The sequence below is a fragment of the Mycobacterium senriense genome, assembly GCF_019668465.1.
Classification (GTDB): domain Bacteria; phylum Actinomycetota; class Actinomycetes; order Mycobacteriales; family Mycobacteriaceae; genus Mycobacterium; species Mycobacterium senriense.
In genome coordinates this window covers 4912999-5028341 of the sequence record NZ_AP024828.1, presented here as the reverse complement: position 1 = coordinate 5028341, position 115343 = coordinate 4912999, and the positions used below count along the sequence as shown (strand labels likewise).

91 protein-coding genes, 1 tRNA gene and 2 pseudogenes (2 of these 94 only partly in view) are annotated in these 115343 nt (G+C 68.5%); 53 read left to right on the top strand and 41 right to left on the bottom strand.

Annotated features, from left to right (window positions below; all coding sequences use genetic code 11):
- From MTY59_RS23410 to MTY59_RS23365, 10 genes are all read right to left on the bottom strand, one after another.
- On the bottom strand, positions 1 to 696 hold the 5' portion of the coding sequence (locus MTY59_RS23410) for a hypothetical protein (RefSeq protein WP_221043265.1). Its footprint begins 24 nt before the window's first position; only the first 696 of its 720 coding nucleotides appear in the window; its start codon is at positions 694 to 696; its stop codon lies beyond the left edge, outside the window.
- 13 nt (positions 697 to 709) lie between these two features.
- Positions 710 to 1186 carry a hypothetical protein gene (locus MTY59_RS23405; RefSeq protein ID WP_221043264.1) on the bottom strand — a complete coding sequence of 159 codons (477 nt, stop codon included), beginning with the start codon at positions 1184 to 1186 and terminating at the stop codon, positions 710 to 712.
- Between the two features lie 19 nt (positions 1187 to 1205).
- The gene (locus tag MTY59_RS23400) at positions 1206 to 2189 is read right to left on the bottom strand and encodes a major capsid protein (RefSeq protein WP_347881596.1); all 984 of its coding nucleotides are present in this window, start codon (positions 2187 to 2189) and stop codon (positions 1206 to 1208) included.
- Positions 2128 to 2514, bottom strand: coding sequence for a capsid cement protein (locus tag MTY59_RS23395; protein ID WP_221043263.1), 387 nt, complete (start codon positions 2512 to 2514; stop codon positions 2128 to 2130). The genes MTY59_RS23400 and MTY59_RS23395 overlap by 62 nt, the downstream gene beginning before the upstream one ends.
- A 196-nt stretch (positions 2515 to 2710) precedes the next feature.
- Positions 2711 to 3277 (bottom strand): hypothetical protein, encoded by a 567-nt coding sequence (locus MTY59_RS23390; protein ID WP_221043262.1) that lies wholly within the window; start codon positions 3275 to 3277, stop codon positions 2711 to 2713.
- Between the two features lie 2 nt (positions 3278 to 3279).
- On the bottom strand, positions 3280 to 3648 hold the full coding sequence (locus MTY59_RS23385; protein ID WP_221043261.1) for a helix-turn-helix domain-containing protein: 369 nt from the start codon (positions 3646 to 3648) through the stop codon (positions 3280 to 3282).
- Positions 3649 to 3671: 23 nt separating this feature from the next.
- Positions 3672 to 3998 carry a hypothetical protein gene (locus tag MTY59_RS23380; protein ID WP_221043260.1) on the bottom strand — a complete coding sequence of 109 codons (327 nt, stop codon included), beginning with the start codon at positions 3996 to 3998 and terminating at the stop codon, positions 3672 to 3674.
- A complete protein-coding gene (locus tag MTY59_RS23375) occupies positions 3995 to 4198 on the bottom strand; it encodes a hypothetical protein (protein WP_221043259.1) in 204 nt (67 codons plus the stop codon). The genes MTY59_RS23380 and MTY59_RS23375 overlap by 4 nt, the downstream gene beginning before the upstream one ends.
- Positions 4189 to 5553, bottom strand: a complete 1365-nt coding sequence (locus MTY59_RS23370) for an AAA family ATPase (RefSeq protein ID WP_221043258.1) — start codon at positions 5551 to 5553, stop codon at positions 4189 to 4191. Before MTY59_RS23370 ends, MTY59_RS23375 begins: the two co-directional genes overlap by 10 nt.
- A 240-nt stretch (positions 5554 to 5793) precedes the next feature.
- Positions 5794 to 6015 carry a helix-turn-helix transcriptional regulator gene (locus tag MTY59_RS23365; RefSeq protein WP_221043257.1) on the bottom strand — a complete coding sequence of 74 codons (222 nt, stop codon included), beginning with the start codon at positions 6013 to 6015 and terminating at the stop codon, positions 5794 to 5796.
- Between the two features lie 15 nt (positions 6016 to 6030).
- Between MTY59_RS23365 and MTY59_RS23360 the strand changes: the two genes are divergently transcribed.
- Positions 6031 to 6651, top strand: a complete 621-nt coding sequence (locus MTY59_RS23360; protein ID WP_221043256.1) for a helix-turn-helix domain-containing protein — start codon at positions 6031 to 6033, stop codon at positions 6649 to 6651.
- Position 6652: 1 nt separating this feature from the next.
- Entirely contained in the window at positions 6653 to 7768 is a 1116-nt protein-coding gene (locus MTY59_RS23355; protein ID WP_221043255.1) for a site-specific integrase, read from the top strand.
- 49 nt (positions 7769 to 7817) lie between these two features.
- Here the strand turns inward: MTY59_RS23355 and MTY59_RS23350 are convergent.
- Positions 7818 to 7891, bottom strand: a tRNA-Leu gene (locus MTY59_RS23350).
- A gap of 112 nt (positions 7892 to 8003) precedes the next feature.
- Here MTY59_RS23350 and MTY59_RS23345 point away from each other — a divergent pair.
- On the top strand, positions 8004 to 8621 hold the full coding sequence (locus MTY59_RS23345) for an ANTAR domain-containing response regulator (protein ID WP_221043254.1): 618 nt from the start codon (positions 8004 to 8006) through the stop codon (positions 8619 to 8621).
- Between the two features lie 27 nt (positions 8622 to 8648).
- Here the strand turns inward: MTY59_RS23345 and MTY59_RS23340 are convergent, their stop codons facing one another.
- Positions 8649 to 9851, bottom strand: coding sequence for a lipid-transfer protein (locus MTY59_RS23340; RefSeq protein ID WP_221043253.1), 1203 nt, complete (start codon positions 9849 to 9851; stop codon positions 8649 to 8651).
- The gene (locus tag MTY59_RS23335; RefSeq protein WP_221043252.1) at positions 9848 to 10291 is read right to left on the bottom strand and encodes a Zn-ribbon domain-containing OB-fold protein; all 444 of its coding nucleotides are present in this window, start codon (positions 10289 to 10291) and stop codon (positions 9848 to 9850) included. The genes MTY59_RS23340 and MTY59_RS23335 overlap by 4 nt, the downstream gene beginning before the upstream one ends.
- A gap of 164 nt (positions 10292 to 10455) precedes the next feature.
- Between MTY59_RS23335 and polA the strand changes: the two genes are divergently transcribed.
- From polA to coaE, 4 genes are all read left to right on the top strand, one after another.
- Complete coding sequence (polA, locus tag MTY59_RS23330; protein WP_221046615.1) at positions 10456 to 13116, top strand: DNA polymerase I; 2661 nt, start codon at positions 10456 to 10458, stop codon at positions 13114 to 13116.
- Between the two features lie 116 nt (positions 13117 to 13232).
- Positions 13233 to 13679 (top strand): DMT family transporter, encoded by a 447-nt coding sequence (locus MTY59_RS23325; protein WP_221043251.1) that lies wholly within the window; start codon positions 13233 to 13235, stop codon positions 13677 to 13679.
- 210 nt (positions 13680 to 13889) lie between these two features.
- Positions 13890 to 15326: a 30S ribosomal protein S1 gene (rpsA, locus tag MTY59_RS23320; RefSeq protein WP_065031143.1), complete on the top strand. Its 1437-nt coding sequence runs from the start codon at positions 13890 to 13892 to the stop codon at positions 15324 to 15326.
- Positions 15327 to 15344: 18 nt separating this feature from the next.
- A complete protein-coding gene (coaE, locus tag MTY59_RS23315; RefSeq protein ID WP_221043250.1) occupies positions 15345 to 16559 on the top strand; it encodes a dephospho-CoA kinase in 1215 nt (404 codons plus the stop codon).
- Between the two features lie 6 nt (positions 16560 to 16565).
- On the opposite strand, the gene MTY59_RS23310 is transcribed toward coaE, so the two are convergent.
- The 4 genes from MTY59_RS23310 to MTY59_RS23295 form a co-directional block, all read right to left on the bottom strand.
- Positions 16566 to 16979 carry a hypothetical protein gene (locus tag MTY59_RS23310; protein WP_221043249.1) on the bottom strand — a complete coding sequence of 138 codons (414 nt, stop codon included), beginning with the start codon at positions 16977 to 16979 and terminating at the stop codon, positions 16566 to 16568.
- Between the two features lie 56 nt (positions 16980 to 17035).
- The gene (locus MTY59_RS23305; protein ID WP_221043248.1) at positions 17036 to 17812 is read right to left on the bottom strand and encodes an Fpg/Nei family DNA glycosylase; all 777 of its coding nucleotides are present in this window, start codon (positions 17810 to 17812) and stop codon (positions 17036 to 17038) included.
- Position 17813: 1 nt separating this feature from the next.
- Entirely contained in the window at positions 17814 to 18254 is a 441-nt protein-coding gene (locus tag MTY59_RS23300) for a ribonuclease FAU-1 family protein (protein WP_221043247.1), read from the bottom strand.
- Between the two features lie 96 nt (positions 18255 to 18350).
- A complete protein-coding gene (locus MTY59_RS23295) occupies positions 18351 to 21110 on the bottom strand; it encodes an ATP-binding cassette domain-containing protein (protein ID WP_221043246.1) in 2760 nt (919 codons plus the stop codon).
- 415 nt (positions 21111 to 21525) lie between these two features.
- Here MTY59_RS23295 and MTY59_RS23290 point away from each other — a divergent pair, with 415 nt between their 5' ends.
- From MTY59_RS23290 to MTY59_RS23275, 4 genes are all read left to right on the top strand, one after another.
- Positions 21526 to 23490, top strand: a complete 1965-nt coding sequence (locus MTY59_RS23290) for a serine/threonine-protein kinase (RefSeq protein WP_250160901.1) — start codon at positions 21526 to 21528, stop codon at positions 23488 to 23490.
- A 414-nt stretch (positions 23491 to 23904) separates the two neighbouring features.
- The gene (locus MTY59_RS23285) at positions 23905 to 24396 is read left to right on the top strand and encodes a hypothetical protein (RefSeq protein ID WP_221043244.1); all 492 of its coding nucleotides are present in this window, start codon (positions 23905 to 23907) and stop codon (positions 24394 to 24396) included.
- 305 nt (positions 24397 to 24701) lie between these two features.
- Positions 24702 to 26861 (top strand): excinuclease ABC subunit UvrB, encoded by a 2160-nt coding sequence (gene uvrB, locus MTY59_RS23280; protein ID WP_221043243.1) that lies wholly within the window; start codon positions 24702 to 24704, stop codon positions 26859 to 26861.
- 57 nt (positions 26862 to 26918) lie between these two features.
- Entirely contained in the window at positions 26919 to 28337 is a 1419-nt protein-coding gene (locus tag MTY59_RS23275; RefSeq protein WP_221043242.1) for an MFS transporter, read from the top strand.
- Between the two features lie 51 nt (positions 28338 to 28388).
- On the opposite strand, the gene MTY59_RS23270 is transcribed toward MTY59_RS23275, so the two are convergent.
- Positions 28389 to 29972 carry a mannosyltransferase gene (locus MTY59_RS23270; protein ID WP_221043241.1) on the bottom strand — a complete coding sequence of 528 codons (1584 nt, stop codon included), beginning with the start codon at positions 29970 to 29972 and terminating at the stop codon, positions 28389 to 28391.
- Between the two features lie 284 nt (positions 29973 to 30256).
- Between MTY59_RS23270 and MTY59_RS23265 the strand changes: the two genes are divergently transcribed.
- The gene (locus MTY59_RS23265) at positions 30257 to 30700 is read left to right on the top strand and encodes a universal stress protein (protein WP_221043240.1); all 444 of its coding nucleotides are present in this window, start codon (positions 30257 to 30259) and stop codon (positions 30698 to 30700) included.
- A 7-nt stretch (positions 30701 to 30707) separates the two neighbouring features.
- On the opposite strand, the gene MTY59_RS23260 is transcribed toward MTY59_RS23265, so the two are convergent.
- Positions 30708 to 31385, bottom strand: a complete 678-nt coding sequence (locus MTY59_RS23260) for an MBL fold metallo-hydrolase (protein WP_221043239.1) — start codon at positions 31383 to 31385, stop codon at positions 30708 to 30710.
- 156 nt (positions 31386 to 31541) lie between these two features.
- Between MTY59_RS23260 and uvrA the strand changes: the two genes are divergently transcribed.
- A complete protein-coding gene (gene uvrA, locus MTY59_RS23255) occupies positions 31542 to 34457 on the top strand; it encodes an excinuclease ABC subunit UvrA (protein WP_221043238.1) in 2916 nt (971 codons plus the stop codon).
- A 6-nt stretch (positions 34458 to 34463) separates the two neighbouring features.
- On the opposite strand, the gene MTY59_RS23250 is transcribed toward uvrA, so the two are convergent.
- A complete protein-coding gene (locus tag MTY59_RS23250) occupies positions 34464 to 34712 on the bottom strand; it encodes a PspA/IM30 family protein (RefSeq protein WP_221043237.1) in 249 nt (82 codons plus the stop codon).
- A 273-nt stretch (positions 34713 to 34985) separates the two neighbouring features.
- On the opposite strand from MTY59_RS23250, the gene MTY59_RS23245 reads away from it, so the two are divergent.
- The 3 genes from MTY59_RS23245 (at position 34986) to MTY59_RS23235 (ending at position 37790) form a co-directional block, all read left to right on the top strand.
- The gene (locus tag MTY59_RS23245) at positions 34986 to 35702 is read left to right on the top strand and encodes a hypothetical protein (RefSeq protein WP_221043236.1); all 717 of its coding nucleotides are present in this window, start codon (positions 34986 to 34988) and stop codon (positions 35700 to 35702) included.
- Positions 35703 to 35731: 29 nt separating this feature from the next.
- Positions 35732 to 37102 carry a cytochrome P450 gene (locus MTY59_RS23240; protein ID WP_221043235.1) on the top strand — a complete coding sequence of 457 codons (1371 nt, stop codon included), beginning with the start codon at positions 35732 to 35734 and terminating at the stop codon, positions 37100 to 37102.
- An 88-nt stretch (positions 37103 to 37190) separates the two neighbouring features.
- Entirely contained in the window at positions 37191 to 37790 is a 600-nt protein-coding gene (locus MTY59_RS23235) for a class I SAM-dependent methyltransferase (RefSeq protein WP_221043234.1), read from the top strand.
- A gap of 36 nt (positions 37791 to 37826) precedes the next feature.
- Here the strand turns inward: MTY59_RS23235 and MTY59_RS23230 are convergent, their stop codons facing one another.
- The 6 genes from MTY59_RS23230 to lysX all read right to left on the bottom strand — a co-directional run bounded on the left by MTY59_RS23230 (position 37827) and on the right by lysX (position 48092).
- Complete coding sequence (locus tag MTY59_RS23230; RefSeq protein WP_221043233.1) at positions 37827 to 39695, bottom strand: putative bifunctional diguanylate cyclase/phosphodiesterase; 1869 nt, start codon at positions 39693 to 39695, stop codon at positions 37827 to 37829.
- A gap of 112 nt (positions 39696 to 39807) precedes the next feature.
- Positions 39808 to 41934, bottom strand: a complete 2127-nt coding sequence (locus MTY59_RS23225; protein ID WP_221043232.1) for an Rv1355c family protein — start codon at positions 41932 to 41934, stop codon at positions 39808 to 39810.
- A gap of 67 nt (positions 41935 to 42001) precedes the next feature.
- A complete protein-coding gene (locus tag MTY59_RS23220; protein ID WP_221043231.1) occupies positions 42002 to 42649 on the bottom strand; it encodes a TetR/AcrR family transcriptional regulator in 648 nt (215 codons plus the stop codon).
- Between the two features lie 123 nt (positions 42650 to 42772).
- A complete protein-coding gene (locus MTY59_RS23215; RefSeq protein WP_221043230.1) occupies positions 42773 to 43192 on the bottom strand; it encodes a DUF6653 family protein in 420 nt (139 codons plus the stop codon).
- A 5-nt stretch (positions 43193 to 43197) separates the two neighbouring features.
- The gene (locus MTY59_RS23210) at positions 43198 to 44682 is read right to left on the bottom strand and encodes an alpha/beta hydrolase (RefSeq protein WP_221043229.1); all 1485 of its coding nucleotides are present in this window, start codon (positions 44680 to 44682) and stop codon (positions 43198 to 43200) included.
- A gap of 77 nt (positions 44683 to 44759) precedes the next feature.
- Positions 44760 to 48092, bottom strand: a complete 3333-nt coding sequence (gene lysX, locus MTY59_RS23205; RefSeq protein WP_415823228.1) for a bifunctional lysylphosphatidylglycerol synthetase/lysine--tRNA ligase LysX — start codon at positions 48090 to 48092, stop codon at positions 44760 to 44762.
- A 457-nt stretch (positions 48093 to 48549) separates the two neighbouring features.
- On the opposite strand from lysX, the gene infC reads away from it, so the two are divergent.
- The 4 genes from infC to MTY59_RS23185 all read left to right on the top strand — a co-directional run bounded on the left by infC (position 48550) and on the right by MTY59_RS23185 (position 50707).
- A complete protein-coding gene (infC, locus tag MTY59_RS23200; RefSeq protein WP_221046613.1) occupies positions 48550 to 49155 on the top strand; it encodes a translation initiation factor IF-3 in 606 nt (201 codons plus the stop codon).
- A 56-nt stretch (positions 49156 to 49211) separates the two neighbouring features.
- On the top strand, positions 49212 to 49406 hold the full coding sequence (rpmI, locus tag MTY59_RS23195) for a 50S ribosomal protein L35 (RefSeq protein WP_064883419.1): 195 nt from the start codon (positions 49212 to 49214) through the stop codon (positions 49404 to 49406).
- A gap of 80 nt (positions 49407 to 49486) precedes the next feature.
- A complete protein-coding gene (gene rplT, locus MTY59_RS23190) occupies positions 49487 to 49882 on the top strand; it encodes a 50S ribosomal protein L20 (protein ID WP_007776071.1) in 396 nt (131 codons plus the stop codon).
- Positions 49883 to 49906: 24 nt separating this feature from the next.
- Positions 49907 to 50707, top strand: coding sequence for a TrmH family RNA methyltransferase (locus MTY59_RS23185; RefSeq protein WP_221046612.1), 801 nt, complete (start codon positions 49907 to 49909; stop codon positions 50705 to 50707).
- On the opposite strand, the gene MTY59_RS23180 is transcribed toward MTY59_RS23185, so the two are convergent.
- Positions 50694 to 51773 carry an oxygenase MpaB family protein gene (locus MTY59_RS23180; RefSeq protein WP_221043228.1) on the bottom strand — a complete coding sequence of 360 codons (1080 nt, stop codon included), beginning with the start codon at positions 51771 to 51773 and terminating at the stop codon, positions 50694 to 50696. The two genes, MTY59_RS23185 and MTY59_RS23180, sit on opposite strands and share 14 nt — an antisense overlap.
- 211 nt (positions 51774 to 51984) lie before the next feature.
- On the opposite strand from MTY59_RS23180, the gene MTY59_RS23175 reads away from it, so the two are divergent.
- The 17 genes and pseudogenes from MTY59_RS23175 to MTY59_RS23095 all read left to right on the top strand — a co-directional run bounded on the left by MTY59_RS23175 (position 51985) and on the right by MTY59_RS23095 (position 84322).
- Positions 51985 to 52896 carry an adenylate/guanylate cyclase domain-containing protein gene (locus MTY59_RS23175; protein WP_221043227.1) on the top strand — a complete coding sequence of 304 codons (912 nt, stop codon included), beginning with the start codon at positions 51985 to 51987 and terminating at the stop codon, positions 52894 to 52896.
- A 9-nt stretch (positions 52897 to 52905) separates the two neighbouring features.
- Entirely contained in the window at positions 52906 to 53724 is an 819-nt protein-coding gene (locus MTY59_RS23170) for a rhomboid-like protein (protein ID WP_221046611.1), read from the top strand.
- A gap of 144 nt (positions 53725 to 53868) precedes the next feature.
- Positions 53869 to 54912: a phenylalanine--tRNA ligase subunit alpha gene (gene pheS / locus MTY59_RS23165; RefSeq protein WP_221043226.1), complete on the top strand. Its 1044-nt coding sequence runs from the start codon at positions 53869 to 53871 to the stop codon at positions 54910 to 54912.
- A complete protein-coding gene (gene pheT / locus MTY59_RS23160) occupies positions 54912 to 57407 on the top strand; it encodes a phenylalanine--tRNA ligase subunit beta (protein WP_221043225.1) in 2496 nt (831 codons plus the stop codon). Before pheS ends, pheT begins: the two co-directional genes overlap by 1 nt.
- A gap of 30 nt (positions 57408 to 57437) precedes the next feature.
- Positions 57438 to 58497, top strand: a pseudogene (gene argC / locus MTY59_RS23155) (N-acetyl-gamma-glutamyl-phosphate reductase).
- On the top strand, positions 58494 to 59708 hold the full coding sequence (argJ, locus tag MTY59_RS23150) for a bifunctional glutamate N-acetyltransferase/amino-acid acetyltransferase ArgJ (RefSeq protein WP_221043223.1): 1215 nt from the start codon (positions 58494 to 58496) through the stop codon (positions 59706 to 59708). The pseudogene argC and the gene argJ overlap by 4 nt, the downstream one beginning before the upstream one ends.
- Positions 59705 to 60592, top strand: coding sequence for an acetylglutamate kinase (argB, locus tag MTY59_RS23145; RefSeq protein WP_221043222.1), 888 nt, complete (start codon positions 59705 to 59707; stop codon positions 60590 to 60592). Before argJ ends, argB begins: the two co-directional genes overlap by 4 nt.
- Before the next feature lie 75 nt (positions 60593 to 60667).
- The gene (locus MTY59_RS23140) at positions 60668 to 61831 is read left to right on the top strand and encodes an acetylornithine transaminase (protein ID WP_250160899.1); all 1164 of its coding nucleotides are present in this window, start codon (positions 60668 to 60670) and stop codon (positions 61829 to 61831) included.
- Positions 61828 to 62754: an ornithine carbamoyltransferase gene (gene argF, locus MTY59_RS23135; protein WP_221043221.1), complete on the top strand. Its 927-nt coding sequence runs from the start codon at positions 61828 to 61830 to the stop codon at positions 62752 to 62754. Before MTY59_RS23140 ends, argF begins: the two co-directional genes overlap by 4 nt.
- Positions 62751 to 63245: an arginine repressor gene (locus MTY59_RS23130; RefSeq protein WP_221043220.1), complete on the top strand. Its 495-nt coding sequence runs from the start codon at positions 62751 to 62753 to the stop codon at positions 63243 to 63245. The genes argF and MTY59_RS23130 overlap by 4 nt, the downstream gene beginning before the upstream one ends.
- Positions 63246 to 63271: 26 nt before the next feature.
- A complete protein-coding gene (locus MTY59_RS23125) occupies positions 63272 to 64492 on the top strand; it encodes an argininosuccinate synthase (protein WP_221043219.1) in 1221 nt (406 codons plus the stop codon).
- Complete coding sequence (argH, locus tag MTY59_RS23120) at positions 64489 to 65907, top strand: argininosuccinate lyase (RefSeq protein WP_221043218.1); 1419 nt, start codon at positions 64489 to 64491, stop codon at positions 65905 to 65907. The genes MTY59_RS23125 and argH overlap by 4 nt, the downstream gene beginning before the upstream one ends.
- Before the next feature lie 111 nt (positions 65908 to 66018).
- Positions 66019 to 67080, top strand: coding sequence for a type III polyketide synthase (locus tag MTY59_RS23115; RefSeq protein ID WP_221043217.1), 1062 nt, complete (start codon positions 66019 to 66021; stop codon positions 67078 to 67080).
- A 141-nt stretch (positions 67081 to 67221) separates the two neighbouring features.
- Positions 67222 to 73608, top strand: coding sequence for a type I polyketide synthase (locus tag MTY59_RS23110; protein WP_221043216.1), 6387 nt, complete (start codon positions 67222 to 67224; stop codon positions 73606 to 73608).
- A gap of 19 nt (positions 73609 to 73627) precedes the next feature.
- Complete coding sequence (locus MTY59_RS23105) at positions 73628 to 79987, top strand: type I polyketide synthase (protein ID WP_221043215.1); 6360 nt, start codon at positions 73628 to 73630, stop codon at positions 79985 to 79987.
- A gap of 2 nt (positions 79988 to 79989) precedes the next feature.
- A complete protein-coding gene (locus MTY59_RS23100; RefSeq protein ID WP_221043214.1) occupies positions 79990 to 83103 on the top strand; it encodes a type I polyketide synthase in 3114 nt (1037 codons plus the stop codon).
- Positions 83104 to 83260: 157 nt separating this feature from the next.
- Complete coding sequence (locus tag MTY59_RS23095; RefSeq protein ID WP_221043213.1) at positions 83261 to 84322, top strand: type III polyketide synthase; 1062 nt, start codon at positions 83261 to 83263, stop codon at positions 84320 to 84322.
- A 35-nt stretch (positions 84323 to 84357) separates the two neighbouring features.
- Here MTY59_RS23095 and MTY59_RS23090 read toward each other — a convergent pair whose 3' ends face one another.
- The 9 genes from MTY59_RS23090 to MTY59_RS27780 all read right to left on the bottom strand — a co-directional run bounded on the left by MTY59_RS23090 (position 84358) and on the right by MTY59_RS27780 (position 94021).
- The gene (locus tag MTY59_RS23090) at positions 84358 to 86139 is read right to left on the bottom strand and encodes an ABC-F family ATP-binding cassette domain-containing protein (protein ID WP_221043212.1); all 1782 of its coding nucleotides are present in this window, start codon (positions 86137 to 86139) and stop codon (positions 84358 to 84360) included.
- Between the two features lie 22 nt (positions 86140 to 86161).
- The gene (locus tag MTY59_RS23085) at positions 86162 to 86848 is read right to left on the bottom strand and encodes a PAS and ANTAR domain-containing protein (protein ID WP_221043211.1); all 687 of its coding nucleotides are present in this window, start codon (positions 86846 to 86848) and stop codon (positions 86162 to 86164) included.
- Positions 86849 to 86951: 103 nt separating this feature from the next.
- The gene (locus MTY59_RS23080) at positions 86952 to 88067 is read right to left on the bottom strand and encodes an enolase C-terminal domain-like protein (RefSeq protein ID WP_415822132.1); all 1116 of its coding nucleotides are present in this window, start codon (positions 88065 to 88067) and stop codon (positions 86952 to 86954) included.
- Positions 88055 to 89071, bottom strand: a complete 1017-nt coding sequence (locus MTY59_RS23075) for an SDR family oxidoreductase (RefSeq protein ID WP_221043209.1) — start codon at positions 89069 to 89071, stop codon at positions 88055 to 88057. Before MTY59_RS23075 ends, MTY59_RS23080 begins: the two co-directional genes overlap by 13 nt.
- A 30-nt stretch (positions 89072 to 89101) precedes the next feature.
- The gene (locus MTY59_RS23070) at positions 89102 to 90892 is read right to left on the bottom strand and encodes a glycoside hydrolase family 15 protein (protein WP_221043208.1); all 1791 of its coding nucleotides are present in this window, start codon (positions 90890 to 90892) and stop codon (positions 89102 to 89104) included.
- On the bottom strand, positions 90885 to 92582 hold the full coding sequence (locus MTY59_RS23065) for a GMC family oxidoreductase (RefSeq protein WP_221043207.1): 1698 nt from the start codon (positions 92580 to 92582) through the stop codon (positions 90885 to 90887). Before MTY59_RS23065 ends, MTY59_RS23070 begins: the two co-directional genes overlap by 8 nt.
- Positions 92582 to 93328, bottom strand: a complete 747-nt coding sequence (locus MTY59_RS23060) for a gluconate 2-dehydrogenase subunit 3 family protein (RefSeq protein WP_221043206.1) — start codon at positions 93326 to 93328, stop codon at positions 92582 to 92584. Before MTY59_RS23060 ends, MTY59_RS23065 begins: the two co-directional genes overlap by 1 nt.
- 17 nt (positions 93329 to 93345) lie before the next feature.
- Positions 93346 to 93852, bottom strand: a complete 507-nt coding sequence (locus MTY59_RS23055) for a hypothetical protein (protein WP_221046609.1) — start codon at positions 93850 to 93852, stop codon at positions 93346 to 93348.
- Positions 93853 to 93892: 40 nt separating this feature from the next.
- Entirely contained in the window at positions 93893 to 94021 is a 129-nt protein-coding gene (locus MTY59_RS27780) for a hypothetical protein (protein ID WP_284145241.1), read from the bottom strand.
- A 600-nt stretch (positions 94022 to 94621) separates the two neighbouring features.
- Between MTY59_RS27780 and MTY59_RS23050 the strand changes: the two genes are divergently transcribed.
- A complete protein-coding gene (locus MTY59_RS23050) occupies positions 94622 to 94882 on the top strand; it encodes an Mtp family mycobacterial-type pilin (protein WP_221043205.1) in 261 nt (86 codons plus the stop codon).
- A 32-nt stretch (positions 94883 to 94914) separates the two neighbouring features.
- On the opposite strand, the pseudogene MTY59_RS23045 reads toward MTY59_RS23050, so the two are convergent.
- A pseudogene (locus tag MTY59_RS23045) lies at positions 94915 to 95758 on the bottom strand (SDR family NAD(P)-dependent oxidoreductase).
- Between the two features lie 89 nt (positions 95759 to 95847).
- Between MTY59_RS23045 and MTY59_RS23040 the strand changes: the two are divergent.
- From MTY59_RS23040 to MTY59_RS23030, 3 genes are all read left to right on the top strand, one after another.
- A complete protein-coding gene (locus MTY59_RS23040) occupies positions 95848 to 97311 on the top strand; it encodes an HNH endonuclease signature motif containing protein (RefSeq protein ID WP_221043204.1) in 1464 nt (487 codons plus the stop codon).
- Positions 97312 to 97459: 148 nt separating this feature from the next.
- Entirely contained in the window at positions 97460 to 100444 is a 2985-nt protein-coding gene (locus MTY59_RS23035; protein WP_284145240.1) for an acyl-CoA synthetase, read from the top strand.
- A complete protein-coding gene (locus MTY59_RS23030; protein ID WP_221043203.1) occupies positions 100441 to 100656 on the top strand; it encodes a Trm112 family protein in 216 nt (71 codons plus the stop codon). The genes MTY59_RS23035 and MTY59_RS23030 overlap by 4 nt, the downstream gene beginning before the upstream one ends.
- Here the strand turns inward: MTY59_RS23030 and MTY59_RS23025 are convergent.
- The 4 genes from MTY59_RS23025 to MTY59_RS23010 form a co-directional block, all read right to left on the bottom strand.
- The gene (locus MTY59_RS23025) at positions 100622 to 101245 is read right to left on the bottom strand and encodes a TetR/AcrR family transcriptional regulator (RefSeq protein ID WP_221043202.1); all 624 of its coding nucleotides are present in this window, start codon (positions 101243 to 101245) and stop codon (positions 100622 to 100624) included. The two genes, MTY59_RS23030 and MTY59_RS23025, sit on opposite strands and share 35 nt — an antisense overlap.
- A 16-nt stretch (positions 101246 to 101261) precedes the next feature.
- The gene (locus MTY59_RS23020; protein WP_221043201.1) at positions 101262 to 102080 is read right to left on the bottom strand and encodes an ABC transporter permease; all 819 of its coding nucleotides are present in this window, start codon (positions 102078 to 102080) and stop codon (positions 101262 to 101264) included.
- Complete coding sequence (locus MTY59_RS23015) at positions 102014 to 102778, bottom strand: ABC transporter ATP-binding protein (RefSeq protein ID WP_221043200.1); 765 nt, start codon at positions 102776 to 102778, stop codon at positions 102014 to 102016. The genes MTY59_RS23020 and MTY59_RS23015 overlap by 67 nt, the downstream gene beginning before the upstream one ends.
- An 84-nt stretch (positions 102779 to 102862) precedes the next feature.
- On the bottom strand, positions 102863 to 104140 hold the full coding sequence (locus tag MTY59_RS23010; protein WP_221043199.1) for an ammonium transporter: 1278 nt from the start codon (positions 104138 to 104140) through the stop codon (positions 102863 to 102865).
- Between the two features lie 108 nt (positions 104141 to 104248).
- Between MTY59_RS23010 and MTY59_RS23005 the strand changes: the two genes are divergently transcribed.
- The 12 genes from MTY59_RS23005 to pyrG all read left to right on the top strand — a co-directional run.
- Positions 104249 to 104893: a DNA-3-methyladenine glycosylase gene (locus tag MTY59_RS23005; RefSeq protein ID WP_221043198.1), complete on the top strand. Its 645-nt coding sequence runs from the start codon at positions 104249 to 104251 to the stop codon at positions 104891 to 104893.
- A gap of 33 nt (positions 104894 to 104926) precedes the next feature.
- The gene (tyrS, locus tag MTY59_RS23000; RefSeq protein ID WP_221043197.1) at positions 104927 to 106198 is read left to right on the top strand and encodes a tyrosine--tRNA ligase; all 1272 of its coding nucleotides are present in this window, start codon (positions 104927 to 104929) and stop codon (positions 106196 to 106198) included.
- 99 nt (positions 106199 to 106297) lie between these two features.
- On the top strand, positions 106298 to 106660 hold the full coding sequence (locus tag MTY59_RS22995; protein WP_221043196.1) for a DUF732 domain-containing protein: 363 nt from the start codon (positions 106298 to 106300) through the stop codon (positions 106658 to 106660).
- 28 nt (positions 106661 to 106688) lie between these two features.
- Positions 106689 to 107489 carry a tetratricopeptide repeat protein gene (locus tag MTY59_RS22990; protein ID WP_221043195.1) on the top strand — a complete coding sequence of 267 codons (801 nt, stop codon included), beginning with the start codon at positions 106689 to 106691 and terminating at the stop codon, positions 107487 to 107489.
- Positions 107486 to 108523: an HAD-IIA family hydrolase gene (locus MTY59_RS22985; protein ID WP_221043194.1), complete on the top strand. Its 1038-nt coding sequence runs from the start codon at positions 107486 to 107488 to the stop codon at positions 108521 to 108523. The genes MTY59_RS22990 and MTY59_RS22985 overlap by 4 nt, the downstream gene beginning before the upstream one ends.
- Before the next feature lie 23 nt (positions 108524 to 108546).
- Positions 108547 to 108732, top strand: coding sequence for a hypothetical protein (locus MTY59_RS22980; protein ID WP_064885493.1), 186 nt, complete (start codon positions 108547 to 108549; stop codon positions 108730 to 108732).
- Between the two features lie 8 nt (positions 108733 to 108740).
- Complete coding sequence (locus tag MTY59_RS22975; RefSeq protein WP_221043193.1) at positions 108741 to 109547, top strand: TlyA family RNA methyltransferase; 807 nt, start codon at positions 108741 to 108743, stop codon at positions 109545 to 109547.
- Positions 109544 to 110473, top strand: coding sequence for an NAD kinase (locus MTY59_RS22970; protein ID WP_284145239.1), 930 nt, complete (start codon positions 109544 to 109546; stop codon positions 110471 to 110473). The genes MTY59_RS22975 and MTY59_RS22970 overlap by 4 nt, the downstream gene beginning before the upstream one ends.
- Positions 110474 to 110498: 25 nt before the next feature.
- Positions 110499 to 112256, top strand: coding sequence for a DNA repair protein RecN (gene recN / locus MTY59_RS22965; protein WP_221043191.1), 1758 nt, complete (start codon positions 110499 to 110501; stop codon positions 112254 to 112256).
- 113 nt (positions 112257 to 112369) lie between these two features.
- Positions 112370 to 113551 carry a putative cytokinetic ring protein SteA gene (gene steA / locus MTY59_RS22960; RefSeq protein ID WP_221043190.1) on the top strand — a complete coding sequence of 394 codons (1182 nt, stop codon included), beginning with the start codon at positions 112370 to 112372 and terminating at the stop codon, positions 113549 to 113551.
- Positions 113552 to 114496, top strand: a complete 945-nt coding sequence (locus MTY59_RS22955) for a copper transporter (RefSeq protein WP_221043189.1) — start codon at positions 113552 to 113554, stop codon at positions 114494 to 114496.
- A 122-nt stretch (positions 114497 to 114618) separates the two neighbouring features.
- On the top strand, positions 114619 to 115343 hold the 5' portion of the coding sequence (gene pyrG / locus MTY59_RS22950; RefSeq protein ID WP_221043188.1) for a CTP synthase. Its footprint extends 1018 nt past the window's final position; the window shows 725 of its 1743 coding nt (coding positions 1–725); the start codon lies at positions 114619 to 114621; the stop codon falls past the right edge of the window.

Genomic DNA, 115343 nt, shown 5'->3' with positions numbered 1-115343 from the left:
GTATCCGCCGACGGTGGTGAGGGATCCGCCGCCGTGGCCGATTCCGCTGTGCGCGAGCCCGATCCGCGCGTGCATGGAATCCTTTTGGTACATCGCGTTGAGGCGTCGTGAATCTTCGGGCGAATCGGTCCAGTACAGGCGCGGCGTGGTCGTGAATTTGAGTTTGGCGTCGGCGGCCACGGCGGCGCGGTAGTTGGCTGCGCAGGTGTTGGCGGGCAGTTCCTCGGCGAGGTCGAAGTATCCGAGCAGCACCGCCGCGCTTGCGGTCGGCGCCGAGGCGTGCCCGGGTGGATTGAACAGGCCGTAGCCGTTGAACCCGGCGACGAACGCTTGCCCTCGGGTCGAATGGTCGGTGAGCCGGCGGCGTGAGATGTTGTGCCGCAGGAATGGGCAGACGACGGCGGAGTAGATCGCGCATGAGCGGTGCATCGCGTTGGCGCCGGCGAACAGCGGGCCCGGGTATCGGTAGTGTTCGCCGGTTTCGGTGAAGATCGCGTAGACGCGCGGGCCGAGCGGATAGCCGCAGAGCCAGCAGCGGCGTCGGGCGCCCAAGACGAACGATCGGGCGCCATCGCCGTTGGCTTTGACGGGCTGCCCTGATTCCCACGAGTTGCCCGCTGGCGCGGGCAGGCCGTGGAAATCGTCGAGGGTGGGCAGTCTGGCGGTCCAAGGCGGGCGCGTCGGGTAATCCCTCATGCCGTCGGGCTACTCACCAGAACCATTTGCCGACGCCGGTGTCGGACCCGGCGCCCTGGGTCTCGGATTCGGCGCTGGCGTGGCCGATTTCGGACAGCGGTACGGCGGTTTCGTCGGGGATGCTGGCCAGCACTTCGCCCATGCCCGCGTCGGCCGCGATCAGCGAAACCCAGTGCTTGCGGCGTGATGCCGCGATTTTGCCTTTGTCGATCGCGGCGTCGACTTGGGCCTCGACCTTGGCTTGATCGGCGGCCGCGCGTAGCCGGCGGCCTTCGGCGGCGTCGCGTTTGAGCGCTTCGTGGCTGTCGGCGTCGAGCAGCTCGAGGCCGTGTTTCTTCGCGGCCGCGGCGATCGCCGAAGGTGCCTCGGGTTCGACAGCTACCGCGTCGCGCACGGTGTCGAGGACCAGCGACACGTCGTCGGTGTCCTCGGGGAGTCCGAGCAGCGCGAGCAGCACCGCGGACTGTGTGTCATCGAGTGTCAGTGCCATTGTGTATCAATCCTTTTCGCTACGAGGACAATCCGGTCAATTTCTTGCAGGCGAACGGCCGGTCCACGGCAAACGCCGGCACGGCGAACGACTGAACACGCCACGACCGGATCGATTGGTCGATCCAGCTTTCGGTGGTCAGCCCGAACTCCCAGCCGACCACGCCGACCATGCCGCCTTGCACCATGTACGCGGTGCCGTCGGTCAACCGCGGGTTGGAGTGCATCGTCAAGCCTGCGGACTTCAACACCTGATCGAGGTATTGCCCGTAGAGGGTCCGCAGCGCGCGTGCCTGCTCCGGTGCAACAAGAAGCGTGTCCAGCTTGACGCCGAGCTCGTCACGGTCGGCGAGTTCCTGCGCGGCCGCGAAGTGAGCTGTCGGCAGCTCGTTGGATGCGGTCAACTGATCCAGAGGCCCAACCGTGATGGCGGTGTCCCACGGCGTCGACACTGCAATGCTGGCCGGGTCTTCGGCTTCAAGCGCCGCGACAGCCCGCAGGTCCAGGGTTTTCGTGATGGTGTTCGCCAGCTGGAGCACCTGCGTGTCGAGCAGGCTGATGTTGTTGCGGAGCACCTGTTCGATCGGCACCGTGAACGCGCCGCCGAAATCTTCGACGAGACTCAACCGAGGGTCTGGCAGGACGCCTTCGATCTGCTTGTATTCGGCGCCGGGAACGCGAGGTTCGACCGGGCCCGCGGTGTAGTAATCCGAGGATGCGATGCTGTTCCAGAGCATGGCTCCTGCCTGGACGCGGGAACCGTACTGCCGGAACAGTTTTGGCAGCAGGATCATGTCGTCGGCGAGCTTGGCGATCTGCTGCGCGATGATGGTCGGCTGTTTCAGCGCGACATCGACGGAAAGTTGCCGCCCGTTCAGTACGGGTAGCAGCGGGGAGTTGATAGGCGTGGTCACGGCGTGGATTCCTTCCGGGTGCGTGGGGTTAGTAGAGGGCGATTTCGGCGATACCGCCGTCGGCGGCGCCGTTGACGGCCACCCCGACAACCGGGTTGGTGCCGCTGGCGGTCGAGACTGCGCCGCCGGTACCGACCTGCACGGCCGCGCCGGCCGCAATCGCGCCGGCCGCGATCACCTTGACGACACCGCCCCGGGCGACGAGGACGAGCTGCCCGGCGGGCGCAGAGTAGGCGGCAACGCCGAACGGCCGGTCGCCGGCCGCCGACGGGGCGACAGCGAGGTTCCCGCCGACCGCGCGGTTACCGCTGATCGAAACGAAATGCCGCTCAGTCACATTCGCGGTCGCCTGCGCGGTGATGCGGTGATGGCTCGGCGGCTCGTAAGACCAGGGCGCGGTGATCGTGGTGCTCATGTGTTGGTTGCTCCTATCAGATTCGGCGAACTGCGGGTTTGTTGACGGTTGGCTGGGTGCGGCGGCGTCGCACGGCCTCGGATGCGTGGCGCTTCTGCTCGGCGGCGCCGGCGCGCGGATTGCGGCGATGCTGCTCGACGTGGCGCTCCCTCGCGGCGCGGAACGCGGCGAGACCTGACACTTTTGCGGGCACTTGTCAGGCTCCGATCGTGATCTGGGTGCGGCGCCGGCGGGCTGCCGCGACTCGGACAGCTCGTTCGCGTGCGGCCCGGTCGCTGGCTGGTGCGGCGGCGAGGATGACGCGGCGCGCCGATCGGGCGGCCACGCCGTACAGGGCGGCTACGTCGTCAACGTCGGATAGTCCATCCACGCCCGGCAATTCGGCTCCCAGCAGGGCAACGGCAGTGAGGACAAACCCGTATTCGCGGCCGTCGCTGCCGGTATAACCGGTCAATCCTTCGACCGAGCGTTGCGGCCATGCCGAGCCCATCACGGCAGCCAGGGCGCGCGGCACGTCGACGAAATCCCCAACCAGCATGGCGCCGGCCTGGGCGAGCCGAAGATTTCGGACGCGCCCGAATGCCGGCGCGCCGCGGCCGCCAACATGGCCGAGGGTGATGACCGGATCTCTGACCAGGCCGGCTTTGTAAGCGGCTACAGCATCAGCGAGGTCTTGGCGGGTCACAGTCCATGTCCCGGTGCTGATTTCATGCACGCCGATCTTCGCTAGCTCGACGTTGGGAATCGTCACGACGTTAGGCACGGTCACCGCTCCATGCGTTCGGCGCGGGCTTCGGCGTAGCGTTCGACGTCGGCGGCGTCGAAAAACCATCGTGTCCCGGTGAAGCGGGCGCGGACTTTGCCGCGGCGGGCGAGATCGCGGGCGCCGCTCGGTGTGCAGCCGAGGATGCGGCGCGCGTCGCCTGTGCCGATGACATGTCCGAGATCTTCGCCGCTTTTCGCCGCTGTGTCCGCGCAGCTACTACGCGAACCGTCAGTAACCGCTGACGCTTTCAGCTTGGCGCGCAGCGATTCCAGCCGCGGCCGAGGTTGCTTCCCGTCCGCCAGCAGCAGTTCGCAATACCGCGACAGCGCGCCCACCAGGTAGGCGGCGTCATCGGCGTCGAGCAGCACACCATGCGAAACGCGCTGAATCGTCATGCGCCGCTGGTGTTGTCGCCGGGCATCGTGATCTTGCCGTCCGCCCCCACGTCCGCGAGGTACAGGTGCAGCCGCGCGATCTCTTCGCGCAGCTTGCTTGTCATCGCGAGCGGTTCGTCGGCGTACTCGTGAAGCAGCCCGAGCACGGCGGGCAGGATTTCCGCGGACGCGTCGGGCCCGAAATCGTTCAGGGCGGACCGGCGGGCGAGTTCGGCCCCTTCGGGCCAGAGCCCGGACCACAGGGCGTGTACGAGGATTTGAGCGGCTCGGAGCCGGATCCGGATATGCCGGCGCGGATCATCCAGGGGCACTTGCTCAGTCATGGTTGAGTCCTCTCGTGATCGTGGTTGAGTTGTTCGGCGCGGAGCCGGTCGACGCCGACGACGAGCCGGGTTGCCAGGTCGATCGCTTCGTCGGCGGTGAGGGTGAACCGGTACGCGTCCCCGAGACGCAGCTGGATCCGCGCCGGGTGGAACTTAGGCACGACAGAAGCGGCGAGACCCGCGGCAGCGTTCAACCGCATGCCGGCGCCTCTGGGGTCCGTTCACCCACCCCTATATAGGGGTGGGGTGAAACGTGATCGCCTGCTGCGTGATCGGCGTGATCGGTGCCGTGATCGCCCTGACCTGCTATTCCGTCGTTGTGCGTGATCGGTGCGTGATCGGCGTGATCGTCGTCGGTATCGAAAAGTCCGTGATCGGCCCTGACCTGCGGTTTTTCGTCTGCGCGTGATCGGCCGTGATCGGTGCGTTCGGCGACGAAATACGCTGCCGCGACGCCGCCGTCATCGCCGCCCTTACTGCCCTCGATGCGCACCAGCACGCCGGTAGCAACTAGCTTGTCGAGTTTGCGGCGCCCCTTCTCAATATCGGCGCGGCTTGGTTGCGGCTTCTCGGTAATCGCTTGCGCCGCGCCCTTCGCGGTCAGCCCGTCCGGCCCAGACGCCTTCACCAGCTCGACGAGATTGATACCGTGCTCAATCGACAGGATCCCCGCGCCTTGGTCGTGCAGCAGATGGTACGGGCCCACTTCCTCGGCGGGCTGCTTGACATGTCGGAACCCGACAATAGGATCGCCAGGTTCACCGCCGAGCAGGATGACCGAGCCGCAGCCGGAGGTCAGCCATGTCGAGCCGTAAATCATGTCCACGGCCGAGCCGGGCTGGTCATGTCGGTTGTTGCGCTTGACAACGTGATGCAGCTCGATGAGCTGACAGCCCGAGGTCAGAAGGTGTTGGCGCGCGCGGTTGTAGCTGGCGCCTACGGTGTCGTCAGAGAGGCCGATCGCGGCGTCTTTCAGCGAGTCGACGATCACGACGTCGGCCGCGTGTTGGGTAGCCATCGCCGCGAGCAGCGTCGGATTGACCGCGATGTCGGCGGCCGGCGGGCCCGGGCGCACAGTGAGCCGCTGTGTCAGTAGCGGGCGATCGCTTTCGCTGAATTGCCTTCGCAGCGAACGTGATATCTGCCGCGGACGGTCCATCGCTAAGTACAAAATCCGGCCGTCGAACTCAGCGAAGGGCAGCCCCAGGACCGTTTCGAGGCCGCCGAGGAGTGCTTTGACGATGAGCCCGGCCAGCGTGGTTTTTCCGACGCCTTGCGGACCGGCGATCATCAGCGCTTCTCCTGGCGCCCAGAGCACTTGGGTGCCTTCGCCCCATATCGCGGGTACCTCGGCGGGTTGGTCGAGGATGAACCGGGCGCCTGTAACGGCCGGATCGGGCAGTTGCGCGGCCTCAGCGCCATCATCGTCGGGGGGTTGTTCAGAAGGTCCGGGGTCGTCCGGGTGGGCGCCATTGCGGATCGCTGTGTCCCGGCGTTCGTCCTCGGCGAGCCATTCGAGATACTCGTCGGAGCGGTCAATGCCAGCGTCAGCCATTGCGCGGCCACCCGTCGGCCCGTTCTCGCGGCGTCAGCGGGTCACGTCGGCGGGTGTGTGGCAGCGGCGGAAGCCGGCGCGCCGCTTCATGTCTGCGCCGCAATTGCGCCAACAGCTCAGCGCCGTGCCCGTGTCGGTTGCCAGCGCTAGACTCACAGCTGGTCTCTTTCGTCAGCGGTGGCAACTGGGATCTGGAAGCCGGCGCCCCACCATCCGGGCGCCGGCTTCCTCGTTTCTGGCTCATACCACGGCGCTGCGCTGATCGTCGGTGCGCTGCATCCGGTTCGCGGCGAGGTAAGCGAGCACATCTGAGCGCAAATACCGGACGCGCCGTTCCCCGAATCTGACGAAGGGGACACCGCGGCCGAGGTACCGATCCTGTGCCAGTGATGCGGGCGTTGTTCGCATGAATTTGGCCAGCTCGGCCGATGTCATGACTTCGGGAAGGTCGTTGCCGCCCATCTGAAACCTCTATCTTTGATCTCATCCGCGTTCAGTCTGATCGCGTCTCCATCAAGTTATAGACGGTCTCGATTTATTGCGCAAACCAACATCACTCTGATACTTGAATCTTCATTTTTGATCGCGCATACTCGTGGCGTGTCAGGTAAGTCGATGGATCTGGGGCCGATCGGAGCCCATGCCGCCGAAACGGTGCGCACACTCCGGGAAAAACGACGGCTGACCTATGCCGAATTGGCCCGGATCCTCGACGGCCTCGGCCGTCCGATTCCGCCGTTGGGATTGCGACGTATCGAGGCCGGCGAACGGCGAATAGACGTCGACGATCTGGCCGCGCTTGCGTTGGCGCTCGAGGTATCGCCGCTGCGGTTGCTGCTGCCGACCGAGGAAAGCGCGCTGGTGTCCAACGGCGAACGCTATTCGGCTGCCCGGATATGGGATTGGGGCATGGGCAGGTGGCCGCTTGCCGGCGATGAGGTGACGTTCGTGCGCGATTCGCACCCGCTGCGGTGGGCCGAGAAGATGACCGGCCGCGAAACAGGCGACGCGATGACCCTCAAGCTCGGCGCGCACACGATCCAGCGCGACATCGAACGCGAAGAACAGATCGCCCACAAGTCGGTTGAGGGCGACTGACGTGGCAACCATCAGTAAGTATCAAACATCAAGCGGTGCAACGCTTTACCGCGTCCGCTACCGGACTCCCGAACGGGGTCAGACCGATAAACGCGGGTTCAAAACCAAGCGGGACGCCGAGGCATTCGCCAACAGCGTCGAGGTCACCAAAGCGCGCGGGGAGTATGTCGCGCCATCCCTCGGGCGGGTCACGGTCGGGGAGTTGGGCACAGCGTGGCTGCTGCGCAAAGAAGGCCATATGAAGCCCAGCGCGTATCGCTCCTATGAGAACGCGTGGCGGGTGTACGTCGAGCCGCACTGGCGCGCGACGAAGGTTGCCGACGTCCGCTACACCGCGGTTCAGGCCTGGGTCGCCGGGCTGTCCAAGAAGCTCAGCGCATCGCGGGTGACCACGGTGTATTCGGTGCTGGCAGGCATCCTTGATGACGCCGCCCGGGACCGTTTGATCGCTGCGAATCCGGCGCGTGGCGTGAAGCTGCCGCGCCGCGGCAAGCGGAAGAACGTCTATCTCTCACCGGACCAGCTGCGCTGCTTGGCGATCGAATCGGGGCGTTACGGGTCGCTGGTGCTGCTGCTCGGGACCGTGGGCCTGCGTTGGGGTGAGGCCGCGGCGCTGCGCGTTGCTGACGTCGACTTCCTGCGGCGCCGTGTCGTGCTGCACGAGAACGCGGTGGCTGTCGGGGGAACAACTCACGTCGGCACGCTCAAAACCGGGCACAGCCGCACGGTGGCGCTACCGGCGTTCGTCGTCGACGAGCTCGCGGCTACCTGCGCGGGCAAGGACCGCGACGAACTGATCTGGCCTGCGCGCGACGGAGGGTACCTGGCGCCACCGACGAATAAGTCCTGGCTGGCCGGCGCAGTGGAACGATGCCAGAAGGCCGACAAGACATTTCCGCGGATCACCGCACACGCTCTACGTCACACCGCGGCGTCGCTGGCGGTGTCGGCGGGCGCCAACGTCAAGGTGATTCAGAGGATGCTCGGGCACTCCTCGGCCGCGATGACGCTCGATGTCTACGCCGATCTTTTCGACGACGATTTCACTGCAGTCGCCGACAAGTTATCTGAAACTGTGGGCAAAGTGTGGGCACGAGGGGGTGACGCGGCGATCTAGCAAACATCGAAACGCCGTCCTACCTGCAACAACGGACTTACAGCTTGAGTGCCCTCGGTGAGATTCGAACTCACACTGGACGGGTTTTGAATCCGTTTCCTCTGCCAGTTGGGATACGAGGGCGCGCGGCCTCTTACCTTAGAGGCAGCCTCCCACCATAGAGGATCAGGAGTGCTCAACTGCCTCACCGCCCCCGAGGTCGCTGGTCTGAGGCGTTCACGACACAATATGCGTCATGACAGGCCCCACGACCGACACCGACGCCGCTGTGCCGCGCCGGGTCCTGATCGCTGAAGACGAAGCGCTCATCCGAATGGATCTCGCCGAGATGCTCCGAGAGGAGGGTTACGAGATCGTCGGAGAGGCCGGCGACGGACAGGAAGCCGTCGAATTGGCCGAGCGCCATCAGCCGGACCTGGTGATCATGGACGTGAAGATGCCGCGCCGCGACGGCATCGACGCGGCCTCGGAGATTGCCAGCAAGCGCATCGCCCCGATCGTGGTGCTGACCGCCTTCAGCCAACGCGATCTGGTGGAAAGGGCGCGCGACGCCGGGGCGATGGCCTATCTGGTGAAGCCGTTCACCATCAGCGACCTCATCCCGGCCATCGAATTGGCACTCAGCCGCTTCAGTGAGATCGCCGAGCTGGAGCGCGAGGTGGCCTCGTTGTCCGACCGGCTGGAGACCCGCAAGCTCGTGGAGCGCGCGAAGGGGCTGCTGCAAAGCGAGCAGGGCATGACCGAGCCCGAGGCCTTCAAGTGGATTCAACGGGCCGCCATGGACCGCAGGACCACGATGAAACGGGTGGCCGAAGTCGTCCTGGAGACCCTGGACCCGTCCAAGGACGCCTGAGACCGTAATCGCCGGCGCCCGTAGGTCCTAACGCGCGACGATCACCGACGAGCCGTGCCCGAACAGCCCCTGGTTGGCGGTCACCCCGACGGTGGCGTTCTCCACCTGCCGGCCGGTGGCCCGGCCACGCAGCTGCCAGGTCAACTCGCAGACCTGAGCGATCGCCTGGGCGGGGATCGCTTCGCCGAAGCACGCCAGCCCACCCGACGGGTTGACCGGGACCCGGCCGCCGATCGTGGTGGCGCCGCTGCGCAGCAGTTCCTCCGCTTCGCCCTTGGCGCACAGCCCCAGATGCTCGTACCAGTCGAGTTCCAGCGCGGTGGACAGGTCGTAGACCTCGGCCAGGCTCACGTCCTCGGGTCCGATGCCCGCCTCGGCGTAGGCCGCATCGAGGATCTGATCCTTGAACACCCGCTCCGGGGCGGCCACGACGGCGGTGGAATCCGTTGCGATGTCCGGCAATTCGGGCAGGTGCTGCGGGTAGCGCGGCGTGACCGTGCTGACCGCGCGCACGGACGGCACACCCTCGAGCGAGCCGAGGTGCTTGCGGGCGAACTCGGCGCTGGCCACGATCAGTGCCGCGGCGCCGTCGGAGGTGGCGCAGATGTCGAGCTGCCGCAACGGGTCCGAGACCACCGGACTCGCCAGCACGTCCTCGACCGAAGATTCCTTGCGGTAGCGGGCGTTCGGGTTCTGCAGGCCGTGCTGGGAGTTCTTCACCTTCACCGCGGCGAAGTCCTCGGACGTCGCGCCGTAGAGATCCATCCGGCGCCGCGCCAGCAACGCGAAGTACACGGGGTTCATCGCACCGATGAGGTGGAAGCGCTGCCAGTCGGGGTCGTTCTTGCGCTCGCCGCCGACTGGGGCGAACGCGCCCTTCGGGGTGGTGTCGGCGCCGATGACCAGCGCGACGTCGCAGAAGCCGGCCAGGATGTGGGCACGGGCGCTCTGCAGCGCCTGCGAACCGCTGGCGCAGGCCGCGTAGCTGGAGCTGACCGGCACGCCGTTCCAGCCGAGCTTCTGGGCGAACGTCGACCCCGCGATGAAGCCCGGGTAGCCGTTGCGGATCGTGTCGGCGCCGGCGACCAGCTGGATCTGCTGCCAGTCCAGCCCCGCCTCGACCAGCGCGGCGCGCGCGGCGACCACGCCGTATTCGGTGAAGTCGCGGCCCCATTTGCCCCACGGGTGCATCCCGGCCCCGAGGATGTAGAGCGGTTCCGGAGCGCTCATGAGGCCACCTTCCACGCGTGCACGAGGCGTTCGACGCCGTCGGCGTCGGTGAACAGGGTCATGGTGGCCAGCTCCATCTCGATGCCGACCTTCAGGTCGGCGGCCAGCGTGCCCTCGACCACCTTGCCGAGCACGATGATGCCCTCGTCGGCCAGCTCCACCGCGGCGATGGCGAACGGTTCGAACGGGTCCGCCGCCGGGTAGGGCGCCGGTGGCGGGTACCGGTTCTCGGTGTAGCTCCACAGCGTTCCCCGGGTCGACAATGCGACGGACTCTAGGGCGTCGCTGGCGCACGCCGGATTGGGGCAGTTGTTCTCCCGCGGCGGGAACACGAAGGTGCCGCACTCGGGGCACTTGCTGCCGATCAGATGGGGATTTCCGGCGTCATCGGTGGCGAACCACCCGTCGATCGCGGGTTCTTGACTGGTGACCTCTGGCACTGGGCCAGACTACCCAGCCCAAACTCAAAACTGAAACGTGTTGCAGTTCTGCTGGTGGCACGGTTGGGGCGCCTGGTCCGTCACACCGGGTGCTTAGAGTGAGAGCCGTGCCCGCCACGAAAACCACTACGAAGGCCAGCGAGGAAGAAACCACGCCGACGCTCATGCTGCTGGACGGCAACTCGCTGGCGTTTCGGGCGTTCTATGCGCTGCCCGCCGAAAACTTCAAAACCCGCGGCGGGCTGACCACGAACGCGGTCTACGGCTTCACCGCCATGCTGATCAACCTGCTGCGCGACGAGGCCCCGACCCACATCGCCGCGGCGTTCGACGTGTCGCGGCAGACCTTCCGCTCCGAGCGCTACCCGGAGTACAAGGCCAACCGGTCGGCGACGCCCGACGAGTTTCGCGGCCAGATCGACATCACCAAGGAAGTCCTCGCGGCGTTGGGCATCACGGTGTTGGCCGAGGAGGGTTTCGAGGCCGACGACCTGATCGCAACGCTGGCCACCCAGGCCGAAAACGACGGCTACCGCGTGCTGGTGGTCACCGGCGACCGTGACTCGCTGCAGTTGGTCAGCGACAACGTGACGGTGCTGTATCCCCGCAAGGGGGTCAGCGAGTTGACCCGCTTCACCCCGGACGCGGTCGTCGAGAAGTACGGGCTGACGCCCAAGCAGTACCCCGACTTCGCGGCACTGCGCGGCGATCCCAGCGACAACCTGCCCGGCATTCCCGGCGTGGGGGAGAAGACCGCCTCCAAATGGATCGGCGAATACGGGTCGCTGCAGGCGCTGGTGGACAACGCCGACTCGGTGCGCGGCAAGGTGGGCGACGCGCTGCGCGCACACCTGGCCAGCGTCATCCGCAACCGCGAGCTGACCGATCTCGTCAAAGACGTGCCGCTGGCCCAGACTCCGGACACGTTGCGGCTGCAGCCGTGGGATCGCGACCAGATTCACCGGCTCTTCGACGACCTGGAGTTCCGGGTGTTGCGGGACCGGTTGTTCGAAACCCTGGCCGCGGTGGAGCCCGAGGTCGACGAGGGCTTCGACGTGCGCGGCGGCGCGCTGGAAGCCGGCGAGCTCGCCGTGTGGCTGGCCGAGCACAGCTCGGGAAAGCGGTTCGGCCTGGCCGTCGTCGGTACCCACCTGGCCTACGACGCCGACGCCACCGCGCTGGCCATCGTCTCCGCCGACGGCGAGGGCCGCTACATCGACACCGCGACGCTGGATCCAGAAGACGAAGCGGCGCTGGCGTCTTGGCTTGCCGACCCCGGTCCGCCCAAGGCGCTGCACGAGGCCAAGCTGGCAATGCACGACCTGGCCGGACGCGGCTGGACGCTGGCCGGCGTCACCTCCGACACCGCGCTGGCCGCCTACCTGGTGCGGCCCGGGCAGCGCAGCTTCTCCCTCGACGACCTTTCGCTGCGCTACCTGCGCCGCGAGCTGCGCGCGGAAAACCCCGAACAGCAACAACTTTCGCTGCTCGACGACGACGAGGGCACCGACGACCAGGCGGTGCAGACGCTGATCCTGCGCGCCGTGGCGGTGCTCGACCTGGCCGACGCGCTCGACGAGGAGTTGGCGCGCATCAACTCCACGTCCTTGTTGAGCGGCATGGAGCTCCCGGTGCAGGCGGTGCTGGCCGGCATGGAAAACGCCGGTATCGCAGTCGATTTGGATCTGCTAAACGAGCTGCAGAGCGATTTCGCCCACCAGATCCGCGACGCGGCCGAGGCGGCGTACGCAGTGATCGGCAAGCAGATCAACCTGGGCTCGCCAAAACAGTTGCAGACGGTGCTCTTCGACGAGCTGGAGATGCCGAAGACCAAGCGCACCAAGACCGGCTACACCACCGACGCGGATGCCCTGCAATCGCTGTTCGACAAGACCGGCCATCCGTTCCTGCAGCATCTGCTGACCCACCGCGATGCCACTCGGCTGAAAGTCACCGTCGACGGGTTGCTGAACTCGGTGGCCTCGGACGGGCGCATCCACACCACGTTCAACCAGACCATCGCGGCCACAGGCAGATTGTCGTCGACCGAGCCGAACCTGCAGAACATTCCGATCCGCACCGAGGCGGGCCGGCGGATCCGCGACGCGTTCGTCGTCGGCGACGGTTACAGCGAGCTGATGACGGCCGACTACAGCCAGATCGAGATGCGGATCATGGCCCACCTGTCCAAGGACGCGGGCCTCATCGAGGCGTTCAACACCGGGGAGGACCTGCACTCGTTCGTCGCCTCGCGGGCATTCGGCGTGCCGATCGAAGAGGTCACCGCCGAGCTGCGCCGCCGGGTCAAGGCGATGTCCTACGGCCTGGCCTACGGATTGAGCGCCTATGGGCTGTCCGCGCAGCTGAAAATCTCCACCGAGGAAGCCAAAGACCAGATGGAGCAATACTTCGCCCGGTTCGGCGGGGTGCGCGACTACCTGATGGACGTCGTGGAGCAGGCCCGCAAGGACGGCTTCACGTCGACGGTCTTCGGCCGCCGTCGGTACCTGCCCGAACTCGACAGCAGCAACCGTCAGGTGCGCGAGGCCGCCGAGCGGGCGGCGCTCAACGCGCCGATTCAGGGCAGCGCGGCCGACATCATCAAGGTGGCGATGCTCGAGGTCGACAGGGCGATCAAAGACGCAGGGCTTTCGTCCCGGATTTTGCTGCAGGTGCACGACGAGTTGCTGTTCGAGGTCGCCTCCGGCGAGCGGGACCAGCTGGAGGCGCTGGTACGCGCCAAAATGGGCGGCGCCTACCCGCTCGACGTGCCGCTGGAGGTTTCGGTGGGTTACGGCCGCAGCTGGGACGCCGCGGCGCATTAGCGCGGCGATCCGGCCGACGTGGTTGCGCACTAAGCGAACGTCGACACCGGCGTTTGTCGCGAGCGAATCCGGGTCACACCGCAGGCGACGACTAGCGCGACGAACCCGGGAGTGTCATGAACGCAGGCTGGATCATTCCGTTCATCGTCCTGGGCGGCGCGCTTCAGACGTGCGGAGCCGCCATGAACGGCCAGCTCTACAAGCACCTGATCAACCCGTGGCTGGCGTCGGCAGTGTCCTTCGCGGTGATCACCGTTTTCTTCGTTGCCGCATTCCTGTTGATGCCGAAACCGCTGCCCACGGCCAGGGACGTCGCGTCGATGCCTTGGTGGGCCGTGGTCGGTGGCCTGGTCGGGGCCGTCCAGGTCTATGCCGGCCTCACCCTGGTCAACCGGGTCGGGGCCGGCACGTTCATGGGCATCACCGTCACGTCAGCGCTCATCATGTCACTGGTGATCGACCATTTTGGCTGGTTGCGGCTGGATCCTCACCCGATCACGCTGCCCAGGGCCCTCGGCGGCGTCCTCATGGTGTGCGGAGTAGTGCTGATCGCCAGGTTTTGACAGTTGGAGCGGCCCTGCGGCCTCGCGAGCAAAACGCCACGGAACGCCACGGTGACAAAGCGGCCCAAAATTTGCCCGCACGTCATGTCCGCGTCAGATATTCAGAGGTAAGAGAGGCTGGGTTTGGCCAGCATCAGCACAGTCGAGTAGCCTCGACAGGTAAATCCCAATTGTCCCTACGACCAAACCTGTCCGGAGCAACCCAACAACATGCCGAGTCCCGCCGTCACCTCGCCGCAAGTAGCCGTCAACGACATTGGCTCGAGCGAGGACTTTCTCGCCGCAATAGACAAAACGATCAAGTACTTCAACGATGGCGACATCGTCGAAGGCACGATCGTCAAAGTGGACCGGGACGAGGTGCTCCTCGATATCGGCTACAAGACCGAAGGGGTCATCCCCGCCCGCGAACTCTCCATCAAGCACGATGTCGACCCCAACGAGGTCGTTTCCGTCGGTGATGAGGTCGAAGCCCTGGTCCTCACCAAGGAGGACAAAGAGGGTCGCCTGATTCTCTCCAAGAAGCGCGCGCAGTACGAGCGCGCCTGGGGCACCATCGAGGCGCTCAAGGAGAAGGACGAGGCCGTCAAGGGCACCGTCATCGAGGTGGTCAAGGGTGGCCTGATCCTCGACATCGGGTTGCGCGGCTTCCTGCCCGCCTCGCTGGTCGAGATGCGCCGGGTGCGCGATCTGCAGCCGTACATCGGCAAGGAGATCGAGGCCAAGATCATCGAGCTGGACAAGAACCGCAACAACGTGGTGCTGAGCCGCCGCGCATGGCTGGAGCAGACCCAGTCCGAGGTGCGCAGCGAGTTCCTCAACCAGCTGCAGAAGGGCGCCATCCGCAAGGGTGTCGTCTCCTCCATCGTCAACTTCGGTGCGTTCGTCGACCTCGGCGGTGTGGACGGTCTGGTGCACGTTTCCGAGCTGTCCTGGAAGCACATCGACCACCCGTCCGAGGTGGTGCAGGTGGGCGACGAGGTTACCGTCGAGGTGCTCGACGTCGACATGGACCGCGAGCGGGTTTCGTTGTCGCTCAAGGCGACTCAGGAAGACCCGTGGCGCCACTTCGCCCGCACCCACGCCATCGGCCAGATCGTGCCCGGCAAGGTCACCAAGCTGGTTCCGTTCGGTGCGTTCGTGCGTGTCGAGGAGGGCATCGAAGGTCTGGTGCACATCTCCGAGCTGGCCGAGCGCCACGTCGAGGTCCCCGACCAGGTGGTCGCCGTCGGCGACGACGCGATGGTCAAGGTCATCGACATCGACCTGGAGCGCCGCCGGATCTCGTTGTCGCTCAAGCAGGCCAACGAGGACTACACCGACGAGTTCGACCCGGCGAAGTACGGCATGGCCGACAGTTACGACGAGCAGGGCAACTACATCTTCCCCGAAGGCTTCGACTCCGAGACCAACGAATGGCTCGAGGGCTTCGACAAGCAGCGCAACGAGTGGGAAGCCCGCTACGCCGAGGCCGAGCGCCGGCACAAGATGCACACGGCGCAGATGGAGAAGTTCGCCGCCGCCGAGGCTGCCGGGCACACCGAGCAGTCGCCGGGCAACGGTGCTCCTCCGGAGAAGGCGGGCGGATCGCTGGCCAGCGACGCCCAATTGGCCGCTCTGCGGGAGAAACTCGCCGGCAACGCGTGACGCTCTGCTGAGCACGTCATGCTGCGGATCGGGTTGACCGGTGGCATCGGCGCCGGCAAGTCGGCGCTGTCGTCCACCTTCGAGCAATGCGGTGCCGTCATCGTCGACGGTGACGTCATCGCACGTGAGGTGGTGCAGCCGGGGACCGAGGGCCTGGCCGCGCTGGTCGAGGCGTTCGGAAGCGACATCCTGCTTGCGGACGGATCGCTGGATCGACCGGCGTTGGCCGCGAAAGCCTTTCGCGACGACGAGGCACGCAAGACGCTGAACGGGATTGTCCACCCGCTGGTGGGCAATCGCCGTTCGGAGATCATCGCCTCGGTGCCCGAGGATTCCGTTGTGGTCGAGGACATTCCGCTGCTGGTGGAGTCCGGGATGGCGCCACTGTTCCCGCTCGTCGTCATCGTCCACGCCGACGTGGAGGTGCGGCTGCGGCGACTGGTCGACCAGCGCGGCATGCCCGAGGATGACGCCCGCGCGAGGATCGCCGCGCAGGCCAGCGACGAGCAGCGCCGCGCGGTCGCCGACATCTGGGTGGACAACTCGGGCAGCCTCGAGGATTTGGTACAGCGGGCCCACGACGTGTGGGACACCCGCATCGTCCCGTTCGCGCACAACCTGAGCGCACACCAGATCGTCCGGGCTCCGGCCCGGTTGGTGCCGCCCGACCCGAGCTGGTCGGACCAGGCGCAACGAATTGTGAGCCGCCTCAAGACCAGCTGCGGTCACCGCGCGCTGCGCGTCGATCACATCGGCTCGACCGCCGTGCCGGACTTACCGGCCAAGGACGTCATCGACGTTCAGATCACCGTCGAATCCCTGGCAGTCGCAGACGAACTCGTCGAGCCGTTGCTGTCCGCCGGGTACCCGCGCATCGAGCACGTCGCCGAGGACGTGGCCAAGCCCGACGCCCGCAGCACCGTCGAGAGCTACGACCACCGGGACGATCCGGGGCTGTGGCTCAAGCGAGTTCACGCCTCGGCCGATCCCGGTCGACCGACCAACGTGCACATCCGGGTGGACGGCTGGCCCAATCAGCAGTTCGCCCTGCTGTTCGTGGACTGGCTGACGGCCAACCCCGCCGCCCGAGCCGACTACCTAAACGTCAAGCGCGCCGCCGAAAAGGGCGGCGCCGGAGACACCGCGGCCTACGTCGAGGTGAAAGAGCCGTGGTTCCTGGACGCGTACCGCCGGGCCTGGGAGTGGGCCGACTCGACGGGCTGGAAGCCCTGACCCTTATCAGGGCAACGGTGCGCCGCACTGCAGCGCACCATTGTTGGGATCGTTGTTACCGGCCGTCGGTCTCACCATTTGGTCGGTCTGGGTGAAAACGTTGTCGTCGGCGTCGATTTCGCAGTGCACGTTGGCCGCGTAGGGAAAGCGCAGCACAATCCGCAGGCCGGCCTGCGCCGGGTCGGGAAGCACGGTGTTGGCCTCGAATACGTTGCCGGGCATGGAAGGAAGCCCGGTCGTGCTCGTCTGGCCGCCGTTGGTCACGAACGTGGCCTGGCTACCGGTCGTCAAAGCGTCGATCCTCGCCCGATAGGTGATGTTGTGCAGATCCGCTCGTGCGATTGAGGGACTCAGCTGGGCGCCGGCGGCGATGACCGTCAGCGCGGCGATCGGCAGCCACCTGCGGGGTTGGGAGGTCATAGCAGCTGAGATTACGCCCAACGTCGCCCGGCCCACCAGGCTGTTCGGTGCAGCCCCTAGGGCTGGCAATGGGGACACCAGAACGACATCCGGCCGCCGATCCGGCCGTGGCGAAGGGCGCTGCCGCAGCGCGGGCAGTGCGGGTCTGGATCGTCGCGTGCCCCGGTGAGCCAGCGCGGGAGGCCGGGCACCCGGCCGTGGCGCACCGCCGTGTGCAGCACCTGCGTCATGGCGCGATGCAAGTCCTTGACGGTTCCGTCGTCCAACTCCGCAATCGCAACGGTGGGCCGTATCCTGGCCCGCCAGCAGATTTCGTCGACGAGCAGATTGCCGAGGCCCGCGATCACCGACTGGTCCATCAGTGTCGGTTTCAGCCGGCCGCGTCGCCCGGCAATCACGTCGCGAAACTCTCGCAGACCCATGCCCAGCGCGTCGGGCCCCTGCGAACCCAGCACGTCCGCCAGGTCGTCCTCGTCGTCGGTCAGCCACACCCCGCGCAGCTTGCGCAGGTCGGCGTAGCGCAGTTCACCCTTGTCGAGCGACACCACCAGGCGCTCATACTTTTCCGGCTCGGCGCCCGCTTCGGCGTAGTACGGGTGTCCGGTCATGCCACTGTGGATCAGGAGCGCCGGGCCATCGGTCGGCAGTACCAGCCATTTGCCGTGCCGGCGCGGGGCGCGGAAACGGTGCCCGGCCAGGCGCCGGGCGAGCGCGGCGGCGGAGGTGTTGCGCAGGATTCCGGGGTCAAGGACATCAACGTGTTCAATCCGGCGGCGGGGCAAGGTTTTAGCAAGCTCGCGCCGGAATCCTTCGACATCCGGCAGTTCAGGCACACTACGACCCGCGCCAGCTCAGCGCCATGCCGTGGTGCGCCAGCCACCGCGACAGGTCATAGCCGTTGCAGGCCAACCCATCGACGGCGACCACGGCGCGTCGCACTGCCTGCTCCGCGGCCTCGGGAGTCAGCAATCCGTGCCGGACGGCATCCAGCAACTCGTCGACGTCGGTGAGCTCGGCGCTGGCGCCGGTGCGGACCTCGATGTCCAGGTAGTGGTCCTCGGAATGCCACACGGTGGGCCCGGGTGAGTATTCGCCCACATCCAGGTAGTAATCGTGGTCGCGTTCATGCCCGGGATTGAAGTGAAACACGGTGGCGCGCAAGCCCAACGACGGCAGCAGCCACGACTCGAGGTAATGGAACTGGGCGCGACCGGGAGTAGGGCGGGCGACGTAGAGGCCCCACGGGTGCACCGCGTACTCGTCAACGGTCCGCACGATCCCCTTGGGATCGGTGTTCGTGCGGGCCGGGAGGTCGAACGTCTCGTGCTTCGGCGGGTGAATGATGTCACCCTACCGCCGCCGGGCGATTCCTTAACGGCGCAACCGGATCTTCCACCGCACGAACCCGGCGTAGAAGAGCGACAATGCGGCCAGCATGCCCATGTCCAGCAGCCAGATCTTGGACGTGTGTTGCCAGAACCGGTCTTGGGACAGCAGCGATTCGGGCACCAGGTGGCGCAGGTCCACCGTCGACGACGCCGCGGCGTAGCCCCAGCGCGCCGGCATCGCCCACGACAGCTGGTTCAAACCGAGCCGGCCGGTCACCGGGACCATCCCGCCGCACAGCACCAGCTGCGCCATCACCGTCACCACGAACAGCGGCATGATCTGCTCGCTGGACCGAACCAGCGACGAAATCGCCAGGCCCAGAATGGCCGAGGCGACGCACGTCGCCGCCACAGTGGCGAACAGTTCGACGGTGGCCCCGACGGTCGAGTGGCCGAACAGCACCGCGCCGCGCGTCGGGGCGCTCTTGCCGATCACCACGATCGCGGTCACGATCGCCGACTGCAGTATCGCGAACCCGCAGAACACCGCGCTCTTGGCGAGCAGGTAGGCCGTGGTCGACAACCCGACCGCCTGCTCGCGCTGGAAGATGGCGCGCTCGCCGACCAGGTCGCGAATTGTCAAGGCGGTACCCATGAATGCCGCGGCCGGCATCAGCAGGGCAAGTATCTGCGCGGCCTCGTCGGGCGTCCCCGCGTTGGGTGCCGGGACATGAAATCCGTTGCTGCCCGGGACCGTCAGCGACAGCGAGCCGAGGATGAACGGCAGCAGCGCCAGAAAGACGAAGTAGGCGCGGTCGGCGATCACCAGGCGGACCTGGCGGCGGGCGATCGTCGAGATCTGGCGCCGCACGCTGGTGTGCACCGGTTCGCCGAGACTGCTCGGCTCGTCGGTCTTGTCCGGCAGGTACTTCTGCGGCCGCTTCTGCGCCTCCTTCTGTTCCAGGAAACGGCGGTTGGCCTCGTCGGGGTCGGCGCCGACCTGCGTGAAGATCTTCGCCCAGTTGGTGGTGCCCATCGCCCCGCCGATCTGGTCGGGCGCGCCGCAGTAGGCCGTCTTGCCGCCGGGCGCCATCAGCAACACCTGGTCGCAGACGTCCAGGTAGGACAGCGAGTGCGTCACCACCAGCACGACACGGCCGGCGTCGGCCAGCTGGCGCAGCATCGTCATCACCTGCAGGTCCAGCGCGGGATCCAGGCCGGAGGTGGGCTCGTCGAGGATCAGCAACGACGGCCCGGTCAGCAATTCGAGCGCCACCGAGGCGCGTTTGCGTTGCCCGCCGGACAGCTTCTCGACGCGGGTATCGGCGTGCTTGGTCAGGTCGAGCTCCTCGAGCACCTGGGCGACCACCTTGGCGCGGTCCGCTTTGCTGGTGTCGGGCGGCAGCCGCAGCTCGGCCGCGTAGCCCAACGCCTGGTTGATGGTCAACTGGCGATGCACCACGTCGTCCTGCGGGACGATGCCGATCCTGCTGCGCAGCGACGCGTAGTCGGCGTGAATGTTGTGGCCCTCGAACGTCACTGAGCCCGACGTCGGGATGGTGTAGCCGGCGATGAGCCGGGCTAGTGTGCTCTTCCCGGCGCCCGAACCGCCGATCACGGCGGTCAGCGTGCCGGGGCGCGCGGTCAGCGAGATGTCGTCCAACAGTTGTTTGCCGTTGTCGACGACGTACTTGACGTCGCGCACTTCCAAACCGCCGGTGCGGGTGGCGGCGCCGCCGTGTTCGGTCAGGGTGCCGTCGCGGAACACCAGGTCGACGTTGCCGATGGTGACGATGTCGTCCTCGGACAGGATGGCCGACCCGATCCGGGTGCCGTTCACGAACGTTCCGTTGACGCTGTTGTCCCGGATCTCGGTGCCCAGTTGGGTGGGCACCAGGGTCGCGTGCTGACGCGACGCCAGGACGTCGGAGACGACGATGTCGTTCTCGGCGGCCCGGCCGATCGTCATGGCGCCGGCCGTGCCGGCGGCCGAGGACGCGCGCGGCGAGAGCAATTTCACAAAACGCGTCGCCAGGTTCGACACGTCGGCCGTCTTGGCGTCGATGACGGTGAATTCCGCTGCGGGCGTGGGGGATGGCTGCGACGGTGCGGCGGTTTCGCCCGCGATCGGCGGCGTGACCTGCAACCTTGCCGGCGAGCCGGGGTCGATCACGGTGAGTTGGTCGGGCGGTGTGCCACGCGGCGCCGGTGGCGCAGGCACGCGGGGTGGCGGCGCCTGACGGGGCGGCGGTGTCGCCGGTTGTCGCGGCGGCGCGTTCGGCGGTCTGGCCGGCTGCCGCGGTTGCACGGGGCGCGACGGCGCCCCCTGCGGACCGCCACGCGCCGGGCTCCGGCCCGGGCCGCCCGGCCGGGCCTGCGGGGGCAGCGGCGGGTGGGTCGGGTTCGTTTGCTCAGCAACCGCGGACCAGGGCAGGGTCGGCGGCCCGGAATCGTGGCTCGGCCGGGTGCGCGGCGGATGCCCGGCATGACCCTGCTGAGGTCCGATCGCGAAGGTCAGGCGCGGTCCCTGCGGGTTTCCGACGTGAATGCTCTGGCCGTCGTGAATGTCGACCACCGGCATCCGGTAGCCGTTGAGGTAGGTCCCGTTCAGCGAGCCGTTATCGATTGCCAGCCACCGGCCTTGGTCGAACCGCAGGATCAGATGCGCGCGGGAGATCCGCGGATCGGCGATGCGCACGTCGGCCTGAACGTCGCGCCCGACGACCACCTCGTGGCCGGCCGCGAAGGATCGTTGGGACCCGTCGTGCCGAATTGTCAGGATGGGCGGAGCGGGTCGAGTCACTACTCAAGTATCGGCCCGTTTCGGCAGTGCGCTCTATTGGACCCAGCTGTGACTTCGCTTTGTTTCGATTCGGCCTCTCATAGCCCTTTCATAGCCTGCTGCGACGAATCGCCTACGGCGGTGCGGCATTATTCGAACCGGAGGGGAAAGCTCGATTGTGTCCGCGCGCCGAGCACAGCGTTGTGCCGGCAGCTGGCGAGACGGAGTAGAGGGCCCAATCGCTATGCGCGTGCCCTGGTGTGCGATCCGCATCACAGTGCGGTGACACCGGGGCGGTGCCGGGAAACGAGGGGGCAATGCTGTGACGAACGAACACAGGGGAACTACCCGGCGCATCGGCGCCGGGCGACGGCTGCTGAGCAACCCGCGGCAAGCCCGTGAGGCATTGCGTGCGGGTTTTCACTCGTTGCCCGCCATGCCCATCGGGCAGATGTTCCGCCGGATACCCCCCGTCGATTCCGCGCCGAACGCGGAACCCGTGGTGGCGCAACAGCCCAGCGACTCGTCGGGGTCGCGACTTGCGGTCGGTAACGGGGCGTCGTTCGCCGGCTACACGATTCTGCGGCAGCTGGGCGCGGGTGGCATGGCCGAGGTGTATCTCGCGCTGCACCCCAGGCTGCCCCGCCGTGACGTGATCAAGGTCCTGGCCGAGGCGGTGACAGCCGACCCGGAGTTTCGCGAAAGGTTCAACCGGGAGGCCGATCTCGCGGCGACGCTGTGGCATCCGCACATCGTCGGTGTGCACGACCGGGGCGAATTCAACGGGCATCTGTGGATTTCGATGGACTACGTCGAGGGCACCGACGCCTCGCGGCTGGTCAAGGAGAACTACGCCGACGGCATGCCGATCCACGAGGTGTGCGCCATCGTGCAGGCGGTCGCGGGCGCGCTGGATTACGCCCACGACCGTGGCCTGCTGCACCGCGACGTCAAGCCGGCCAACATCCTGCTCACCCATCCCGATGAGGGGGAGCGCCGAATCCTGTTGGCGGACTTCGGCGTCGCGCGTCACCTGGGCGACATCAGCGGGATCACCGAAACCAACGTCGCGGTCGGAACCGTGGCATACGCCGCGCCCGAGCAGCTGACGGGTTCCCCGATCGACGGCCGGGCGGACCAATACGCTTTGGCCGCAACGGCTTTCCACCTGCTGACCGGGGCGCCGCCGTTCCAGCACTCCAACCCGATCGCGGTGATCAGTCAGCACCTGCACGAGGACCCGCCCCGGCTCAGCGATTTCCGCCCCGATCTGGCCGAGCTCGACGAGGTGTTCTTCCGCGCCCTCGCCAAGCGACCCGAGGACCGGTTCGAGCGCTGCCGCGCGTTCGCCGCCGCCCTCAGCGAGCCGGCCGGCGGTGCCTCCGAGGTCGGCCCCGACGCCCAGCCGCGCGCCGCCGTGTCTACACCGCATCGCCGGCGCGGGCCCGCCGGCGCCGTGGCCGGGCTGGGTCACCGGTTTTCGGCGAAGACCAGGTGGTCGACCGCGCTGGTGTGTGCGGTGCTCATCGCCGTCGCGGCGACCTGGTCACTGCTCTACTCGTTTCAGCCCGACACGCCGCCGAGCAACCCCGCACTCGCATCGAGGCCGTCCGCCCCGGCCGCCAGCGCCGCCCCCACCGCGGGCGGCCCGGTGCTGAACGGGACCTACAAGCTGGACTACGACCAGACCAAGCGCACCACCAACGGCATCTCGATCCGGCACGACGGGGCCGCCACCAGCTGGTGGGCATTCCGGTCGGCGTGCACCACCAATGGATGCGCGGCCACCGGGATCCAGCTGGACGATGCCACCCACCAGGTGGCGAACACCACCGACGGGGGACAGGCCGACACCCTGCGCTTCGTCGGGGGCTACTGGCAGGGCGCCCCCGCGCAGCAGAGGGTGGGCTGCACTCAGCCCAATGGCCAGGTCCGGGCCACCCAGCAGGAAACCATCGCCTGGTCCCTGGCGCCCCAGACCGACGGCACGCTGCGCGGCACGATGACCGAGACCGTGCTGAGCAACGAGTGCGGCGCCCAGGGGGCGGTGGTGCGGGTGCCGGTGGTCGCCGCCCGGACCGGCGACGTGCCCGCGAAGGTGGCGTTGGGCGACCCCACCCAGGTCATCAACACCTCGACCACCGCGTCCGCGCCGGCGCCGCCGGTGCTCGGCGGGCTGTGCAGCGACGTCGGCAAGGTCGCCTACGACCCGACCAACAACGAGCAGATCGTCTGCGAGGGCAGCAGCTGGGCCAAGGCGCCGATCACGATGGGCGTGCACGCCGCCGGCAGCTCATGCGACCGGCCGGGCACGTCGGTGTTCGCCATGAGCACCTCGAGCGACGGCTACCTGCTGCAGTGCGATCCGGTCACCCGGACGTGGACGCGCCCGGCGGGCTAGCCTCCCGGTCGGTGGGCCTGCGGGTCCGGGTCTTCGGGTACCAATAGGTGAGTCTCGAATCCGCTAGCGCATCCGCTAGCACGTTTGGGAAAGGCATTGTCCTTCCCGACAGGTACGCGTGTTTCAAGGATTTGATTTCACATAGTCGACCGATAAGCAATCGAGACGGGACCCTGGTCTACGAAGTGCCGATCAATCGTGTCCATTGCACCCGAGGGCCAGTAGGAATCCCAGATTGTGAGGACACTGGTGAGAGCCTGACGATGAGAATCGTGGTGAATATCAACGAAGGGCGCGCCGGGACCCCTGACGGGGGTCAGAAGGGAGTGATCTCGATGTATCCGCTCGCAGGGGGTAGTGGCGTAGTCGAAGTGTAACCGGGTTGGACGCTATGCCCGCCGTGGGTGAACAAAAATGTGCCGATCAACTGACGCCGACGACGCGCAAATTCGCTTTGCCGCCGACGTGTTGCGAAACCTTCTGCGCCACATCGAATCTGAGAACAACAGAGCGGATAAACCGTTTCTGGTCTCACATGCGTGGACCGACGGACCAATCATGTATGTCGTGTACACGGCACCGCCATCGGACCGAACTTGGGGACTCGTTCGCGACACCAGAGAGTCAGTCATCGACCCTGGCCCATGGCCAGATTTGCACGAGGCGGTGCAGTACTACTACTTGGTCGATTTCCAGGAAAACCAACCGTCTTCGTCCTTCCGCCGACCGGGCGAGCCGGACACCATCTGGTGGTTCGGCTTTCCTCGCAACGAGCTCCCGGACCGCATATCGGATATCCCTGACAAGTACCGGCACACGCCGTCGCCTGAAGCGCCTTCGTTGAAGCACGGCGAAGACCAAGAGCAACGTGTGACGGAGCCTCGGCTGTACGGAAATCCGCTATGAGCATCCGCTTTACCCAGAAACGGCTATAGGCGGTCGCACTGCTCCCGAGATCGTCCAGTTGATGAGCGAACGTTCAAAAGTGGACGCGCCCGGCGGGCTAGCCTCCCGGTCGGTGGGCCTGCGGGTCCGGGTCTTCGGGTACCAATAGGTGAGTCTCGAATCCGCTAGCGCATCCGCTAGCACGTTTGGGAACCACCTTGTCCTTCCCTACAGGTACGCGTGTGGCGGATGTGGCTTGGCGCGGGTACTGACCTGGGCGGACCAGCTCCGCGGCACTTGTCGGTGATCGGTTCTACCCTGGTGGCATGGCATTCGCCACGGAGCATCCCGTAGTAGCGCATTCGGAGTATCGCGCTGTCGACGACGTCGTGCGCGTCGGCGGCGACTTCGAGGTGGTCAGCCCGCACGATCCCGCCGGCGATCAGCCGGCCGCCATCCAGGAGCTGGAACGCCGGATCAGGGCGGGGGAGCGCGACGTCGTGCTGCTGGGCGCCACCGGTACCGGGAAGTCGGCCACCACCGCGTGGTTGATCGAGCGGCTGCAACGGCCCACCCTGGTGATGGCGCCCAACAAGACGCTGGCCGCCCAGCTGGCCAATGAGCTGCGAGAGATGTTGCCGCACAACGCGGTTGAATACTTCGTCTCGTACTATGACTACTACCAGCCCGAGGCGTACATCGCCCAGACCGACACCTACATCGAGAAGGACAGCTCGATCAACGACGACGTGGAGCGGCTACGGCACTCCGCGACGTCCTCGCTGCTGTCGCGCCGCGACGTGGTCGTGGTGGCGTCGGTGTCGTGCATCTACGGCCTGGGCACGCCGCAGTCCTACCTGGACCGCTCGGTCGAGGTCCGGGTGGGCGCCGAGGTGCCGCGGGATGCGCTGCTGCGGCTGCTGGTCGACGTCCAGTACACCCGCAACGACCTGTCGTTCACCCGTGGCTCGTTCCGGGTGCGCGGCGACACCGTGGAGATCATCCCGTCCTACGAAGAGCTTGCGGTGCGTATCGAGTTCTTCGGCGACGAGGTCGAGGCGCTGTATTACCTACACCCGCTGACCGGCGACGTGATCCGCCAGGTGGACTCGCTGCGAATCTTCCCGGCCACCCACTACGTGGCCGGGCCCGAGCGGATGGCCCACGCGATCTCCACGATCGAAGCGGAGCTGGCCGAGCGGCTGGCCGAGCTGGAGGGCCAGGGCAAGCTGCTCGAGGCGCAGCGGTTGCGGATGCGCACCAATTACGACATCGAGATGATGCGTCAGGTCGGGTTCTGCTCGGGCATCGAGAACTACTCCCGGCACATCGACGGCCGGGGCCCGGGCTCGCCGCCAGCGACCCTGCTGGACTACTTCCCGGAAGACTTTTTGCTGGTCATCGACGAATCCCACGTCACCGTCCCACAGGTCGGGGGCATGTACGAGGGCGACATGTCGCGCAAACGCAACCTGGTCGAATACGGGTTCCGGCTGCCGTCGGCCTGCGACAACCGACCGCTGACCTGGGAGGAGTTCGCCGACCGGATCGGGCAGACGGTGTACCTGTCGGCCACCCCCGGCCCCTACGAACTCAGCCAGTCCGGTGGCGAATTCGTCGAGCAGGTGATCCGGCCCACCGGCCTGGTGGACCCCAAAGTGGTGGTCAAGCCGACCAAGGGGCAGATCGACGACCTGATCGGCGAGATCCGGAAACGCACCGAGGTTGATCAGCGGGTGCTGGTCACGACGCTGACCAAGAAGATGGCCGAGGACCTCACCGACTACCTGCTCGAGATGGGCATTCGGGTGCGCTATCTGCACTCGGAGGTCGACACGCTGCGCCGGGTGGAGTTGCTGCGGCAGCTGCGGCTGGGCGAATATGACGTGCTGGTCGGCATCAACCTGCTTCGCGAGGGCCTGGACCTTCCCGAAGTGTCTCTGGTGGCAATCCTGGACGCGGACAAAGAGGGCTTCCTGCGGTCATCGCGGAGCCTCATTCAAACCATCGGCCGCGCGGCCCGCAACGTCTCCGGTGAGGTGCACATGTACGCCGACACCATCACGGATTCGATGAAGGAGGCCATCGACGAGACCGAACGGCGCCGGGCGAAGCAGGTCGCGTACAACGAGGAACACGGCATCGACCCGCAGCCGCTGCGCAAGAAGATCGCCGACATCCTCGACCAGGTCTACCGGGAGGCGGACGACAGCGAGACGGTGGAGATCGGCGGGTCTGGGCGCAATGCGTCCCGCGGCCGGCGCGCCCAGGGTGAGCCGGGGCGCGCGGTCAGCGCGGGGCTGTTCGAGGGCCGCGATACGGCCAGCATGCCGCGCGCTGAGCTGGCCGACCTGATCAAGGACCTCACCGCCCAGATGATGGCCGCGGCTCGTGACTTGCAGTTCGAGCTGGCGGCGCGATTCCGCGACGAGATCGCCGACCTCAAGAAGGAACTGCGTGGGATGGACGCCGCCGGCCTGAAATGAGTTTGCTGGCAACCGATCTCCGGCTCTTATCTCCCCGCGACCCCATACGGTAGAGGGGTGACCGACGCGGCGACTATCACCGGCGGCTGGCGTGAGCTGCTGGGCGCGAGGTACCTGAGAACTTCCATCCTGCTGGCCGGCGGGGTGGCGCTCTACGCCACAAATGAGTTCCTGACCACCAGCTTATTGCCCAACACCATCGCCGAAATCGGCGGCAGCCGGCTCTACGCGTGGGTGACGACGCTGTACCTCGTGGGGTCGGTGGTCGCGGCGACGATGGTCAATCCGATGCTGCTGCGCATCGGGGCGCGGTCGTCATATCTGATGAGTCTCGCCGTGTTCGGCATCGCCAGCCTAATTTGCGCTGCCGCACCAACCATGCATGTTTTGATTGCTGGGCGGGCCATGCAGGGGATCGCCGGCGGCTTGCTGGCCGGACTGGGCTACGCGGTCATCAACTCCGCCCTGCCCCGCTGGTTGTGGACGAGGGGCTCGGCCCTGGTGTCGGCGATGTGGGGGGTCGCGACCGTCGTCGGCCCCACCACGGGTGGCCTGTTCGCGCAGCTCGGGATCTGGCGATGGGCTTTCGTCGCAATGGCCATCCTGACCTTGCTGATGGCCCTGCTGGTGCCGGTCGCGCTGGCCCGCGTCAACCCGACGAACGGCCTGGCCAGGATGAAGGTCCCGGTGTGGTCGCTGCTGATCATCGGGGTGGCGGCGCTGGCCGTCAGCGTCGCGCAGGTCCCGCGCAACACCGCCGCGACGTATGGGCTGCTCGCGGCGGGCATCGGCCTGGTCGGCGTCTTCGTGATCGTCGACTGGCGGATGCACGCGGCCATCTTGCCGCCCAGCGTGTTCTCGTCCGGCCCGCTGAAGTGGATCTACCTCACCATGGGCGTGCTGATGGGCGCGGCGATGGTGAACACCTACGTGCCGCTGTTCGGACAGCGGCTGGCCCACTTGACGCCGATCGCGGCCGGATTCCTGGGAGCGGCGCTGGCGCTGGGCTGGACGGTGAGCGAGATCGTCAGCGCATCGCTGGAGAACCCGCGGACGGTCGGGCGGGTGGTCATGCTGGCGCCGATGGTGGCCGCGTCGGGCCTGGCGCTGGGCGCCGTCGCCCGACACGGCGACGGCTCGGCCTGGACCGCCGCGCTGTGGGCGGTGGCCCTGCTGGTCGCCGGCGTCGGGATCGGGATGGCCTGGCCGCACCTGTCGGCCCGCGCGATGGCCTCCGTTGCGGACCCGGCCGAAGGCGGCGCCGCTTCCGCGGCGATCAACACCGTCCAGCTGACCTCCGCCGCGATCGGTGCCGGCTTGGCCGGTGTCGTCGTCAACACCGCCACCGGCGGCGAGGAGATGGCGGCGCACATGCTGTTCACGGTGTTCACCGCGTTGAGCGCGGCCGGCGTGGCGGTGTCCTACGCCGCGACGCGGTCCACCCGGCAAGCCGAGCCGGTCGCCACCGGGGGCTGAGCCCGGGCGCACAGCATGCCCCGGCCCTTCACCCGGTCGGTGAAGCGCAAATCACCGCGTGGACTTGACAACCTGCGAGTAGTGGAACTGCCACCGCTCGACAATGTGGAAGCCGAGGTAGCCCGGGAACCGGTACGCCGGGGCGCGCCCGAATGCGCTTCCGGGCGGTAGCGATTGCCCGGCCTGATGGTCGGGCAGCGAGTTGTCTTTATTGGTGATGGTCCAGATCGCCGGGCATTTATTGATTTTGGCCGTCGTCAGCCACACGGCGACGTGCCCGTCCCACAACGATCCGACCTTGGGGCCGTACAAGCCGCGCTCCACGTCGATCAACGACCGGAAAGCCGCCGGACGGGTGGCCAGCAGCGCACGAATCGGCCCTGGCTTCCATGGCACGGTGTTGTCCACCATCAGACAGTCACCGGGGGCGGCGTGGGAGCTGATCAGATCGGCGACCTCGCTGTAGTCCCACCCCTCTTTGGCATACGGCCAGCGTTGGACGAACAGGTAATTCGGTACCGCGGCAATGGCGAACAGCAGCACCCCGCCGGCGATGGGCCAGGGCCGGCGCGCGACGGTGACAAGGCAGACGGCCAGCACGACGGCCATCGCGGGGGCGGTGAAGATCAGGTAGCGCGGGTAGTAGATCGGTTCACTGACGGCCGAATAGATGACGACCAGGGCGGTGGGAATCACCATCCACGCCGTGGCGATGAGCAACAACCGGCGCAAATCGCCGGCCGGGGCCGGCACGCCCGCCAACCGTGTCGCGGCCGCCGCGACGATCAGGACCGCGCTCGCGACGGCGAAGGCCACGCTGTGGTCGAAGTACTGGCGCAGGATGATGTCGAACGCGTAGTGCCAGCTGACCGGGTAGATCCAGTTGACCTGCCAAACCTGGTTGTGTGCGAACACCAAAAACGGCGTCATGACCGCCACCGCCACGGCCGACGCGGCGGCCCACCAGAGCGCCGGAGACCTGCGCGCACCTTTGGGTGCCAGCAGCGGCAGCATCGCGCCGTACACCGGCACCAACAGCACCAGGTTGAGGTTGAGCAGTATCGACAGCATCAGTCCCAGCGCGTACCAAACCCACCCGCGCGGCCTGTTGCGCCGGACGGTGACGACGAACAACACGGTCACCCATGCGGCCGCGGCGGCCACGAAGGCGTACGGCCGCGCTTCCATTCCGGCCCACGTGGTGCGCGGCAGGATCGCGAACATCGCCCCCGCGCACACCGCCGCGGGCCGCGTCGAGAACTGCCTGGTGAACACCGTGACGCCGGCGGCGGCGGCTCCGATCGCCAGGGAACTGGGGAAACGCGACCAGAATTCGGTAGGCGGGAACACCGCGAACCAACCGTGCATCAGCAGGTAATACGCGCCATGGACGGCGTCGATGTGACCCAGCAACCGCCACAGCTCCGGCAAAGTCCGGCTGGCCGACGCCGATATCGTCGCCCCCTCGTCGAACCAGAGCGAAGGCCGGCAGGCCCAGGCGGCGCTGACAGCGGTGGCGAACAGGGCGATTGCCCACGGATCGAGCAATCCGCCGCGCGCACACCCGGACGCGGGCTCGGCGCCAAAATCCCCTGCACGGGGCTCGACGGTGGGCTCGAGGGTCGGCATGGACATGATGCTTGTTACTGTAAGGCGCCGTTGATGGAACGGGTCACAAACGGCGTCCGGCGCATTCGCACTTCGTGTTCACTTCGGCGAAAAGCGGCGTAATGCAATGCCTTCCACGTTGGCCGCGTGCATTCGATTGTTTTGTCATTGGCAATATTGTCCGTTGCCTCAGCCAGCGCCCGCAAATTGCGCACGCGCCACGCCACGCGGTGTCGTTAATCTGCCTCCTGCGCATCGAGCAAACGCGCTACTGTCTTGGGTTGGCTGACCAACCGAAACTGGGAGGGTAAATGGGCGCCTATCGGACTGTGGTGGTAGGAACCGATGGCTCGGATTCGTCGATGCGCGCGGTGGAGAAGGCGGCGCAGATCGCGGGAGGGGACGCCAAGCTGATCGTGGCGTCGGCGTACCTGCCCCAACACGAGGACGCCCGGGCCGCCGACGTCCTGCGGGACGAAAGCTACAAGGTTTCGGGCACCGCCCCGATTTACGCGATCCTGCGTGACGCCAAGGACCGCGCCCACGCCGCCGGTGCACAGAACATCGACGAGCGACCCATCGTCGGGGCGCCGGTCGACGCGCTGGTGCACCTCGCCGAGGAGGAGCAGGCCGATCTGCTCGTGGTCGGCAACGTCGGCTTGAGCACGATCGCCGGCCGGCTGCTGGGATCGGTGCCGGCCAACGTCTCGCGTCGGGCCAAGACCGACGTGTTGATCGTGCACACCACGACGTAGCCGCGCGCTACCAGCCCCGCTCGCGCCATTCGCTCAGGTGCGGGCGCTCGGCGCCCAACGCCGTGTCGTCGCCATGGCCGGGGTAGATGATCGTGGAGTCGTCATACACGTCGAACACCCGGGTGCTGACGTCCTCGATCAGCTGGGTGAAATCGCCCGGCTGCCACGTCTTCCCGACGCCGCCCGGAAACAGGCAGTCGCCGGTGAACAACTGGGCGACCCCGCCGGTCGCGGGCCCGTCCAGGGCCAGCGCTATCGAGCCCGGGGTGTGCCCGCGCAGGTGGATGACGTCGAACGTCAGGTCGCCGATCTGCACGGTATCGCCGTTGTCCAGCAAACGGTCCGGTTTGACTGGCAGCGGTTCCGCGTCGATCTCGTTGGCGGCGGTCGGCGCCCCGGTGGCGGCCGCCACCGCCTCCAGCGCCTGCCAGTGATCGAAGTGCTGGTGGCTGGTCACGATCAGCGACACCTTCGGCGCGTACTGCCGGATCAGGTCGATCAGCACGTCCGCGTCGTTGGCGGCGTCGATCAGCAGTGTTTCGCCGGTAGCGGAACAAGTAATCAGATATGCGTTGTTGTCCATGGGGCCGACCGAGACCTTTAGGATCATGGCGCCGGGTAGGGTCCGGCGGGCCGCGGTACCGGGGTCAACGTGTCCGGTGTAGTTGTCGTCCACTGCAGTCATGTGCGCCACTCCTTGGTCCCGACTTCAGCCACGTTACTGGTCGCACGTTGCTTGTCGGTATGGGCACATAGCATGGAATGCGCCGCGCGCAATTCCGGCTCGGATTCCGCAGCGCGGCTACGAGAAGTCGCCAGATAGTTCCTGAGAGGGGCAGCGTTGGCTGACCGTCTGATCGTCAAGGGCGCCCGCGAGCACAACCTGCGCGGCGTCGATCTCGACCTGCCCCGCGACGCGCTGATCGTCTTCACCGGGCTGTCGGGTTCGGGCAAATCGTCGCTGGCCTTCGACACGATCTTCGCCGAAGGGCAGCGCCGTTACGTGGAGTCGCTGTCCGCCTATGCCCGTCAGTTCCTGGGCCAGATGGACAAGCCGGACGTCGACTTCATCGAGGGCCTGTCCCCGGCGGTGTCCATCGACCAGAAATCGACCAACCGCAACCCGCGTTCCACCGTCGGCACCATCACCGAGGTGTACGACTACCTGCGGCTGCTCTACGCGCGGGCCGGCACGCCGCACTGCCCGATCTGTGGCGAGCGGATCGCCCGCCAGACCCCGCAGCAAATCGTCGATCAGGTGCTGGCGATGCCGGAGGGAACCCGGTTTTTGGTGCTCGCCCCGGTGGTGCGCACCCGCAAGGGTGAGTTCGCCGACCTGTTCGAGAAGCTGAACGCCCAGGGCTACAGCCGGGTGCGGGTCGACGGTGTCGTGCACCCGCTGACCGATCCGCCGAAGCTGAAGAAGCAGGAGAAGCACGACATCGAGGTGGTGGTGGACCGCCTGACCGTCAAGGCGTCGGCCAAACAGCGGCTCACCGATTCGGTGGAAACCGCGCTGAACCTGGCCGACGGCATCGTGGTGCTCGAGTTCGTCGACCACGAACACGACGCGCACAACCGGGAGCAGCGGTTCTCCGAGAAGCTGGCCTGTCCCAACGGGCACGCGCTGGCGGTCGACGACCTGGAACCGCGGTCGTTCTCGTTCAACTCGCCCTACGGCGCCTGCCCGGAGTGCAGCGGCCTGGGCATCCGCAAGGAGGTCGACCCCGACCTGGTGGTGCCGGACCCCGAGCGCACCCTGGCCGAGGGCGCGGTGGCGCCGTGGTCGGCGGGCCACACCGCGGAGTACTTCACCCGGATGATGGCCGGGCTGGGCGACGAGATGGGCTTCGACGTCGACACCCCGTGGCGCAAGCTGCCGGCCAAGGCCCGCAAGGCCATTCTCGAGGGCTCCGATCACCAGGTGCACGTGCGGTACCGCAACCGATACGGGCGGACCCGGTCCTACTACGCCGACTTCGAGGGCGTGCTGGCCTTCCTGCAGCGCAAGATGGCCCAGACCGAGTCCGAGCAGATGAAGGAACGCTACGAAGGCTTCATGCGGGACGTGCCCTGCCCGGAGTGTGACGGAACGCGGCTCAAGCCAGAGATTCTGGCCGTCACGCTGGCCGCGGGGGACCGGGGCGCGAAGTCCATCGCCGAAGTCTGCGATTTGTCGATCTCGGACTGCGCGGACTTTCTGAACGGACTCACCCTCGGCGTCCGAGAGAAGGCGATCGCCGGGCAGGTGCTCAAGGAAATCCAGTCGCGGCTGGGCTTTTTGCTCGACGTGGGGCTGGAGTACCTGTCGCTGTCCCGCGCCGCGGCAACGCTGTCCGGCGGTGAGGCACAACGGATTCGGCTGGCCACCCAGATCGGGTCCGGTTTGGTCGGCGTGCTCTACGTGCTCGACGAGCCGTCCATCGGGCTGCATCAGCGCGACAACCGCCGGCTCATCGAAACCCTCACGCGGCTAAGGGGTTTGGGTAACACGCTGATCGTCGTCGAGCATGACGAGGACACCATCGCGCACGCAGACTGGATTGTCGACATCGGCCCGCGGGCCGGTGAGCACGGGGGCGAGATCGTGCACAGCGGCACCTACAGCGAGCTGCTGGCGAACAAGGATTCGATCACCGGCGCCTACCTGTCGGGCAGGGAACGCATCGAGATGCCGGCGAAGCGGCGCGCGATAGACCGCAAGCGTCAGCTGACCGTCGTCGGCGCCCGCGAGCACAATTTGCGTGGCATCGACGTCTGTTTCCCGCTCGGCGTCCTCACCTCGGTGACCGGTGTGTCCGGATCCGGCAAATCGACGCTGGTGAACGACATCCTGGCCGCGGTGCTGGCCAACCGGCTCAACGGCGCCCGGCAGGTCCCCGGCCGGCACACCCGGGTCACCGGGCTTGATCACCTGGACAAGCTGGTGCGGGTGGACCAGTCACCGATCGGTCGCACGCCGCGATCCAACCCGGCCACCTACACCGGGGTATTCGACAAGATCCGCACCCTGTTCGCCGCCACCACCGAGGCCAAAGTCCGTGGCTATCAACCGGGCCGGTTCTCGTTCAACGTCAAGGGCGGCCGCTGCGAGGCGTGCACCGGCGACGGCACCATCAAGATCGAGATGAACTTCCTGCCCGACGTGTATGTGCCGTGTGAGGTCTGCCACGGCGCCCGCTACAACCGGGAAACCCTGGAGGTGCACTACAAGGGCAAGACCATCTCCGAGGTGCTGGATATGTCCATCGAGGAGGCGGCGGAGTTCTTCGAGCCGATCACCGGCATCCACCGCTACCTGCGCACCCTGGTCGACGTGGGGCTGGGATACGTGCGGCTCGGCCAGCCCGCGCCGACGCTGTCCGGCGGCGAGGCGCAGCGGGTCAAACTGGCCGCGGAACTGCAGAAGCGCTCGACCGGACGCACGGTGTACATCCTCGACGAACCCACCACGGGCCTGCATTTCGACGACATCCGCAAGCTGCTGAAGGTCATCAACGGCCTTGTCGACAAGGGCAACACGGTCATCGTCATCGAGCACAACCTGGACGTGATCAAGACCTCGGACTGGATCATCGACATGGGGCCGGAAGGCGGCGCCGAGGGCGGAACCGTTGTCGCGGAAGGCACTCCGGAGGACGTCGCCGCGGTGCCGGAGAGCTACACCGGGAAGTTCCTCGCCGAGGTGATCGGCCGCAGCCCGGCGCCATCCAGCGCTCCGCGGCGATCGAACCGCCGCCGCAAGGTCACCGCCTGAGCCCGGTCATCCCTGATCGGGCCGCATCGATTGCCGGATCTGGGTCAGCCGCTCGGCCGCGGCACGCCGGCGTTCGTCGTATTGTTCGTCAACCGAGCGGCCTTCGGGTGACTCCGCGTCGAGTTCCGCGGCGCCTTGCGCGGTCGCGTACCGGGCCTCGATCTGGTCGCGCACCGACTCGAAGGTCGGCACACCGGTGTCGTCGTACTCGGGTGCGGGCCCCGTCGGGCCGGGCGTGACTGGTTCGTCGGGCATGCCGTCACGGTACTGCGACGACGGATCGTGATGCCGCGTCGCAATCTGATGCGGCAGCGTCAATATCGCGTCACGGCACTACGGTGAGTCCGACGGCCAAAACAAATGCGCCGCAAGGACCGCTTCGTGGACCCACTGCCCTTCGCGCTGCAGTCGAATTCGCCTGTTTATGTCACAATTCCATTGGTTAATTTGTCGCGAGTCAATTAACAAACGATTCAGAGCCGTTCAAAAAATTACTCGTTAGTAACGGCGAATAGGCGGAGGTCACGTATGGAAGCGATGCAAATCACGAAGCTCGGGATTGACGGTCCGTGCTCGGAATCGGGGTTTGGTTGGCGCGATCATGCGACGGGGTGCTGGGTCACCGCGGCGACGCCGGCCGCGGAGCCCGATCTGTGGGATGAGTACCTAGATGGCGCGCTGAACAGCTATCGCCGGCACGGGCTGGACTGGGTGCTCGACCTCGACCAGGTGCAGGATGGAGCCGACACATCCTTGTTTTTTGCTGCGCTCGACCCAGACGGGCGAGTCGTCGGAGGTACGCGCGTTGTCGGGCCTTTGCGCTCGCCGGAGGACTCCCACGCTCTCGAGGAATGGAACGGCAACCCAGGTCTTCCGTTGCTGCGCCATATGATCTCCAACCGGCTTCCGTTTGGCGTCGTGGAGGTGAAAGGCGCGTGGACCAATTCTCGCGAATATGGCAACCGCGCGCTGTCCACCGTGCTGGCCCGCACCGCGCTGCCGATGATGACTTTGCTGGGTGTTCAGTTCGTGATGGCCACCGCGGCGGCTCACGTGCTGGAGCAGTGGCAGTCCTCCGGGGGCGTTGTGGCCAACCGCGTACCGGCGACGGCCTATCCCACGGAGGACTACCGGACCAAGGTGATGTGGTGGGATCGTCGCACCCTTTCCACACATGCCGAGCCGGCACAATTCAAGCTGATGTGCGCCGAGAACGCCGAAATCCTCAGCCGCATCTCGGCGTAGCAGAAATCAAAGTGTTCTAGGGTCGACTCGTGTCCATCGCTGAGCCCGCGCGCGACGTTGCAGCGCTGCCGTTGGCCCCGAAAAACCCGCTTCCGTATCGGGACCGACTGAAGGCCATCAGGGAATTCCATACCGGCACCAACAAACTCCGCGATGCCGGCGGGCCTGTCACTCGGGTTACCTTGGGGCCGAAGTGGCTGATCCCGCCGATCGTTTTGGCGACGTCACCACAAGGTATCCGCGACATCGTCAGTGTGAGAGACGGTTCGGTCGACAAGACCAGCACGGTGTCCACCGAGCTTCGTCGGCTGCTTGGCGGAAACCTGTTCGTCTTGCCTCACTCGGAGTGGTTGCCGCGCCGACGCACCCTTCAACCGGTGTTCACCCGCCAGCGGGTCCGCCAGTTCGGTGGGCACATGGCCGAGGCCGCGGAGATCGTGCGTGCCCAGTGGCGCGACGGCGCCGAGATCGATCTGGACGCGCAATGCCGCACGCTGACGTTGCGGGCACTGGGTCGCTCGGTATTAGGTTTGGATCTCGACGAGCGCTCCGATGCGATCGCCGAGCCGCTGCGCGTGGCGACGAGTTACGCGGTACGGCGCGCGCTGCGGCCGGTGCGCGCACCGGAGTGGATGCCCACACCGGCGCGTCGGCGTGCCCGCGCTGCGGCCGCGGCGATTCGCAGGCTGGCCGACGAGATTTTGCAAGCGTGTCGTGCCGACCCCGAGCGGGAGGCTCCGCTGGTACACGCGCTAATCGCCGCCACCGATCCAGAGACCGGGCTATCGTTGTCGGACAACGAGATCCGCGACGAAATGATCATTTTTTTGTTCGCCGGCCACGACACGACGGCGACGACTCTGACCTACGCGCTGTGGGCGCTGGGTCGCCACCCGGACTTCCAGCAGCGCGTCGCGGCCGAAGCCGCCCGCCTACCAAATCGCCAACTCACTCCCGACGACGTTGCGCGGCTGGGCTTTACCGTCCGTGTACTTCAGGAGGCGCTGCGGCTGTGCCCACCGGGCCCGACCGGAACCCGAATGGCGACGCGCGATGTAGAAGTCGCCGGCTACCGCGTCAAAGCCGGCACCATGCTGGCGTTCGGAAGGATGGCGGTACAAACCGACCCGGGCCTGTGGGACGATACGCTGCGATTCGATCCGGACCGGTTCAGTCCCGAGCGCGCTGACGGTCGCGACCGTTGGCAGTACGTTCCGTTCGGGGGCGGGCCGCGCTCGTGTATCGGGGACCACTTCGCGATGCTGGAAGCCACCCTCGCGTTGGCGACCATCGTGCGCCGAGTCGAAATCGAGTCTCTTTCCGAAGAATTCCCGCTGGCCGTGCCCTTCACAATGGTCGCGGCGGCTCCGATCAGGGCCAAGATACGACTACGTCAGTAACTTTTCCGTTGCCTAAGTCCTGACGCGGTGCCGCACCTGCCGGCGGGGTGGGGACCGGCAAGTTGTCGCGAATGCCATGATTGCGGCTATGGCTTCTCGACACATGCGATTTCGGTTCTTCTATCGGGTTGGCTTCACGCCGTGGGAGGGCCATCCGATCGGGCAGGGTCTGCGAGATCTGGTCGAGGGAAGCGCGGAGACCCCGGCATTGCGCCAGGGATCGGCTCTCGACGTGGGATGCGGCACCGGGGATTGCGCCATCTACCTTGCTCAGCAGGGCTGGAGGGTCACCGGGGTTGACTACGTCGCAAAGCCGCTCGACAAGGCGCGGACCAAGGCCGGCGCCGCCAAGGTTCCGGTCAATTTTGTCCGTGCTGACGTCACCCAGTTGAGTCAATCCGGAATCGGTACGGGCTTTGACTTGATCGTCGATAACGGGTGCATCCACAACATGAGTGGCGCCGATCGTGAGGCCTACGTCCGGGAGATCACCGCCGTGGCGGCGCCCGATACGCGGCTATTCATTGTCGCGTTCCCTCCCGGTGGCCGGTTCGGGGTGCCGGGCATTGATCACGCCGAGATCGAACGACGATTCGCTCCCGGCTGGAAACTGCTGACCACCGGCAACGAGCGGGAACTCGACGACAAGACCGCGACGTATTACTACCTGTTTCAACGCCGCCCTTGACCGCCGGTCAGCAAAGGGTTGTCGCTTCGTGCGGGTCTACAACGAGTTGCCTATTCCAGAAGACCCCGTGTCGGAGAAGTTAATCGGGACGACGCGTTTGATCAAGAGCGACTCCATCGCCGCGTTGTCCAGCGGGCGGGACAGCAGAAAGCCTTGTGCGCGATGGCAACCGAGGCTGAGCAGCGTCTTGGCTGCGGCCACGGTTTCGACCCCTTCGGCGACGACCTCGAGCCCGAAGGCCTCGGCCAGGGCCATCGTCGAGCGCACGATCGCCAGATCACCGGCGTTGGTATCGAGACTGCGGACAAACCCCTTGTCGATCTTAAGTGCGTCGACGGGCAGAGATTTCAGATACGTCAGCACACTGTATCCGGTGCCGAAGTCATCGATGGCGATCTGTACGCCGATATCCTTCAATCCGAACAATGTTTTGCGTGTGGCGTCGATATCTTGAACCACAACACTTTCGGTGATCTCCAGACATACGGTGCTGGGATCGAGACTAAACTCGTCGAGGGTGGCTGCGACGGCAGCGACAATACCATCTGTGACAAGCTGCACCGGCGATACGTTGACACGTAGCACCGTGCCATGTCCGACGCCGCGTGATTGCCAGAGCCCAAACTGCGCACACGCGGAACGCATTACGAGACGGCCGAGTTTGGCACCGAGGTTGATCGATTCCACGACCTGAATGAACGAATCGGGCATCAATAACCCCAGAGTCGGATGTTGCCAACGGATTAGCGCCTCGGTACCGAGGATGGCGCCGGTATTCATGTCGAACTCCGGCAAGTAGTGGAGCACTAAGGTCCCGATACCGCTATCGATCGTTCCGTCCAGGTGCAATTCGATGTCGTTGCGGATCATGTCTGTCGTAGACATCTCCGGACTGAAGGTTGCGAGTTTGTTGCCGCCGGAACCCTTAGCTGACCGGGTGGCCTGGTCGACTCGACGCAGTAGGTCCGACGTGCTCTCGTGTCCGGGTAGGCCGGCTGCGACGCCGATACTGACGGTACGACTGAGCATCTCGCCGTCGATTGAGACTTGTCCGTGAACCTGGTTGTGCAGCGACCGACCGAATGCTTCGGCAGCCTCGACGTCCATGGGCACGGTCGGCACGACGACAAACTCGTCACCGCCGAAACGCGCAATGACCGTGGGGACGGCATCGGTGGCCTCGCGCAGCAGCGCGGCGAAGGCCACGATGAACCGGTCGCCGGCGTCTTGGCCGAGGCGGTCATTGATGACTTTGAAGCGGTCGAGTGAGACGAACACTACTGAGACCGGACCCGGCTGTCCCTCGGCCAGCCGCTTGTCGAGGTAGGCGATGAGCGCCCTGCGGTTCAGCAACCCAGTGAGTTCGTCGTGCTCAGCCAGGTAGTGGATCTGCTCTTCGGCGACGACCCGGGCCTGCAATTGGGCGAAGAGCGCGGCGATCGCCTGCACCGCGTTGAGCTCTTCGGGCAGCCATTCGCGGTCTCCGACCTTGCCGAAGGCCAGCGTGCCGGTCGTTACATCGCCAGACAGCAGCGGCACGGCGGCCAGGGAGACGGTGCCCCACCCGGTGCCCTCGTCGATATTGCGTTGATAGTCGGCATTCGCCGGCGCGGGACGCACGACTTGCGGCACTTTGAGGTGCTCGGCCTGGGCGAAGACGGAGTCGGCGTCGGAGAAATAGATGACGCCGATCGGGTCGGGGTCGGCGTTGCGTGGCGGCCACTCGGCGACGAGCACCGTGGCGTGGATCGTGTGATCGTTGTGGCGCAGGAAGCTAAAGTCCACAGCCAATTCGCGGACCAAGTCGCCGAGCACTCGTTGACTAATCGCGGCAGAGTTAGCCGCGGTGGCTGCCATCAACTCTGCGGCGGCCGCGGTGACCAAATAATCTAGCGTGCCCGACATTGCCCTTACCGTAGCTTCAAGTCGTGGGCTGCGCCGACATTGCGTACTGGGTCATGGGTCTGCGCGCCAAACAGACTCCGAATCCATAAGTGGTGCATCAGCAGGGGACCGCTCAACGAAGCACCCGTCCGCGGTCAAAATTGCGGCGGCTTGGTACCGATGCCGGTGGACCGGCAGTGAACCGGAGTACCAGCACCGCGGAATGTTCGGAAGGTATGCCTGCCAAACTTCGGAAGTCGCGCTGCAATTGCTTTAGCTCATTCGCGAATTGGGTTGACAGCTCGCCGAATTCGGTTTGGTTGTGGGCGTACAGGAAGACCGGCGAGACCGGCTGCACGGAAAGCCCTTGCCGCTGCGCAATGATCCAGACCAACTCAACAGCCGCTCCTCCCCTGGCGTAGTCGCGAAGGTCCTGTCCCGGTACGGAGACCGCGGCCAGCGCAGAACTGGCTAATACCCGGTCCCGGGCGTCTTCACCGAGGGCGCTGCCGGCGTTCCATTGGGCCAAATGGGTCATGACGTCGGTGCGGCGCAGGATATCGAGCATCGCCAGATCTCCGGTGTCGAGTTCCAGACTGCGCACGTCGATGCCGGTGTCGGGGTCGGCATCACCGGGCCAGCGCAGTTCGGAGACCATCTCTTTGTGCAGCTGCGGCGTCAGGTAGCGGGTGCGGTCGGACGCGGCAAGAATTGTTGCCGCATGCGCGATGTCGTCTCTGTCGGTGATGAGGTGTAAATGCGCGCCTTCCCGTTTCGCCGCGGCGCGCAGCGCCTCGATAGTGGCGGCGCCGATCGGCCGGGGGCTGCCATGGTGGCGGTTGGTTTCGCGCTCGAGCATCGGTTGATAGAGATCGGCAAGGTCGGGGTCGGTGCCGTCGCTCAATTTCAGTGTGGCGCGCAGCGGCGATCCGTTGCCAATTTCGGTGAGGCTGACGGGGCCCAGAACGTGGTGAGCCGCGGCGGCGATCCTGGCGTTCAAGAGGGCAGCCCCCACTGCGACAGCGCTGCCCCGGAATCCGACGTCCATTGTCGACGTGTGTTGCGCGGCAATATCGATGGTGATCTCGGTAGGTCCGGCTTGGACACACCAGGGCTGAACGTTTCCCCCGGAAGGTGCGCGGATCGCCGCGGCGGCGACGACTCCGGCGATCCCGGGTAGTTCCGGTGGCTCGGGATGGTCTACCGGCGCGGGGTGGTGCCTGGCCATGTCGGGGTCACGGAGTTGGTCGAGCGCCCAGCCGATGTCGATGCGAGTACGGCCCGAGCGAAGCTCTTCGCCGAGCCCAATTCTGCGCACGCCCTCGGCCAACGCCGACGCCCCCAGCACGACATCCGAGGCCACCTGCGGCCAGGTCGACACCGTGCGGTCGATCTCTAACAATGAGGCAGCCGTCCGGGGTGAAAGACGTTCGGCCTCAAGGTGACGCAGGATGTGGGGGACCTTCTCGCGGCTGCTCATGCCGGGCAATAATCCGATGTCGAGGTCGCCGAGCAGACCATGCAGAATCGGTCGGTGAGGCTGTTGATCGAAACGCTCCACATCGATCAGGCCGCGATCGCTGGTCGCCATCAACACCGGAATGCGACGGCTGCGGGCGCCTTCCCGCAAGACCGCCTTCATATCCAGTGAATCGCATTCTTCGATGACGATGTCGAGCCCGTCCAAAAATGCGTCGACGGTATCGAAGGTCAGTCCGGCGTCAAACACCTCCACCGGTAGGTACGGGTCGAGCTCGGCGATCCTGCGCGCCGCCACGCAAGCTTTATTGACGCCAAGGTCGAACACGCTGGCAGGCACCCGATTCAGGTTCGATAGCTCGAGATGATCAAAGTCAGCCAGCCGAAGGCGGCCACACAATCCCTGGGCCGCCACGGTGTGCGCGATGACGTGGCCGACGCTGAGACCGGCAACGCCGACGCGCAGTGCGCTCAGCCGGTCCTGTTCCGCCGGAGTTATGTTATTGCGATTGCGGTCCAGGCGTACAGCGCGATATCCGCGCGGGCCCAGCACCGCCACAACCGCGCGCCGCCACGGGTAGTAGGCCCAGCGGCCGGGCTCTGTCAGAAGCTCAGGATGCGGGCTGGGCCGCAGGCTACGCAGGTTGGCTGTCTGTGCATCGAGCCGGTCGATGAACTCCACGCTGGGATCGGCGTGTAATCGCCGCAACACCAACTCGCCGTGCGCCTCAGCAGCGTCGAGAATCTCCGCGGTGTAGGCGATTACGCCGGGCTCATCCATGGTGCTATGTGTATAGCACCTGGGCGGCGAGCCGGACCGGGTTTGAGCCGGTTTGTGTAGCGCAAGATCAACGCCGAGGTGTCGATTCGTCGAGGAATTGCCCGTGCCGTATGAGGTTGGTGACGGCTGCATCCCAGCGGCGCAATTGCGGCTCGGTAAAGAAAGATTCCCGCAGGTATAGCTCGATGTACGGATGCAGAATGATCGCGCCGACACGCAGGATCAGCGGGTTGAGCGCAGCCCAATCGGGATCGAGGTCGGGGTGGATGTTGTTCCGTCGGGAGAACTCATCGCGCTGGGCCGTGCTGATCCCCAACAGCCCGGTGAAGATTACCGAACCCAATGCGCCGCCCTCGGCAAGCGCGCGACCGAGATAGGTCATCACGTCGGGTCGTTCGACCATAAGTGCTGTCAGTTGGCGCCCGGCCGCGTTGAGCCCGTCGGAGGGGGGGTCGGGCAACGTTGTGGGTTCCAAAGCCTCGCTTACCACCTGCAGGACGTACTGATCGACTGCGGCGGCTAGCGCGGCCTTGGTACGAAAGTGGTGCTGCACCAGCCCAATCGAAACCTCCGCGGTCTCCGCGATCGCGCGCAGCGTCGTGGCGGCGATGCCGCGAACAGCAAAGCAGCTCAGCGCGGCGTCGCGAATTCGCTCCTTGGGGGAGGGCCCTGCTGGCGGGGGCGGGTCATACGGAAACAGCCGGGTGGATCCCACGGCCGGACAATATACCCGCACCGCATTCCGATACGTGGATATCGGATCACCGTAGAGTGCGTATCGATTCGAGCGTTTGCGTTCCGCACGAGGGGCGGAGGTCGCAGACGGAGCCCTAGCCCGCTAGCGCGATCGGCGCTCGAAGTACCGGACCATCTGTTGCCAGTACACCAGCGTGAGCGCCATCTGCACCACGACGGCGATCAGCGCCGGGTGCAGCCGATGCCGGCGCGCGGCGACCAGCGCCACCAGCGCGGCCGCCGACGTCGCCGCGCTGACCACCATCGCCGCGTCGCGGGGTCGACGGCTGATCCACAGCTCTTCGCCCAGCATCGCCCGCGTCGACCATGCGCGGTGATGCGCCGGCTTGCCGAAGACCACGGGATTCACGGCCAGCCACAACGCAATCCACGCCGCGTGGGCCCGTCGCCGCGTCCAGACCGGGATCAGGATCAGCGGCGTGCTGGCCCACCGGGTCCATGCGCTGAACGGATGGCAGTGCCGCGCGAAAACGGCGCGCCGAACCCGCGCGACGGACAGCACGGGCGCTATCGCTTGGCGGTGTTGGAACGCTCGGCCGGGACGACCACCGGGGCACCCACGGTGGGCGCGGACGCGGTGGGCAGCGGCGTCCGCGGAATTCCCGGGGTGCCGAGCTCCCCGGCGAGCCAGGGCAGCGAGGCCGCGAACACGCGGTCCGCGAAGGGCCAGTCGTGCTTGCCGGGCTGCGGCACCACCGCGCAGTCGATTCCCGCGGAGCGGCCGAGCGCACACAGCGAATAGGCGGCGGCGGTCTGGTTGCCGGGATTGGCGGCCGCCTCGCGTCCGGCGAGCCGGATGGCGCCGCTGTCGCTGAGCTGGAGGTCGCGGCGTGGGCTGGGCGGGCCGTCGGACGAGATCGCGAACCAGCCGGCCACGTCGCGGTAAGGGCCGTGCCGGTTGATCACCGTCGTCGGATCGAAAGTCGCCCAGGCGTCGGCGTTTCCGCCGAACAGCCTGGCGATGGTTTGGGACTTGGTGCCGGCGTTCGGGAAGAAATCGCCTGCCACGTCGACGAACGCGCTGAACATGTCGGGGTGCATGACGGTCAGGTCCACCGCGCAGGTCCCGCCCATGGACCAGCCCGCTACGCCCCAGTTGGCCCGGTGCGGGCTGACCCCGAAACTCGAAATCATAAACGGCACAACATCTTTGGTCAGGTGGTCGGCCGCGTTGCCCCGAACCCCGTTGACGCATTCGGTGTCGTTGTTGAAGGCGCCGCCGGAATCCACGAACACCAGCACCGGCGCCTTGCCGTCATGCGCGGCGGCGAAATCGTCGATCGTCTTGACCGCGTTGCCCGCACGCGTCCAGTCCGCCGGCGTGTTGAACTGCCCGCCGATCATCATCACGGTCGGCAACGGCGGAGGTGGGGTGGTCGCGAACCATTCGGGCGGCAGGTAGACCAGCTCACCGCGGTGTTTGAAGTGCGATCCATCCGAGGGGATCGCCACCGGCACCACCGTGCCGTGCGGTGGCCGGATTCGGCGGGCGGCCATCGCGGTAACGGTGGCCCGATCGGTTTGATCGGGCAGCGGGCCCGACGTCAGCTGGCTCCACGCCGACTGCACGGTGGGGAAGTAGCCCACCCAGACGTTGAGCATCAGCGCGGTGCTGAGCACGCACAGCGGCACGGCCAGCACCGCGGCGCCGCGCCGCCAGCGGCGCGCGGTGCTCCAGCCCAGCACCAGCACCGCCGCCGCCATGCCGGTCAGCGTGACCCAGAGCCACAGGGCGGCCGGGGCGGGGTCGTCGGAGAGCCCGCGGTCGACGATGTACCAGTGCGTCAGGTAGGCCGTGACCCCGCCGGCCAGCGCGGCGGCCGGCATCCACACCGTGCGCCAGCGGCGCGACCGCCAGCCGACCGCCAATGTCAGCACCACGGCCGCGAGCACCTGGATCGTCGCCGGCACCCAGCCATGCATCAAAGAGGTGTGGCTACTTGCCAGGAACTGCGCGGGAGCGCTGTCCGTCGGGGCTGTCACGTGACTCATTGTGATCTATCGGTAACCGGCCTGGAACATATTCACCTAATGTTCGCTCAGGGCTTTCCGGGCGGTCGGGGCCTGGGCTAATGCGGCTTGGCCAGCGGAAATGGCAACGTTTCGCGGATGCTGCGGCCCGTTATGAGCATGACGAGCCGATCGATGCCCATTCCCAGGCCACCGGTGGGCGGCATCGCGTATTCCATCGCCTGCAGGAAGTCCTCGTCGAGCTCCATCGCCTCGGGATCCCCGCCGGCAGCTAACAGCGACTGCTCCTGCAGCCGGCGCCGCTGCTCCACCGGATCGGTGAGCTCGCTGTAGGCGGTGGCCAGCTCGACACCCCACGCCACCAGGTCCCACCGCTCGGCGACGCCCGGCTGGCTGCGGTGCGGCCGCGTCAGCGGGGACACCGAGGTCGGGAAGTCGATATAGAAGGTCGGCTCCTCGGTCCGGTCCTCGACCAGATGCTCGTACAGCTCCAGCACCACCGCGCCCGCATCCCACTGCGCCCGATACGGGATGTGCGCGGCATCGGACAGCTTGCGCAGGGCGGACAGCGACGTCGCGGGATCGATGTGCTCGCCGAGCGCCTCGGACACGGCGTCATGGACCGTCTTGACCGCCCAGACCCCGGAGATGTCGACCGGTTCCAGCCGGCCGTCGGCGCCGGGCCGCAGCACGACCTGTTCGCCGTGCGCGGCCTGGGCGGCGTTCTGGATGAGCTCGCGGCATCCGTCGATCCACACCTTGTAGTCGGCGTGGGCCTGGTAGGCCTCGAGCAGGGTGAATTCCGGGTTGTGGCTGAAGTCCACACCCTCGTTGCGGAAAGCCCGGCCCAATTCGAAGACCCGCTCCACGCCGCCGACGCACAGCCGCTTCAGGTAGAGCTCCGGCGCGATGCGCAGGAACAGGTCCAGGTCGTAGGTGTTGATGTGGGTTACGAAGGGGCGGGCGGTGGCTCCGCCGTGGATCTGCTGCAGGATCGGGGTCTCGACCTCGATGAAGTCCTTGGCGAACAGCGTCTGCCGGACCGAGCGCAACACCTCGCTGCGCGCCTTGATCAACTCCCGCGACTCGGGATTGACGGCCAGGTCGACGTAGCGGGTCCGCACCCGCGCCTCCGGGTCGGTCAGCCCCTTCCACTTGTTCGGCAACGGCCGCAGGCACTTTCCGATCATCCGCCAGTCGGCGACGATCAGCGAGCGGGTTCCCTTCTTGGAAAAGCCCATGTGCCCGGACACCTCGACCAGGTCGCCCAGGTCGATGGCCGCGGTGAAGTCGGCGGTCCGTCCCTGCTGCAGCTGCGAATTGTCAAGCAGCACTTGCATTTCCCCCGACCAGTCGCGCAGCTGGGCGAACAGCACGCCGCCGTAGTCGCGGATCCGCAAGATCCTGCCCGAGACGGTGATGGTGTCCCGGTCATCCGCGTCGAGCGCGCCGGCCACGGTGTGGCTGGGCGGGGTTCCGACCGGATACGCATCGATGCCGTTGCGCTGCAATATCTTCAGCTTGGCCAGCCGCACCCGCACCTGTTCGGGCAGCCGAGACCTGGTCTCCTCTTCGTCGGCGGTTTCGCGACGCTCCCGTAGCCCGCTGACGTCCGGGGCGCTGCCGTCGTGATGCAGCAGTCCGGACTCCGCCAATCGCGGCGGGACGGCCGGGTAGTGGCCGGTGTGCGTCTTGCGCCGGCCGAACGGCAACACCAGGAACCCCTCGGCGAGCGCCGAGGCGACGCCGACCCGCGGAATCAGCCGGGCGTCCTCGTAGCAGGCGTACCGCGGCACCCAGTCGGGCTGGTACTTCATGTTCGAGCGGTACAGGGTCTCCAGCTGCCACCACCGCGAGAAGAACAGCAACAGTCCCCGCCACAGTCGGGCGACGGGACCGGCGCCGAGCTGGGCGCCCTGTTCGAACGCCGAGCGGAACATCGCGAAGTTCAGTGAAATGCGGGTGATGCCGAGGGTTTCGGCGTTGAGCGCCAGGTCGCTGACCATCAGCTCGATGGTGCCGTTGGGGGACTGTGGCGAACGGCGCATCAGGTCCAGGGAAACGCCGGTGGTGCCCCACGGAACCAGCGACAGCATCGCCACGACGCTGCCGTCCCGGTCCAGCGCTTCGACCAGCAGGCAGTCCCCGTCGGCGGGGTCGCCGAGCCGGCCCAGCGCCATGGAAAAGCCGCGCTCGGTCTGGGTGTCCCGCCAGGCGTCGGCGCGTTCGATGATGTCGGCCATCGCGTCGGCGGCGATGTCGCGGTGGCGCCGGATCCGCACGGTCAGCCCCGCCCGGCGGGCCCGGGTCACGGCCTGACGGACCCCGCGCATGTCGGGGCCGGACAGCTTGAAATCGGAAGTCCGCAGGATGGCCTCGTCGCCGAGCTCGAGCGCGTTAAGGCCGCTTTCGCGGTACGCCCGCGCGCCCTGGGTGCTGGCGCCCATCACGCCGGGCGCCCAGCCGTAGGTCTGGCACAGACTCAGCCAGGCGTCGACGGCCTGGCCCCAGGCCCGAGGATCACCGATCGGGTCGCCGCTGGCCAGGCACACGCCGATCTCGACCCGGTAGGTGATGGCGGCGCGCCCGCTCTGAGCGAACACCACCGACTTGTCGCGGCGGGTGGCGAAGTAACCCAGCGAGTCGTTCTTGCCGTACAGCTCGAGCAGCCCGCGGATCGCCGATTCGTCCTCGCCGGTCAGCGCGTTCTCCGCGCGCTGGGACTGGAAGAGCACGATCGTCGCCAGGATCAGCGCCAGCGCACCGAACAACCCGAAGATCGCGTTGAGGAACACGTGCGGCCGGCCGGTGAACAGGTCCGGGTCCGCCAAGGCGAACCCGACCACCCGGTTGGCCACATACGGCAGGCGGTCCGGGCGCGCCAGCGTTCCCGGGAACAACTCGACCAGACCCCAGGACACCAGGATCCCGACCACGTCGCCCGCGACCAGCACCGCGGCCGCCTTGACCAGCGCGCCCCTGCGCACCTTGGCCCAGAACTCCCGGTAGGCCAGCACCAACAGGACGATCGCCACGATGTGTACGGCGAACCCGAGGTTTTCGCCGAAGATCTCGGCGGCGGTGTTGTCGCCCGCGGCGATGTCGGCGGCGTTCAGCGCGGCGGCCAGGATCATGTTGGCCAGCAACAGCAGCCAGGCGATGCGCTTGCGGGCGGTCAGCGCCGCGGCCAGCAGGGCCAGGATGAACGACCACGCGATGCTGGTGTCCGGAAAGTTGAACAGATAGTTGTTGATGAACTCGCGGGGGACCTTGATCAGGTACCTGATCAGCGGGGACACGCTTCCGAGCAGCGATACGGTGGCGATGACGCCAACGGTCCATCCGGCCGCCGCCGGCACCCAGCGGTACCGCGAGTTCGACCGGCCGTCGGGCCCCAATCGCGGCCCCGATCGAGGAGATGCGAGTGTCACAGACCGCGAGGATATGCCCTCAATCCGTGAAAAGCTTGTTGAAGCGCTAAGTGTGGCGGGCACGAGTTTGGGACCGCTTTTCGGGCCGCGTTGACCCCCGTTGCAGCGCGGTCGCCCGGTCGAAGTGCTAAAAGCCACCTCAAGGCTGCTAAACTGGCGGCTGCGACCATCCCGGCGAATGCCAGGAACAGTTAAGTGGAGTCCCACTCCCACCGCGCGCCGACGAAATCCCTGAGCGGATCTTCCAAGGTTCAGCGGTCCGGTCACAGGCATCGCGGATGCCTGTTCCGCGGGCAACGCGGGCGGCTCGACTAGTTTCCAGCCGCGATCGGTCGGCATTGGGCCCTGCTTGTGCAGGGCTTTTTTGCTAGTGGTGTGGTGTCTCCGCCGCTGCTTCCCGGACCGACCCGACCGGTCGTCACCGCACGACATATAGAAGCCCAACAAGGGAGGCCCCATCAGCACTGAGACCCGCGTCAACGAGCGCATTCGCGTACCTGAAGTCCGATTGATCGGCCCAGGGGGAGAGCAGGTAGGCATAGTGCGCATCGAAGACGCACTGCGCGTCGCTGCGGACGCCGATCTCGACCTTGTCGAAGTTGCCCCGAACGCCAGGCCGCCGGTCTGCAAGATCATGGACTACGGCAAGTTCAAATACGAAGCGGCGCAAAAGGCGCGCGAATCCCGCCGGAACCAGCAGCAGACCGTCGTCAAAGAGCAAAAGCTGCGACCGAAGATCGACGATCACGACTACGAGACCAAAAAGGGTCACGTCATCCGCTTCCTGGAAGCGGGATCGAAGGTGAAGGTCACCATCATGTTCCGCGGACGCGAGCAGTCGCGGCCCGAGCTGGGCTATCGGTTGCTCCAGCGCCTGGGTGCGGACGTCGCCGAGTACGGCTTCGTCGAGACGTCCGCCAAGCAGGACGGCCGCAACATGACGATGGTGCTGGCTCCGCATCGCGGCGCGAAGACTCGCGCCAAGGCGCGGCATCCGGAAGGACCCGGGGGCGGGGCGGCATCGGACGATGCGCCCGCCGAAGCCGAACCTTCGTCGAACTGACCGCTAGACAGCAGCAAGTGCTCGAGCGCTCGAGCACTTCATAGAACAGAGGAAAAATGCCCAAAGCCAAGACCCACAGCGGAGCGTCAAAGCGGTTCCGGCGCACCGGAACCGGCAAGATCGTCCGCCAGCAGGCCAACCGCCGGCACCTGCTCGAGCACAAGCCCTCGAAGCGGACCCGCCGCCTGGACGGCCGAATCACCGTGTCGGCCAACGACACCAAGCGCGTTAACAGCCTGCTGAACGGCTGACCACCACGCCGGCCAGACCCGCATCGCGAGCTGGCACGGCGACCCGACCAACTAATTTTGAACGAGAGTAGGAACATCCAATGGCACGCGTGAAGCGGGCGGTCAACGCCCACAAGAAGAGGCGCAGCATCCTGAAGGCCTCGAAGGGCTATCGCGGCCAGCGATCCCGGCTCTACCGCAAGGCCAAAGAGCAGCAACTTCATTCGCTGAACTACGCCTACCGCGACCGTCGTGCGCGCAAGGGCGAGTTCCGCAAGCTGTGGATCTCCCGGATCAACGCGGCGGCGCGCGCCAACGACATCACCTACAACCGGCTGATCCAGGGTCTCAAGGCCGCCGGCGTGGAAGTGGACCGTAAGAACCTGTCCGACATCGCGATCGCCGACCCGGCCGCCTTCACGGCGCTGGTCGACATCGCGCGGGCGGCACTGCCCGAGGACGTCAACGCTCCCTCGGATTCCGGAGAAGCGGCCTAACCAGAGACGGTGCGGACCGGCCAGGTGCTGACCGAACGTTCGGCCAGGGTGGTTGCGGCGGTCAAGTTGCACCGCCACGTCGGCCGCCGGCGGGCGGCCCGATTCCTCGCCGAAGGCCCCAACCTCGTGGAGGCCGCCGCCCGCCGCGGCCTGGTTCGCGACGTCTTCGTCACCGAGGTCGCCCAGCAGCGTCATGCGTCGCTGCTGGCGACCTTGGCATCCGCGGGATGCCCGGTGCATTCGGTCACCGAGCGCGCGGCGAAAGCGCTGTCCGACACCGTCACCCCGGCCGGACTGGTCGCCGTGTGCGAAACGCCGCAGACCCAGCTGCGGGACGTGCTGGCCGGCGCGCCCGCGCTGGTCGCGGTCGCCGTCGGGATCAGCGAGCCGGGCAACGCGGGCACCCTCATCCGCCTCGCCGACGCGCTGGGCGCGGCCGGCGTGATCATCGGCGGCCACAGCGTCGATCCGTACAACGGCAAGTGCCTGCGCGCGTCGGCCGGCAGCATCTTCTCGGTTCCGGTCGCGGTCGCGCCCGACACGGCCGCCGCGCTCGACGCGTTGCGCGCCGCGGGCCTGCAGCTGCTCGCCACCACCGTGGACGGCGAGACGCGGCTCGACCAGGCCAGCGACCTGCTCGGCGCACCGACGGCGTGGCTATTCGGCCCCGAATCACACGGTCTGCCAACCGAAATCGCGGCGGCGGCCGACCACCGCATGCGCATCCCCATGGCCGGCGGCGCGGAGAGTCTCAACGTGGCGTCGGCCGCGGCCATCTGTCTGTATCAGAGCGCGCGGGCGCTGAGCCTGCCTACGCGGCCGTAGCCGGCCGCTTCGGCCGACCGCGGCCCGCCCGCAGGCCGGCCAGCGACAGCGTGGTGTGCACCAGGGATCCGGCGCGTTCCATCAGGGCCCGGGCGGGCTGCAGCGCGGGGTCCAACGGCGACTTGGGCGGCGGCGGAAAGTAATGCATCGGCAGCCCGCGGCGGTCCCGCGGCGGCGCCACGAACGGCGGGGCTTCGACCAGCGGCGCGTCGCTGGGCAGCCGACCCTCGGCGCGGCGGTAGGCGGCCAGCGCGCGGGGATGCAGCCGGATCTCGTCGGGCACCGCCACGAACGCCAGTTCGACGAGCTTGCCGAACAACCGCAGCAATACCTCGTCGCCCGGCGTCCAACGCATTCCGGCCTTCTCGCGCACCGAGGGCTCGAAAAGTCCCGCCGCGATCCAGCGCTGGCCGGCGACCAGCGGCCTGAAGATCTGGTCCCAGACGGGGGTCGGCATCAAGACGAACTTCGGCTTCGGGATCCGCATCTGGAAGATGTCGAGCGTCGCCCGGTTGATTTCCAGGGTGTCTCGGCCGGTGCGCTCCCAGTACTCCTGGAAGTCCTCCCACGTGTCGGGCACCGGCCGCATGCTCATCCCGTACATCCGGTACCACTGCACGTGCTCGGCGAACAGCTGCCGCTTCTCGGCCTCGGTCAGGCCGCCGCAGAAGTACTCGGCCACCTTGACGATCAACATGAAAAACGTGGCGTGCGCCCAGTAGAAGGTCTCCGGGTTGAGCGCGTGATAGCGCCGCCCGGCGGCGTCGGTGCCCTTGATGGTGTGGTGGTAGCTGGTGATCTGTCGGCCGGTCTGCAATGCCCGGTCGCCGTCGTAGACCACGCCCATGATCGGGTAGACCGACCGGGCCACCCGCTGCAGCGGCTCCCGCAGCAGGATCGAATGCTCCTCGACGGCCGCCCCGAGTTCGGGGTACATGTTCTGGATCGCGCCGATCCAGACACCCATCATTCCGGTGCGCAGATCGCCAAAATACTTCCAGGTCAGGGAATCTGGTCCGAGCGGGTCCGCGGATTCGCTCCCGCAAGCGTTCACAGTGCCAGTCATCGCGGGCCTCCTGCTCCGATTGCGCTTACGATAACTTTGACAACGCGTGTTGTCTACGACTTCGGCGATGTGTCGGCGAGGGTGTTATCGAGCTTCCACATCGGTGTGGCGCCACCGTGATCAGGTGTTTCGGTGCGAGATGTGACACATTCGGCAGAACCGTCTCGGACTGTCGTTGCCTGCCTGGAACGAAAACAAATAACCTGGCCAGGTGGAACTCGCGCGTCGCGATCTGGACCCGGGTGAGCGCGAAGAGACCGAGGCGCAATCCCCGACGCAACGCTCTCCACTGCACAGCGCGACTCACTGGCTGCACAGCCGCAACCGAAGCCCCGGGGCGGTTGCGTTGATCCGGCGCGCGCGCAAGCTGCTGCCCGGCGACCCCGAGTTCGGCGATCCGCTGTCCACGGCGGGCGACGGCGGTCCGCGTGCCGCGGCGCGCGCGGCCGACCGGTTGCTGGGGGATCGCGACGCGGTGTCACGCGAGGTCAGCCTCGGGGTGCTGCAGGTGTGGCAGGCGCTGACCGAGGGGGTGTCCCGGCGGCCGGCCAACGCGGAGGTGACGCTGGTCTTCACCGATCTCGTCGGCTTCTCGACGTGGTCGCTGGAGGCCGGTGACGACGCGGCGCTGGCGCTGCTGCGCCAGGTGGCGCGGGCGCTCGAGCCACCCCTGCTCGACGCCGGCGGGCACATCGTCAAACGGATGGGCGACGGCCTGATGGCCGTATTCGGCGATCCGACCGTCGCCGTGCGGGCCGTGCTGGCCGCCAAGGAGGCGCTGAAATCGGTCGAGGTGGCGGGTCATACGCCCCGGATGCGGGTCGGGATTCACACCGGGCGACCGCAGCGGCTGGCGGCGGACTGGCTCGGTGTCGATGTGAATATCGCCGCACGGGTTATGGAAAGAGCCACCAAGGGTGGAATCATGGTGTCGAGTTCAACGTTAGATCTCATACCGCAAAGCGAGTTGGACGCGTTGGGCGTCGAGGCCAAACGCACGAGGAAGCCGGTTTTCGGGGCGAAGCCCGCCGGCATCCCCGACGATTTGGCGATATATCGCCTCAAGACTCTTAAGGAGTTGTCAGGCTCTGATGACACAGCCGAGACGAAACCGCAGCCATAATGGGTGCCAATGTTAGGGGGCATCGTGTCCCGGCTCGCCCGGGTCCAATTCACCGTGGGGTATGCCGCGGTGCTGCTTGCCATCAGTTGCTCCATCCTGGCCCTGGGCCCGCACGCGCATGACGTCATCGTTCAGCGCGCCAGCACGAACGTGCACAACCTCGCCCACGGCCACCTGGGCACTCTGCTGGGCAGCGCGCTGGTGGTCGACGCCGGCCCGCTCTACTTCTGGCTGCCCTTCCTGACCTGCCTGCTGGCGCTGGCCGAGCTGCATCTGCGCACCATCCGGCTGATGGTCGCCTTCCTGGTCGGCCACATCGGCGCGACGCTGTTGGTGGCCGCTGCCCTGGCCGCGTCGGTCGAGTTCGGCTGGCTGCCCATGTCCATCACCCGGGCCAGCGACGTCGGCATGAGCTACGGCGCGCTGGCGGTTCTCGGCGCGATGACGGCCGTGATCCCGTCGCGCTGGCGGGCCGCCTGGGTCGGCTGGTGGGTGGCAGCCGGCATCGCTTCGGCGATCATCGGCGGCGACTTCACCGACGCCGGCCACACCGTCGCGGTGATCCTGGGCGTGATGGTCTCCGCCCGGTTCCGGCAGCCGATCCACTGGACGCCGGCGCGGTACCTGATGCTGGCGGCGTCCTCGGGCTTCGGCTTCCTGATGCTGGCCCACCACTGGGGGACCATGGCGGCGACACCGGTGTTCGGCCTCCTGGGTGCCTTCGTCGCCTACAAGCTGGCGAAGTTCGCCGGCGGTCGCGGCCTGCCGGACCTGCCGCTCGACGGTGACGATGTGCTGGCCGTTCCGCAGCCGGCCGTCGCCGGCTAAGCCACTTCGCGACTGCCGCTGCGCCCCGCGGCCACGGGCCGCTCATCTGCCACGCCCGCCGGGCGCCACGCGCCGAATCACTATGATCAGCACTTGCCGCTGGGCAATGTGCAGCCAACCTTGAAGCAAGGAGAGTGTCGCCGCGTGGGTGATCAACCCGTCGACCTGTCGCCGGAAGCCCTGGCCCGAGCGGTCAGCGCCGCCCGGGAGGCCTTCCTGCGCGCCGGCGACCTCGACACCCTGGCGCGCGTCAAGACCGAGCACCTCGGTGACCGCTCACCGCTGGCCCTGGCGCGCCAGGCGCTGGGCGGCGTCCCCAAGGACGAGCGGGCCGACGCCGGCAAGCGGGTGAACGCCGCGCGGGCCGATGCCCAGCAGGCCTACGACGACCGGCTGGCGGTCCTGCGCGCCGAACGCGACGCCGCGGTGCTGGTCGCCGAAGGCATCGACGTCACGCTGCCGTCGACCCGGCAGCCGATCGGCGCCCGGCACCCGATCACGATCCTGGCCGAACACATCGCCGACACCTTCATCGCCATGGGTTGGGAACTGGCCGACGGCCCCGAGGTGGAGTCCGAGCAGTTCAACTTCGACGCGCTCAACTTCCCGGCCGATCACCCCGCCCGCAGCGAGCAGGACACCTTCTACATCGCGCCCGACGGTTCCCGGCAGCTGCTGCGCACCCACACCTCACCGGTGCAGGTGCGCACCCTGCTCGCCCGCGAGCTGCCCGTCTACATCGTCTCGATCGGCCGCACGTTTCGCACCGACGAACTCGACGCCACCCACACGCCGGTGTTTCATCAGGTCGAGGGCCTGGCGGTGGACCGCGGCCTGACGATGGCGCACCTGCGCGGGACGCTGGACGCGTTCGCGCGCGCCGAGTTCGGCCCCGAGGCCCGCACCCGGATACGGCCGCATTTCTTCCCGTTCACCGAGCCCTCCGCCGAGGTCGACGTCTGGTTCGTCGGCAAGAAGGGCGGCGCCGGCTGGGTGGAATGGGGCGGCTGCGGGATGGTGCACCCAAACGTGTTGCGCGCCGCGGGGATTGACCCGGATGTCTACTCCGGCTTCGCCTTCGGCATGGGCCTGGAACGAACGCTGCAGTTCCGCAACGGGATTCCGGACATGCGTGACATGGTCGAGGGCGACGTCCGGTTCTCGCTGCCGTTCGGGGTGGGTGCCTGATGCGCGTTCCGTACAGCTGGCTACGTGAGATCGTGGCGGCCGGCGCGCCGGACTGGGACGTCGCCCCGGCCGAGCTCGAGCAGGCGCTGGTGCGCATCGGCCACGAGGTCGAAGAGGTGGCCACCCTCGGGCCGGTCGAGGGACCCCTGACCGTGGGCCGGGTCACCGCCATCGAAGAACTCACCGGTTTCAAAAAGCCGATCCGGTTCTGCCACGTCGACGTCGGCGAGGGCAAAGACCGTGAGATCGTCTGCGGTGCAACCAACTTCGCCGTGGGTGACCTGATCGTGGCGGCGCTGCCCGGCACCACCCTGCCGGGCGACTTCCAGATCGCCGCCCGCAAGACCTACGGGCGCAACTCCGACGGCATGATCTGCTCGGCGGCGGAACTCGGTTTGGGCGCCGACCATTCCGGGATCCTGGTGCTGCCGCCGGGCACCGCCGACCCGGGCGCCGACGGCGCCGCGGTGCTGGGTCTGGACGACGTGATCTTCCACCTGGCGATCACGCCCGACCGCGGCTACTGCATGTCGTTGCGCGGCCTGGCCCGCGAGATCGCCTGCGCCTACGACCTGAACTTCGTCGACCCGGCCGGCAGCCAGGTGATCAAGCCGCTGCCGGTCAACGGCGAGGCCTGGCCGCTGACCGTGCAGCCCGGCACCGGCGTGCGGCGCTTCGCGCTGCGCCCGGTCACCGGCATCGACCCCGCGGCCGTGTCGCCGTGGTGGCTGCAGCGCCGGCTGCTGTTGTCCGGCATCCGCGCGGCCTCCCCGGCGGTCGACGTGACGAACTACGTGATGCTCGAGCTCGGTCACCCCATGCACGCCCACGACCGCAAGCGGATCAATGGAAGCTTCGGCGTGCGGTTCGCCCGGCCCGGCGAGACCGTGGTGACCCTCGACGACATCGAGCGCAAACTCGAGCCCGGCGACGTCCTCATCGTCGACGACACGGCGACCACCGCGATCGGCGGCGTGATGGGCGCTGCAAGCACCGAGGTGCGCGCCGATTCGACCGACGTGCTGCTCGAGGCCGCCGTCTGGGATCCCGCCGCCGTCTCGCGCACCCAGCGCAGGCTGCACCTGCCCAGCGAAGCCGCCCGCCGCTACGAGCGGGGCGTGGATCCGGCCATCTCGGTGGCCGCGCTGGACCGGTGCGCCACGCTGCTCGCCGACATCGCGGGCGGAGTGGTCTCCGACGGCCTGACCGATTGGCGCGGTGAGCCACCGCGCGACGACTGGTCGCTCCCGCCCATCGAGATCGCCGCCGACCTGCCGGATCGCGTCGCCGGGGTGCCCTACGCCGCGGGCACGACCGCCAAGCGGCTCGCCCAGATCGGCGCCGACGTGGCCGAGCGGGGCGACACGTTGACGGTCACCCCACCCAGCTGGCGGCCCGACCTCGTGCAGCCCGCCGACCTCGTCGAGGAGGTGCTGCGCCTGGAGGGGCTGGAGGTCATCCCGTCGGTGCTGCCGCCGGCGCCGGCCGGCAGGGGTCTGTCCGACGTGCAGAAGCGCCGCCGCGCCATCGGCAAGTCCCTGGCCCAGTCCGGCTATGTGGAGATCCTGCCGACGCCGTTTTTGCCCGCGGACGTGTTCGACCTGTGGGGCCTGCCGGCCGATGACCCGCGGCGCACCACCACCGACGTGCTCAACCCGCTGGAGGCCGACCGCCCGCACCTGGCCACCACGCTGCTGCCCGCATTGCTGGAAGCGTTGGTGCGCAACGTCTCTCGCGGCCTGGTCGACGTGTCGCTGTACGCCTTGGCGCAGGTGGTCCAGCCGACGGCGAACACTCGCGCGGTGGACCTCATCCCCGTCGACCGCCGGCCCACCGAAATCGAGATCGCCGAGCTCGACGCGTCGTTGCCGCGTCAGCCGCAGCACGTCGCGGCGGTGCTGACCGGCCTGCGCGAGCGCCGCGGACCCTGGGGCCCCGGCCGCCGGGCCGAGGCCGCCGACGCGTTCGAGGCGGTCCGCATCATCGCCCGCGCGAGCGGAATCGACGTGCGGTTGCGCGCGGCGCAGCAGCTGCCGTGGCATCCGGGTCGGTGTGCCGAAGTGCTCGTCGGGGAGACCCCGGTGGGTTACGCGGGCCAGCTGCATCCCGCGGTGATCGAGCGCTCCGGGCTGCCCAAGGGCACCTGCGCCCTCGAGCTGAACCTGGATGCGATGCCCATCACCGCGGCGCTGCCCGCGCCCCGGGTGTCGCCGTTCCCGGCCGTCTTCCAGGACCTCAGCCTGGTGGTGCCTGCGCACGTGCCGGCCCAGGCGGTGGCCGACGCCGTCCGCGAGGGCGCGGGGGAGCTGCTCGAAGACCTGCAACTGTTCGACGTGTTCTCCGGCCCGCAGATCGGCGAGGACCGCAAGTCGCTGACGTTCGCGCTGCGGTTCCGCGCGCCCGATCGCACCCTCACCGAGGACGACGCCACGGCGGCCCGCGATGCCGCGGTCCGCCGCGCCGCAGAGGCGGTCGGCGCGGAGCTCCGCGCCTAGTGGAATGGATTTGCAAACCACTGCATAACCATGCAGAATCGGCGGAATGGCCGACGGACTGAAGGTGGCGGTTGCCGGTGCCAGCGGCTACGCGGGCGGTGAAATCCTGCGCTTGCTGCTCGGGCACCCGGCCTACGCGCACGGGCGCCTGACGATCGGCGCGGTGACCGCGGCCGCCAGCGCCGGCAGCACGCTCGGTGAGCACCACCCGCACCTGACACCGCTGGCCCAGCGGGTGGTCGAGCCGACCGAGCTCGACGTGCTGGCCGGCCACGACGTGGTGTTCCTGGCCCTGCCGCACGGTCATTCGGCCGCCCTGGCCGAACAGCTCGGGCCCGACACGTTGATCATCGACTGCGGCGCCGACTTCCGGCTCACCGACGCGGGGGCGTGGGAGCGGTTCTACGGATCGCCGCACGCCGGCAGCTGGCCGTACGGGCTGCCGGAGCTGCCCGGCGCGCGCGAGCCGTTGCGCGGCGCCCGGCGGATCGCGGTTCCGGGCTGCTACCCGACCGCGGCGCTGCTGGCGTTGCTGCCCGCGGTGGCCGAGGACCTGATCGAACCCGCCGTCACCGTGGTCGCCGTCAGCGGCACCTCCGGGGCCGGCCGCGCCGCCAAAACCGACCTGCTGGGTGCGGAGGTCATCGGCTCGGCGCGGGCCTACAACATCGCCGGCGCGCACCGCCACACCCCCGAGATCGCCCAGGGTCTGGGCGCCGTCACCGGCCGCGACGTCACCGTGTCGTTCACCCCGGTGCTCATCCCGACGTCGCGCGGCATCCTGGCGACCTGCACCGCACGCACCCGCGCGCCGCTGGCGCGGCTGCGGGAAGCCTACGAAAAGGCCTACCACGCAGAACCTTTCATCTACCTGATGCCCGAGGGGCAGTTGCCGCGCACCGGGGCGGTGATCGGCAGCAACGCGGCGCACATCGCCGTCGCGGTGGATGAGGCGGCTCAGACATTCGTCGCGATCGCAGCGATCGACAACCTGGTCAAGGGGACGGCCGGCGCCGCCGTGCAGTCGATGAACCTGGCGCTGGGTTGGCCGGAGACGGAAGGCCTTTCGGTGATCGGGGTGGCGCCGTGACATCCACGGCTGCGCATGCGCGGTTGCTGCGCGAACAGGGCGTCACCGCGCCGGCCGGGTTCCGGGCCGCCGGCATCGCCGCCGGTATCAAGGCGTCCGGCAATCGCGACCTGGCCCTGGTCTTCAACGAGGGACCCGACTACGCGGCGGCCGGGGTGTTCACCCGCAACAAGGTCAAGGCCGCGCCGGTGCTGTGGAGCCAGCAGGTGCTGAGCACCGGTGCGCTGCGCGCGGTGATCCTCAACTCCGGCGGCGCCAACGCCTGCACCGGACCCGCCGGATTCGCCGACACCCACGCCACCGCCGAGGCCGTCGCGGCCGCGCTGTCGGACTGGGGGACCGAGACCGGCGCCATCGAGGTCGCGGTGTGCTCGACCGGCTTGATCGGTGACCGGTTGCCGATGGACAAGGTGCTCGCCGGGGTGCGCACGATCGTGCAGGACATGGCCGGCGGCCTGTCCGGCGGCGACGAGGCGGCCCAGGCGATCATGACCACCGACACCGTGCCCAAACAGGTTGCGCTGCACCATCCGGGCAACTGGACGGTCGGCGGAATGGCCAAGGGCGCCGGCATGCTGGCCCCGTCGCTGGCGACGATGCTCTGCGTGCTCACCACCGACGCGGCCGTGGATGCCGCCGCCCTGGACTGCGCGCTGCGTCACGCCAGCGCGCGCACCTTCGACCGGCTCGACATCGACGGCGCCTGCTCGACCAACGACACGGTGCTGCTGCTGGCCTCGGGGGCCAGCGGCGTCGCGCCCAGCCAGGCCGAGCTCGACGAGGCCGTGCTGCGGGTCTGCGACGACCTGTGCGCCCAGCTACAGGCCGACGCCGAGGGCGTCACCAAGCGGGTCAACGTCACCGTGCAGGGGGCGGCCACCGAGGACGACGCCCTGATCGCCGCCCGGACGATCGCCCGCGACTCCCTGGTCAAGACCGCGGTGTTCGGCTCGGACCCCAACTGGGGCCGGGTGCTCGCCGCGGTCGGCATCGCGCCCATCGCCCTGGATCCCGACCGGATCACGGTGTCGTTCAACGGCTTTGCGGTCTTCTCCGACGGGGCGGGGGTCCCGGGAGCGCGCGAGGTGGATCTGTCCGAAGCCGACATCGACATCACCGTCGATCTGGGGCTCGGCGACGGCCGGGTGACCATCCGGACCACCGATCTGTCGCACGGTTACGTAGAAGAGAATTCGGCCTACAGCTCATGAGCTCCGCTACCGAAGCGCTGCCCACCGCGGTCAAGGCGCAGGTGCTCGCCGAAGCCCTGCCCTGGCTCAAGCAGCTGCACGGCAAGATCGTCGTCATCAAGTACGGCGGCAACGCCATGACCGACGACACGCTGCGCCATGCGTTCGCCGCCGACATGGCGTTCCTGCGTAACTGCGGCGTTCATCCCGTCGTCGTGCACGGCGGCGGCCCGCAGATCACCGCGATGCTGCGCCGGCTCGGCATCGCCGGCGACTTCAAGGGCGGATTCCGGGTCACCACACCGGAAGTGCTCGACGTGGCGCGGATGGTGTTGTTCGGCCAGGTCGGCCGCGAGCTGGTCAACCTGATCAACGCGCACGGGCCGTATGCCGTCGGCATCACCGGCGAGGACGCCCAGTTGTTCACCGCGGTGCGGCGCAGCGTCACCGTGGACGGCGTGGCCACCGACATCGGCCTGGTGGGCGACGTCGAGATGGTCAACACCGCCGCGGTGCTGGATCTGATTGCCGCACGGCGCATTCCGGTGGTGTCGACGCTGGCCCCGGATGCCGAGGGCGTGGTGCACAACATCAACGCCGACACCGCCGCGGCGGCGCTGGCCGAGGCGCTGAACGCCGAGAAGCTGTTGATGCTCACCGATGTCGAAGGCCTATACACCAGCTGGCCGGACCGCGGTTCGCTGGTCAGCGAAATCGACACCGCCACACTGTCACAACTGCTACCCACGCTGGAGGCCGGCATGATTCCCAAGGTCGAAGCCTGTCTGCGGGCGGTGACCGCGGGCGTGCCGAGCGCGCACGTCATCGACGGGCGGGTCGAACACTGCGTGCTGGTGGAGCTTTTCACCGACGAGGGCACCGGCACCAAGGTGGTGAGCGCGTGACGGCGACGATGCAGAGGAGCGTCACCATTGGCTGAGAGCAACACCGACCGCATCAAGCGGCGGTGGGAAGCCGTGATGATGAACAACTACGGCACCCCGCCGATGGCTTTGGCCAGCGGCGAGGGCGCCGTGGTCACCGACGTGGACGGCAAGGCCTATCTCGACCTGCTCGGCGGCATCGCGGTCAACGTCCTGGGCCACCGCCACCCCGCGATCGTCGAGGCCGTCACCCACCAGATGTCGACGCTGGGCCACACGTCGAACCTGTATGCCACCGAACCGAGCCTCGCGCTGGCCGAAGAACTCGTGGCCCTGCTGGGCGCCGGCAACGAATCCGCTACCGACGCGCGGGTGTTCTTCTGCAACTCCGGCACCGAGGCCAACGAAGTGGCGTTCAAGCTGTCGCGGCTCACCGGTCGCACCAAACTGGTTGCCGCTCAAGAGGCTTTCCACGGCCGGACCATGGGCTCGCTGGCGCTGACCGGGCAGCCGAGCAAGCAGGCGCCGTTCGCGCCGCTGCCCGGCGACGTCACGCACGTGCCCTACGGCGACGCCGACGCCCTGGCCGCCGCGGTCGACGACGCCACCGCCGCCGTGTTCCTGGAGCCGATCATGGGGGAGAGCGGCGTCGTCGTCCCGCCCGAGGGTTACCTGGTCGCCGCCCGCGACATCACCGCGCGGCACGGGGCGCTGCTGGTGCTCGACGAGGTGCAGACCGGGATGGGCCGCACCGGAACGTTTTTCGCCCACCAGCACGACGGCATCACCCCCGACGTGGTGACACTGGCCAAGGGGCTCGGCGGCGGGCTGCCCATCGGCGCCTGCCTGGCCGTCGGGCCGGCCGCCGACCTGATGACACCCGGCCTGCACGGCAGCACCTTCGGCGGCAACCCCGTCTGCGCGGCGGCGGCGCTCGCGGTGCTGCGGGTGCTGGCCGAGCAGAACCTGGTCCGGCACGCCGAGGTGCTGGGCAAGTCGCTGCGCCACGGCATCGAGGCGCTGGGCCACCCGTTGATCGGCCACGTGCGCGGCCGCGGGCTGCTCTGCGGGGTGGCGCTCACCGCGCCCCGCGCCAAGGACGCCGAAGCGGCCGCGCGCCGGGCCGGATTCCTGGTGAACGCGGCCGCACCCGACGTCGTCCGGCTGGCGCCGCCGCTGATCATCACCGAAGCCCAGGTCGACGGCTTCGTCGCCGCGCTGCCGGGCATCCTCGACGAAGCAGCAGGAGCCGCAGCATGATCCGCCACTTCTTGCGCGACGACGACCTGTCGCCCGCCGAGCAGGCCGAGGTGCTGCAGCTGGCCGCCGAATTGAAGAAGGATCCGTTCACCGCCCGCCCGCTGGAGGGTCCGCGCGGCGTCGCGGTCCTGTTCGACAAGAACTCCACCCGCACCCGGTTCTCGTTCGAGGTGGGCATCGCCCAGCTCGGCGGGCACGCCGTCGTCGTCGACGCCCGCAGCACCCAGCTGGGGCGCGATGAAACCCTGGAGGACACCGCGCGGGTGCTGTCGCGCTACGTCGAGGCCATCGTCTGGCGCACGTTCGGTCAGGAGCGCCTCGACGCGATGGCCTCGGCCGCGACGGTGCCGGTGGTCAACGCACTCTCCGATGCGTTCCACCCCTGCCAGGTGCTGGCCGATCTGCAAACCATCGCCGAGCGCAAGGGATCGCTAACCGGTTTGCGCATGGCCTATTTCGGTGACGGCGCCAACAACATGGCCCACTCGCTGATGCTCGGTGGCGTCACGGCCGGCCTGCACGTCACCGTCGCCGCGCCCGACGGATTCGCCCCGGACGAGGCGTTCGTGGCCGCGGCCCGGCGGCGCGCCGAGGACACCGGCGCCTCGGTCACCGTCACCACCGACGCCGACGCGGCCGCGCGGGGCGCCGACGTGCTGGTCACCGACACCTGGACGTCGATGGGGCAGGAGGACGACGGCCTGGACCGCCTCACCCCGTTCCAGCCGTACCAGATCAACGCCCGGCTGCTGTCCCTGGCCGACCGGGAAGCCATTGTGCTGCACTGTCTTCCGGCTCACCGCGGCGACGAGATCACCGACGAGGTGATGGACGGGCCGGCCAGCGTGGTCTGGGACGAGGCCGAAAACCGGTTGCACGCCCAAAAAGCGCTGCTGGCCTGGCTGCTGGAGCGGTCGCGATGACTCGCAGCAAGGCCACACCCGAAACCACCCGGGCCGGCAGGCAGGCCCGCATCGTGGCCATCCTGTCGTCGGCCGAGGTGCGCAGCCAGAGCGAACTGGCGGCGCTGCTGGCCGACGAGGGCATCGACGTCACCCAGGCCACCCTGTCGCGGGACCTGGAAGAACTGGGCGCGGTCAAGCTGCGCGGCGCCGACGGCGGCGTCGGCGTCTACATGGTTCCCGAGGACGGCAACCCGGTGCGCGGGGTGTCCGGCGGCACCGCGCGGCTGTCCCGGCTGCTGAGCGAACTGCTGGTGTCGGCCGACGCCAGCGCCAACCTGGCGGTGCTGCGCACCCCGCCCGGCGCCGCCGACTACCTGGCCAGCGCGATCGACCGCGCGGCGCTACCGTACGTCGTCGGCACCATCGCCGGCGATGACACCGTCTTCGTGGCCGCTCGAGAGCCGATGACCGGCGCCGAGCTGGCCAGCACCCTGGAAAAACTCACGTAAGCGTTTCAACCTAAGGAGATTGGTTCATGTCAGAACGCGTCATCCTGGCGTATTCCGGCGGGCTGGACACCTCGGTGGCCATCAGCTGGATCGGCAAGGAGACCGGCCGTGAGGTCGTAGCGGTGGCGATCGACCTCGGTCAAGGCGGCGAAGACATGGAGGTCATTCGCCAGCGGGCCCTGGACTGCGGCGCGGTGGAAGCCGTCGTCGTCGACGCCCGCGACGAGTTCGCCGAAGGCTACTGCCTGCCCACCATCCTGTCCAACGCCCTCTACATGGATCGCTACCCGCTGGTGTCGGCGATCAGCCGGCCGCTGATCGTCAAGCACCTAGTCGCGGCCGCGCGCGAACACGGCGGCGGCATCGTCGCGCACGGCTGCACCGGCAAGGGCAACGACCAGGTCCGGTTCGAGGTCGGATTCGGTTCGCTGGCACCCGATCTCGAGGTGCTGGCGCCGGTCCGCGATTACGCCTGGACGCGGGAGAAGGCGATCGCGTTCGCCGAAGAAAACGCCATCCCGATCAACGTGACCAAACGCTCCCCGTTCTCCATCGACCAGAACGTGTGGGGCCGCGCGGTGGAAACCGGCTTCCTGGAACACCTTTGGAACGCCCCCACCAAGGACGTGTACGCCTACACCGAGGACCCCACGCTGAATTGGAGCACGCCCGACGAGGTGATCGTCGGGTTCGAGCGCGGCGTGCCGGTGACGATCGACGGCAAGCGGGTGTCGGTGCTGGGCGCCATCGAGGAACTCAACACCCGCGCCGGGGCCCAGGGCGTCGGCCGCCTCGACGTCGTCGAGGACCGGCTGGTGGGCATCAAGAGCCGCGAGATCTATGAGGCGCCCGGTGCCATGGTGCTCATCACCGCGCACACCGAGCTCGAACACGTCACGCTGGAGCGGGAATTGGGCCGGTTCAAGCGGCACACCGATCAGCGCTGGGCCGAGCTGGTTTACGACGGGTTGTGGTACTCGCCGCTCAAGGACGCGCTGGAAAGCTTCGTCACCAAGACCCAGGAGCACGTGACGGGTGAAGTGCGAATGGTGTTGCACGGCGGCCACATTGCGGTCAACGGGCGGCGCAGCGCGGAATCCCTGTACGACTTCAACCTGGCCACCTACGACGAGGGCGACAGCTTCGACCAGTCGGCCGCCAAGGGTTTCGTCTACGTGCACGGGCTGTCGTCGAAGATCGCGTCCCGCCGGGACCAGGCCTTCGACGAGGGCCCGGCCGAAGCGTGAGCACTCGCGAGGGGTCGTTGTGGGGCGGGCGATTCGCGGACGGCCCGTCGGATGCGCTGGCCGCGCTGAGCAAGTCCACCCATTTCGACTGGGTGCTGGCCCCCTACGACATCGTCGCCTCGCGGGCCCACACCGTGATCCTGTTCCGGGCCGGCCTGCTGAACGAGGAGCAGCGCGATGGGCTGCTCGCGGGTTTGGATCAGCTCGCCGAGGACGTCGCCGACGGCAGCTTCGCACCACTGGTCACCGATGAGGACGTGCACGGGGCGCTGGAGCGCGGGCTGATCGACCGGGTCGGGCCCGATCTGGGCGGGCGGCTGCGGGCTGGTCGGTCGCGCAACGACCAGGTGGCCACCCTGTTCCGGATGTGGCTGCGCGACGCGGTGCGCCGGGTCGCCGCGGGGGCGTTGGACGTCGTCGGCGCGCTGGCGGCTCAGGCCGCCGCCCATCCGAGCGCCATCATGCCGGGCAAGACCCATATGCAGTCCGCGCAGCCGGTGCTGCTGGCCCATCACCTGCTGGCGCACGCGCACCCGCTGCTGCGTGACGTCGACCGGATCGTCGACTTCGACCGGCGCGCGGGGGTGTCCCCGTACGGGTCGGGCGCGCTGGCCGGCTCGTCGCTGGGTCTGGACCCCGACGCGATCGCCGCGGAGCTCGGTTTCGCCGCCGCGGCCGACAACTCCATCGACGCGACCGCATCCCGCGATTTTGCGGCGGAGGCCGCCTTCGTGTTCGCCATGATCGGGGTCGACCTGTCCCGGCTAGCCGAGGACGTCATCCTGTGGAGCTCGACGGAATTCGGCTACGTCACCCTGCACGATTCGTGGTCGACCGGCAGCTCGATCATGCCGCAGAAGAAGAACCCCGACATCGCCGAGCTGGCGCGCGGCAAGTCCGGCCGGCTGATCGGGAACCTGACCGGCCTGCTGGCAACGCTGAAGGCCCAGCCGCTCGCCTACAACCGTGACCTGCAGGAAGACAAGGAACCGGTGTTCGATTCGGTGGCCCAGCTCGAGCTGGTGCTGCCCGCGATGGCCGGGCTCGTGGGCAGCCTGACCTTCGACACCGAGCGGATGGCCGCGCTGGCCCCGGCCGGCTACACGCTGGCCACCGACATCGCCGAATGGCTGGTGCGCCAGGGGGTGCCGTTCCGGTCCGCGCACGAGGCGGCCGGCGCCGCGGTGCGCGCCGCCGAACAGCGGGCCGTCGGCCTCGACGAGCTGACCGACGACGAATTGGCCGCCATCAGCCCCGATCTCACACCACAGGTCCGTTACGTTTTGACGATCGAGGGCTCGGTGTCCTCGCGCGACGCGCGCGGTGGCACCGCGCCGGTTCGGGTCGCCGAGCAGATCGAAACCGTCCTGGCCAGCGCCGATAGGCTCAAAACCCAGCTGCGCGGCGACGGTTGAGATGAAGTTGGTTTCCCTGACGGGCCGTGGCAGGCAGACTAGACTTCGGGCTCAAAGGCATCCGGTTGAACGCTACGGACCGGGTCCTCGTCACCAAGGGGTGGGAGAACAATGAGCGTGGTCGCCGGCGTCTTCGGTGCGCTACCGCCGCACCGATACTCCCAGCGCGAGCTCACCGACTTCTTCGTCAGCATCCCGGAGTTCGAGGGCTACGAGGACATCGTCCGGCAGCTGCATGCCAGCGCCAAAGTCGACAGCCGTCATCTGGTGCTAACGCTAGAGCAGTACCCTGCGCTGACCGATTTCGGCATGGCGAACCGGATCTTTACCGAGCATGCCGTGAAGCTGGGCTGCGACGCGCTGTCCGGCGCGCTCGACGAGGCGGGACTGCAGCCCCGGGACGTCGACGTGCTCATCACCACCACCGTCACCGGTCTCACCGTGCCGTCCGTGGACGCCAGGATCGCCGCGCAGCTCGGCCTTCGCGACGACGTGCGACGGGTGCCGATGTTCGGCCTTGGCTGCGTGGCCGGCGCAGCGGGGATGGCCCGCGTGCACGACTACCTGCGCGGCGCACCGGACGCCGTGGCCGCCCTGCTCTCCGTCGAGCTGTGCTCGTTGACCTATCCCGGATACAAGCCGTCGCTGGCCGGCATGGTCGGCAGCGCCCTGTTCGCCGACGGGGCCGCGGCGGTGGTGTCCGTCGGCGAGCGGCGCGCCGAACAACTGGCCGCCGGCGGACCGACCATCCTCGACTCGCGCAGCCACCTGTACCCCGATTCGCTGCGCACCATGGGCTTCGACGTCGGCGCCACCGGCTTCGAGCTGGTGCTGTCCAAGGACGTCGCCGCCGTCGTCGAGCAGTACATCGAAGCGGATGTCACAGAGTTCCTGGGCGCGCACGGCCTGACGACGGCAGACATCGGTGCTTTCGTGAGCCACCCCGGCGGCCCCAAGGTCATCGAGGCCATCACCGCGGCGCTCAGCCTGCCGCCCGAGGCGCTCGAACTCACTTGGCGTTCACTCGGCGAGATCGGCAACCTGTCGTCGGCGTCGGTGCTGCACGTGCTGCGCGACACCATGGCCAAGCCGCCGCCGAGCGGAAGCCCCGGTCTGATGCTCGCGATGGGTCCAGGATTCTGTTCCGAACTGGTGTTGCTGCGTTGGTACTGATTTTCGCGCACGCGCTTCCGTTCCTACCGTAAGGCGTCGGCTTTTTGGGCGTTAAAGAGTGTGTGGCGGTGGGACGCCGGTTGGCGTGGCAGGGACCCACCGCGGAGGTATCGCTGTGAGTGACACGAGAGGCCGCCTTCGATGAACGGCAACACCGAAGAGCTGATCAAGGCTCTTCGCCAGTCGCTGAAAGACAACGAGCGGCTCAAGCGCGAGAACCGCCAGTACCTGGCCGCCGCGACCGAACCGGTGGCGGTGGTGGGCATGGCCTGCCGGTACCCGGGCGGCGTGAATTCACCAGAGGCTTTGTGGCAGATGGTGGTTGAGGGGCGCGATGTGGTCTCGGAGTTCCCCGCGGACCGCGGCTGGAACCTGACCGGTCTGTTCGACGCGGATCCCGACGCCGCGGGCAAGTCGTACGCCCGCTGCGGCGGGTTTCTCTCGGATGTCGGCGATTTCGATGCCGCGTTCTTCGGGATCGCCCCCAGCGAGGCGCTGGCCATGGACCCGCAACAACGCCTGCTGCTCGAGGTGTCCTGGGAGGCGTTGGAGCGGGCCGGGATTGACCCCGCCACCCTGCGCGGCTCGGCGACCGGTGTGTTCGCCGGGATATTCCACGGCTCCTACGGGGGTCAGGGACGCGTGCCGGGCCACCTGGAGCGATACGGCCTGCGCGGTTCGACGCTCAGCGTCGCCTCGGGCCGGGTGGCCTATTCGCTGGGGTTCGAGGGCCCGGCCGTCTCGGTGGACACGGCGTGTTCGTCGTCGCTGGTGGCGCTGCACCTGGCGGCGCAGTCGTTGCGTTCCGGCGAGTGCGATCTGGCGCTGGCGGGCGGCGTGACCGTGATGGCGACACCGGCGATGTTCATCGAGTTCAGCCGGCAGCGGGCGCTGGCCGCCGATGGCCGGTGCAAGGCGTACGCGGGTGCCGCCGACGGCACCGGGTTCTCCGAAGGCGTCGGAGTGCTGGTGCTGGAGCGGCTGGCCGATGCCCGGCGGCATGGTCATCCGGTGCTCGCGGTGGTACGCGGGTCCGCGGTGAATCAGGACGGCGCCTCCAACGGCCTGGCGACGCCCAACGGGCCGTCGCAGCAACGGGTGATCCGGGCGGCGCTGGCCAACGCGCGCCTGGGCACGGCCGACGTCGATCTGGTCGAGGGTCACGGCACGGGCACCATGCTCGGGGATCCCATTGAGGCGCAAGCGGTTCTGGCGACCTACGGGCAGGACCGGCCGGCGGATCAGCCGCTGTGGCTGGGTTCGATCAAATCGAACATGGGCCATACCTCGGCCGCCGCGGGGGCCGGCGGAGTGATCAAGATGGTGCAGGCGATCCGCCACGGGGTGATGCCCAAGACGTTGCATGTGGATGAGCCGACGCCGCATGTGGATTGGACCGCCGGGGCGGTGTCGCTGCTGACCGAGCAGCGGCCCTGGCCGGCGGTGGACCGGCCGCGCCGCGCGGGAGTCTCGTCCTTCGGCATCAGCGGCACCAACGCGCACGTCATCGTGGAGCAATACGCCCCGGAGCCCGAAACCGCCACCCGCCCAGGCGATGACGTGGTGGTGCCGTGGGTGCTCTCGGCCCGCTCGGGTGAGGCGCTGGCGAACCAGGCGGCGCGGCTGCTGGCCCGGGTCAAGGCCGATCCCGGCGTGCGGGTGCTGGACGTAGGCTGGTCGCTGATCGCGACGCGGGCGCGCTTCGAGCACCGCGCCGTGATCGTGGGCGCCGACGGCGCGCAGCTGCTGCGCGGGCTGACGGCGCTGGCGGCCGGCGAGCAGAGCGCAGGTTTGGTCGTCGGGCGTGCGCGGCCGGTGGGCAAGACGGTGTTCGTGTTTCCCGGCCAGGGCTCGCAATGGGTTGGCATGGGCGCCCAATTGCTGGACAGCACAAGGGTATTCGCCGAGCACCTGCGGCGCTGCGACAAGGCGCTCGCCGAATACGTCGACTGGTCGCTGATCGACGTGATCCGCGGCGTCCCGGGCGCACCCGGATTGGACCGGGTGGACGTGGTGCAGCCGACGCTGTGGGCGGTGATGGTGTCGCTGGCCGAACTGTGGCGCTCGGTGGGCGTGCTGCCCGATGCGGTGATCGGCCATTCGCAGGGCGAGATCGCGGCGGCCTATGTGGCGGGGGCGCTGTCGCTGGAAGACGCCGCCCGCGTGGTCGCCCTGCGCAGCCGGCTGCTGGTGCAGTTGTCGGGTCGGGGCGGCATGGTCTCACTGGCGTGCAGTCTGCCGCGCGCCGAGCAGCTGATCGCCGGGTGGGGTGAGCGGCTGAACATCGCGACCGTCAATGGTGTTGCCGCGGTGGTGGTCTCCGGCGAGGTGGACGCCCTGGCCGAACTGATGCAGCGGTGCGACGCCGACAACATCCGGGCCCGCAAGATCGACGTCGACTACGCATCGCATTCGGCACAGGTGGACGCGATTCGCGAGTCCCTCGCCGAGGCGCTGCACGGCCTCGCGCCCCGGCCGTCGGCGGCCGCCTTCTTCTCCACGGTCACCGGTGAGCTGATGGACACCGCGGGGCTGAACGCCGACTACTGGTTCCAAAGCATCCGGCAGACCGTGCAATTCGAGCGGGCGGTGCGCAGCGCGTGCGATGCGGGCTATCAGACGTTCATCGAATCCAGCCCGCATCCCGTGCTGATGACTGCCATCGAGGAAACGATGCCCGACAGCGAGCGGGCGTGCGTCATCCCGTCGCTGGGCCGTGAGGACGGCGGCGTGGACCGCTTCTGGCTCTCGGTCGCCCAGGCCCACGTGGCGGGTGTGGCCGTCGACTGGCGCGCCGCGATGGCCGGCCTTGGTGGCCGGGCCGTCGACCTGCCGACGTACGGGTTTGTCCGGCAACACTTTTGGCTTCCAGGCGGGTCGACGGGGTCGCAAGACGTCGCCGCCCTGGGCGTGGCCGCCGCCGAGCACGGGTTGCTCGGTGCGGTGGTGCCGCGGCCCGATTCCGGCGGTGTGGTTTTGGCGGGCAGGTTGTCGACGGCGGCCCACCCGTGGCTGGCCGATCACGCGGTGGGCGAGACGGTGCTGTTTCCCGGGGCCGGGTTCGTCGAGCTGGCCATCCGCGCCGGCGACGAGGTCGGCTGCGCGGTGCTCGACGAGCTGACCTTGTCGGCTCCGTTGCTGCTGCCCCCGGCCGGGGGCGTGCAGGTGCAGCTGGTGGTCGGCGCGCCCGACGAGTCGGGGCTGCGGCGCTTGTCGGTGTATTCCGCCGGCGACGAACCGGATTCGGAGTGGGTGCTGCATGCCGAGGGGCTGTTGCGGCCGGGCACGGTGACACCGGCCACCGACTTCTCGATCTGGCCGCCCGCCGGGGCGAGCGCGGTGGACGTCACTGACGCCTACGTCCGGCTGGCGCAGCGGGGCTACGACTACGGCAGCGCCTTCCGGGGACTGCGGGCCATGTGGCAGCGCGGGGACGAGCTCTTCGCCGAGGTCGTCGTGCCCGATGACGCCGGAACTCAGGACGGCGGTTTCGGAGTGCATCCCGTGCTCCTGGATGCGGCGCTGCACGCGATCGGCGTCGCCGCCGACCAGGACCAGACCGTGTTGCCGTTCTCGTGGCAGGGGGTGTCGCTGCACGCCTCGGGTGCCTCGCGGGCGCGGGTGCGGATCGCGCCGGCCGGCGCAGGGTCGGTGTCGGTGGAACTGGCTGACGGAGCGGGACTTCCGGTGCTCTCGGTGCGGTCGTTGGCCATGCGCCCGGTCTCGGCCGAGCAGTTGACGGCGGCTCCCGCGCAGCGCTCCCGCGCCGAGGGATTGCTCGACGTGACGTGGTCGCCGATCGCACTGGGCGCCGGCGCGGGCGGCGCCCAGGCCACGGTGTGGGAGCTGGGCGACCATGGCGGCGACGTGGTGAAGGCGGTGCACGCCGCGGCCGCCGAGATTCTGGCGACGCTGCAAGCGTGGCTTCGTGACGAAGACGCCGGCGTGCTGGCCGTGCAGACCCGCGGGGCCGTCGCCCTTGCCGGCGAAGACGTTTCGGACCTGGCCGGCGCGGCGGTGTGGGGCCTGGTGCGCTCGGCGCAGGCCGAGTACCCGGGCCGGATGGTGCTGATCGACTCCGACGGCTCCGTCGCCGCCGGCGCGGTGATCGACTGCGGCGAGCCGCAAGTGGTGGTGCGCCAGGGCGTGGCGTACGCGGCGCGGCTGCGGCCGGTGCACATGGGCTCCGCCGTCGGCTTGCCTTCCGCCGGCTGGCGGTTGGATGCCGGCGGTGAGGGCACGTTGCAGGACCTGGTCGTAAGTCCGTGCCCGCCAACCGAATTGACCGGCGGGCAGGTGCGGGTGGCGGTGGCCGCGGTCGGCGTCAACTTCCGCGATGTCCTGGTGGCCCTGGGGATGTATCCCGGCGGCGGGCAGCTCGGTGCCGAGGGCTCCGGCGTGGTCGTCGAGGTGGGACCCGACGTGACCGGGCTGGCCGTCGGCGACGCGGTGATGGGGTTGCTCGGGGTCGTCGGTTCCGAGGCCGTGGTGGATCAGCGCGTGGTGACACCGGTGCCGGCGGGCTTGTCGTCGGTGGCGGCCGCGGGTGTGCCGGTGGTGTTCCTGACGGCGCTGTACGGGCTGTCGGTGCTGGGCGGGCTGCGCGCCGGCGAGCGCGTCTTGGTGCACACCGCCACCGGCGGCGTGGGCATGGCCGCGGTTCAGCTGGCCCGGCACTGGGGCGCCGAGGTGTTCGTCACCGCCAGCCGCGGTAAGTGGGACACCTTGCGCGCGATGGGATTCGACGACGACCACATCGGCGATTCGCGCACGACGGAGTTCGAGGCGAAATTCATAGCGACCTGCGGCGCCGGGTTCGACGTCGTGCTCAACTCGCTGGCCGGTGAGTTCACCGACGCGTCGTTGCGGCTGTTGGCGCCCGGCGGACGATTCATCGAGATGGGCAAGACCGATGTGCGCGATCCGCACGTCATCGCCGACGAGTATCGGGGTGCGGTGTATCGGGCGTTCGATCTGATGGAGGCCGGCCCGGACCGTACCGCGGCCATGCTGGCCGAGATCGTGGGACTGTTGGCCGACGGCGTCGTGAAACCGTTGCCGCTGAGGACGTTTGATGTCCGCTGCGCGTCGGCGGCCTATCGGTACGTCAGCCAGGCCCGCCACATCGGCAAGGTCGCGCTGACCGTCCCGTCGGGACCCGGCGAGGTGCTCAGCGGCTGCGGCGGGGGACTGGCGGGTGCCAGCGTGGTGATCACCGGTGGCACCGGGATGGCCGGTTCGGCGCTGGCCCGCCACCTCGTCGACCGTTACCGGGTGGCGCACGTGGTGCTGGTCAGCCGGACCGGCGCCCAGGCCGCCGGGGTATCCGAACTGGTGGCCGGGCTTCAGGGGGCCGGCGCGCAGGTGTCGGTGGTGGCCTGTGATGTCGCCGACCCCGACTCGGCCTCGGCGATGCTGGCCCAGATACCGGCGCAGTATCCGCTGCGCGGAATCGTGCACGCCGCGGGCATTCTCGACGACGGACTGATCTCGTCGCTGACCCCGGATCGGGTGGACGCGGTCCTGCGCGCCAAGGTCGACGGGGCCTGGAATCTGCACGAGCTCACCCGGCACCTGGATCTCTCGGCGTTCGTGGTGTTTTCGTCGATGGCCGGGATTGTGGGAACCCCGGGTCAGGCCAACTACGCGGCGGCCAACAGTTTCCTCGACGGGCTGGCCGCCTATCGGCGCGCCCACGGACTGCCCGGCCTGTCGCTGGCGTGGGGCCTGTGGGAGCAGGCCTCGGCGATGACGGCGCACCTCGGGGATCGCGACAAGGCCCGGATGAGCAGGATCGGGCTGGCGCCGCTGTCCACCGCTGCGGCGCTGGCGGCGTTCGACGCGGCGATGCTGGTGGACGCTTCGGTGCTGGTGGCCGCCCGCGTGGACCGGGCCGCCCTGTCTGACAACATTGCCGCGCTGCCTGGACTGCTGCGCGAACTCGTGGCCGGCCCGACCCGGCGCGTCATCGTCGACACGGACATCGCTGCGTCGACGACCGGGCTGTCGGCCCGCCTGCACGGGCTGACCCCGGAGGCGCGACAGCGCGAACTGGTCGACCTGGTGTGCGGCAACGCGGCGTTGGTGCTGGGCGTGGCCAATCCGGCGGACATCGACGCCGGCCGCGCGTTCCAGGAGCTCGGGTTCGATTCGCTGACCGCCGTCGAACTGCGTAACCGGCTCAAAAATGCTACGGGCCTTACCCTTTCGCCGACGCTGATCTTCGACTATCCGACACCCACCGTGCTGGCCGCGCACCTGGACACCCAACTGGCCGGCACCGGCGGTGCAGACGATCAGCCGAACCTGATGGGTCGCTTCAACGACATCACCCGCGAACTGCAGGCGCTGCTCGCGGCGCCCACCTGGAATGCCGACGACAAATCCCTGCTGCGGGCCCGCATTCACAACCTGCTCGCCGCGCTCCCGCCGGGCGATCCTTCCGATGCCGAACACCTCGACGATGACCTCGACGCCGCCACCGAAAGCCAACTCTTTGCGATCCTCGATGAAGAACTCGGCCGCTGACACCCCGCAAGGAGCAACGATGCCGGGCACCTCGCAACACGTCGACTACCTGAAACGCCTCACGGCGGATCTCAGGCGGACCCGGCGGCGTGTCGCGGAACTGGAGGGTCAACTCTCCGAGCCGGTCGCCGTGGTGGGCATGGCGTGTCGCTATGCCGGTGGCGTCGAATCGCCGGAAGACCTGTGGCAGCTCGTGATCGAAGGCCGCGACACGGTGTCGGACTTCCCGGCCGACCGCGGCTGGGACGTCGACGGGTTGTACGACCCCGACCCCGACAGCAAGGGAAAGATGTACACCCGGCAGGGGAGCTTCCTGCAGGACGCCGGCGACTTCGACGCCGGATTCTTCGGCATCGGACCCAGCGAGGCGCTGGCCATGGACCCCCAGCAACGGATGATGCTGGAGATCTGCTGGGAAGCGTTGGAGCGGGCCGGCATCGACCCCTTCGCGCTGCGCGGCTCGGCGACCGGCGTGTTCGCCGGGGTGATCCACGCCGGCTATGGCGGCGAGGTGAAAGGCGAACTGGAGGGCTACGGGCTCACCGGCTCGACGCTGAGCGTGACCTCGGGCCGGGTGTCCTACGTGTTGGGCCTGGAAGGCCCCGCGGTGTCGGTGGATACCGCGTGTTCGTCGTCGCTGGTCTCCATGCATCTGGCCGCGCAGTCGCTGCGGTCGGGAGAATGCGATCTGGCCCTGGCCGGTGGGGTGACCGTGATGGCCACCCCCGCGGCCTTCGTCGAGTTCAGCCGCCAGCGCGCGCTGGCCCCCGACGGTCGCTGCAAGGTGTACGCCGGCGCGGCGGACGGGACTTCGTGGTCGGAGGGCGCAGGCGTCCTGGTGCTGGAGCGGCTGGTCGATGCGCGGCGCCTGGGGCATCCCGTGCTGGCGGTGCTGCGCGGCACGGCGGTGAATCAGGACGGCGTATCGAACGGGTTGACCGCGCCCAATGGGCCGTCGCAGCAGCGGGTGATCCGGGCTGCGCTGGCGAACGCCGGGCTGACGGCCGCGGACGTGGATGTGGTCGAGGGCCACGGGACGGGGACGGTGCTCGGGGACCCGATCGAGGCCCAGGCGCTGCTGGCGACCTATGGGCAGGATCGTCCCGCGGACCGGCCGCTGTGGTTGGGGTCGATCAAATCCAACATCGGGCATACCTCGGCCGCGGCGGGGGTGGCCGGGGTGATCAAGATGGTGCAGGCGATCCGGCACGGGGTGATGCCCAAGACGCTGCACGTGGATATCCCGTCGCCGCACGTGGATTGGACGGCCGGCGCGGTGTCGCTGTTGACCGAGCCGCAGCCGTGGCCGGATCACGGCGGGATACGGCGGGCGGGCGTCTCGTCGTTCGGGATCAGCGGCACCAACGCGCACGTGATCGTCGAGCAGGCCCCCGCGCAACTCGACGACGAAGCCGAACCGGTTGCGGGACCGTCGAATCCGGTGATCCCGTGGGTGATTTCGGCCCGGTCGCCCGAGGCGTTGGCCGGCCAGGCTCAACGGCTGCTGGACCGGCTGAGTGCCGACGCGGGTGTGCGAACGGTGGACGTGGGCTGGTCGCTGGCGACTACCCGCGCGGCCTTCGAGCACCGCGCGGTGCTGGTGGGCGCCGACCGCGAGGCCCTGACGGCGGGGTTGGCGGGACTGGCGTCCGGGCGGCCCGACCCGGGCGTGCTGGTGGGCCGGACCCGGTCGGCGGGCAAGCGGGTGTTCGTTTTTCCCGGCCAGGGCTCGCAGTCCCTCGGGATGGGTGCCGAGCTGTATGAATGTTTCCCCGTGTTCGCGCGCGCCTTCGACGAGGCGGTCGCGGCGGTGGACGCTCACGCGCGGCTGCCGTTGCGCGAGGTGATGTGGGGCTCGGACCCGGAGTTGTTGCAGAGCACCGAGTTCGCCCAGCCGGCGTTGTTCGTCGTAGAGGTCGCGTTGGCCGCGCTGTGGCAATCCTTCGGTGTGACACCGGATGTGGTGATCGGTCATTCGGTGGGCGAGATCGCCGCCGCGTGCGTGGCCGGGGCGGTGTCACTGCCCGACGCGGCGCGGCTGGTGGCGGCGCGCGGCCGGCTGATGGCCGGGCTGCCCGCCGGCGGGGCGATGGTCGCGGTGAGCGCAACCGAAGCCGAGGTGGCTGGATTGCTGAACGGTGCCGTGAGCATCGCGGCGGTCAACGGCCCGCGATCGCTGGTGCTTTCCGGTGAGCAGGCCGCGGTGGCGGCGGTCGCGGACCGGCTGGCCACGGGCGGCGCGAGGGCGCACCGGCTGGCCGTCTCGCACGCGTTTCACTCGCCGTTGATGGAGCCGATGATGGGGGAGTTCGCGGCGGTGGCCTCCGACGTGTCGGCCGCCGAGCCGCGAATCGCTTTGGTGTCCAACCTGACCGGGCAACTGGCCGGCCCCGACTATGGGTCCGTCGGGTACTGGGTCGACCATGTGCGCAAGCCGGTGCGATTCGTCGACGGCGTTCGGCTCGCCGAATCGTTGGGTGCCGATGTGTTCCTGGAGGTGGGTCCGGGTGCGGCGCTGACGTCCGCGGTGGAGCAATCCCTGACGACCGACCGGCCGACCTCGGTGGTGACCATGGTCAAGGGCCGCCCCGAAGTGGACTCGCTGCTGCGGGCGGCGGGTCAGCTGTTCACGGCCGGTGCCGACGTGCGGTGGGCCGCGGCGTTCGCCGACCCCGCCGCGCGGCGTGTCGACCTGCCCACGTATGCCTTTGTGCGACGGCGGTTTTGGCTGTCCAGCGATTCGGTGGGTTCGGCCAACATCGCCAGCCTGGGTCTGGCCGAGGCCGAGCACGCATTGCTGGGCGCGGTGGTGGACCGGCCCGATTCCGGCGGTGTGGTGTTGACGGGCCGGCTTTCGGTTGCCGCACAACCATGGCTGGCCGACCACACGGTGGCCGGCACGGTGCTGTTTCCGGGAGCCGGTTTCGTCGAGCTGGCATTGCGGGCCGGCGACGAGGTCGGCTGCTCGGTGATCGAGGAGTTGACGCTGTCGGCGCCGCTGGTGGTACCGGCGACCGGGGTGGTGCACGTTCAGGTCGTGGTGGCCGCAGCCGATGACGCGGGAACACGCTCGGTGGCGGTGTATTCGCGTGCCGCACAATCGGATTGGGTGTTGCACGCCGAGGGCGTGTTGAGCGACGCTGCGCCCGCACCGGCCGCCGACCTGTCGGTGTGGCCGCCGCTGGGTGCGGAGGTGGTGGACGTGACCGGCGCGTACGACGACCTGGCGGTCCGCGGCTACGGGTACGGGCCGGCCTTTCGTGGGCTGCGGGCCGTATGGCGAAGGGGGACTGAGACGTTCGCCGAGGTGGAGCTCCCGCAACAGGCCGGGGTGTCGACCGGCGGGTTCGGCATCCATCCGGTTGTCCTGGATGCGGCGCTGCATGCGCTGGGTGTGGCCGGCGAGCGGACCGAGACCGTCTTACCGTTCTCGTGGCAGGGAGTGAGTCTGAACGCGGCCGGCGCTTCTCGGGTCCGGGTCAGGCTGGCGCCGGTCGGTGCCGGCGCCGTATCGGTCGAGCTGGCCGACTCCTCCGGGCTGCCGGTGTTGTCGGTGCGCGAGCTGGTGACACGCGCCGTGTCGGCCGATCAGCTGACCGCGGCCGTGGCGGCCCGCTCCGGTAGCGGTGAGCTGCTCGACGTGGTGTGGTCACCGGTCTCTCTGCCCGGCAACGACGTTGGCGCGAACGTCACCGTCTGGGAGTCACCGCCCGCCGACTCGGGTGCGGTGACCTCCGTCTACCGGGCGACGCATGAGGCGCTGGGTGTGTTGCAGTCCTGGCTGACGGGTGAGGCGACCGGGGTCCTGGCGGTGCTGACCCGCGGGGCGGTGGGGCTGGCGGGCGAGGGCGTCGCGGACCTGGCCGGTGCCGCGGTGTGGGGGTTGACACGTTCGGCGCAGGCCGAGCACCCCGGCCGCGTGGTGTTGGTCGATACCGACGGAACGCTCGATGCCGCAACGGTGATCGGTTGCGGCGAGCCGCAATTGGTGGTGCGCGACGGTGTGGCCTACAGCGCCCGGCTGAAGCCGGCCGACCAGCGACCGCTGCTGCGGCTGCCCGATCCGCCGTCGGTGTGGCGGCTGGCCGCCGGCGATGCCGGGACGCTTGAGGACCTGGCGGTGCAGGAGTACCCGCCGGCGGCACTGGAGGCCGGTCAGGTGCGGGTGACCGTCGCCGCCGCCGGGGTGAACTTCCGCGATGTGCTGGTGGCGCTGGGCATGTACCCCGGTGCCGCGCAACTGGGCGCCGAGGGCGCGGGAATCGTCACCGAGCTCGGCGCCGGCGTGACGGATGTCGCCGTCGGGGATTCGGTGATGGGGATCTTCGGGCTCGCCGGCTCGGAGGCCGCCGTCGATCGCCGGTTGGTGACCCGGGTGCCGCGGGGCTGGTCGATGGCGCAGGCCGCGGCCGTGCCGGTGGTGTTCTTGACGGCCTATTACGGGCTGTCGGTGCTGGCCGGTCTGCGCGCCGGGCAGCGGGTACTGGTGCACGCCGCCACCGGCGGTGTGGGCATGGCCGCGGTGCAGCTGGCCCGGCATTGGGGCGCGGAGGTGTTCGCGACCGCCAGCCGCGGCAAGTGGGACACCCTGCGCGCCATGGGATTCGACGAGGCACACATCGCGGATTCCCGCACCCTGGAGTTCGAGCGGAAATTTGCCGGCGGCGTGGACGTGGTGCTCAATTCCCTGGCGGGGGAGTTCAACGACGCGTCGCTGCGGCTGCTGGGGGCCGGCGGCCGCTTCATTGAAATGGGCAAGACCGATCTGCGTGACCCGGATGACGTCGGCGCGGCCCATCCCGGGGTGACGTATCGCGCGTTCGATCTCATGGAGGCCGGCCCTGACCGCATCGCCGAGATGTTGGCGGAGCTGATGGAGCTTTTCGCGGGCGGGGTCCTGACGCCGTTGCCGGTCAAGGCATTCGACGCGCGCAGCGCCGGCGACGCGTACCGGTTTGTCAGCCAGGCCCGCCACATCGGCAAGGTCGTGCTCACCATGCCGGACGGGCCGGCCGGCCTGGCCGGCGGCACCGCGCTGATCACCGGCGGCACCGGCATGGCGGGTTCGGCGGTGGCGCGGCATCTTGTCGAGCGGCACCGGGTGCGGCACGTGCTGCTGGTCAGTCGCACCGGTGAACGCGCCGACGGCATGGCCGAGCTGGCCGCCGAATTGCGCGAAAAGGGTGCATCGGTGTCCGTGGCGGCCTGCGATGTCGGCGACCGGGACGCCGTCGCGGCGTTGTTGGCGCAGGTGCCCGAGCAGTATCCGTTGCGCTCGGTGTTCCACGCGGCGGGCGTGCTCGACGACGCGGTCATCGCGTCACTGACACCCGCGCGCATCGACACGGTGTTGCGGGCCAAGGTCGACGGGGCGTGGCATCTGCACGAGCTGACCCAAGGGCTGAATCTGTCGGCCTTCGTGGCGTTTTCGTCGATGGCGGGCATCGTGGGTGCGCCGGGCCAGGGGAACTACGCGGCGGCCAACAGCTTCCTCGACGCGCTGGCGGTGCATCGCCGCGCTCGCGGGCTGCCGGGACTCTCGGTGGCCTGGGGGATGTGGGAAGAGACCTCGACGATGACCCGGCACCTCGGCGATCGTGACAAGGCCAGGATGAGCAGGGCCGGGCTGACCGCATTGTCCACTCGGCAGGCGCTGGAGCTGTTGGATGCCGCGTTGCTGACCGAACACCCGATGGTGGTGGGCACCCGGCTGGACCGGGCAGCGCTGGCGCACCACAGCGACACGCTGCCGCCGCTGCTGAGCCAGTTGGCCACCCGCCCGGCGCGCCGGGTCCTGGAGCACACCGACATGGTGTCCCTGACGGGGCTGCGGGCGCGGCTGGAGGGCATGACCGCAGAGCAGCGGCACAGCGAATTGGTGGAATTGGTCTGCAGCAACGCGGCCACGGTACTGGGCCACAGCTCCGCGGACGTCAACGCCGACGATGCGTTCGGCGACCTCGGGTTCGATTCGCTGACCGCCGTCGAACTGCGCAACCGGCTGAAAATCGCTACCGGCCTTACCCTTTCGCCCACGCTGATCTTCGACCACCCCACCCCGGGCGCGCTCGCCGAACAACTCGGCACCCAGCTGGCCGGCAGCGCCCCCGGCGCGACGGCCACGGCCGCCACGCCGCCCGATCGGATGGCCCGCTTCAACGACATCGCCCGGGAGCTGCAAGCGCTGCTCAACCAGCCCGACCTGAGCCCCGGCGACAAGGCGCAGCTCATCAGCCGGCTCGAAGGCCTGGTGACCACGGCGACCGGCCCGGCACCGGCCCCGCTGCTCGAACACCACGAGGACGCGTTCGACGACGACATCGCCACCGCCACCGAGAGCCAGCTGTTCGCGATTCTCGACGACGAAGTCGGCCCCTGACCTTGCCCTCGACAGACGTAGCGATCATCGGGCTGGCATGCAGGTTCCCGGCCGCGGCCGGACCCGGCGCGTTCTGGCGCCTGATCCGCGACGGGCGTGAGGCCACCCGGTTCACCGGGGACGCCGGCGAATTCGACGCCGACTTCTTCAACCTGTCGCCGCGAGAGGCGAGCGCGATGGATCCGCGGCAACGCATCGCCCTGGAGCTGACCTGGGAGTTGCTCGAAGACGCCTTCCTGGTACCGGAAACACTTCGGGGAGAACCGGTTTCGGTCTTCCTCGGGGCGATGACGGACGACTACGCCGCGCTGACGCTGCGCGACGTCGCCGACAACCTGGACCACCACACCTTCACCGGGATCAGCCGGGCGATGATCGCCAACCGCATCTCGTACGCCTTCGGACTGCACGGGCCCAGCATGACCGTCGATTCCGGGCAGTCGTCTTCTCTGGTGGCGGTGCACCTCGGCTGCCAAAGCGTGTCCACCGGCCAATCCGCGCTGGCCATCGCGGGCGGGGTCCACCTCAACCTGGCCGACGAAATCGGAATGCTGGAACGCGAATTCGGCGCGGTCTCGGTCTCGGGTCACACGTGTGCGTTCGATCGGCGCGCCGACGGTTACGTGCGCGGTGAAGGCGGTGGACTGGTGCTGCTGAAGCCCTTGCCGTCGGCGCTGGACGACGGTGACCGCATCCGCGCGGTCATTCGCGGCGGCGCCATCGGCAACGCGGGGCGCAGCGCGCCCGCCCAGACCGTGCCGTCGGCGCGCGGCGAAGCGGACGTGATCCGGCGCGCGCTCGCCGATGCCGGTCTGCACGGCGGCGACATCGACTACATCGAGGCGCACGGCACCGGGACCAAGGTCGGCGACGCGATCGAAGTCCAAGCCCTGGGGGAGATCTTCGCCGAGCGCGCCCACGACCCGGTGCGGCTTGGATCGGTCAAGACCAATATCGGCCACACCGGCGGCGCCGCGGGGATCGCGGGCCTGCTCAAGGCCGTACTGGCGATCGAACACGCCGCGATCCCACCCAGCCTCAACTACGCCGGCCCCGGGACCGAGCTCAATCACCTTGGGCTGCGGGTCAACACCGCGCTGACACCGTGGCCGCCGGTGGATCGCCCGCGCCGGGCCGGGGTGTCCTCGTTCGGCATGGGCGGCACCAACGCGCACCTCATCCTCGAGCAGTTCGAGCAGCCGCATGCCCAGCCGGAGATGTGGCCCGCGGATTCGCCCGCGGACGCGGACGAGGTACTGCCGTGGGTGCTGTCGGGACGCTCCGAACAGGCGCTGGCCAACCAGGCGCGGCGGTTGTGGGCCTATCTGGCCGACCGGACCGATGTGAACCCGGTCGACATCGCCTGGTCGTTGGTCAGCACCCGGACGGTCTTCGAGCACCGCGCCGTGCTGGTGGCCGGCGATCGTGCCGCGCTGGCAACGGGTTTGGCGGCCCTTGCAGCGGGGGAGTCCGGGCCGGGCGTGGCGGCGGGCCGGGCTAGGTCGTTCGGGTCGTCGGGTAAGGCGGCCTTTGTGTTCCCGGGTCAGGGATCGCAATGGTTGGGGATGGGGCGGCAACTTTATGGCCGGTTCGACGCGTTCACCCGCGCCTTCGACGAGGCAGCCGCGGCCGTCGACGCTCATCTGCGGGCGCCGCTGCGTGAGGTGATGTGGGGCGCCGACCCGGAGTTGTTGCGTAACACCGAATTTGCCCAGCCCGCCTTGTTCGTGATCGGCATCGCGCTGACGGCGCTGTGGCAGTCCTTCGGTGTGACACCGGATGTGGTGTTGGGGCACTCGGTCGGCGAGATCACCGCGGCGTGCGTGGCCGGGGTGCTGACGCTCGCGGACGCGTCGCTCATGGTGGCGGCGCGGGGACGGTTGATGGCCGGGCTGCCGGCCGGCGGGGTGATGGTGGCCGTCGGGGCGGCCGAGGCCGAGGTGGCCGGGTTGCTGACCGACGGGGTGAGCATCGCGGCGGTCAACGGCCCGGACGCGGTGGTGCTTTCGGGCGCACAGGCACCGGTCGACGCGCTGGCGGATCGGCTGGCCCGGGAAGGCCGGCGCGTGCACCGGCTGGCGGTGTCGCATGCGTTTCATTCGCCGTTGATGCGGCCGATGGTGGCGGACTTTTCCGCGGCGGTGGCCGGCATCGAGGTGGGAGAGCCGCGAATCGGGTTGGTGTCCAACGTGACCGGTCGGCCGGCGGGCGCCGGCTACGGGTCGCCGCAGTACTGGGCGGAGCATGTGGGCCGGCCGGTGCGATTCTTCGAGGGCGTGCGCGCCGCGGAGGCGGCAGGCGCCGCGATCTTCGTGGAACTGGGTCCCGGTGCGGCGTTGACGGCGGCGGTGGACCAATCGCTGAGCGCCGAGCGGGCCGTCTGCGTGCCCAGCATGGCCAAGGATCGCCCGGAGGCGGAATCGCTGCTGGGCGCGGCCGGCCAATTGTTCACCCGCGGCCTCGAGTTGAACTGGGCGGGCGTGTTCGCCGGCCTGCACGCGCGACGCGTCGAGTTGCCGACGTATGGCTTTGCGCGGCAAAGGTTTTGGCTGGGCGCCGAAGGCGCCGGTGCGACGGGCGCTGCGCCCGCGACGGCTTCTCGAGCGCCCGACCTGGCGCACCGGCTGCTCGGACTGGCGCCCGACGACCAGCACCGTGTGCTGGTCGAGCTGGTCTGCGAACACGCGGCGGCGGTTTCGGGCCATCCGGACGGCCACGCCATCGACCCCGACCGCGCTTTCGGCGACCTCGGCTTTGACTCGATGATCGGGGTCGAACTGCGCAACCGACTCACCAGCCATACCGGCCTGGCACTGTCGCGAACGCTGATCTTCGATTACCCGACGCCGGCCGCGCTGGCCGATCATCTTCGGCGGCAACTACTCCATGCCGAGCCGGCGGAATCGGACGAGGAAAAGATCTGGACGGCACTGCGCAAAATTCCGGTGCGCGAGCTTCGAAGAACGGGATTGCTCGAAAAACTTTTATTGCTCGCCGGCACGCCGGAAACGCCCGCCTCCGAGGCAAATGCCGGTGCCGACGAGATCGACGCGTTGAGCCCCGATGCGTTGATCGCGATGGCGCTCAGCTCGGCGGACGACGAGGACTCCGAATGATGAATTCCCCGCTGGCGGATGTGATTACGCGTCAGCGGAGCGTCCGCAGTAAGACATGTGTCGAATACGTCAAACTTTTGCACCGTCAAACGGGACGGCATAAACTTCCCGCATCAAGGGGAGATTTTCTGCTGGTTGGCAATCAAGAGGGTAGAGCATGAGCGTCATCGCGGGTGTTTTCGGCGCGTTGCCGCCCCATCGGTACAGCCAAAGCGAAATCACCGACCGGCTCGTCGAGTTGCCGACGTTGAAGGAGCACGAAGAGATCGTCCGGCGGCTGCACGCCGCCGCCAAGGTCAACAGCCGCCACTTCGTGCTACCCCTCGAGCGCTACCACGAGCTCACCGACTTCAGCGCGACCAACGAGATCTTCATCGACAAGGCCCTGGAGCTGGGCTGCGACGCGCTGTTGGGCGCGCTCGACGAGGCCGGGCTGCAACCGCAAGACATCGACATGATCACCACCACGACCGTCACCGGCATCGCGGTGCCGTCCCTCGACGCCCGGCTGGTGGGCCGCCTGGGCCTGCGCCCGGACGTGCGCCGGATCCCGATGTTCGGGCTGGGCTGCGCGGCCGGGGCCGGCGGCGTGGGCCGCCTGCACGATTACCTGCGGGGTGCGCCGGACGGCGTCGCCGCCCTGGTGTCGGTCGAGCTGTGTTCGCTCACCTTCCCGACGGTCAGGCCGACCGTGTCCGGACTGGTCGGCACGGCGATGTTCGGCGACGGCGCCGCGGCCGTCGTCGCCGTCGGCGACCGTCGCGCCGAGCAGCTGAATTCCGCCGGACCCGACATCCTGGATTCGCGCAGCCGGCAGTACCCCGAATCGCTGCACATCATGGGCTGGAACATCGGCTCGGACGGCATGCAGCTGGCGATGTCCCCGGACCTGCCGAAGGTGATCGACCGCTACCTCGCCGGCGACGTGAACAGCTTCCTCGCGGCGCACCGGCTGACCAAGGACGACATCGGCGCCTGGGTCACGCACCCCGGCGGCCCCAAGGTCATCAACACGATTGCCACCAGCCTCGAACTGCCGCCGGAGGCGCAGGAACTGACCTGGCGCTCGCTCGAGGAGGTCGCCAACCTGTCGTCGGCGTCGGTGCTGCACATCCTGCGCGACACCATCGCCAAACCGCCGCCCAGCGGCAGCCCCGGGCTGATGCTCGCCATGGGTCCCGGTTTCGGCTCCGAACTGGTGTTGCTGCGCTGGCACTGAGCGCCTGACCGCGTCGCGAACCCGCCGCGCCAGCCTCATTCGAGCTGCTCGGAGAGCTCCAGCCAGCGACTCTCCGTCGCGGCCACCTCGTTTTCGAGCGCACGCAATTCCTGGGTTAGCCGGGCGATGCCGACATGGTCGGATTGGTCGTGCGCGGCGAGTTCGTTGTGCTTGTCCTCGATCCGGTCCGCCAGCCGCGCGAGCTGGCGATCGACCGAGGCCACCTCTTTCTCCGCGGCGCGGCGTTGCGCGCCCGACATCGCTTGGGGAGCGGGCTCGGCCGGCCGCGGCGATGCGGCGGTCGCCTCGCCGGTCCGCTGCTCGGCCAGCCGCAGGTACTCGTCGACACCGCCAGGCAGATGCCGCAACCGGCCGTCGAGCACCGCGTACTGCTGATCGGTGACCCGCTCCAACAGGTAGCGGTCGTGCGAGACGACAATCAGCGTGCCCGCCCACGAGTCCAGCAGGTCCTCCATCGCGGCCAGGGTGTCGGTGTCGACGTCGTTGGTCGGCTCGTCGAGCAGCAACACGTTGGGCTCGGACAACAGCGTGAGCATCAGCTGCAGCCGCCGCCGCTCACCGCCGGAGAGATCCTGGACGCGGCCGGACAGTTGGCCGCGGCCGAACCCGAGCCGCTCCAGCAGCTGCGCCGGGGTGACCTCGCGGCCGTCGACCTGATAGCCGCCCTGCAGCCCGCCCAGCACATCGGCGATCCGGTCGCCGCCGACTGCGGCCAGGGCGTCGCCCTGCTGGTCGAGAACCGCGAGCCGCACGGTCTTGCCGCGCTTGACCCGTCCCGCGTCCGGGGTGATGGTGCCGTCGATAAGCCCCAGCAGCGTCGACTTGCCGGCGCCGTTGGCCCCGACAATGCCGGTCCGCTCGCCGGGGGCGATCCGCCACTCGATGTCCCGCAGCACCGGGCGGCCGTCGAACGAGATCGACACGTCGAGCAGGTCGACCACGTCCTTGCCCAGCCGGGCGGTGGCCAGCTTGGCCAGTTCGACGGTGTTGCGCAGCGGCGGCACGTCGGCGATCAGCTGGTTGGCCGCCTCGATCCGGAACTTGGGCTTGGACGTCCGCGCCGGCGCCCCGCGGCGCAGCCACGCCAACTCCTTACGCATCAGGTTCTGTCGCTTGGCCTCGGCGACGGCGGCCATCCGGTCCCGTTCGACGCGTTGCAGGACGTAGGCCGCGTACCCGCCGTCGAACGGTTCGACGATCCCGTCGTGCACCTCCCACGTCGTGGTGGCGACGTCGTCGAGAAACCAGCGGTCGTGGGTCACCAGCAGCAGCCCGCCGGTGTTGCGCGCCCAGCGTTGGCGCAGATGGCTTGCCAGCCAGGTGATGCCCTCGATGTCCAGATGGTTGGTGGGCTCGTCGAGTGCGATGACGTCCCACTCGCCCACCAGCAACCTGGCCAGCTGCACCCGGCGGCGCTGGCCGCCGGACAGCGTGGCAACCGTTGCCTCCCAGGCGATGTCGGAGACCAGCCCGGTGACCACATCGCGGACCCGGGCGTCACCGGCCCACTGGTGCTCGGCCGCCTCGCCGACCAGTGTGTAGCCCACGCTGTGCTCGGGGTCCAGGGTGTCGGCCTGGCTCAGCGCGCCGACCCGCAGCCCGCTGCGCCGGGTGACCCGGCCGGAGTCGGGCCGCTGCTGGCCGGTCAGCAGCCGCAGCAGGCTGGATTTGCCGTCGCCGTTTCGCCCGACGATGCCGATGCGCGCTCCGTCGTTGACCCCGAGCGTGATCGATTCGAAGACCACCTGAGTCGGATATTCGAGGTGTACGGCCTCAGCTCCAAGTAGGTGCGCCACCGGGCCGACCCTACTGTCGCCGCTAGCCCAGGGTCAGCAGAGCCTGGTCCACTTGGCTTTGGGTCTCCGATGACGCCTTGCTGGCCACGGCGTCCAGGAAGCGGCTGGCGACGTCGCGCAGCTTGAGGTTCGCTTCCTGGGAACGCCACACCAGAATGTCGAAAGCACGCTCGGCCGAGATGCCGTAGGCGGTCATCAGCACGCCCTTGGCCTGCTCGATGCGCGCCCGGGCCTCGGCCACCGCCGAGAGCACGTTGCTGATGTCGGAGTGCAGTGAGTCGGTGACGTCGACGTAGAACCCGGACGTGCCGGCCAACGCACCGCTGTCGTCGAGCATGCGATCGCCGGCGACGACGACGCAGTGGGTCCGTCCGGCGGTGTCGATGATTCGGTGCCGGCTGCTGAACGGCTTTCCCTTCATCACTCGTTCGAGCACGGCGGCCACCCGGTCCCGGTCGTCGGGATGTTTGTGTTGCAGCAGCAGTTCCGTGGTGGGCTCCACCTGTCCCGGTTTGTAGCCGTGCATCCGCGCCACGGCGTCCGACCACTCCCAGTGTTGGCCGTCCAGGTAGAACCAGAACCTGCCGACGCGCTGGGGCTCGCCGAGGCCCAGCACCAGGTCGACCGCGCTCAGGTCGCCGTGCTCGACGACGTCGGACACCAGCGCCTCGCGGCGCCGCACACTTTCGTCATTGGAGTGCATCGTCATCGCGTGTTTCCCCAATCTTCTTTGTGAAAACCCTGGCGTATCATTCCCGTTTTTGCGCGCGTTCATTCCTCGCCATCCGGCGTTCATGACCAAAGCCTGTCTGTCAGATCACCCGGTAGCGCTCGGCGTCTTGATGCTTGAACTCGAGGCCGAACCCCGGCCGGTGTTGATCGGGTCGCAATGCGCCGCCATCGGGCGGCAGCGCCCCGTCGAAGAGCATGTGTTCGATGCGGTGGTGGTCGTGGAAGTACTCCAGATGCCGCAGGTTCGGGATGCTCGTGGCGACGTGGGCGTGCAGGTTGGGAGCGCAGTGCCCCGAGACGTCCACGTTGTAGGAGGCGGCGACGGCCGCGGCGCGCACCCAGTCGGTGATGCCCCCGCAGCGAGTGACGTCGATCTGCAGGCAGTCGACCGCGTCGGCGGCGAGCATGCGGTTGAAGTACGCCAGGTCGTAGCCGTACTCGCCGGCGGTGACGTCCGGGGTCACCTGGTCGCGTACCTCCCGCAGCCCGTCCAGATCGTCGGAGGACACGGGTTCTTCGAACCACGTGACATCGTGGTCGGCCATCGCGTGGGCCACCCGGATCGCCTGCTTGCGGTCGTAGCCGCCGTTGGCGTCGACGTATAGTTCGACATCTGGTCCGATCACGTTGCGCGCCAGGGCAATCCGATCCAGATCGCGATTCACCTCGGAGCCCCACGACTCACCGATCTTGATCTTCACCCGAGGGATCTTCCACTGGTAAACCCAGCGTTCGAGTTGGGCGCGCGTGGTGCGCTCGTCGTAGGTGGTGAAGCCGCCGCTGCCGTAGATCGGCACTTCCGCGTGCGCCATGCCGAGCAGCCGGCACACCGGCAGCTCCAGCAGCTTGCCCTTGAGATCCCACAGCGCGGTGTCGACCGCGGAGATCGCGCAGGAGGCCAGCCCCGGCCGCCCGTTGTTGCGCATCGCCGCGACCATCGACGCCCACCGCGCCGGGATGTCCACGGCACTGTGGCCGGCGAGAACGTCGCCGAGCTTGCCGTCGATCAGCTTGGCGCACGCCCCGTCGGCGTAGGTGTAGCCGATCCCGCGGCGCCCGCCGGCCGCAACCTCGGCCAGCACAAACGTGGTCGACGTCCAGGACAGGGTGCCGTCGGCTTCCGGTGCGTCGGTGGGGATTTCGTAGACCTGCGCGGTGACCTCCTCGATCCGCGCGTAGGGCGTCATCGTGCCCACCTGCGGCCCGCCCGGGCCGAGAGCCAGGCTCCCACTCCGGCGGCGCTCAAGGCGCCGGTGCCGCTGACGACGGGGTGCTGGGACGCCCACAGTTGGGGGCTGTGGGAGTGCGACTGGTCGTCGAATTGGCCGTGCGGGCCGTGGTCGGTGCCCGGCTCGGAGTCCAGCGGCTGCCAGAGGTTGTTGGGCCGGTCGCGGCTGACGTGTTCCTTGGTCTGCTGGGAGTCGTATCCGGTGCGGCCCAGGTAGCGGTCCAGCAGCGGCGCGACGAACTTTTGGCCCAGCAGTGTCACCATGGTGGAATCGCCGACCCAGAATTGCTTTCGCCCTGGGTGATCGGCGGCGTACAGGACCCCGCGGGCGGCGACCTCGGGCTGGTAGATCGGCGGCACCGGCTGGGGATGGCGGGGCAGCCGGGACAGCACCCAGGAGAATTGCGGGGTGTTGACCGCGGGCATCTGCACGACGGTGATCCGCACCTTCGAGCCCTCGTGAAACAGCTCGCAGCGCACCGATTCGGTGAACCCGTTGATGGCGTGCTTGGCGCCGCAATAGGCCGACTGCAGCGGGATCGATCGCTGGCTGAGCGCCGAACCCACCTGCACGATGGTGCCGCGGTTGCGGGGGCGCATCTTGGCGAGCGCCGCCATGGTGCCGTGCACGTACCCGAGGTAGGACACCTCGGTCACGCGTTTGAACTCCTCGGCGCTGATCTCGGTGAACGGCGCGAACACCGACGTGAAAGCGACGTTGACCCAGGTGTCGATGGGGCCGAAGGTGGCCTCGGCCTCGTCGGCGGCGGCGAGGACGGCCGGGTGGTCGGCCACATCGGTCGGGATGGCCAGTGCCTTGCCGCCGCCGGCCTCGACGTCCCGTGCGGCCCCGTCGAGTCCGGCGGCGCCGCGGGCGAGCAGGACGACGTTGGCGCCGCGCCGGCCGAACTGCTGGGCGGTGGCGCGGCCGATGCCCGCGCTGGCTCCGGTGATCACCACGGTTTGTGTCATCGCAGAACTGCCTCTCGCTCGGTCCGGTAGTCACTCATGGTTGGCGTCGTCGTCGGTGAGGGTTGCCGTGCATTCGAGCATCAGCGCGTGGGCGAACGCTTGGGGTAGGTTGCCGCGGAGCTGGCGCTGACGCACGTCGTACTCCTCGCAGAACAGCCCCGGCGGGCCGCACGCGGCGCGGTTGCGTTCGAACCAGCGCATCGCGCAATGGCCATGGCCCAGTTGGTCTTCGGCCAGTGCCATCATGAACCCGCAGAGCAGGAAGGCGCCCTCGGCGTCACCGAGGTCGCGCTCGTCGTGCCGGAAGCGGTAGACGAACCCGTCGTCGGTGAGCTCCCGGCGAACGGCGTCCAGGGTGGCCCGGGTGCGTGGGTCGTCGACGGGCACGGCGCCGCGCACCGGCGGCAGCAGCAGCGACGCGTCGACCCCGGTCAGCCGCGGGCTGCGCTGCCAATAGCCGTGCGGGTGCAGGCTGCTCGAGGCGGTGTCGGCCAGGATCGCGTCGGCCAGCGAAGCGCATGTGGTCACCTCGGGGCCGGCGCCGGCCAGCTTGGCGATGGCGCGCAGCCCGGCCACACAGGCCAGCCGCGACTGCGTCCAGTGCTCGTCGCCGACCTCCCAGACCCCGGCATCCGGTTCACGCCAACGCTTTTCGATCGCGCCGATGGCCGCCTGCGCCGCGCGCCACCCGTCGGCGTCGAGTCGGTCCGCGGCGCCCGCCTTGGCCAGCAGCTGCAGCGCCTCGCCGAACACGTCGAGCTGGAATTGCTGGTTGACCCAGTTGCCGATCTTGTCGGTGCCGCCGGGATAGCCGGGCAGGTCGAGCTCTTCTTCGCTGGGCACCGCGCCGCCGGTGACCGTGTAGGCGGGTTTGAGGTTCGGGCCGTCCTCGAGCAGCCGGGCGCCGACGAATTCGACAGCACGGTCCAGCAATTCGGTCGTGCCGACCGCGGCGGCGGCCATGCCGGCGTATACCTGGTCGCGGATCCAGGCGTAGCGGTAGTCGTAGTTCTGATTGGTGTGCGCGCGCTCGGGCAGGCTCATCGTCGCGGCGGCCACCATGCCGCCGCCGCTGCTGGTCAGCCCGCGCAGCACCGCGTAGGAGTGGCTTCCGTCGCGCGGGGCGATGGTGCACTCCAGCCGGGGCACGCTGCGCTGCCAGGCGGCCGCGGTGGCGTCCCAGGCCACGTCGGGATCCGGGGGCTGGTCGGGTAGCGCGCGTTCGGACAGCTCCAGCACCAGGTCGTGCTGGCGGCCCTCCTCGAGGGTGATCTCACAGGTGAGCAGCTCGCTGTTGTCGTGCGCGGCTTTGACGGTGCGTGCGTCGCAGCCGGCCAGCCAGCGCCAGCGCAACCGGCCCGACCGGCCGCTCCACACGCCGCCGTCGGAGGTCGGCTGGCCGAGGCCGTGCCGGCCGAACCCCGCGGCGGGGGCCAGCAGCACCCGCACGCGCGCCGTCCCGCGGCACACCGTGAGCCGCCGCAGCAGTATCACGCGGTCCGGGTCGCCCGGAAAGGCCAGCGCCTCACGGCATTCCACGGTGCTGTCGCGGGTGATCCAGCGGTTGCGCCAGATCAGGCTGCCCGGTTCGTAATAGCCGCCCCACACGTGCCGGACGTCGACCGGGGTGATCGCGTAAACACCGCCGCCGCCAATGAGATTGGAGAAGACGGCGTCGGAGTCCCAGTGCGGCGCGCACATCCACGCGACGTCGCCCTGCGGGCCGATCAGTGCGCCGCGCTCGCCGTCGGCGAGCAGCGCGTACTCACGCAGCACCCGCGGCGCGAAAATCGTCTCGACGTCGATCGTCCGGTCAGCCACGGGCTCCCGCCTCCGACCTCCGTCCGGCGGTGGTATCGGTCTTCCCGCCGGCCAGCCGCTCGGCGAGCCGCGAGGCCAGCGCCATGATGGTCAGTGCGGGGTTGGCCGAGCCCTGCGTCGGGCACACTGAGCCGTCGGCGAGAAACAGGTTCGGCACGCCCCACACGCGTTGATCGGAGTCGACGACGGAATTCTGCGGACTGGTGCCCATCCGTGCGCCGCCGATCAGGTGGGCGAATCGCTCGATGGTGAGCACGTCCTGGGCGTCGGCGGCGTGCAGGATGTCGCCGATCACCTTGGTGGAGTAGGCCATGTTGGCCTTGTCGTTGTCGCACAGCGTGTAGTCGAACCGGGCCACCGGAATGCCGTACGGGTCCTTCTCGTCGGCCAGTGTCACCCGATTGTCCGGCAGCGGCAACAGCTCGTTGAGCACGCCGACGGTCGCCCAGTGGTTGTAGTCACGCATGTACTCTCGCATCGCGCGACCCCAGTGCCCTTCGGCGAGTACGTGTTCGGCCCAGCCGATCGGCATCGGTGACACGGTTTGGATGGCGAAGCCGCGGGCGAACCCACGCGAGGGGTCGGTCTCGTAGAACTGTTCGGAGCTCACCTCCGGGGGAGGCGCCTTGTACATCCGGACCTCTTCGGACCACCGGCCCGCGGACTGGGTGGCGCCCTGCACCATCACGTAGCGCCCGACCTGGTCGTCGTTGTTGCCCAGCCCGTTCGGGAAGCGGTCGCTGGCCGAGTTCAACAACAGTCGTGGCGTCTCGATCGAATATCCGGCAATGGCAATCACTTTGGCGCGTTGCAGGCGCTCCTTGCCGCCGATCTCGTCGTAGTAGACCACGCCCCGGGCGGCGCCGCTCTCGTCGAGCTCCACGCGGGAGGCCATGCAGTTGGCGCGGATCTCCACGGCGTGGGCCAGTGCGTCGGGAAGATGCGTGACGTACGGGCTGGCCTTGGCGTTGACCTTGCAGCCCTGCAGGCAGTAGCCGCGGTAGATGCAGTGCGGTCGGTTGCCGAAGGTGCCGTTGACGATGCCGACGGGGCCCACCCGCATATCGATGCCGAGCTTGAGCGCGCCCCGCCAGATCTTGGCGGCGGCACCCGAAATGGGGTGCGGCGCAAAGGGGTAGCGGTGCGGATCGCCCCAGGGCCAGTTCTGGCCGGCCACCGGCAGCTCGAGCTCGACCTGCTCGTAGTGGCGACGGATGTCCTCGTAGCGAATGGGCCAGTCCGCCCCGACCCCGTCCCGGGTGTAGGTCTCAAAGTCGCTGGGGTGGAAGCGCGGGGTGTACCCGGCGTAGTGCACCATGGACCCGCCCACGCCACGTCCGGAGTTGTTCTTGCCCAGCTCGATCGGGTCGTCGCCACCGATGATGCGTTTCTGCGTCCAGTACAGCGCATGGGAGCCTGCCTCGTCGGACACCCAGTCCTCGTCGGGGTGCCAGAACGGGCCGGCCTCCAAAATCACCACTCGCCAGCCCTCCCGGGCCAGCCGCTGCGCCAGCACCGACCCGCCGGCACCGGCGCCCACCACAACCAGATCGACCTCGTCGTCGTCGGCGTAGCGGCACATGGTCTTTTCGCCGGGCAGGTCGCGCGAGTGCACGTCGAGCAGGAATCGTGAATCGTTGTCCTTGGGTTCGACCGCGCCCTTGAGCAGGCCCCGCAAGAAGTCGCCCATCACAACTCCCCGTTGTTGACGATTTGCACCGGATCCTCGTCGGTGGCGCCGCGGGTCTCGTACGGTTCGCGCGCGGCGGCCGGCCCGGTGGCACCACCGAGGCGCATGAAACCTCGCGGATAGGCCGGGCCGCCGAACCCGATCTCGTTCCATGCCCACGGGTGGGAGTAGAAGCCCGACAACGTCATTCGCATGCATACCGACCACGCCCGCTTGACGTTCAGGTTCTCCCACGCCCCGCCCTGCAGGTCCGCCTGCGAGAACTTGTCGATGATCGCCTCGCGGGTGGTGATATCGGCGTCGGCGAACGAGGGTGTGCCGTAGTGGGTCGACGCGGTCTCGTCGAGCCCGCGCAGCACCAGCCGCCAGGTGTCGCGGTCGTCGGGCATGTCGGCGTACTGGTAGCCGTCGAGGCGCCCGTCGGCGAGCTTGGAGTCGACGGACTCGGCCACCGGCACCCGCGGGTCGACGTCCTGCGCCAGCACCGTGTCGCAGAACGCGCGCAGGCACGGCTCCTCTTCGGGCGTGAAAAACCGTAGCGGGCCGGGCGGTTCGAGCCGGGCCAGCACCACCTTCCGGGTGGCCTCGTCCCACTTGTCGGCGGTTTCCAGCACGTCGTAATCGGGGTAGCGCCCGATCATCTGCGGTGTGACACCGCGTCGCTGCCTGGGCAGCCAGGACGGGTGTGGTGGCTTGCCGTCGGGGCGCAGGTTGGGCAGGTGGTCGGGGCGTGAGGTGTTGGCCATCTGAGGTATCCCAGCCCCTAACCGCGGAACCGTTCGCGGCGCAGGATCGACGCCAGCAATCCCATCCCGCCGACCATGCACATCAATCCCGGCGCCGCGATCGGCGGCCCCATGGGCACGTTGTATGAGGCGTTCTTCCACCCGCCCGGCTTGCGGGCGACCCCGCGGGCGTGCAGGTATTCGCCCATCAGTCCGTTGGCCGTATAGATGCCCGCGGTGATGGGCAGCCAGAGTTTGGCCCAGCGCTTCGAGAACACCCCGCCGATTCCGGCGACGACCACCGGCGGGGTCACCACGATCGGGCTCCACATCCATTTGTTGCCGAAGCTGGCCTTGTAGTGCTCGAAATAGATTTCGGCCGTCGTGACCAGAGCGGCCACGGCGGTCAGTCCGGACAGCGAGCGCTCGAATCGGCCGTGCGCGACGTCGTACAACGCTCGCCCGGCCAGATGTTGGACCTCGCCGAGTCCGTCGCCGCCGGCGGTGCGGTCTTTCAACCGTCCGCCGTTGCCCAGCAACAACATGTGCATCCCTTTCTCGCAAGCGCTCACGCCCGGCCGGTGACTACCGGCCGGGTGTGGCGTGGTTGGTGAACTGGTTGGCCGCCGTGGGCGCGCCAAAGACACCGGGTGTCCGAATGAATGCGCCGCCGATGTTCGGGAAGTGGTCGCCGAGCGAATCCGCCGACGTCATGCCCATATGCCACCTCGCCTTCGCGTTGGAAGGAACACGATCTGGCAGGCTTCGGTCCCCCGACACTGTCGAGTGACGGTCGCCGAAGCCCGTCCAGAAAACTGGAAGCGCCAGCTGTGTCTTTCAACCAAAGCCCCGACAACGCGTCGCGGCCGAAGCGCAACGGCTGTGTACCCGGCGTCCTGCTGCGCAAACGACGCCGCGGCGGGTTCTCAGCGTGCTTTCAGGAGCGCAGGCCAGCAGGGGATTGAGACCGCATCGAGGCCGCCAGCTACTCACGCTGGTAGGGCCGATCGCGAACGTAGCGAATGCAGGAGTACCGCGGCGCGGCGACCGACCACAACACGCCGTCGCCGCGATTCAATGAAGCGCCATGGGTATCCGCAGCTCACGCGCGAAGGGTTCCCATGCGGGCTCCGTCGCCTGACCGGCGGCGATCATAACCAGCCAGCGCCCGCACACCCACGATGGCAAATCGTCGGTCCCGGCGATCGACCGCGGTGTGGCTACTTCCACACGCCATGGCCGAGGCCGCGACGACCGTAAACCGTTGCCGGCGAGCATGATTGGTTCGAACCGAAGCCGGGTAGTTGATCGCTCATGAAGAAGATCGCACGCATCGCAGCATCAGCAGTCGCCCTGACCGCCGGTTTGGGGCTCGCCGGGTCCGGGGCGTCCGCCGTCGCCCACGCCCATCCCGCGCCATTCCCGCAATACCACTGGTGCCCCGGCCAGGGGTGGGATCCGGGCTGGGGGCCGAACTGGGACCAGGGTCGCTGCCACGACGAGCACTGGTATGACGGTGAAGCCCGCGACCAGGCTCACTGGCACAACGGCCCTTGGGATCAGAACTGGCACTGATGCCGACTGGGCGTTCATGATCTCGCAGCGGATTACGTTGGTTCGGAACTCATTTCACGCAAGCGCTTGAGCACGAGTCGTCCCACTTGCATCGAAATAGTCGGCGAGAGGCGCTCCAGGTACCACAGCGCCTTCCACCAGGCCGGCTCGATGATGATCGCTTTGTTACGCAGCACGGCACGAAGGACGCGGGCGGCGAATTGTCGGGTGCCATCGGCCGCGTCGGTTCCCAGGATTTGAGTATGTCCTCTTCGCTGGCGCCGGTATTGGTCATCCGCCCATAAGTGCCGCCGGTGAGGATCGGGGTCCGGACCGCGCCGGGACACAACACCGACACTTCACGTTGTGGCGCTCGGCCTCCAGCCGTAGCGCCTTCGACAGCGCGACGACGGCGTGCTTGGAGGCGGTGTAGCTGGCCGTGCCGGGGCCGGCCAGCAGACCCGCCATCGACGCTGTGTTCACGATGTGGCCCGAGCGCTGCCGGATCATGATCGGATACACCGCCTGGATGCCGTGCACCACCCCGTGCAAGTTCACGGCGAGGACGTCGTTCCAGTCGTCGAGGCTGTAGGAGTCGACCTCGCCGCCGACCCCGATGCCGGCGTTGTTGAACAGGTAGTCGATTCGACCGGACGTCCGCACCGCCTCGGCGACCGCGCCCCCGAACGCCGGATAGTCGCGGACGTCGAGTTCGATCGCGTGGGCCTTCGTGCCCCCGCCGCTGAGGCGTTGCGCCAGCTCCTGCGCCGCGGCGAGTTGGCGATCGGCGAGCCAGACCTCCGCGCCGCCCTCAACCAACTTGGTGGCCAGCGCGGCGCCGATGCCCGACGCGCCGCCGGTGATGAATGCGACCTTGCCCGACAAGCTCGACGTCATGAGGGAAGGATAGGCGCCGTCTGCGCAGCTAGGCCGTCCTTTAAAAGCTCTCGCAGGTTATGTCGGACCCCGGTGGCATGATCGAACGTATGTTCGAGTGGTGGTTGGCCTCGCGGGAGACGCCGGAGTCGGCGGTGTTGCTGGATCGGGTGCGCGAGGCCGGGCGTGCGGAGGCGCGGGCGGCCGCGGAGCGGTTGGTGGCCGCCGGTGAGCTGTTGGTGTTGCGGTGCCGGGAGTCGGGGGAGCGGGCGGACTGGTCGGCGGACGCGTGGGAGGTGGTGGCCGCGCAGGTGGGTGCGGCGTTGGGGTGCAGCGTGGCGATGGGGCACAGCTATTTGCGCTATGCGATGGCGATGCGGGATCGGTTGCCTGAGGTGGGTGCGGCCTTTCGGGCCGGGCAGATCGATTACCGGTCGTTTCAGACGATCGTGTTTCGCACCGATTTGATCACCGATGCCGAGGTGCTGGACCGCGTCGATGCGCAGGTTGCGGCCCTGGTCTCGCGGCGCCCGTCGCTGACCCGCGGCGGGCTGGCCGCCGCGGTGGACCGGGTGGTGGCATGGGTGGATGCCGATGCGGTGCGGCGCGCCAAGGACGCACTGGGTGATCGCTATGTGGATGTGCTGGCCAACGAGTCGGGGATGGCGTATGTGACGGGCAGCGTCGTAGGCGCCGACGGGCGGGCCCTGGATCGGCGCCTGGACGCGTTGGCCGCCACGGTGTGTGATGCCGATCCGCGCACCCGCACCCAGCGGCGCGCGGATGCGTTGGGGGCGTTGGCCGCCGGGGACCAGCGGTTAGTGTGCGGGTGCGGGCGTGCGGACTGCGCCGCGGCAGCGCCGGCACCTCGAAGCAGCGTGGTGATCCACGTGGTCGCCGAGCAGGCCAGCGTGGACGGCAAGGTGTCGAGGCCGGGTGTCTTGCCCGGGGTGGAGGGCCTGATCCCGGCCGAGGTGATCGCCGAGTTGGCCCGCTCGGCGCGGCTGGTGCCGGTGATCGCCCCGGGCGGCGCCGAGGACCACTACACCCCGTCGGCCACATTGGCCGACTTTGTGCGGTGTCGGGATCTGACCTGTCGGGCCCCGGGCTGTGACCGCCCGGCCACCGACTGCGACCTCGACCATACGATCCCGTATGCCGAGGGCGGCCCGACGCACGCCTCGAACCTCAAGGCGCTGTGCCGACAACACCATCTGATGAAAACGTTCTGGGGCTGGCGCGACCGACAGCTGCAAGACGGCACGGTCATCTGGACGCTGCCCGACCAGCACACCTTCGTCACCACCCCGGGCAGCGCACTGCTGTTCCCCCAGCTGTGCGTCCCCACGGGAGACATTCCTGCGCCCACCCCACCAAGACCCGACCGTTGCGCCGAACGGACCGCGATGATGCCCCGACGCACCCGCACCCGCGCCCAAAACCGGGCCGCACGCATCGCCACCGAACGCAAGCACAATCGCGAGGCACGGCAACTGAAACGGCGAGAGCGCGAGACCGCCTACCTCGGTCCCGCGCCACCCGCCGGCGACGGCGATGATCCGCCGCCGTTCTAACGGGATCTGGGGCTGTCCGGCGTAGGGCCGGGGTCCATATCCGACCTGAACCGGTGCAGCGGCTGACACCTGATCGTGGGAACCACTGCCCTTCTAGCTGCCCTGATGTGCCATGATGTCCAAGCTGTCAAGACTGCAGGGAGCAGCAGTGGATCTCAATTTTTCGATGGTCACGCGACCGGTCGAGCGGCTGATCGCCACCGCGCAGAACGGGCTGGAGGTCTTGCGGCTGGGTGGCTTGGAAACCGGTACCGTGCCGTCGCCGTCCCAGACCGTCGAGAGCGTGCCGATGTACAAGCTGCGGCGGTATTTCCCGCCGGACAGCCGGCGCGGCCAGTCGCCCGTCGGGCCGCCGGTGCTGATGGTGCACCCGATGATGATGTCGGCGGACATGTGGGACGTCACGCGCGACGAAGGCGCGGTGGGGATCCTGCACGCCCACGGGCTTGACCCCTGGGTCATCGACTTCGGCGAACCCGACAAGGTCGAGGGCGGCATGCGCCGCACCCTGGCCGACCACATCGTCGCCCTCAGCCAGGCCATCGACACGGTCCGGGAAACCACCGGCAGCGACATCCATCTGGTCGGCTATTCGCAGGGTGGCATGTGGTGCTACCAGGTCGCCGCCTACCGGCGCTCGAAGAGCCTGGCCAGCATCGTCACCTTCGGTTCGCCGGTGGACACCCTGGCCGCCCTGCCGATGGGCATCCCGGCAAACTTCGCTGCGCCCGCCGCGAACTTCATGGCCGACCACGTCTTCAGCCGGCTGGCCATCCCGAGCTGGATGGCGCGCACCGGCTTTCAGATGCTCGACCCGCTCAAGACCGCCAAGGCGCGCGTCGACTTCGTGCGCCAGCTGCACGACCGCGAGGCGCTCCTCCCGCGTGAGCAGCAGCGCCGGTTCCTCGAACGCGAGGGCTGGATCGCGTGGTCGGGCCCCGCGATCTCCGAACTGCTCAAGCAGTTCATCGCCCACAACCGGATGATGACCGGCGGGTTCGCCGTCAACGGTCAAATGGTCACCCTCACCGACATCACCTGCCCGGTACTGGCGTTCGTCGGCGAGGTCGACGACATCGGGCAGCCGGCCTCGGTGCGCGGCATCCGGCGCGCGGCGCCCGACGCCGAAGTCTACGAATCCACCATCCGCACGGGACATTTCGGTTTGGTCGTCGGATCCAAGGCGGCGCAACAGAGCTGGCCGACGGTCGCCGAATGGGTGAAGTGGCTGTCCACCGGGGGCGACAAACCGGACAGCATCGACCTGATGGCCGATCAGCCCGCCGAGCACACCGACAGCGGGGTGGCGCTGAGCTCACGGCTCGCGCACGGCCTCGGGGAAGCGTCCGAGGCGGCGGTGGGACTGGTGCGCGGCGCGGCGAACACCGTCGTCGCCGCCAACAAGTCGGTGCGTACCCTGGCCGTCGAGACAGCCCGCACGCTGCCTCGCCTGGTCCGCCTGGGCCAGATCAACGACCACACCCGGATCTCGTTGGGCCGCATCATCGAAGAGCAGGCCCACGACGCGCCGCAGGGCGAATTCCTGTTGTTCGACGGCCGGGTGCACACCTACGACGCGGTGAACCGGCGCGTCAACAACGTCGTTCGCGGCCTGATCGACGTCGGGGTCCGGCAGGGCGACCGGGTCGGCGTGCTGATGGAGACCCGGCCCAGCGCGCTGGTGGCCATCGCCGCGCTGTCCCGGCTCGGTGCCACCGCGGTGGTGATGCGGCCCGACGCCGACCTTGCTGCCTCGGTGCGGCTCGGGGGAGTGACCGAACTGCTGACCGACCCCACCAACCTCGAGGCTGTGCTGCGGTCCGACCGCCAGGGGCTGCGGCAGGTGCTTGTGCTCGGTGGCGGCGAGTCGCGGGATCTGCACCTGCCCGAGGACTCCGACGTCATCGACATGGAAAAGATCGACCCGGACGCGGTCGAGCTGCCCGGCTGGTACCGCCCCAATCCGGGGCTGGCCCGGGACCTGGCGTTCATCGCGTTCAGCGCGGCCGGCGGCGAGCTGGTGGCCAGGCAGATCACCAACTACCGCTGGGCGGTGTCGGCCTTCGGTACCGCCTCGACGGCCGCCCTGGACCGCCGCGACACCGTCTACTGTCTGACGCCGCTGCACCACGAGTCGGCGTTGCTGGTCAGTCTCGGCGGCGCCGTCGTCGGCGGCACCCGCATCGCGCTGTCGCGCGGCCTGGACCCGACCCGGTTCGTTCAGGAGGTGCGCCAGTACGGCGTCACCGTGGTGTCCTACACCTGGGCCATGCTGCGCGAAATCGTCGACGATCCCGCGTTCGTCCTGCAAGGCAACCATCCGGTGCGGCTGTTCATCGGTTCCGGCATGCCGACCGGGCTGTGGGGGCGCGTCGTCGACGCGTTCGCGCCCGCCCACGTCGTCGAGTTCTTCGCCACCACCGACGGGCAGGCGGTGCTGGCCAACGTGTCCGGAGCCAAGGTCGGCAGCAAGGGCCGCCCGCTGCCGGGCGCGGGGCGGATCGAGCTGGGCGCGTACGACGTCGAGCACGACCTGATCCTGGAGAACGAGCGCGGCTTCGTGCAGATCGCCGAACCCAAACAAGTCGGGGTGCTGCTCGCCGCGTCCAACGGCCCCATCGATCCCAGCGCCTCGGTCAAGCGGGGCGTGTTCGCCGCCGGCGACACCTGGATCTCGACCGAGTACCTCTTCTACCGCGACGACGACGGCGACTTCTGGCTGGCGGGCCGGCGTGGCTCGGTGGTGCGCACCGCGCGTGGCCTGGTGTTCGCCGAGCCCGTCACCGATGCGCTGGGCTGCATCAACGGCGTGGACCTCGCGGTGACCTACAACGTGCCGGTGGGCGACCACGAGGTGGCGGCGTCGGCGGTGACGCTGTTGCCGGGCGCCTCCATCACCGCGGCCGACCTGACCGAGGCCTTCGCCAAGATTCCGATCGGACTGGGACCCGACATCGTGTGCGTGGTGCCGGAGATGAACCTGAGCGCGACGTTCCGGCCCACGGTCAGTGCCCTGCGGGCGGCGGGGATTCCGAAGGCCGGGCGCCACGTCTGGTACTTAGACGCCTACACCAACCATTACCGCCGCCTGACCAGTGGGGTCCGTGCCGAGCTGACGGGAGCGCAGTCATGATCGACGATGCACTTCTGAGCATTCTGGTGTGCCCGGACGACCGGGGCCCGCTGGTGCTGGTGGGATCCGAGGTGCTGTACAACCCGCGGCTGCGGCGCGCCTACCGCATCGAGGACGGCATCCCGGTGCTGCTCATCGACGAGGCCCGCGACGTCGACGACGACGAGCACACCCGGCTCATGGCACAAGGCCGTCCGGCAGCTCCCCGGTGAGGTAGCGCTGCAGGTTCGGCGCGATGGTCTGCGCGATCTGCTCGGGCGGCAGTGACGCGAACGGCTCCAATTGCAGGATGTAGCGCGCCATCACCACGCCCACCAACTGCGACGCGACGAACTGAATGCGAATCAGTCCGCTTCCCGCTGGATTGTCCACGCGCGAGCCGACTTCGACGGCGATCACGTCCTGGATGAAGGTGCGAAACAGGTTGACCTCCGAACCGGCCAGCACCGAGCGCAGCGTGGCGATGAACCCGGTGCCCAGGTCGGAATCCCAGAGCGGCAACAACATCGACGGCAGTCGGTAGCCGATTTCCTCGATCGGCACTTCGCGCAACGGGCCGATGATGTCCATGGGGTCGATCGGGATGTGCACCGCCGCGGCGAACAGCTTTTCCTTGGTACCGAAATAGTGATGCACCAACGCCGAATCCACACCTGCCGCCGCGGCCACCGCCCGAATCGAGGTATTGCGAATCCCTTTGCTGGCAAACAGTTCTCGCGCGCTGGCCAGGATGCGGTTGCGGGTGTCGGAGACCCCGGCCGGGCGCCCCCGCCGCCGTCGCCCGGCGCTGGTGGCCGTCACTAGGAGCGACCCGGCACTAGGGCGTCCGCCGCCGCAGCGTGGCCGCCGCCAGGCACAGCGCGGCCAGGGCGAAGCCCAGCACCACGACGATGTCGCGCACCGCGATGAACGTCAGTTCCGGGTGCGCACCCACCTGCTGCAACGCATCCAGCGCATAGCTGGCCGGCAGCACATTGCTGATCCATTGCAGCCAGTGTGGCATCAGCGCCCGCGGCACGATGATGCCGGCCAGCAACAGCTGCGGCACCATCACCAGCGGGATGAACTGCACGGCCTGAAACTCGGTGCGGGCGAACGCACTACACAGCAGGCCGAGACCGACGCCCAGCACGGCGTTGACGATCGCGATGACGAACACCCAGGCCGGGTTGCCGGCCGTGTCGAAACCCAGCAGCCAGAACGACACGATGCACGCCAAAATAGCTTGCGCCGCAGCGGCAATGGAGAAGGCGCTGCCGTAGGCGATCAGCAGGTCGAGGCGGCGCAGTGGAGTGGTCAGAATGCGCTCCAGCGTCCCGGAGGCGCGTTCGCGCTGCATGGTGATCGCCGTGATGATGAACATCACGAACAGGGGGAACAGGCCCAGCAGGATCAGGCAGGCGTTGTTGAACGGCGTCGGCCCGCCCGGGCGGTGCGGGGCGTTCTGAAACATGAAGTACATCAGGCTGATCACCAGGACCGGCACCAACAGGATCATCGCGAGGCTGCGGCGATCGGCGGCCAACTGGCGCAGGATCCGCGCCGTGGTCGCGGTGTAACCGCGTAGGCTCAGCCGGCTTCGCGCATGGTGCTGCGCTTGATGATGGACAGAAACGCGTCCTCCAGTGACGTGCATCCGGTGTCCTCTCTCAGTTGGGACGGGGTGGTGTGGGCGACCAACCGGCCCTCGCGCATCAGCAGCAGGTCGCCGCAGTGGTCGGCTTCGTCCATCACATGGCTGGAGACCAGCAGCGTGGTTCCGGCGCGGGCCAGCTCGGTGAACTGCTCCCAGAGATCCGCGCGCAGCACCGGGTCCAGGCCCACCGTGGGCTCGTCGAGCACCAGCAGGTCGGGCTGGCAGACCAGCGCGCACGCCAGCGACGCCCGGGTGCGCTGACCGCCGGACAGGTTGCCGCACAAGGCGGTTCGGTGATCGGTCAGCCCGACCTGCTCGATGGCGGCGTCGGCGGCCTGGCTGTCGTACCCGTACAGCGCCGCGAAATAGCGAACGTTGTCCAGGATCCGCAGGTCGTTGTAGATGGTCGGGTCCTGCGGCATGTAGCCCACGCGGTGACGCAGTTCGGCGCTGCCGGCTTCTTTGCCGAGCACGGTGACGGTGCCCTTGGAGATAATCTGGGTGCCGACGATGCAGCGGATCAGTGTGGTCTTGCCGCAGCCGGACGGCCCGAGCAGGCCGGTGATGCTGCCCGCGGCGATCTGAACCGAGAAGTCGTGCAGAGCCGGGCGTTTGCCGCGCACGACGCGTAGGTGATCGATGTGCACCGCCGGTTCCGCGGGATGGGCAATTAATTCATCGCTAGATGAACTCATCATGCGATGAATAATCGTCCGGACGCGCGCGGTTGTCAAGGTTTCTCGGGCAGCTGGCCCGGCCCGACGACCGGGGTTTCTAAAGCGCTAGTTGAAGCGCTCGCCGGTGGCCGGGCGGCGCTGCGGCAGATGTCCGTGCACGCCTTCGGCGTAGGCAGTTTCGGCGTGCTGCGTGAGGTCGACACCGGTGGTCTCGTCTTCGGCGCTGACCCGGAAACCCACGACGCGGTCGATGACCTTGCCCAGCACGAACGTCATGGCGAAGGCGTAGAGCGCGACGACCGCGATCGCCAGCGCCTGCTTGCCGAGCTGGCCGAGGCCTCCCCCGTAAAACAGGCCCCGGGGGCCCGCCGTCATCACCGCGGTGGCGAACAGACCGATCAACGACACCCCGACCACGCCGCCGACAAAGTGCACGCCCACCACATCGAGCGAATCGTCGTAGTTGAAACGCAATTTCGCGCCCACTGCGAACGCGCACACGATGCCCGCCGCCAGCCCGACCACCGTCGCGCCGAGCGTGTTGACCGTCCCGCAGGACGGGGTGATGGCGACCAGGCCGGCGACCACTCCCGATGCCGCACCGAACGTGGTGGGCCGGCCGTCGCGGATCTGCTCGACCGACAGCCAGCCGAGCATGCCCAGGCAGCCGGCGACCAAAGTGTTGAGGAAGATGGCCGCGGCAGTTCCGTTGGCGGCCAGGGCAGAACCGGCGTTGAACCCGAACCAGCCGAACCACAGCAGCCCGACACCGACGAACAGCAACGGCAGGTTGTGTGGCCGCATCGCGTCCTTCTTGAAGCCGATGCGCGGCCCGAGCACCAGCGCCAGCGCCAGGGCGGAAGACCCGGAGACGATCTCGACGACGAGGCCGCCCGCGTAGTCGAGGACGCCCAGCTTGGCCAGCCAGCCGCCCGGTCCCCAGACCCAGTGCGCGACAATCGAATACACCGCGATCGTCCACACCGGGACGAAGACCATCCAGGCGGCGAACTTGGCGCGGTCGGCGATCGCGCCGCTGACCAGGGCGGCCGTGATGATCGCGAACGTCAACTGGAACGTGGCGAACAGCAGTTCGGGGACCGTGCCGTGGACGGTATCGGGTGTGATGCCCAGCATGCCGAAATGCCGGAGGCTGCCGGCCAGCCCGCTGGCCCCATCCTCGGAGAACGCGATGGTGTAGCCGACCAGCAGCCAGGCCACCGTCACCAGCGGAATGGAGATGAAGCTCATCATGATCATGTTGAGCACACCGGTGGTGCGGACCATGCCGCCGTAGAAGATCGCCAGGCCGGGGGTCATCAGCAGGACCAGTGCGGTGCTGGCCAGCAGCCACGCGGTGGCGGCGGGGTCGATCGCATGCATGAGGTGGGCTCCTTCTCGCGGCCCTGGGGTCACGGGACACCGGGATACTGCCACGTCTGGCCTGCCGGTAGGTTCGTTGGGTTCAGAAAAGAGGATTCAGGATCTGATGTGGTCGACGCTCGAGGACGATTTCGCGAAGGCGCGGCTGCGGCCCAGCTGTTAGTCGACCCGCTCGAGGCCGCGCGCCGGTTACTGGGCGCCACCCTCACCGCGCGCGGTGTGAGCGGCATCGTCGTCGAGGTCGAGGCCTACGGGGGAGTCCCCGACGGTCCCTGGCCCGACGCCGCCGCTCACTCGTACAAGGGCCTGCGCGCCCGCAATTTCGTGATGTTCGGGCCCCCGGGGCGGCTCTACACCTATCGCAGCCACGGGATCCACGTCTGCGCCAACGTCTCGTGCGGACCCGACGGCACCGCCGCCGCGGTCTTGCTGCGAGCCGCCGCCATCGAAGACGGCACCGATGTCGCGCGTGCCCGCCGCGGCGAGCTGGTACACACCGCCGCCCTGGCACGCGGCCCGGGCAACCTGTGCTCGGCCATGGGAATCACCATGGACGACAACGGCATTGACCTGTTTGCGCGCGACAGCCCGGTGACCCTGGAACTGCACGAACCGCTGACCGCGACGGCCGGCCCCCGGGTCGGCGTCAGCCAGGCCGCCGACCGGCCCTGGCGGTTGTGGCTGCCCGGCCGCCCGGAGGTCTCGGCATACCGGCGCAGCCCCCGCGCGGCCGCGCCGGGCGCCAGCGACTAGCCGAACCGATCTCGGGTGGAAGGATCTTGGATCATGGGCGACATGATCATCGACGAGCTGGGCTGGCGCGGACTGATCGCGCAGTCCACCGACCTCGATGCGCTGACCGCCGAGGCGCAGCGCGGGCCGATGACGGTGTACGCCGGCTTCGACCCCACCGCGCCCAGCCTGCACGCCGGACACCTGGTGCCGCTGCTGGCGCTGCGCCGGTTCCAGCGCGCCGGCCATCGCCCGATCGTGCTCGCCGGCGGGGCCACCGGCATGATCGGCGACCCGCGTGAGGTCGGCGAGCGCACCCTCAACGACGCGGACACAGTCGCCGAGTGGACCGAGCGGATCGGCGGGCAGCTGCGGCGCTTCGTCGACTTCGACGAATCAACCACCGGCGCCGTCGTCGTCAACAACCTGGACTGGACCCGCCCGCTGTCGGCGATCGAGTTCCTCCGCGATCTCGGCAAGCACTTCTCGGTCAACGTGATGCTGGACCGCGACACCGTCCGGCGCCGCCTCGAGGGCGACGGCATCTCCTACACCGAGTTCAGCTACATGCTGTTGCAGGCCAACGACTACGTCGAGTTGCACCGGCGCTACGGCTGCACGCTGCAGATCGGCGGTTCCGATCAGTGGGGCAACATCGTCGCCGGCGTCCGGCTGGTGCGCCAGCAGCTCGGCGCGTCGGTGCACGCGCTGACCGTGCCGCTGGTGACCGCCGCCGACGGCACCAAGTTCGGCAAGTCCACCGGCGGCGGCAGCCTGTGGCTGGACCCCGAGCTGACCACGCCCTACGCCTGGTATCAGTACTTCTTCAACACCGCCGACGCCGACGTGATCCGGTACCTGCGCTGGTTCACCTTCCTGACCGCCGACGAGCTCGGCGAGCTGGAGCAGGCGACGGCCGAGCGTCCCCAGCAGCGCGCCGCCCAGCGGCGACTGGCGCGCGAACTGACCGTGCTTGTCCACGGCGAGGCAGCCACCGCGGCCGTCGAGCACGCCAGCCGGGCGCTGTTCGGGCAGGGCGAACTGGACCGCCTGGACGAGGCCACGCTGGCGGCGGCGCTGCGCGAGACGTCGGTCGCCGAGCTCAAACCCGGTGGCCCCGACGGGATCGTCGACCTGCTGGTCGCCAGCGGCCTGTCCGAGAGCAAGAAGGCCGCGCGGCGCACCATCGGCGAGGGCGGCGTCTCGGTCAACAACGTCCGCGTCGACAGCGAGGAGTGGGCGCCGCAACCGTCCGACTTCCTGCACGGCAAATGGCTGGTGCTGCGCCGCGGCAAACGCACCGTCGCCGGGGTCGAAAAGGTCTAGCCCGAACCGGTCCCCGACGGCCGCCGCGAAACGCGTGCGTGCACAGATCTTTACCTCACCGTGACGTTGACGTGACCCTCGGCGACCACTGTTGTCACGGTGATTTTTGCGACGCGTGCGCGGTTGACCGTCCTGCCGATTCTGGGGGTGATCACCGGCCTGGTGTCGCTGGCCGCGGTCCTGTCGGCGCCGATCCGTGCCGACATGCTGGGCAACGCCTTCCTGTCGGCGCTGACGAACGCCGGGATCACCTACACCCAACCGGCCACCACCACGGCGATGGGACAGTCGGTGTGCCCGATGCTGTTCGAGCCCGGCGGGTCGTTCGACGATGTGACCTCCAGGATGGCCGAGGGCAACGGATTGTCGTACGAGATGGCGGGCAAGTTCACTATCGTCGCGATCGCGACCTACTGTCCGGCGGTGATCGCGCCGCTGCTGGGTAACCGGCTGCAAAGCTAGGCGCGGGGCTGCCCGTATTCTCGGCTGCGTGGTCGACGACAGGGAACGGCAGCGCGGTGAACGGCGTGGGCGGCCGGCATCCAGCGGCTGGTCGGGTCCGGGCCGTGCGCGCCCGGCCCAGCCGCAGGGCGCACGCCGCGATGCCCAGGCCGATCGCGCGCCGCACGACGGGCCACCGATACCGCCCGGCGTGGAAGCCAAGCAGCTGGCACCCGACATCCGCCGCGAACTGAGCACCCTGGACCGCGCCACCGCCGACGCGGTGGCGCGCCACCTGGTGGCCGCGGGTGAACTGCTCGACGAGGACCCCGAGGCCGCCCTGCGGCACGCCCGGGCGGCCCGGGCCCGGTCCAGCCGGATCGCCACCATCCGGGAAGCGGTGGGCATCGCCGCTTATCACTGCGGCGACTGGGCGCAGGCGCTCGCGGAGTTGCGCGCCGCCCGCAGGATGGGCAGCAGGTCCTCGCTGCTGGCCCTGATCGCCGATTGCGAACGCGGACTTGGCCGCCCGGAGCGGGCGATCGAACTCGCGCGGGGGCCGGAGGCCGCCGAGCTCAGCGGGGACGACGCCGACGAGCTGCGCATCGTCGCGGCCGGGGCGCGCGCGGACCTCGGCCAGCTTGAACAGGCGCTCACCGTGTTGTCCACGCCGCAGCTGGACCCGGCCCGCACCGGCACGACGGCGGCGCGGTTGTTCTACGCCTACGCCGACACGCTGCTGGCGCTCGGCCGCGACGACGAGGCGCTGCAGTGGTTCCTGCACTCCGCGGCCGCAGATGTCGACGGCGTTACCGATGCCGAAGACCGGGTCAGTGAACTCGGCCAATGACAGGGCAGAATCACACCAAAACCCTTGCGCAGCAATATGATTGCCTGCTCATCGATCTGGACGGCACGATGTTTCGCGGCCGTCGGCCCACCGAGGGCGCGGTGCAGGCGCTGGCGCAGGTGCGCAGCCGCGCGTACTTCGTCACCAACAACGCGTCGCGCAGCGCCGAGGAGGTCGCCGCGCACCTGACCGACCTGGGTTTCACCGCCGTCGCCGACGACGTCGCCACCAGTGCGCAAAGCGCCGCGCGGCTGCTGGCCGACCAGTTGGCGCCCGGCTCACCGGTGCTGATCGTAGGCACCGAGGCCCTGGCCAACGAGATCACGGCCGTCGGACTGCGCGCGGTGCGCAGCTACGACGACGACCCGGCCGCCGTCGTGCAGGGCCTGTCCCAGACCATCGGGTGGCCGGAGCTGGCCGAGGCGGCGCTGGCCATCCGGGCCGGCGCGCTGTGGGTGGCGTCCAACGTGGACCTGACCCTGCCCACCGAGCGCGGGCTGCTGCCCGGCAACGGCTCGTTCGTGGCCGCGCTGCGGGCGGCCACCGGCGGCGAGCCTCAGGTCGCGGGCAAGCCGGCGCCCGGACTGCTGCGCGATGCCGCGGCCCGCGGCGACTACCACGCCCCGCTGGTGATCGGGGACCGGCTCGATACCGACATCGAGGGTGCCAACGCCGCCGAGCTGCCCAGCCTGATGGTGCTCACCGGGGTCAATTCGGCGCGGGACGCGGTGTACGCCGAGCCCGCCCAGCGGCCCACCTATATCGGCCACGACCTGCGCTCGCTGCACAGCGGCGGCGAGTCGCTCGCGGTCGGGCCGCAGCCGGGCTGGCGGGTCGAGGTCGCGGACACGACGATCACCGTCGGCGGTGACGGGTCGGAAGAGGGGGACGGCCTGTCGATCGTCCGCGCCGTCGCAGCCGCGGTGTACGGCGCGGCGGACGCCGACGCGGACCCCGAGGCGCTGCGGATCGAGGCCGCCGACGACGGGGCGCGCGCCGCGCTGCAACGCTGGTCCTTGGTGCGTACCGACTGACGGGTGACTAGCGTAGTAACGCGATGACTATCGATCCCGATGAGATTCGCGCTGAAATCGACGCCCTGCTCGCCCGGCTTCCCCAGCCCGGGGACGGCGAAGACCCCGAGAAGGTGCCGTCGCTCGACGAGCTCGAAGAGATCGCACGCCGCCTGTCCGAGGCGCACGACGTGCTGTTGGCCGCGCTGGAGTCGGCGGAGAAGGGCTGAGTGCCCGGATGTCTCGACGCGCCCGCGTTGACGCCGAGTTGGTCCGGCGCGGCCTGGCCCGGTCCCGTCAGCAGGCCGCGGAGTTGATCGGCGCGGGGAAGGTGAGCATCGACGGGATGCCGGCGCGCAAGCCGGGCACCGCCGTCGCCGTCACCGCCGCCCTGACCGTCGCCGAGGACGGCGAACGCGGCTGGGTGTCGCGGGGCGCGCACAAGCTGATCGGGGCGCTGGACGCCTTCGAGATTTCCGTCGCGGGCCGCTGCCTGGATGCCGGCGCGTCGACGGGTGGCTTCACCGAAGTCCTGCTGGATCGAGGCGCCACCGAGGTGGTCGCCGTCGACGTGGGATACGGCCAGCTGGCGTGGTCGCTGCGCAGCGACGCGCGGGTGGTCGTCGTCGAGCGGACCAACGTTCGCGACCTGACGCCGGACGCGATCGGCGGGCGCGCCGACCTCGTGGTCGCTGACCTGTCGTTCATTTCGCTATCCACGGTGTTGCCGGCGCTGGCTGGATGTGCCGCACCCGACGCGGATATCGTTCCCATGGTGAAGCCGCAGTTTGAGGTGGGCAAGGGCCTGGTCGGTGCCGGGGGTGTGGTGCACGACCCGGGCCTGCGCGCCGACGCCGTGCTGGCGGTAGCCGGTCGCGCGGGCGAGCTGGGCTGGCACACGGTCGGAGTCACCGCCAGCCCGCTGCCGGGCCCGTCGGGCAATGTCGAGTACTTCCTACGGCTGCGCGCCCAGACCGATCGGCCGCTCGCCGGTGACGAGCTGGTGAGCGCGGTCCGGTGCGCGGTGGAAAGCGGGCCTCAGTGAACGAAGACGCTCCCCGCACCGTCTTGATGGTGGTTCACACCGGCCGCGACGAGGCCACCGAGACCGCGCGACGAGTTCAGAAAGTGCTGGGCGACAACGGAATCGGGCTTCGCGTGCTGTCCGCCGAGGCGGTCGACAAGGGGCCGCTGCGCCTGGCCCCCGACGACATGCGCGCCCTGGGCATCGAAATCGAGGTGGTCAACGCCAACCCGCAGGCCGCCGAGGGCTGCGAACTGGTGCTGGCGCTGGGCGGCGACGGCACGTTCCTGCGGGCCGCCGAATTGGCCCGCAACGCCAACATTCCGGTGCTGGGTGTCAACCTGGGCCGCATCGGCTTTCTTGCCGAGGCCGAGGCGGAAGCCATCGACCGGGTGCTGGATCATGTTGTCGCACAAGATTATCGGGTGGAGAACCGGTTGACGCTCGACGTGATCGTGCGCCACGGCGCCGACGTCTCCGTGCACGGGTGGGCGCTCAACGAAGTCAGCCTGGAAAAGGGTCCCCGGCTGGGCGTGCTCGGGGTGGTCCTCGAAATCGACGGGCGGCCAGTGTCGGCTTTCGGCTGCGACGGGGTGCTGGTGTCCACACCCACCGGGTCCACCGCGTACGCGTTCTCCGCCGGCGGCCCGGTGTTGTGGCCGGACCTCGAGGCAATCCTGGTGGTACCCAACAACGCTCACGCGCTGTTCGGCCGCCCCATGGTCACCAGCCCGGACGCCACCATCGCGATCGAGATCGAGGCCGACGGGCATGACGCCCTGGTGTTCTGCGACGGTCGGCGCGAAATGTTGATCCCGGCGGGCAGTCGGCTGGAGGTAAAACGTTGTGACACACCGGTGAAGTGGGCCCGGCTGGACAGCGCCCCGTTCACCGACCGACTGGTCCGCAAATTCCGGTTGCCGGTGACCGGGTGGCGCGGGAACTGACAACTCCAACGCAGGTGCTGACTGAATGCTGACCGAAATCCGCATCGAGTCACTCGGTGCCATCAGCGCCGCGGTCGGGGAGTTCGACCGCGGCCTGACCGTGCTGACCGGCGAGACCGGCACCGGCAAGACCATGGTGGTGACCGGGTTGCACCTGCTCGGCGGTGCCCGCGCGGACGCCACCCGGGTACGGTCCGGGGCCGACCGGGCGATCGTCGAAGGCCGGTTCACCACAACCGATCTCGACGAGGCCCTGATCGTCAAGCTGGACGACATGCTCGGCGCGTCGGGCGCCGAACGCGACGAGGACGGCAGCGTGATCGCGCTGCGCTCGGTCAGCCGTGACGGACCGTCGCGCGCCTACCTCGGCGGCCGCAGCGTGCCGGCCAAGTCGCTGGGCGACTTCACCGCCGGGCTGCTGACCCTGCACGGGCAGAACGACCAGCTGCGGCTGATGCGGCCCGAGGAGCAGTGCGGCGCGCTGGACCGGTTCGCGAAGGCCGGCCCCGCGCTGGAGCGCTACTGCAAACTGCGCGACGCCTGGCTGTCGGCGCGGCGCGACCTCTTCGACCGCCGCAACCGGATGCGCGAGCTGGCGCTCGAGGCCGACCGGCTGAACTTCGCCCTCAACGAGATCGACGCCGTCGACCCGCAACCCGGTGAGGACGACGCCCTGGTCGCCGAGATCTTGCGGCTCTCCGAACTGGACACCCTGCGCGAGGCGGCGGCCGCGGCGCGCGCGGCCCTGTCCTCGGACGACGCGGATGGCTCCGAATTCAGCGCGACCGACAGCCTGGGAAAGGCAAGGGCCGCACTGGAATCGACGGACGACGCGAAGCTGGTGGCGTTGGCCGGCCAGCTCGACGAGGTGCTGACCGTGGTCGTCGACACGGCCGGTGAGCTGGCCGGATTCCTGGAGGAGCTGCCGGCCGATGCCGGCGCGCTGGAATCCAAACTGGCCCGGCAGGCCGAACTGCGCACCCTGACCCGCAAGTACGCGGCGGACATCGACGGCGTGCTCGCCTGGGCGCGGGAGTCGCGGGAACGGCTGGCCCAACTCGACGTCTCCGAGGAGGGGCTGGCGTCGCTGGCGGCGCGGGTCGACGAGCTCGCGCGTGAATTGACCCAGGCCGCGGTCGATCTGAGTAACATCCGGCGCAAGGCCGCCAAGCGGCTCGCCAAGGAGGTCACCGCCGAGCTGTCCGGGCTGGCGATGGCCGACGCGCAGTTCAGCATCGACGTTGCTGTCGATAGCGCCTCGGCCGACGACGCGGCCACCCTTACTCTGCCGTCGGGCGAGTCGGCCCGCGCCGGCGCCGACGGCATCGACCAGGTGGAGTTCGGCTTCGCCGCGCACCGCGGGATGGACCAGCTGCCGCTGGCCAAGAGCGCCTCCGGTGGCGAGCTGTCCAGGGTGATGCTGGCGCTGGAAGTGGTGCTGGCCGCCTCGCGCAAAGAGACGGTGGGCACCACCATGGTGTTCGACGAGGTCGACGCCGGGGTGGGCGGCCGGGCGGCGGTGCAGATCGGCCGGCGGCTGGCGCGGTTGGCGCGCACCCACCAGGTCATCGTGGTGACGCACCTTCCGCAGGTCGCGGCGTACGCCGACGTGCACCTGGTGGTGCACGGCGCGGGGCCGAAGGGGACCAGCGTGGTGCGGCGGGTCGCCGACGACGAGCGGGTGGCCGAGCTGGCGCGGATGCTGGCCGGGCTGGGCGAATCCGACAGCGGCCGTGCGCACGCCCGTGAGCTGCTGGCTGCGGCGCAGAAGGATGAGATCTAATCGCCGGGAACAAGTAATACAGATGTGACTAATAGGACTCTAGATAACTTATGAGGCTAATGTTACGGCGCGCCTCCCGTCCGGGCCGCAGCTTCGCGGACAGAATCGCCCCCATGAAGATGTCAGGCCTGCTTTCCCGTAACCCCGCCCGGCCGGGCCTCGTCGGCACCGCCCGCGTTGACCGGAACATCGACCGCCTGCTGCGCCGGGTCTGCCCCGGCGACATCGTGGTGCTCGACGTCCTGGATCTGGACCGCATCACGGCGGACGCGCTGGTGGAGGCCGACATCGCCGCGGTGGTCAACGCGTCTCCGTCGGTGTCGGGCCGCTACCCGAACATGGGCCCGGAGGTACTGGTCAACAACGGGGTGACCCTGATCGACGAGGCCGGACCAGACATCTTCAAGAAGGTCAAGGACGGCTCCAAGATCCGCCTGCACGAGGGCGGGGTGTACGCCGGTGACCGCAGGCTGGTCCGTGGGACCGAGCGCACCGACCACGACATCGCCGACCTGATGCGCGAGGCCAAGAGCGGGCTGTCCGCGCACCTGGAGGCCTTCGCCGGCAACACGATCGAGTTCATCAAGAGCGAGAGCCCGCTGCTGATCGACGGCATCGGCATCCCCGACGTCGACGTCGACCTGCGCCGCCGGCACGTGGTGATCGTCGCCGACGAGCCCAGCGCCGAAGAGGACCTGAAGTCGCTCAAGCCGTTCATCAAGGAGTATCAGCCGGCGCTGATCGGCGTCGGCAGCGGCGCCGACGTCCTGCGCAAGGCGGGCTACCGCCCCCAGGTCATCGTCGGTGACCCCGACCAGATCAGCACCGACGCGCTCAAGTGCGGTGCCCAGGTGGTGTTGCCCGCCGACGCCGACGGGCACGCGCCCGGGCTGGAGCGGATCCAGGATCTCGGTGTCGGGGCGATGACGTTCCCCGCCGCGGGCTCGGCGATCGATCTGGCCCTGCTGCTGGCCGATCACCACGGCGCCGCGCTGCTGGTGACGGCTGGCCACACGGCCAACATCGAGACGTTCTTCGACCGCACCCGCGCGCACAGCAACCCGTCGACCTTCCTGACCCGGCTGCGGGTCGGAGAGAAGGTGGTGGATGCCAAGGCCGTGGCCACCCTGTACCGCAACCACATCTCGGCGGGCGCCATCGCGCTGCTGGCGATGACCATGCTGATCGCCGTCATCGTCGCGCTGTGGGTCTCGCGCACCGACGCCGCAGTGCTGCATTGGGTCACCGACTACTGGAACCACTTCTGCCTGATGGTGCAGAAGTGGGTCACCTAGATGATCTCGTTGCGTCAACATGCCTTGTCGCTGGCCGCCGTCTTCCTGGCGCTGGCCGTGGGAGTCGTGCTGGGCTCCGGCTTCTTGTCGGACACCCTGTTGTCCAGCCTGCGTGACGAGAAGCGGGACCTGAACACCCAGATCAGCGGGCTCAACGACCAGAAGAATGTGCTGAACGAAAAGCTCAGCGCGGCAAACAATTTCGACACCCAACTGGCCGGCCGGATGGTGCACGACGCGCTGGGCGGCAAGACGGTGGTGGTGTTCCGCACCCCGGATGCGACCGACGACGACGTGGCCGCGGTGTCGAAGTTCGTCGGTCAGGCCGGCGGGACGGTGACCGGCACGGTGTCGCTGACGCAGGAGTTCGTCGAGGCCAACTCGGCGGAGAAGCTGCAGACGGTGGTGAACTCCTCGGTGCTGCCCGCGGGTCAGCAGCTGAGCACCAAGCTCGTCGACCAGGGTTCGCAGGCGGGTGACCTGATGGGCATCGCCCTGCTGGCCAACGCCAACCCGGCGGTGCCGGCGGTGGACGACGTCCAGCGCAACACCGTGCTGGCGGCGCTGCGCGACACCGGCTTCATCACCTATCAGGCAACCGATCACATGGGCGCGGCCAACGCCGCGCTCGTCGTCACGGGCGGGTCGCTACCGCCGGATGCCGGGAACAAGGGCGTCAGCGTGGCGCGGTTCTCGGCCGCGCTGGCCCCGCACGGCTCGGGCACCCTGCTCGCCGGGCGCGACGGTTCGGCCACCGGAGGCGCCGCCGTGGCGGTGACGCGTGCCGACGCCGGGATGAACTCCGCGGTAAGCACGGTCGACGACGTCGACGCCGCGCCGGGCCGCATCACCGCGGTCCTGGGCCTGCACGACCTGCTCAGCGGCGGGCACGCCGGGCAGTACGGCACCGGTCACGGGGCGACGTCAATCACGGTGCCCCAGTAGCGGGCGTGTTAGCCGCGGCACAGCGCGGTGGATGTTAGGGTGGGTTTCCGTGGGTCGGCAGGCCCAGCTAGTTATTCGCTAGAACATTTTTCACGCCCTGCCCGTCTTCACGGAGGTCGCCTGTGCGAAAGCACCCGCAATCCGCCACCAAGCACCTCTTCGTCAGCGGGGGCGTCGCATCCTCGTTGGGCAAGGGGCTGACCGCCAGCAGTCTTGGTCAGCTACTGACGGCCCGCGGGTTGTACGTGACGATGCAAAAGCTCGATCCGTACCTCAACGTCGATCCGGGCACCATGAACCCCTTCCAGCACGGCGAGGTCTTCGTCACCGAGGACGGCGCCGAAACCGACCTCGACGTCGGCCATTACGAACGGTTCCTGGACCGCGACCTGTCCGGCTCGGCGAATGTCACTACGGGCCAGGTCTATTCGACGGTCATCGCCAAGGAGCGGCGCGGCGAGTACCTCGGCGACACCGTCCAGGTGATTCCACACATCACCGACGAGATCAAAGCGCGCATCATGTCGATGGCCCAGCCCGACGCCCAGGGCAACCGGCCCGACGTGGTCATCACCGAGATCGGCGGCACCGTCGGCGACATCGAGTCGCAACCCTTCCTGGAGGCCGCGCGGCAGGTTCGCCACGACGTCGGCCGGGAGAACGTCTTCTTCCTGCATGTCTCGTTGGTGCCCTACCTGGCCCCGTCCGGCGAGCTCAAGACCAAGCCCACCCAGCACTCGGTGGCCGCGCTGCGCAGCATCGGTATCACCCCGGACGCGCTGATCCTTCGTTGCGACCGTCCCGTCCCCGAGGCGTTGAAGAACAAGATCGCGCTGATGTGTGACGT

Coding starts and splice junctions, on each gene's coding strand:
- MTY59_RS23250 (WP_221043237.1), bottom strand. CDS start 34,712: ATGCCCGACGAACCAGTCACGCCCGGCCCGACGGGGCCCGCACCCGAG.
- MTY59_RS23085 (WP_221043211.1), bottom strand. CDS start 86,848: ATGACGATGCACTCCAATGACGAAAGTGTGCGGCGCCGCGAGGCGCTG.
- MTY59_RS23235 (WP_221043234.1), top strand. CDS start 37,191: ATGGCTTCTCGACACATGCGATTTCGGTTCTTCTATCGGGTTGGCTTC.
- MTY59_RS23010 (WP_221043199.1), bottom strand. CDS start 104,140: ATGCATGCGATCGACCCCGCCGCCACCGCGTGGCTGCTGGCCAGCACC.
- MTY59_RS23230 (WP_221043233.1), bottom strand. CDS start 39,695: ATGTCGGGCACGCTAGATTATTTGGTCACCGCGGCCGCCGCAGAGTTG.
- MTY59_RS23345 (WP_221043254.1), top strand. CDS start 8,004: ATGACAGGCCCCACGACCGACACCGACGCCGCTGTGCCGCGCCGGGTC.
- MTY59_RS23105 (WP_221043215.1), top strand. CDS start 73,628: ATGCCGGGCACCTCGCAACACGTCGACTACCTGAAACGCCTCACGGCG.
- MTY59_RS23075 (WP_221043209.1), bottom strand. CDS start 89,071: ATGACACAAACCGTGGTGATCACCGGAGCCAGCGCGGGCATCGGCCGC.
- rplT (WP_007776071.1), top strand. CDS start 49,487: ATGGCACGCGTGAAGCGGGCGGTCAACGCCCACAAGAAGAGGCGCAGC.
- MTY59_RS23130 (WP_221043220.1), top strand. CDS start 62,751: ATGACTCGCAGCAAGGCCACACCCGAAACCACCCGGGCCGGCAGGCAG.
- steA (WP_221043190.1), top strand. CDS start 112,370: ATGAAGATGTCAGGCCTGCTTTCCCGTAACCCCGCCCGGCCGGGCCTC.
- tyrS (WP_221043197.1), top strand. CDS start 104,927: ATGGGCGACATGATCATCGACGAGCTGGGCTGGCGCGGACTGATCGCG.
- MTY59_RS27780 (WP_284145241.1), bottom strand. CDS start 94,021: ATGACGTCGGCGGATTCGCTCGGCGACCACTTCCCGAACATCGGCGGC.
- rpsA (WP_065031143.1), top strand. CDS start 13,890: ATGCCGAGTCCCGCCGTCACCTCGCCGCAAGTAGCCGTCAACGACATT.
- MTY59_RS23170 (WP_221046611.1), top strand. CDS start 52,906: ATGTTAGGGGGCATCGTGTCCCGGCTCGCCCGGGTCCAATTCACCGTG.
- MTY59_RS23065 (WP_221043207.1), bottom strand. CDS start 92,582: ATGGGCGACTTCTTGCGGGGCCTGCTCAAGGGCGCGGTCGAACCCAAG.
- MTY59_RS23270 (WP_221043241.1), bottom strand. CDS start 29,972: ATGTCCATGCCGACCCTCGAGCCCACCGTCGAGCCCCGTGCAGGGGAT.
- MTY59_RS23115 (WP_221043217.1), top strand. CDS start 66,019: ATGAGCGTGGTCGCCGGCGTCTTCGGTGCGCTACCGCCGCACCGATAC.
- MTY59_RS22975 (WP_221043193.1), top strand. CDS start 108,741: ATGTCTCGACGCGCCCGCGTTGACGCCGAGTTGGTCCGGCGCGGCCTG.
- MTY59_RS23225 (WP_221043232.1), bottom strand. CDS start 41,934: ATGGATGAGCCCGGCGTAATCGCCTACACCGCGGAGATTCTCGACGCT.
- MTY59_RS23260 (WP_221043239.1), bottom strand. CDS start 31,385: ATGACTGCAGTGGACGACAACTACACCGGACACGTTGACCCCGGTACC.
- MTY59_RS22980 (WP_064885493.1), top strand. CDS start 108,547: ATGACTATCGATCCCGATGAGATTCGCGCTGAAATCGACGCCCTGCTC.
- MTY59_RS22955 (WP_221043189.1), top strand. CDS start 113,552: ATGATCTCGTTGCGTCAACATGCCTTGTCGCTGGCCGCCGTCTTCCTG.
- MTY59_RS23365 (WP_221043257.1), bottom strand. CDS start 6,015: ATGGGCGGCAACGACCTTCCCGAAGTCATGACATCGGCCGAGCTGGCC.
- recN (WP_221043191.1), top strand. CDS start 110,499: ATGCTGACCGAAATCCGCATCGAGTCACTCGGTGCCATCAGCGCCGCG.
- MTY59_RS22985 (WP_221043194.1), top strand. CDS start 107,486: ATGACAGGGCAGAATCACACCAAAACCCTTGCGCAGCAATATGATTGC.
- coaE (WP_221043250.1), top strand. CDS start 15,345: ATGCTGCGGATCGGGTTGACCGGTGGCATCGGCGCCGGCAAGTCGGCG.
- MTY59_RS23095 (WP_221043213.1), top strand. CDS start 83,261: ATGAGCGTCATCGCGGGTGTTTTCGGCGCGTTGCCGCCCCATCGGTAC.
- MTY59_RS23245 (WP_221043236.1), top strand. CDS start 34,986: ATGGAAGCGATGCAAATCACGAAGCTCGGGATTGACGGTCCGTGCTCG.
- MTY59_RS23375 (WP_221043259.1), bottom strand. CDS start 4,198: ATGCGGTTGAACGCTGCCGCGGGTCTCGCCGCTTCTGTCGTGCCTAAG.
- MTY59_RS23180 (WP_221043228.1), bottom strand. CDS start 51,773: ATGACTGGCACTGTGAACGCTTGCGGGAGCGAATCCGCGGACCCGCTC.
- MTY59_RS23030 (WP_221043203.1), top strand. CDS start 100,441: ATGATCGACGATGCACTTCTGAGCATTCTGGTGTGCCCGGACGACCGG.
- polA (WP_221046615.1), top strand. CDS start 10,456: ATGCTGCTGGACGGCAACTCGCTGGCGTTTCGGGCGTTCTATGCGCTG.
- pheT (WP_221043225.1), top strand. CDS start 54,912: ATGCGCGTTCCGTACAGCTGGCTACGTGAGATCGTGGCGGCCGGCGCG.
- MTY59_RS23110 (WP_221043216.1), top strand. CDS start 67,222: ATGAACGGCAACACCGAAGAGCTGATCAAGGCTCTTCGCCAGTCGCTG.
- MTY59_RS23310 (WP_221043249.1), bottom strand. CDS start 16,979: ATGACCTCCCAACCCCGCAGGTGGCTGCCGATCGCCGCGCTGACGGTC.
- MTY59_RS23290 (WP_250160901.1), top strand. CDS start 21,526: ATGCCCATCGGGCAGATGTTCCGCCGGATACCCCCCGTCGATTCCGCG.
- MTY59_RS23370 (WP_221043258.1), bottom strand. CDS start 5,553: ATGGCTGACGCTGGCATTGACCGCTCCGACGAGTATCTCGAATGGCTC.
- MTY59_RS23405 (WP_221043264.1), bottom strand. CDS start 1,186: ATGGCACTGACACTCGATGACACACAGTCCGCGGTGCTGCTCGCGCTG.
- MTY59_RS23340 (WP_221043253.1), bottom strand. CDS start 9,851: ATGAGCGCTCCGGAACCGCTCTACATCCTCGGGGCCGGGATGCACCCG.
- MTY59_RS23020 (WP_221043201.1), bottom strand. CDS start 102,080: ATGCACGTCACTGGAGGACGCGTTTCTGTCCATCATCAAGCGCAGCAC.
- MTY59_RS23380 (WP_221043260.1), bottom strand. CDS start 3,998: ATGACTGAGCAAGTGCCCCTGGATGATCCGCGCCGGCATATCCGGATC.
- rpmI (WP_064883419.1), top strand. CDS start 49,212: ATGCCCAAAGCCAAGACCCACAGCGGAGCGTCAAAGCGGTTCCGGCGC.
- MTY59_RS23140 (WP_250160899.1), top strand. CDS start 60,668: ATGATGAACAACTACGGCACCCCGCCGATGGCTTTGGCCAGCGGCGAG.
- MTY59_RS23210 (WP_221043229.1), bottom strand. CDS start 44,682: ATGAGTCACGTGACAGCCCCGACGGACAGCGCTCCCGCGCAGTTCCTG.
- MTY59_RS23040 (WP_221043204.1), top strand. CDS start 95,848: ATGTTCGAGTGGTGGTTGGCCTCGCGGGAGACGCCGGAGTCGGCGGTG.
- MTY59_RS23055 (WP_221046609.1), bottom strand. CDS start 93,852: ATGTTGTTGCTGGGCAACGGCGGACGGTTGAAAGACCGCACCGCCGGC.
- argB (WP_221043222.1), top strand. CDS start 59,705: ATGAGCTCCGCTACCGAAGCGCTGCCCACCGCGGTCAAGGCGCAGGTG.
- argF (WP_221043221.1), top strand. CDS start 61,828: ATGATCCGCCACTTCTTGCGCGACGACGACCTGTCGCCCGCCGAGCAG.
- MTY59_RS23125 (WP_221043219.1), top strand. CDS start 63,272: ATGTCAGAACGCGTCATCCTGGCGTATTCCGGCGGGCTGGACACCTCG.
- uvrB (WP_221043243.1), top strand. CDS start 24,702: ATGGCATTCGCCACGGAGCATCCCGTAGTAGCGCATTCGGAGTATCGC.
- MTY59_RS23015 (WP_221043200.1), bottom strand. CDS start 102,778: ATGATGAGTTCATCTAGCGATGAATTAATTGCCCATCCCGCGGAACCG.
- MTY59_RS23265 (WP_221043240.1), top strand. CDS start 30,257: ATGGGCGCCTATCGGACTGTGGTGGTAGGAACCGATGGCTCGGATTCG.
- MTY59_RS23050 (WP_221043205.1), top strand. CDS start 94,622: ATGAAGAAGATCGCACGCATCGCAGCATCAGCAGTCGCCCTGACCGCC.
- MTY59_RS23395 (WP_221043263.1), bottom strand. CDS start 2,514: ATGAGCACCACGATCACCGCGCCCTGGTCTTACGAGCCGCCGAGCCAT.
- MTY59_RS23060 (WP_221043206.1), bottom strand. CDS start 93,328: ATGGCCAACACCTCACGCCCCGACCACCTGCCCAACCTGCGCCCCGAC.
- MTY59_RS23325 (WP_221043251.1), top strand. CDS start 13,233: ATGAACGCAGGCTGGATCATTCCGTTCATCGTCCTGGGCGGCGCGCTT.
- MTY59_RS23285 (WP_221043244.1), top strand. CDS start 23,905: ATGTGCCGATCAACTGACGCCGACGACGCGCAAATTCGCTTTGCCGCC.